This window comes from Actinobacillus porcinus (genome assembly GCF_901764995.1).
Taxonomy (GTDB): Bacteria; Pseudomonadota; Gammaproteobacteria; order Enterobacterales; family Pasteurellaceae; genus Exercitatus; species Exercitatus porcinus.
In genome coordinates this window covers 57,672-158,626 of sequence record NZ_CABFKI010000006.1, presented here as the reverse complement: position 1 = coordinate 158,626, position 100,955 = coordinate 57,672, and the positions used below count along the sequence as shown (strand labels likewise).

The following is a 100,955-nucleotide window of genomic DNA, read 5'->3' as shown; positions in this document are numbered from 1 at the left end:
GTTGGAAAACACCTTATGAAGTTTACTTCAAAAAATCGTTGCACTTGGTTTGACAATTCAAGGAGTAAAAAATGGCAATAGAACTAAAACAACTGAGTAAACATTATGGCGATAAAGTCGTTGTAGATCAGATTTCTCTTTGTATTGAACAAGGCAAAATTACCGCATTTATTGGCCCGAATGGGGCGGGTAAAAGTACATTATTAGGCATGATGAGCCGCTTATTGCCAAGCTCAAGCGGCGAAGTTTGGCTGGATGGCGAATTGCTTAATCAGAAAAAGAATTCAGACATTGCCAAACAATTAGCCATTTTAAAACAATCCAATCACATTAACTTGCGCTTAACCGTAGAAGAATTAGTGGCATTTGGACGTTTCCCTTACAGCAAAGGAAACTTAACCCAAACCGACCGCACTTTTATCGACAATGCCATCCATTATATGGACTTAAATGAATTTCGTCATCGCTACATCGACCAATTAAGCGGCGGACAACGCCAACGCGCCTATATTGCCATGACATTGGCACAGGATACAGATTACATTTTGTTAGACGAACCCTTGAACAATTTGGACATGAAACATTCGGTGCAAATTATGCAAGTGTTGCGTCAATTGGTGGATGAACTCGGAAAAACGGTGATTATTGTCATTCACGATATTAATTTTGCATCCTGTTATGCGGATCAAATTCTCGCTATGAAAAACGGAAAATTAGCGGCATTTGGCAAAACCGCTGACATCATGCAACGAGACATTTTGGAACAAATTTACGATATGTCTATCCCCATTTATGAGATTGATAACCATCGTATTGCTACGTATTTTCGATAACAATATCAATTTATCTTCAATAGGAGACTTTATGAAAAAACGATTAAAATTAACCGCACTTTGTGCCGCATTTTTCGCGCTCACTGCCCAAGCTGAAAATATCACCGTAGATACATTCACGGGGCAACAAAGCGTTCCCCACAACCCACAACGTGTTGTGGTATTAGAATTTTCACTCTTAGACAGCGTGCGAGAATTAGGGGTAAAAGATCGCGTGGTTGGTACCGCAAAAGGAAAAATCCCAAGCTATTTAAGCGAATTTGCCGATGACAAATATGCCAATATGGGAACCTTGCCCGAACCTAATTTTGAGAAAATCAACGAAATCGCCCCAGATTTGATTATCGCATCAGGTCGAATGGTCAAAAATCTCGATCGTTTAAAAGAAATTGCCCCGGTGTTGTATCTTGAAAATGATTACAACGACTATTATGGTCGCCTGAAAAAGAATATTTTTGCCTTGGCAAAAGTGTTTGATAAAGAAGCGGTAGCGGAAGAAAAACTCGCCGGCTTAGATAAACAAATTTCTTCATTAGCGCAGTTAACAAAAGGAAAAACGGCGTTAGTGACCATTGTTAACGAAAGCCGAATTAGTGCCTTTGGTGATCAATCACGCTATGCCATGGTGTATAAAAACTTTGGTTTCTCACCAATTGATACTAACCTAACTGCCAGCACCCACGGCAATAGCGTTAGTTTTGAATATATTGCTGAGAAAAATCCCGATTATTTATTAGTCGTTGACCGTACCGCAGCCATTACCGACAAAGCCAACAACGCGCAAACGGTATTAAATAATGCCATTATCAACAAAACCAAAGCGGCACAAAATCATCATATTATTTATCTCGATGCGCAAAATTGGTATTTAGCCTTTGGTGGGTTGAAAGCCACGGAAATTATGGTGGATGAAGTGAGTTCGGTGATGAAAGCAAAACCGTAACCGGTTGCTTTATATTGTAGGACAGGGACTAACCCTGTCTCTACGATAAAGAGGAAAATGGAATTTTTAATAGCTCAAACGGAAGAGGTTTGACACAATTCGACATTCCTTTTAAAAGACATCATGACAGCATAAAACACTACAACTAAGAAGAAATAAAATAAATAACCTGAATTGTGAATAAAAATCCCTTGGCTTAGACTATAACACATAAAAGAAATCACATGCACAACGCCTAAAGTCGCCACAATTTTAATCTCAGGAATAGCTGTGCTATTTTTCCAGAAAAAACGTAACGGCACCAAGAAAATACCGAGTAGCGCGATAAAGCCTAACACACCACGTTTGGTAAAATCATCTAAATATTGGTTATGTGCATGGCTAAATTGTGCAATGACAGGACTTACTAATCCCTGTTTTGCATGAGCTTTACGTTCTTGCGTTGCGCCCATTTTTCCCCAACCGAAAATCGGTTTTTCTTGGATCATAATAACCGCACTTTTCCACATCTCAAAACGTGCGCCAATAGAAGTCGAGCCAGCCCCTTTTTTGTCGCTCATATAACCTGTAATTTCTTGTTCTGCCTCGTTAACCCGCACCATAATTTTCGTTTTAGGAATGGATGCCGTAATGCCAATGACTGCAACGAAGCAAGCTAAAAGTGACACAAAAAATTTCTTAGGAAGTTGTTTACGATAAATCCAGAAAATCGCCCCTAAGACTAATGGCACGCCAATCCATCCACCACGAGCAGTGGATAAAATACTGCCCAACATCCCCATCAATGAACCGGCAATACAAAATAACATTGATTTTGACTGTTTTTTAGTAAAAAAATAGATCCCACAAACAAGCGAGAACATGCCTAAACTCATGGCTATATCGCCACCTTGAATATGCATAATTCTAAGCGCATAAGCTTGCTCTGCATGCCAATAAAAACGATCAAATAAAGCAACTATGCCAGCCACTATACCGCCTGCAGGGATAGAATAAAGTAACGTAGAAAGTTTAATTGGGAATCGACTAAAAAATGGTAATAAGGTTAATAAGAAAAAAATCTTCGTAGGCGGTTCTAATTCGTTTATTCGCCCCTGATTGACAACAAAAGAAATCAGGATTAATCCGCAGTAAAATGCGTAGCTATAAATAAGCTGTTTTTCATCAGCAGAAATTTGCCATGGCTGTTTTTTATAGAAGGAATAAATAACATAGCCAAGTCCGAACACTGACAGTGCAATTGGCGAAATGCTGTATCCACTGTGAACAGATAAACATAAAACAAAGAATAGCGCAATCAGCCCATTAACAACAATATCTGCATTGAGTTTGTTCATTTTCATTCCCACATAATAAAAAACCGCACTTCAACAACTGAAGTGCGGTTAATTTTAACAGAATTTTAGGAATTATAATACGTCAACGCAGTTTAAATCTTGGAAAGATTGTTCTAAGCGTTTAGACATAGACTCTTCCATTTTACGTAACCAAACGCGTGGATCGTAGTATTTTTTGTTTGGTGCATCAGGGCCTTCCGGGTTACCTAATTGACCTTGAAGATAGGCTTCATTTGCTTTGTAGAATTGAAGAATACCGTCCCAAGCTGCCCATTGTGTATCCGTGTCGATGTTCATTTTGATTGCACCGTAGCTGATTGCTTCGCGGATTTCTTCTTGTGAAGAACCTGAACCACCGTGGAATACAAAGTTGATTGGTTTCGCCGGAAGATTACGCTCTTTTGCTACGAATTCTTGTGAAGCACCTAAAATAGATGGTTTTAATTTTACGTTACCTGGTTTGTAAACACCGTGTACGTTACCGAAAGCTGCCGCAACAGTGAAACGTGGGCTTACCGGGCTTAATTGATCGTAAACGTATAATACATCTTCAGGTTGAGTATAAAGTTTAGATTCGTCAACACCTGAGTTATCCACGCCATCTTCTTCACCACCGGTAATACCGATTTCGATTTCAAGGGTCATGCCCATTTTGTCCATACGCGCAAGGTATTCGCGGCAGATTGCCATGTTTTCTTCCATTGGTTCTTCTGAAAGATCTAACATGTGAGATGAGAATAATGGTTTACCTGTTTCTGCGAAGTGTTTTTCGCTTGCATCCAATAAGCCATCGATCCAAGGTAATAATTTTTTCGCTGCGTGGTCAGTGTGAAGGATAACAGGTACGCCGTATTCTTCTGCTAAAGTGTGAACGTGTTTTGCACCTGCGATAGCACCTAATACATCTGCGCGTGCGCCTGATGCCGGTTTGATACCTTTACCTGCTACGAATGACGCACCGCCGTTTGAGAACTGAACGATAACAGGCGCTTTAACGCGAGCAGCTGTTTCTAATACGGTGTTGACAGAGTCTGAACCTACACAGTTAACCGCTGGAATTGCGAAACCATGTTCTTTTGCGTATGCAAATACTTTTGAAACGTCTTCACCAGTTAATACACCTGGTTTTACGATGTCTAATAATTTAGCCATTTTTGCTTTTCCTTTGTGTAGGGTGCGTTTGCTAACGCACCGTTAAAATAAAAAATTGTTTGTTTATAATGGTGCGTTGACACGCACCCTAGGATAATTAGCCGTTTGCGCGTTTTTCTAAGATTTCAACCGCCGGTAACACTTTGCCTTCGACGAATTCTAAGAATGCACCGCCACCTGTTGAGATGTAAGAAATTTTATCTGCGATACCGAATAAGTCGATTGCGGCTAATGTATCACCACCACCGGCAATTGAGAATGCGCCATTTGCCGTTGCTTCAGCGATAGCGTTTGAAATCACTTCAGTTCCTTTACGGAAGTTAGGGAATTCAAATACGCCAACCGGGCCGTTCCAAAGAATTGTTTTTGCAGATTTAATGATTTTCGCTAATTCTTCCGCTGATTTATCACCGATATCGAAGATTGATTCATCTGCTGCGACTTCAGTTACCGCTTTTTCCGTTGCCGGTGCAGTTTCAGAGAATTCTGTACCTACACGAACATCAACCGGCACCGGAATGCTGGTTGCTTTCGCTAAACGTTGTGCTTCAGGAATTAAATCTGCTTCGTATAATGATTTACCTACATTGTGACCTTCTGCCGCAATGAAGGTATTTGCGATACCACCGCCCACGATTAATTGGTCAGCGATTTTTGATAATGAATCTAATACGGTTAATTTTGTTGAAACTTTTGAACCACCAACGATTGCCAACATTGGGCGTTGTGGTTCTTTTAATGCTTTACCTAACGCATCTAATTCAGCTGCTAATAATGGGCCTGCACAAGCAACCGGTGCAAATTGTGCTACGCCGTGAGTTGAAGCTTGCGCGCGGTGCGCTGTACCGAATGCATCCATAACGAAGATGTCGCAAAGTGCGGCGTATTTTTTAGATAATTCTTCGTCATTTTTCTTCTCGCCTTTGTTTACGCGAACGTTTTCTAACACAACGATTTCGCCTTCAGCGACATCAACGCCGTTTAAGTAGTCTTGTACTAAACGCGCTTTAAAGCCTGCATTGTTCAAGTAATCAACAACAGGTTGTAATGAATCTTCCGGTTTGAACTCGCCTTCTGTTGGACGACCTAAGTGCGAAGTGACCATCACTTTCGCGCCTTTCTCTAACGCTAATTTTAACGTTGGGATCGTAGCACGAATACGTGCGTCAGATGTTACTTTGCCATCTTTTACCGGCACGTTTAAGTCCGCGCGAATGAAAAGACGTTTACCTGCAAGATCAAGGTCGGTCATTTTGATTACTGACATAATTTATCCTCTTTTGGTTAAAATAATAAAATCTGAAACTTCGACATTATACCGAGTTATTATTAGCTTGTAACTGTTCTAGATCAAATTTCTTGAGATTTTGCCTATCTACTCGGGCAATTCACCACTTTCCAACGTAAATCATAGCAAATAAAAAGCTCGCTACGACTTGCTTGCATATTGACATTACGCAGTTGGGGATTATGCATTTTCATCCAACGAAATAAGTTTTTGACCGGCAAGGCTTCTGTCGGCAAGCGTAAAGTGCGGTACAATTCGCGTTGTTTTTTGAAATAACCATCTGCTGTTTTAAAGGCACAAGCACCATGCTTTTCCCATTCACCTTGCAACAAATGAGGGCTTGGACTTTCTGCTAAATAGGGCTCAATCACCGCATAATCCAACTGTGGCAAGTCGCCTTGGCAAAAACGCGGATGATCAGAAACGCTACGCGCATGCATTTTTTGCGGCCACAAACCATGAATCACCCAGCCATATTTTCGCTGCATACCACATTGCATCTTAGATGAATCGGGCAGGCTATTGCCGTATTTTTGTATTTGGCTTTCACAAAACGCAGGCGACCACGAAAGCGCCAGCATGTAATAATCCACCTTTGCATAAGCGTTTTGCCCAATGGCATCATTACGCATAATGGTGTCATAATGGGGCAAAGGATGACTTTCTTTTACCGCACGATTAACCGGTTGAATTAGTGGCTCTTGGGTCGCTTTGGATTGAATCACTTCCTGCTGATTTTCTTTGACACTAGGCTGTTTATCTGTATTCCATTCGCTTATTGCCAAAACAATATAGATCACTACGCCGCCAACCAAGGCAGAAAAAAGTGCTGAAAAAAGCCGTTTCAAATACCGTTCCATCATTGTTATCCTTTAATTTTTCCATTAATTTCTTTATAATCGCCCACTTCCTGTCATTATCTTTAAGGATTGCTATGGCGTTATTAATTACGCAAAAATGCACCAACTGCGATATGTGTTTGCCTGAATGTCCCAACGAAGCGATTTCTGTGGGCGATGAAATTTATATTATTGATCCTACTCTTTGTACGGAATGTGTTGGTCATTATGATAGTCCAACATGTCAAAAAGTGTGTCCTATTAGCAAATGCATTATTGATGACCCACAACACCGCGAAACCCAAGAAGAGCTTTGGGAACGTTTTGTGTTAATTCATCATGCCGACAAACTTTAAGCATGATGAAATCAACTTAATGGTACCACCAACTTGCCACCGCAATCACAATAATAAAAATCACGAGCCAAATTAACTGAATTTTGGCATTTTGCTTATTCAATTCTTGATTATGCAACCGCCGTTGTTCTAATTTTTGCTTATAAATCGCCAAATCGGCCGCACGAAAAGAAAAGCCACAGTGCGGACAGGTTTCCGCACCTTCACTAATTTTATGCCGACATTCGGGGCAGCGTTGTAACGCCATTAACGCGCCACCCATTTTGATAATAAAATCCCTGCCGCAACGGCGACATTTAACCCGGATTTTAACGGATTAGCGAAACTTAAATTCACAATATCATCCCCCTTCTCCGCAAAATCAGCATGAGCAAGAACAAACACGACTTTATCTTGTAACTTAAGATGACTCGCGCTTTGCGCATTTTTCTCGTTACTCAAATGAACAATCTGATATCCTGCTTTGCGCAACTGAGATAATGCCATGTCTGTCGCTTCGGCTTGCAACGGATGAACATATTCCATTCCCCCTTCCGCGACACGAAAGGCATTTGGACTATTTAATAATTCAGGCTCACTTGAGATCACCTGTTTAATACCGTAAAACGCACAAGTGCGGATAATGCCTCCGATGTTTTGCGGATTATTTGCCACCCCATCCAGCAACAACAAGCAATCTGCTTGACGCGGAATATCTAAATAGCCGGTCAACGTGAAAGGACGTTGTTTTTTGACCAACAAACAAATCCCACCATGATGCTCTGAACCGCTCACTAATTCTAATTCCGCACGATCCACCACGTGATAAGCTTTTTTATTTGCCGCCAAATAACTAAACATTTCCCCGATACGATGAGACATTTCCACCGTAGCCCAAGCACGGACAATACTTTCGGGACGTTCTGCAAATAGCGTCAAACAGGCATTTTCCCCAAAAACTTTCATTTCTTCTGCGCGATTTTTCTTAATCTTTTCAGGCGCGCGAGGGGATAACGCCCCTGTTTTCTTCACTTTCGGCTTATCGCCGGCTCCCATGGATTTCACGACCACTTTCACACCGCCCAGCTGGGTTTCTGTTATTTGTGGCGTCATTGGTTGAGAATGCGCGAAAGCGGATTTATCCGAACCTCGCGTACTGCGTTTTCCCTTAAAGTGCGGTGAATTTTCATCCTGTTTTTTCGCTTTACGCTCATTAAACCGGCGTGTAGAACCTTCACCAAGAGTACGTTCTTTAAAGCGATTTTCTTGGGAAGAAATTTGAAACTTAGGTTGCTTAAATGAAGTCATAGGAATATCTCTAATCAAAAATTTTAGGCATTATAGCAAAAATATTGTAAACTACCGCATTAATTGGTCTCGCACCAACATTTAAAAATTGTGTAAGAAGAAAAAATAATATGTTTATCAATCGACACAAACGCGCGCAACAACATCTAGCTAAATTACCTTATTTACCGCTTAATTCAGCGGATGTGGAATTTTTAGCCGGCGCGCCACAATTCAAACAAACCATCATTGAGTTAATTCGCAGTGCCAAAACACGTATTTACGTCACCGCACTTTACTGGCAACTTGATGAAGCCGGTCAAGAAATTCTCAATGAAATCTATCAAGCCAAAGCGGCTAATCCTAACTTAGAGATCAAAATTCTCGTGGATTGGCACCGCGCGCAACGTAATTTATTAGGTGCGGCAAAAAGTCAAACCAATGCAGATTGGTACGAAGAACAACGTCAATTGCATGGCAATGACAAAATGTTTTTTGGCGTTCCTGTGAATACGCGCGAAGTATTTGGTGTCTTACACATCAAAGGCTTTGTCTTTGATGATATTGTGCTTTACAGTGGCGCAAGCATTAATAACGTCTATTTGCAGCAGAAGGAAAAATATCGTTATGACCGCTATCAAAAAATCCACCACGCAGATTTGGCAGATAGTTTTGTCAACTTTATAAACACCTATTTACTTGATTCAACGGCTGTTTTTCCATTAGACGAAGCCCGTCCAAAAACGAAAGAAATTAAGTCGGCAATCAAAGCCTTCCGCCGCAACCTAAAAAATGCCCAATATCAGCTAAAAAGTGCGGTGAATTTGGGCGAAGAATTAATGATTACGCCATTATTCGGTTTGGGTGCACGTGATAATTTATTGAATCGCACCATTCAGGATTTATTTGTACTCGTTGAAGATAAACTCACTATTTGCACCCCCTATTTTAACTTCCCGCGTACATTACAAGTTAAAATTCGTGATTTACTCAATGACGGCAAGCAAGTCGAAATTATTGTCGGCGATAAAACCGCCAATGACTTTTATATTCCGCCAACAGAGCCATTCCGTATGGCAGGCGCGCTGCCTTACTTATACGAAAAAAATCTGCGATTATTCTGTAAAAAATTTGAAGCGGATATTGCACAAGGCAACCTACAAATTCGCTTGTGGAAACATGGCGATAACTCTTATCATCTCAAAGGCGTTTGGGTAGATAATCGTTATATTTTGCTCACAGGCAATAACCTTAACCCACGTGCATGGCGTTTGGATGCTGAAAATGGGTTACTTATTCATGATCCAAATCAAGCGTTACAAGAAAAAGTGCGTACAGAATTAGAGCAAATTCGTAAACACACAAGCTTACTAGGGCATTATTCTGAATTAGAAGAAATGGACGACTACCCTGCGCCGGTACAGCGTTTATTAAAACGCTTCTCTCGGGTTAAAGCCGATCAAATTGTGAAAATGATTTTGTAAGCTGTAATATAAAAACAGGCATAATGACTCACCATTATGACTGTTTTTTTATATCTATTACACCAAATTTATTTTATTAATGCCTGTATATTGATAATGAAATTTATCACATTCGCTTGGATATTATCCCCCGTTACACCACCGAATAGTAAGATAGGGTACATTAAATTACAGTGACCATTACTTTTGGATGCAAATAAAGATGTGTAGTTCTGCCTGTTATTGACGGCGTCACATACACTTTCTTTAGTCTGAGTTGCCACGAGCAAATACGCATTATCACGCAACATCACAGCAACAGGCTGAGTCAGTTTAATATTATTTTCTTCCCAAAAAGATGAATTTCCCAACAAAACTAAAAGTGAAGGCTTATTGGGGTCTATATGATGTGTTTCTAGAAAATTGTCATGCTCTAGCGCTGCTTTTAATTCACTTAATGAGATGGTTTCATCAAATACTTGTGCAGTAAATGGCTCTGCATTAGCCACATTTATCCCACTAAACGCCAACACTAATGCACCAAACATTCGTACAAATTTGTTCATCATTATAAATCCTTATCTTATAGAAACTCATTCTTATCAACGAACAGATATTTTTTTAACAAGAGCAGCAAATATCGTTATCGTTGACTTGATATTATTTTTGCTTATACCACCAATTAAATTCATTGTTGTCACTAGATTACAATTCTTGCCATTTTTAATAATATAAGCCCCGAATAACTGCCCATTCCAATCAGTAATTGTTTTTTCATTACATTGTGTTTCAGGAAGATATGCTATAAACAATATTCTAGAGTTCAAAAGACTTACTCCTACAGAAGACACATGAACATTTAGATTTTTCCATATTTCATTATCTCCCGTTGCATAAATCTGTACACCTTCACGTTGAGCTTGAAACCTCATTAAATCTTCACTCTCTAAAATGCTTCTTAATTCATTCCAAGAAAGTTTTTCATCAACCATTTCCGTAGTTGCCGCTTTTGCACTAACTGTATTTACCACGCCTAAGGCTAACATTGCTACACTAAGCATTCGTATAAATTTTTTCATCGTTTATTTCCCCTTACTTATTAACGGCTAATGGTAATTTCTAAGCAATTAGGAGCAACTGTATATTGAATAGAGTAATTTTTATACTCCTTGATGATTTTATGCATTGCTTTATCAATAAGCTCCTTATCGTAATGAATACAAATAACCGCCTTTTGTTCTGCTACCTCAAGCTCCGCTTTAAGCATATCAATTTTCGCTTGAACTGTTGGTGCAATAAAATCATACACTTCTTTTAACATCGTCATCTTTAAATCCCATCCATTTGAATTGAGCAAATACTGAACACATATCAATTTTGTTTATTGGTTCTTCAGTACTTGTTATATGTAGCTCTCTACGTCAAGTAGAGAGCTACATTCAGTATGGTACTGAATGGCGTTTTAAAAGCGGTGTTTTACATGATAAAAAAAGCGACATTACACAATGTAATGTCGCAAATAAACGTAACTAATCAATATAACGATTGATACTTAATCGCGGAAATTCTCAAATTGGAACGGTTGACCTAAATCTGCACCTTTGACTAATTGAATAGCCGCTTGTAAATCGTCACGGGATTTTCCTGTAACACGAACTTGTTCCCCTTGAATTTGGGTTTGGACTTTCAATTTACTGTCTTTAATCAATTTGGTGATTTTCTTCGCCATATCGGTTTCGATGCCTTGCTTCAATTTAATCTCTTTTGAATACAATTTACCGTGATGTTCACTTTCCGATGGCACATCTAAAGAGGTACTTTCAATGCCCCGTTTAATGCAAGAGCCTAACAAAATTTCATAAAGTTGCTCTAATTGGAAATCTGATTCTGACGTAATTTTGATGCTTTCATTTTTTTCATTTAACTCAATCACCGCTTCCACGCCACGGAAATCATAGCGTGAACTTAATACACGGTTTGCATTTTCTACCGCGTTGCGCACTTCGTGCATGGTTAATTCTGAAACAATATCAAAAGATGGCATTTTATTTCTCCTTATTTTTCAATTTGTTGAACTCGATCATTGGCACTTAATAAACAAATTAAGCCTGTTAAGTCGGCAAAGTTTACCACAACTTGCGCCTGTTGTTGTACTTTTGGTTTTGCGTGAAATGCGGCGCCAAGATCTGCCACGGCCATCATCGCTAAATCATTCGCCCCATCGCCAATGGCAACAGTGTTTTCCAATGGAATAGCAAACGCGTGTGCCAAGCGTTGTAGCGTGTCGGCTTTATATTGGGCATGCACAATATCCCCTTTTACATTGCCTGTAAGTGTGCCATCCACAATTTCAAATTGATTGGAAACCGCAGCATCTAAGCCTAAGGTTTCTTTCAAATAATCCGCAAAATAAGTAAAGCCCCCTGAAGCAATAGCGGTTTTCCAACCATATTTTTTTAATTCGACCAAGGTTTCTTGCAATCCTTCCATTAACGGAAGGTTTTCGCGGACTTGGGCTAAAATGCTTTCAGGTGCACCTTTTAAGGTGCCTACGCGGCGGCGTAAACTTTGCTCAAAATCTAATTCACCACGCATTGCGGCGGCAGTAATCGCAGAGACTTCTTCCCCCGTTCCTGCCAATTTGGCAATTTCATCAATGCACTCAATTTTGATCGCGGTGCTATCCATATCCATCACAAGCAAACCCGCTTGGCTTAGGCTGGCGTTAAAATCAATCACGGCAGCGTCTAATTGCAAATGATGGGCGACCTCAATTTGTGCCTGAGAAAAGGTGCCCTTAAATAACACTACCACATTATGTATCGCTTGCCAGCAATCTAAAATTTCAAAATTTTGACCGCACTTTACTTGGAAATCCGTCAATTTTTCCGCATTTAACCCTATACCAAAAAGAATGGAATAGCCTTTTGTTGCTAAAACAGGTTGGTCAGGTAAAAGTGCGGTGGGAAATGTAGGATATTGTTGAAGAATGGTTTGCATAGATGATCCTTTAATAAAAATAATGCTACAATCATACATCATTCTCTTTAAGTTAGGAAAAGAACTTGCAAATTCTGCATGAAAAAATCAAGAAATCCGCGCTGTTTGCTACGATTATTGTATTGTGTCTGGCGGCACTTGGTGTCATTTTATTTGGGGTAAAACAATTTCATATTGGCTCACAGCTTGCGAGCGTTAACCAAGTTGCCAATTTGTCACATTTATTAGTTCGACAACAAACCAATTTATTGGCTATGTTATTGTTGAATAATGCCAAAACGGAAAAACTAACGGAAACCTTAGATAATCTTGCGCAAGAAAGTTTTGTGATTGATGCTTCCTTATATAATGGAAACGGTGAATTAATTGCCCAAAGCCACGGAAGTCAAAGCCTTAGAGCGCAATTAGGGTTGGAAGATAATACAACAGCACGGCACCAACAAATTGTTGAGCCGATTTACTCCAAAAATGGGGTAGAAGGTTTTCTGCGCATTACCTTTAATAGTCAATATGGGCAAACCACACAAAGTAAAACCGGCCAATTATTTAAACAGCTTTACGGTGAATTTATTGTGATATTCTTAGTGGGCATTGTGTTAGCCAGCTCCGTGCATTATTTTCTCAGCCACTACCGCCGTGCTCATCGAACACAAGATACACCAACTAAAATCACGCGAAAACGCCTGAGCAATAATGCATTAAGCTACCATCGCCGCCGCAGACGAACATAAGGCTCCTAATTCTTGCCATAAAAAAACCGCACTTTAAGGTGCGGTTTATACTAAATATTGAAACCTAAATTATGCTAATTTTTTGATTTGTGCAGATAATTTAGATTTGTGGTTTGCAGCTTTGTTTGCGTGGATTAAGCCTTTAGATGCCATACGATCCACGACTTTTTGCATTTCTACGAATGCGGCTTCAGCGGTTGCTTTTTCACCAGCTGCTACTGCTGCATAAACTTTTTTGATGTAAGTACGCATCATTGAGCGTTGACTTGCGTTGTGTTGACGGCGTTTTTCAGATTGAACCGCACGTTTTTTTGCTGACTTGATATTAGCCAAGGTCAAACTCCTAAAATTTTTTAGTTAACTAATTGATAAATATGTTGATTTTCGGTGAGACACAACCGAATGTTACCACCGTTTTAAGGTGTCGCATTAAGCCATTCGCGACGAGATCAACGATGTGGGCGAGATTTTAGCAGTTTTTTTCGTTAGAATATAGCGCAAATATGAAATTTCTATAAAATTAACGCAATTTTTTGCTAATGGATCTTAATTTTGAGTAAACGACTTCTAAAATCAGGCATTATTGTCAGCACAATGACCTTACTTTCTCGTGTCCTAGGTTTGGTACGGGATGTCGTCATTGCCAATATTATTGGAGCAGGTGCGGCGGCCGATATTTTCTTATTTGCCAATCGAATTCCAAACTTCTTGCGCCGTTTATTTGCGGAAGGCGCCTTTTCACAAGCATTTGTGCCTGTTCTGGCGGAATATCAAAAATCAGGTGATATGAACAAAACCCGAGAATTTATTGCAAAAGTTTCAGGCACCTTGGGCGGTTTAGTCACTATTGTGACGCTAGTGGCCATGATTGGCTCGCCGGTGGTGGCAGCTATTTTTGGTACGGGCTGGTTTATGGATTGGCTGCATAACGGTGAAAATGCGCATAAGTTTGAACAAGCTTCATTGTTGCTCAAAATTACTTTCCCTTATTTGTGGTTTATCACCTTTGTTGCATTATCAGGTGCAATATTAAATACGCTGGGGAAATTTGGCGTAATGTCATTTTCCCCTGTATTGCTCAATATTGCTATGATTGCCACCGCACTTTTGCTCGCGCCGCAACTGGATAGCCCTGACTTAGCCTTAGCCATAGGTATTTTTGTTGGTGGGTTATTGCAATTTTTGTTCCAAATTCCTTTTCTCAAAAAAGCCGGATTACTGGTTAAACCCAAATGGGCGTGGCATGATGAAGGGGTAAAAAAAATACGCACACTCATGATCCCGGCGTTATTTGGGGTTTCAGTCAGTCAAATCAACCTTTTGCTCGATACTTTTATTGCATCCTTTTTAATGACAGGTTCAATCAGCTGGCTTTATTATTCCGATCGCTTACTCGAATTCCCGCTCGGCTTGTTTGGCATTGCAATATCTACGGTAATTTTACCTACCTTAGCACGTCAACACGTCAACAAAGCGGACAATCCGCAAAGTGCGGAGGATTTTCGCCGCACAATGGATTGGGGGGTAAGAATGATTTTATTGCTAGGCGTGCCCGCCATGATAGGTATTGCCGTTCTTGCTGAACCCATGCTACTCACGTTATTTATGCGTGGGGAATTCCGTTTAACGGATGTGCAAGCCGCCGCCCTTTCCCTTTGGGCATTTAACGCAGGTTTGCTTAGCTTTATGCTCATTAAAATTTTAGCCAATGGCTATTACGCCCGCCAAGACACGAAAACCCCTGTAAAAATCGGGATTATTGCCATGGTAAGTAATATGGGCTTTAATATTTTAGCCTTTTGGTTTAGCTATGTTGGGCTCGCGATGGCGTCTGCGATGTCTGCAACATTGAATGCCTTCCTACTTTATCGTGGCTTAGCGAAAACAGACGTTTATCATTTTAGTCGCCAAAGTGCGGTCTTTTTTGTGAAAGTTTTGATTGCCGCCTGTTTGATGGGTGGTTTGGTTTGGTATTTTTGCCCAAGTTTAGAAACCTGGAACAGCATGACCTTCTTAAAACGGGTGCATTGGCTAGCGTGGTTAATTGCCATTGCCGCCATCAGTTATTTAGGTACCTTAGTGGTTTTAGGTATTCGCAAAGAACATTTGTTAGCAAGAAAATAAACCACAAAATCCCACGCCTTAACGTGGGATTTTTCCTATAATTTTTTGGTTATTTTCCAATACAAAATGAACTGAAAATATTACCTAGCAAATCATCCGATGTGAATTGCCCTGTAATTTCACTCAAACAGTTTTGCACCAAACGCAATTCTTCCGCTAATAATTCCCCTGCATAAAATTGCGTTAATTGGATGTGCCCGGCCTGTAAATGCTCAGCGGCTTTTTCAAGGGCTTCCAAATGACGGCGGCGTGCTAAAAAGCCGCCTTCAGTTCCGGTCTGATAGCCCATTGATTGTTTTAAATGCTCGCGTAAGAAATCCACACCTTGTTGAGTTTGTGCCGACAAACGGATAATGGTATAACCATTTTCTTCCTGAATACTTTCCCCTTCACCGCTTAAATCCGTCTTGTTGCGAATAATGGTTACAGGTAAATTGGCCGGCAATTTTGCCAAAAATTCTGACCGCACTTTTTCAAGATCATTGCTCGCAGGATCGCTACTATCGAGCATTAATAACACACGATCCGCTTGTTCAATTTCATTCCAAGCACGTGTAATCCCGATGCGCTCTACTTCATCCGTGGCATCACGCAATCCTGCGGTATCAATAATATGTAACGGCATGCCGTCAATATGAATATGTTCACGCAACACATCTCGGGTTGTCCCTGCAATGTCCGTCACAATCGCCGCTTCTCGTCCTGCAAGCGCGTTAAGCAAGCTGGATTTCCCTGCATTTGGACGACCTGCGATCACCACTTTCATCCCTTCACGTAAAATTGAGCCTTGTCTTGCTTCTCGGCGAACATTGTCTAATTGGGCAATAATCTCATTCAAATGCCCTTCGATTTTTCCGTCTGCTAAAAAATCAATTTCTTCATCAGGGAAATCAATGGCCGCTTCCACATAAGTCCGCAAATAAATGACTTGCTCCACTAACTGATTGACTTTATTGGAAAACTCGCCTTGCAAAGATTTTAAGGCAGAACGCGCCGCTTGCTCTGAGCTGGCATCAATAAGATCGGCAATGGCTTCCGCTTGCGCTAAATCCAGCTTGTCATTTAAAAAAGCCTGTTCGGAAAATTCCCCCGGTTTCGCCAAACGAACGCCCTTTACTTGCAAAATTCGTTTTAACAACAAGTCTAAAACAATTTGCCCGCCATGACCTTGCAACTCAAGCACATCTTCGCCCGTGAAAGAATTCGGTGCTTTAAAGAATAAGGCAATGCCTTGATCGAGAGTTGTTCCGTCAATATCCTTAAACGGCAAATAATTGGCTAAGCGCGGTTTTAAGGTTTTGCCTACCACTGCTTTTGCTACGTCTTCCGCAAGCGGGCCTGAAACACGCAAAATGCCCACACCACCACGACCAATGGGAGTTGCTTGTGCAACAATGGTATCTTTTTGAAAATCTGTCATAAAATGTTCCTGAAAATGACCGCACTTTTACGTTACAAGCGCGGTTAAAATTTTGTGCGAAATTATAACAAAAAAGGCATCATTTCGATGCCCTTTCTTTTATTTGCATTTGAGATTATTTTTTACGGCTGTGTAAGCCTTTTTTCTCTAATCCGCGATAGATTAATTGTTGTTGGATAATGGTAATTAAGTTTGACACTAACCAGTACAACACAAGGCCTGCCGGGAACCATAAGAAGAATACGGTAAAGATCACCGGCATAAAGTTCATTACTTTTTGTTGCATTGGGTCAGCCACAGGTGTTGGTGACATTTTTTGCAACAAGTACATTGAACCACCCATTAACAACGGAAGAATGTAGTAAGGATCTTGTGCAGATAAGTCTTGGATCCAACCGAAGAATGGGGCATGACGCAATTCTACCGCTTCCATAAATGTCCAATATAATGCGATGAAAATTGGCATTTGGATTAATAACGGTAAACAGCCACCTAATGGATTCACTTTCTCTTCTTTATAAAGCTTCATCATTTCTTGGCTCATACGTTGACGATCATCGCCAAAGCGTTCGCGCATTTCTTGCAATTTCGGTTGCAACATACGCATTTTCGCCATTGAAGTGTATTGTGCTTTGGTTAATGGGTAAAGAATGGCTTTCACTACTAAGGTGACGCCAATAATTGCTAAGCCCCAGTTGCTTACTAAGCTTTGAATAAGGGTTAACAATTTGAATAACGGTTTAGCGATAAACCATGCCCAACCATAGTCAACGGTTAAATCTAAATGATTTGCCACTTCGCCCATTTGCTCTTGTAATTTCGGACCTGTCCATAAAGAGCTGGTAATAGTTTTTGTTTCACCTGCTGCAACCGCTGTGACAGGACCGCGATAACCGATAAAGCCCATACCGTTATTGGTTGTTGTATAAAGTTGGTTATCTACATCTTGATTTGGAATCCAAGCTGAAACGAAATAATGTTGTAATACAGCAACCCAACCTGCTTTGGTATTGATAGAAAGGTTGTTGCTTTTCATTTCATCAAAGCTATATTTTTTATAGTTTGTTTCTGATGAAGAATAAGCACCACCCGTATAGGTTGGCATTGCCATACTGCCTGAACTTTCCACTAAAGTATGTTTTAATTGACCGTAAGGCTGCACTTCAATCGCTGCGGCACTGTTATTTTGAATTTCATAGTTAACCGCAACATCATAAGAACCACGTTTCAGTACAAAGACTTTGTTGAAAATGACACCGTCTTTTTCTAAGGTTAAAGGTACGCGTAATTCATCTTGACCATCGGCTAATTTAAATTCATCGCCTTCAACACGATATTGAGCACGACCTGCTGCCGTATCAATACCGTTTTTACCCACTAAGCCACTTTGTGCCACATAGGTTTTTCCGTCTTTATTTTCTAGTAAAGCAAAACGCTCTTCACCGTTTAACTCTTTTGCGTAAGCCAATAAATCGCTTTCTACAACATCACCACCAAGGGTGTCGATTTTTAATTGGAAAACGTCATTTGAGACAGTGATGATACGCCCTTGGGCTTGGCTATCAACTGCGTTTGACGCGCCTGTTGCGCTTGTTGGCGTATCAGTTGTTGATTGAGCAACACTTGTTTGTGCAACGACAGGTTTTGGTGCTTTATCCATTTCCCATTGTTGATAAACAAGGAACGAGATGAAAAGTAAAGCGAGTGCTAATAAGCCACGATTTGAATTCATTGGTTGTTCTCTTTATGGTTATTGTTTTTCGGCGGCACAGGATCGTATCCACCCTGATGTAAAGGGTGACATTTTAATACACGTTTAAGCGTAAGCCAACTACCTTTTAACGCGCCATGCGTTTTTATGGCTTCTAATCCATAACAAGAGCAAGTTGGAACAAAGCGACAGCGTGGTGCCATCATTGGACTGATGAAAATTTGGTAGCCGCGAATAATCTTAATTAAGATTTTTTCGCCAAGCGAATGTGACGTTGCCATAGTTTGCTAAGCGTTTGGCTGAAAGTTTGATTGTCTAACTTACCAATTCCTGCTTTTGCCACAATCACAAAATCATAATTTGGCAATTCGTGTTGCAATAAACGGAAACTTTCGCGGCATAAGCGTTTAATACGGTTACGTTCGTGAGCGCGTTTAAGATGTTTCTTTGCCACCGTTAAGCCTAAACGAGGACAATCGAGAGAATTTTGGCGAGCGAGAATGGTGACTTCAGGCGTACTGGCACGCGCTGGGTCTTGAAAGACATATCTGAAATGCTCAGGGGCTAACAAACGTAGCCCCCGATGAAAAGTTAACTCTTGCTTAATCACGTTACAGTGAAAAATTAAGCTGATAAACTTTTACGACCTTTAGCACGACGACGAGCTAAAACTTGACGGCCGTTTTTAGTTGCCATACGTGCACGGAAACCGTGAGTGCGGCTACGTTTTAATACAGATGGTTGAAATGTACGTTTCATGTTAAATCTACCTAAATCAAAAGTGTTTGTATTGATCGCTTTATTCGCACTGAGAATCAAAGCGAACAAAACATATTACTTGAAAACAAGGTTATTCAAAAATAGGAACGGAATTTTACTGTTAAAATCACCGTTCGTCAAATTAGAAATAGAAGAATTTTCTCTTTATCTCAATTAGCGCGGCGAATTATACGTTTTTCGGGGAAAATCTCAAGTCATTTTTTTGATCTTTCAGAGAAGATCTTTTTAGGATTTTATTGTAAAATTATCCCGATTTTTGACCGCACTTTTATGTGCCATTTTCTATAACTCACTCATAATAAAGCTAAAATGGAACACCAACTTTCATCCCTTTGGGCAAATTGTTTATCAATACTACAAGATCAAGTGTCTGCCAATGATCTCAACATGTGGCTACGTCCGCTACAAGCTGATGCCAATAATACAAACCAAATTACACTATATGCCTCAAATATATTTGTAAAAAATTGGGTAGAGAAACACTTCTTAGATAAAATTATCAAAACCGCACAAGAATTGAGTCAAAATCCTCATTTAGTTATTAAATTAGTGGAAGGCGTAAAACCTGCCGCCCCTAAAGTGCCGACAACACCTGTACAAGAGCAACCATCACCTACACAAAGTGCGGTCAATACAAGCCAAGATTTAGAACAAACGGAATTTCGTACGAACTTAAATCCGAACTACGTGTTTGACAATTTTGTGGGGGGAAAATCCAATCAATTAGCACGCTCAGCGGGGTTAAAAGTGGCTAAAAACCCTGGGGATACTATGGCAAACCCCTTGTTTTTATATGGCAGTTCAGGTTTAGGAAAAACCCACTTGTTACACGCTATCGGCAATGCGATTTTAGCGGACAATCCAAATACACGCATTGTTTACATTCATTCCGAACGCTATGTGCAACAAATGGTAAAAGCCCTACGTAGCGAACGTATTGAACAATTTAAAAAATTCTATCGTTCTCTGGATGTACTACTGATTGATGACATTCAATTTTTCGCGGGCAAAGACGGAACACAAGAAGAATTTTTCCATACTTTCAATTCCTTATTTGAAGGTGGACGTCAAATTATTTTGACTTCAGATAAATTGCCGAAAGCCATTGATAACTTTACAGAACGCTTAACTTCTCGTTTTGGCGTTGGCTTAACTTTACAAATTGAACCGCCTGAATTAGAGACACGTGTGGCAATATTGATGAAGAAAGCGGAAGAACGTCAAATTGATTTACCCGAAGAAGTGGCATTCTTTATTGGGCAAAAACTGCGTGCTAATGTTCGTGAGTTAGAAGGCGCACTTAACCGTGTTCACGCTAATGCCGAATTTACCGGCAGACCCATTACCTTAGATTTCGCTCGCGAAACTTTAAAAGATATGCTTGCGTTACAAGAAAAATTAGTCACGATCGAAAATATTCAAAAAGTGGTGGCTGAATATTATCGAATTAAAGTCTCTGATTTAAAATCAAAAAGCCGACTGCGTTCATTAGCTCGCCCACGCCAAGTGGCGATGGCATTAGCCAAAGAATTAACGAACCGAAGTTTTCCTGAAATCGGTAAAAATTTTGGTGATCGGGATCATACCACAGTGATGTATGCCTGTGATAAAATTGCAGAACTTCGTGAAGAAGATACCAATTTACAAGAAGATTGGTCTAACCTAGTCCGTACTTTATCAGCATAAGGAAATACTATGCAGCTTATCGTTTCAAAAGAAAATCTGTTAAAACCATTACAGCAAGTTTGTGGCGTGTTAAGCAACCGTCCAAATATTCCTGTGCTAAATAATGTGTTACTACAAATTCGTGGTAATCAACTCACTATTACAGGTACCGATTTAGAGGTTGAACTTTCAACTACTGCGCAACTCGATAATGATGCCAATGGTGATGTTACTATTCCGGCTAAAAAATTCTTAGATATTTGCCGCAGTTTACATGAAAATGCGATTATTAATGTAGATTTCGAAGAAGATCGCGCCATTATTCGTTCTGAACGCACCAAATTTAATTTGGCGACTTTTCCTGCCGAAGAATATCCAAACTTAACGGATTGGCAATCGGAAGTGGATTTCACTGTGTCACAAGCCAATTTACGCCGTTTAATTGACGCCACACAATTTTCCATGGCAAACAATGACGCGCGCTATTTCTTAAACGGGATGAAGTTTGAGACTGAGGGCAATCTATTGCGAACGGTAGCAACAGATGGCCACCGTCTTGCAGTTTGTACCATTGAATTAGAGCAAGATCTGCAAAATTATTCCGTTATTTTGCCAAGAAAAGGCGTGTTGGAATTAGCTCGATTACTTGATCCGAGCAGTGAGATCCCTGCTCGTGTACAAATTGGTACAAATAATCTACGTGTTCAATTAGGCTCTGTTATCTTCACCTCTAAATTAATTGATGGACGCTTCCCTGATTATAGACGCGTTCTACCACGCAATGCGGATCGGATTTTAGAAGCGGATTGGGAAAGCTTAAAACAAGCTTTTGTCCGCGCCTCTATTTTATCCAGTGAAAAAGTCCGCACCGTGCGTTTAGAGTTAGCCAATAATCAGCTCAAAATCACAGCGCGCAACCCTGAACAGGAAGAAGTGGAAGAAATGATTGATGTTGCCTACACGAGCGAACCAATGGAAATCGGCTTTAATGTGAGCTATGTCTTAGATGTGCTAAATGCAATTAAGTCACAACGTGTACGTGTTCGTTTAACGGATGCTTCATCAAGTTGTTTGGTGGAAGATATTGCAGACAACAGTGCAGAATATGTAATTATGCCGATGAAATTATAAATCTCAGACAATTTCACCGCACTTTATGGCAATTTCCCGTTTAATTATCGAACACTTCCGAAATCTCACCGCCGTGGATCTTGAATTTGACCACGGCTTTAACTTTTTGGTGGGAAATAATGGCAGTGGCAAAACCAGTTTGTTAGAAAGTATTTTCTACCTTGGGCATGGGCGTTCCTTCAAAAGTGCGGTCACCACTCGCATTATTTCTTACGACCAACCGCATTTCACCCTACATGGGCGAATTCAAGAACAACAACACGAATGGTCGGTTGGACTACAAAAGCAACGGAAAGAAGGCAATACTATCGTTAAGATTAACGGTGAAGATGGTAATAAAATTTCCGATCTTGCCCATTTATTGCCCATGCAAATCATTACGCCGGAAGGTTTAACTCTACTCAATGGCGGCCCAAGCTACCGCCGTGCTTTCCTAGATTGGGGATTATTCCACCACCAGCCCGCCTTTCATGCCGCTTGGTCGTCACTCAATCGTTTATTAAAACAGCGCAATGCCGCACTACACCAAACCTATGACTACAACGCGCTCAAAATTTGGGATGTAGAACTTGCTAAATTAGCCCATCAAGTCAGCCATTGGCGCGCTGAGTATGCGGAAGCGTTGCGGGCTGATATTGAGCGTACCTGCCGGCTTTTTCTACCGGAGTTAGAAATCAGTGTGAGTTTTCATCAAGGCTGGGATAAAAATACGGATTATGCAGATTTATTACGTGAAAATTTTGAGCGAGATAAGCATTTAGGTTACACCTTCGCCGGTCCGCAAAAAGCCGATTTTCGTTTTAAAGCCAATGGGTTACCTGTTGAAGATGTGCTATCGCGTGGACAATTAAAACTGTTGATGTGTGCATTGCGCTTAGCACAAGGTGAACATTTAATGCAAGAAAAAGAACGCTCTTGTATTTTCCTGATTGATGATTTTGCTTCAGAGTTAGACGAAACCAAACGCGCGCTACTGGCGGAACGATTACAACAAAGCCATTCACAAGTGTTTGTTACGGCTATTACTCAAGAACAGCTTAAACAAATGCGCCCTGAAAACCATCGTCTCTTTTCCGTCAATAACGGTATCATTGAGCCCATCCGTTAGGATAATATTTCAAACAAAAGTGCGGTCAATTTCCGAAAAATTTGACCGCACTTTGCTGTTTATCTCAAATGCACAGACTGCTAATTAACGTGTTCCGAATACCACAATGGTTTTTCCGTGTGCTGCAATAAGATTTTGATCTTCCAGCATTTTCAGAATTCTACCGACTGTTTCACGCGAACACCCCACCATTTGACCAATCTCTTGGCGTGTAATTTTAATTTGCATCCCATCAGGATGAGTCATCGCATCAGGCATTTTTGACAAATTAATTAAGGTTTGGGCAATCCGTCCCGCCACGTCTAAAAAGGCGAGGTTAGTTACTTGGCGTGAGGTATTTTGCAAGCGGTGCGACAATTGCGCTGTAAGATGCATCAATATCTCAGGATTCACTTGAATCAACTGACGGAATTTTTTGTATGATACTTCGGCAATTTCACAGGTCGTACGTGCTTTCACTGAAGCGGAACGCGTTTGATTTTCTTCAAATAACCCCACTTCGCCAAAAAATTCCCCTTCATTCAAGTAAGACAAAATCATTTCTTTGCCTTCCTCATCTTTAACCATGACAATCGCAGAGCCTTTCACCAAATAATAAAGTGTCTCTGCTTTCTCGCCCGCATGAATTAATGTCGTTTTAGTCGGATATTTATGAATATGACAGTGAGAAATAAACCAATCAATTGTTGGATCAATGAACGTGGAAATTGACTGCTCTTCCATTGATCTCATCATTTCTAAATCTTGCATTGATAACACTCCATTATAATATGCAATCGTTCTTAGTATTTCCCTAAGAAGTCATCTTTGTTTTTTATATCAATTGTTTCATGCAACTCAGACCAAACGATAACTGCAGTTCCATTGCGGATTAACGTTAGCAATCGTTGCACTTTTTGCTCCAAAGAAAGCTCTTCAAAGCCGTAATCAGTCCCTTCACGTAAGACAACACTTTCCGCAATGTTACGTAAGGTATCCTGATCTAATTCTTGCCAAGGAATAATCATTGAAATAACAGCTCAATCAGTTTCCATTGCTGTTCAAAGCTTTGGTTTGGCGTACGGCGGAAATTGGTGCGCACATAACGCATAAATTGTCCTTCACATAGAGTAACCAAATAAGTTGCCAAGGTTTTCTCATCCATAGCAAATGTTCGCCCTTCTCGCAATTTACTCATTTGTAGAATATTCACAAATTGCAATTCTAAACGATCAAAAAACTGAGCGACTCGCGCTTGCAATTTGGCATCTTCAAACATCAACGCATGTCCTGTTAATACTCGCGTTAAACCCGGGTTTTTGCGCGCAAAGTCTAAAATCATCTGCATAATATCACGCACGCGATTTACCGTATTGGTTTCCATTCTGATGGATTGAGAAATTCGCGTAAACAAATTCTGCTCAATATTATCAAGCAACGCTTCAAACATTTTCGTTTTGCTTGGGAAATAACGATAAAGCGCCGCTTCAGAAACACCAACGGCTTCTGCAAGGCGTGCTGTCGTCATACGTTCCATACCATTTTCAGAATGAAGCATGCTGGTCAACACCGCTAACACTTGTTGACGGCGTTCATTCACACTTCGTTTCTCGATTTTAGGTGCTTTCGTTTCTAAAGGCGCGGGTTCAATAACCGCAATTTCAAGTTGTTCTTCTACCATGAATTCTTATTTCTTACCCGAATGACCAAAACCACCTTCACCACGATCGGTTTGCTCAAAATCTTCCACAAGATTAAATTCTGCTTGTACAACAGGCACAAAAACTAATTGAGCAATACGATCACCAATTTCCACACGAAACGGCTCTTGACCACGATTCCACATAGAGACCATTAACGGCCCTTGATAATCGCTATCAATCAAGCCCACTAAGTTCCCCAATACAATCCCATTTTTATGACCTAAACCCGAACGGGGCAAAATAACTGCCGCTAAATTCGGATCAGCGATATAAATCGATAACCCTGTTGGGATCAATTTTGTTTCACCCGGTTGAATTTCAAATCCTTCTTCAACTAAAGCGCGTAAATCCAACCCTGCAGACCCTGTAGTGGCATAAGTGGGTAAAGGAAATTCATTGCCAATACGGCTATCTAAAATTTTAACGTCAATTTTTTTCATTTCTTCTTTGTTCTCTTATCGGGTTATAAATCGTTCAACAATTTCTTGTACTAAGCCTTGCGCCAATTTGGTTTTTGAGCAAGTTGGCAATAATTTCTCACCATCTTTCCAAAATAAATGTAAAGCATTTTGATCTTCACCAAAGACTGCACCGCCCGCTACATTATTGGCACAAATCATATCCAAATTTTTTCGCTGCAATTTGTCCTTAGCATATGCTTCCACATTTTGTGTTTCCGCAGCAAAACCTACCACAAATGGACGCTGTTCATCAAGTGCGGCGACACTCGCAATAATGTCTGGGTTTTTAACCAAACGTAAAGTCAGTTCATCATTATCGCCGGTTTTCTTGATTTTTTGTGTCGAAATTTCCGCCATTCGATAATCCGCCACCGCCGCACAACCAATAAATAGCTGATTTTTCACCGCACTTTCCATAGCAACCTGCCACATTTCTTGGGCGGAAATCACATTGATACGATTCACATGCGCTGGCGTTGGTAAATTAACCGGTCCACTAATTAGGGTTACTTCCGCACCGCGATCCGCAAAAGCTTGTGCAATCGCATAGCCCATTTTCCCTGAGCTATGATTGCTAATATAGCGAACCGGGTCAATGGCTTCTTGCGTTGGGCCCGCCGTAATGGCTACCGTTAATCCCAGCAAATCTTTTTTGATGCTGAAATGTTCACAAAGTGCGGTAAAAATTTCAGCCGGTTCGGACATACGCCCTGCGCCCACATCACCACAAGCTTGCGCCCCTGAATTCGGGCCAATAAATTTCACGCCACGTTGAATCAGCTTAGCAATATTTTCTTGTGTCACCGTTTGTGCATACATTTGTTGATTCATCGCAGGCGCAAGCAAAATTGGCGCAGCAGTAGCAAGGCAAAGGGTTGATAATAAATCATTTGCCATCCCCACAGTCATACGCGCAATAAAATCCGCCGTTGCGGGGGCAACCACAACAATATCCGCCCATTTTGCGAGCTCAATATGCCCCATGAATAATTCTGCAGATGGATCTAATAAAGATTGTGAAACGGGATTTCCTGAAATGGCTTGCAACGTTAAAGGTGTTACAAATTCCGCTGCAGCGGGGGTTAATACGACCCGCACTTCTGCGTCTGCCTTACGTAATAAACGAATTAACTCAATGGTTTTATAGGCAGCAATTCCGCCTGTAATACCGACAACCACTCGTTTCCCTTGTAAATCTGACATTGTTAGTCCTTTTTCACTTCTTACTGAACTGACCATTGTACTTTAATTTTTATCAAGAAAACATTTAATTTTGTGATCTTAATTCCAAATTTTCTGCCACGCTCTCGCCTTTCTTTTTCCGTTTATTTATCTTGCATAAAGAAACGAGTGGCGGTTTATCTTTCAATAAAAAAGCCGCCTCCAACATATTAATATATTAGGAATTTTTATGACAAATCCCTCTTTGATGCCTAGGGAAAAATTACTGCAATATGGCGCCAATTCCCTTGCTGATCACGAATTACTCGCCATATTTTTGCGCACAGGCATAAAAAATTGCCCCGTGATGCAACTCTCTCAAAATGTCCTTGAACATTTTGGATCATTACGAGGTTTAATTACCTCATCCCAAAAAGAATTTTGCACATTTAAAGGTATTGGGATTACACAATATATCCAACTACAAGCCTGCACAGAAATGACAAAGCGTTATTTACTTGACGAATTAAAATTTGCCCATGAATTTACCGATCCCAATACCGCAAGAATGTATTTGCAAACTGAATTGGAACATCGAGAAAGGGAAGTGTTTCTGGTATTGTTTTTAGATAATCAACATCGCTTAATCAAAACAGAAGAAATGTTTCTTGGTACCATTAATGCCGCCAGCGTTTATCCGCGTGAAATCATTAAAACCGCCCTTTATTGCAACGCTGCCGCATTAATTCTTGCGCATAATCATCCCTCTGGTTTAGCCGAACCCAGCCGTTCAGATCAACAGATTACCGAAAAGATCAAAAATGCGGCTGAACTAATGGAAATCCGCATCTTAGATCATTTTGTCATCGGTAAAGGCAGTTACTTTTCCTTTGCAGAACAGGGTTGGTTATAAGAATTGTTGGATCTTCATGCGTTTTCGTGTAAAATTTCGCGGTTTTTAATGGAAAAGCTATTTTCCCCTTGAGAAAACAGAATAAAGCAAGTATAATTTGCGACCTTTAATATAGTAAGCGGGTCGGCGACTAGCGACCTGACGAGGTGGCTCTCAAGGCTTTCCTTGAACTTGTATCCGAACCGTAAGCTCGAGCTTATATTTAATTATTGGAGATTATTATGTCTAGAGTCTGTCAAGTAACAGGCAAGCGTCCAGCAGTTGGTAACAACCGTTCGCACGCATTAAACGCGACTCGTCGTCGTTTTTTACCAAACTTACACACTCACCGTTTCTGGGTTGAGTCAGAAAACCGTTTCGTAACTTTACGCTTAACAGCGAAAGGTATGCGTATTATCGATAAAAAAGGCATTGATGCAGTATTAGCTGAAATCCGTGCTCGTGGCGAAAAAATCTAAGGAGCTAAGAAATGGCAGCTAAAGGCGCTCGTGAGAAAATCCGTTTAGTTTCTTCAGCAGGAACTGGTCACTTCTACACAACAGATAAAAACAAACGTAATATGCCGGAAAAAATGGAAATCAAAAAATTTGATCCCGTTGTTCGTCAACACGTTATTTATCGTGAAGCTAAAATCAAATAATTTAGTCTCACATCAATTAAAAAGCCCGAATGCAAATTCGGGTTTTTTATTACCCATTTACCGTTCTTAAGAGAATAATAGGAGAATAAAATGCCTGAGTTACCTGAAGTTGAAACAGCAAAAAATGGCATTGCCCCTTATCTCAACGCCTTTTTCATCGAAAAAATTATCGTCAGACAACCTAAATTACGCTGGGAAGTGAGCCCAGAATTGACGCAAATTTCTCATCAAAAAGTGACCGCACTTTCACGCCGCGCCAAGTATCTTATTATTCATACCGAAAAAGGGTTTATTATTGGTCATCTCGGAATGTCAGGATCTGTTCGTATTGTGACTGACAAAGATCCCATCGAAAAACACGATCATCTCGATATTGTGATGAGCAATGGCAAAATTATGCGATATAACGACCCAAGACGTTTTGGTGCATGGTTATGGACGACCAATTTAGATAGCTTTCATCTCTTTACCAAACTTGGCCCTGAGCCACTTTCGGATGAATTTAATAGCGAATATCTCTTTAAAAAATCACGCAAAAAATCTACCGCACTTAAATCCTTTTTAATGGATAACGCCGTAGTTGTCGGTGTCGGCAATATTTACGCTAATGAAGTCTTATTTTACTGTGGACTTCATCCTGAAAAGCCGGCAGGAAAGATAACCAAGCAAGATGCAGAAGCATTAGCACGAACCATCAAAACTGAACTCACTCGGGCCATTCAGCAAGGCGGCACAACATTAAAAGATTTTCTACAACCAGATGGGAAACCCGGGTATTTTGCGCAGGAATTACAAATTTATGGCAAGAAAGGGGAACCTTGTCCAAAGTGCGGTCATAAAATTGAAAGTTTAGTTGTTGGGCAACGGAATAGTTATATTTGCCCGAAATGCCAAAAGAAATAAGTTAATTTATATTAGGGCTTATTGATGTTTTGAGATTGCAAAATCATCAATCAGTATTTATTTAAGATCCCAGCATGGCTGAGCCATACTGGGTTACGCATAAATCAGCCCCTTTGGGGCTGAGAATTAGAGTAGCAAAGCCACTCAACTATAAACCTAGTACACATTTTGCGTACAAAGTATAAAATAGTATATTTTATAAGCACAAGACATCGACAAACCCTAAATATTGTTAATAAAAAAAAATCCCCTGAAATCAAATTTCAGGGGATTTTATTAGCTTTTATGATTACTCATCGTCAGCCATATTAAGCATTTCTGCTAGGCTTGCTGTTGGATCATCTTCAGCAATGATGTTGAACTCTGCTTCAATTTCAGCTTCATCTGCCGCTGAGAATTTCACTTCAGGTTCTTCATGTGCTTCAAATCCTGCTGCACGGTTTTTAATACGGTTTTGGTGATACGCAAAACCTGTACCTGCCGGGATTAAACGACCTACAATCACGTTCTCTTTTAAGCCACGTAATTCATCGCGTTTACCTGCAACAGCTGCTTCGGTAAGAACACGTGTGGTTTCTTGGAACGATGCCGCTGAGATAAATGACTCAGTTGCCAATGATGCTTTGGTAATACCAAGCAATTCACGTTCGAATTCAACCAACGGTTTGCCTTCCGCAGCACGTTTACGGTTAACGATTTTAATACGTGCCACTTCCACTTGCTCACCTTCTAAGAATTCAGAATCGTAAGCATTGGTAATGACCGCTTTACGTAACATTTGACGAACGATTACTTCGATGTGCTTATCGTTAATTTTTACCCCTTGTAGGCGGTAAACTTCTTGCACTTCGTTAACGATGTATTCCGTTACAGCATGAACACCACGTAGGCGTAAGATATCGTGCGGCGCTTCTGCACCATCAGAGATCAAGTCGCCACGTTGTACCATTTCGCCTTCGAATACGTTGAGCTGACGCCATTTTGGAATCATTTCTTCGTAAGTTTCGCCACCATCTGTTGGGGTAATTAATAGACGGCGTTTACCTTTGGTTTCTTTACCGAATGACACGATACCTGAAATTTCCGCTAAGATTGCCGGCTCTTTCGGTTTACGTGCTTCGAATAAGTCTGCTACGCGTGGAAGACCACCGGTAATATCTTTTGTTCCCACAGATTCTTGTGGAATACGTGCAAGTGGATCACCCACTTTGATTTCCGCACCATCATCTAAAGTAACAATGGCTTTACCCGGTAAGAAGTATTGAGCAACTACGTCTGTGCCTGCGATTAAAATATCGTTGCCTTTAGCGTCAACTAATTTGATCGCCGGACGTAAGTCTTTACCTGCTGTCGCACGTTCACCCACATCTTGGACTAAGATTGATGATAAACCTGTTAATTCATCTGTTTGACGGCTTACTGTTAAACCATCAACAATATCAACAAATTTTACGAAACCTGCAACTTCAGAAACCACCGGCATTGTATGCGGATCCCAGTTTGCAACAGTTTCACCCGCATTGACTTCTGCACCATCAACTTTGTTTAACGTTGCACCATAAGGTAATTTATAGTGTTCTTTTGTACGACCGAATGCATCGATAACGGTTAATTCTGTATTACGAGACGTTAAAACTAATTTACCTTCGTGGTTGGTCACCGATTTAATATTCGCTAAACGAATTGTACCGTTGTTTTTCACCTGTACGCTTGATTCTTTCGCTGCCGCAGATGCCGCACCACCGATATGGAACGTACGCATGGTTAACTGTGTACCCGGTTCACCGATAGATTGTGCCGCAATAACACCCACTGCTTCACCTTGGTTAATCAAGTGACCGCGCGCCAAGTCACGACCGTAACATTTCGCACACACACCAAAGTCTGTGTCACAAGTTACCACTGAACGCACCTTGATGCTATCTACTGAGTTTTCATCAATGATGTTACACCAGTTTTCGTCAATCAATGTGTTACGTGGAATTAAGACTTCTTCCGTACCCGGTTTGAAGACATCTTCAGCAACCACGCGACCTAATACTAATTCACGTAATGGTACTTTTTCATCGCCACCTTCAATTAATGGCATCATTTGAATACCTTCGTGTGTACCACAGTCGTCTTCTGTAATCACTAAGTCTTGTGCTACATCAACTAAACGGCGTGTTAAGTAACCTGAGTTCGCTGTTTTTAACGCGGTATCCGCCAAACCTTTACGCGCACCGTGGGTTGAAATAAAGTACTGTAATACGTTCAAACCTTCACGGAAGTTCGCAGTAATTGGGGTTTCGATAATCGAACCGTCCGGACGTGCCATCAAACCACGCATACCGGCTAACTGACGAATCTGTGCCGCAGAACCACGCGCACCCGAGTCTGCCATCATAAAGATGCTGTTGAATGACGCTTGTTTTTCAGGGTTACCTTCACGGTTGAGCACTTCTTCCGTTGAAAGGTTTTCCATCATCACTTTCGCTACGCGTTCATTTGCCGCAGCCCAAATATCGATGACTTTGTTATAACGCTCACCTGCGGTTACAAGACCTGATTGGAACTGTTCTTGAATCTCTGCCACTTCAGCTTCTGCTGCAGAAATAATTTCATATTTCTTCTCAGGAATCACCATATCATCGATACCAACAGATGAACCTGAACGTGCCGCGTAAGCAAAACCGGTGTACATAATATGGTCTGCGAACATCACGCTTTCTTTCATTCCTAAGCGGCGATAACATTCATTGATTAATTTTGAAATCGCTTTTTTGCCTAAGGTTTGGTTAAACAAGCTAAATGGCATCCCTTTTGGTGCGATCATCCATAAAATAGCTCGACCAACAGTCGTATCCGTTAAGGTTGTTTTTGCAACCCATTCACCGGCTTCGTTTTTCTCGTGTTCGGTAATGCGAACTTTAACGCGAGAATGTAATTCTGCTTGACCTGTACGATAGGCTTTTTCTGCTTCACGTGGGTCTTGTAACAACATACCTTCGCCTTTACCGTTCACTTTATCGCGTGTCATATAGTAAAGACCTAATACCACGTCTTGTGAAGGCACGATAATCGGCTCACCACTTGCCGGTGATAAAATGTTGTTGGTTGACATCATTAATGCACGCGCTTCTAATTGCGCTTCTAATGTCAACGGAACGTGAACCGCCATTTGGTCACCATCGAAGTCCGCGTTAAACGCCGCACAAACAAGCGGGTGTAACTGGATCGCTTTACCTTCAATTAAGATTGGTTCAAAGGCTTGGATACCTAAACGGTGCAAGGTTGGCGCACGGTTTAATAAAATTGGATGTTCACGAATTACATCCGCAAGAATATCCCATACGATAGCGTCTTCACGCTCAACCATTTTCTTCGCGGCTTTAATGGTTGTTGCATAACCACGACTTTCTAATTTCGCATAGATAAACGGACGGAATAATTCCAACGCCATTTTTTTCGGTAAACCACATTGATGTAGGTGCAAGTATGGACCTACGGTGATTACAGAACGACCTGAATAGTCAACACGTTTACCTAATAAGTTTTGACGGAAACGACCTTGTTTACCTTTGATCATATCCGCAAGTGATTTTAATGGACGGCGATTTGAACCGGTAATCGCACGACCGCGGCGACCGTTATCTAACAACGCATCCACAGATTCTTGTAGCATACGTTTTTCGTTACGTACGATAATATCCGGCGCGATTAAGTCTAGAAGACGTTTTAAACGGTTGTTACGGTTAATTACACGGCGATATAAATCATTCAAATCTGAAGTGGCAAAACGACCACCGTCCAATGGGACTAACGGACGTAAATCCGGTGGAAGAACCGGTAATACGGTCATTACCATCCATTCCGGTTTGTTACCGGATTGAATGAAAGCTTCTAATAATTTCAAACGCTTGGTGATTTTCTTACGTTTCGTTTCTGAGTTGGTTTCTTGTAACTCTTCACGTAAGGTTTCACATTCATGCTCTAAATCCATATTGCGTAAAATGGCTTGGATAGCTTCCGCCCCCATTTTCGCATCGAATTCATCTGCCCAACGTTCTTCAGCGTCTAAATATTGCTCTTCGGTTAATAACTGACCTTTTTCTAAATCAGTCATACCCGGCTCGATCACAATGTATGATTCAAAATAAAGCACACGCTCAATATCACGTAATGGCATATCTAATAATAAGCCGATACGGGACGGAAGTGATTTTAAGAACCAAATGTGTGCAACCGGAGAGGCTAATTCAATATGCCCCATACGCTCACGGCGTACTTTAGTTTGTGTAACTTCAACACCACATTTTTCACAGATCACACCACGGTGTTTTAAACGTTTATATTTACCACATAAACATTCGTAATCTTTTACCGGCCCGAAAATACGTGCACAAAAAAGACCGTCACGTTCTGGTTTAAATGTACGGTAGTTAATGGTTTCCGGTTTTTTCACTTCACCAAATGACCATGAACGGATCATATCTGGTGAGGCTAAACCGATTTTAATCACATCAAAATCTTCAGCTGTTTTTGATTGCGCTTTTAAAAAATTAACTAAATCTTTCACAGATTTTGCTCCACTCGGAGTTAAAGATATTCAAAGTGCGGTTGAAAAAATACAAGATTTTTGACCGCACTTTGCGCGGATTTGTCGCTATTGACGAAAATTACTCTTCGTCTAAGTCAATGTTAAGACCAAGCGAGCGAATTTCTTTCATAATTACATTGAAAGACTCTGGCGTACCTGGTTCCATATAGTGGGTACCGCCCACGATGTTTTTATACATCTTCGTACGGCCGTTCACGTCATCGGATTTCACGGTTAACATTTCTTGTAATGTGTATGCAGCACCGTATGCTTCTAATGCCCATACCTCCATCTCACCGAAACGTTGACCACCGAATTGTGCTTTACCACCCAATGGTTGTTGTGTAACAAGACTATAAGAACCTGTTGAACGAGCATGCATTTTGTCGTCAACTAAGTGGTTCAATTTGAGCATATACATATAACCTACGGTTACCGGACGCTCGAATTTTTCACCCGTACGACCATCGTACAAGGTAATTTGACCCGAAGTCGGTAGTCCACCTAGTTTTAATAGCTCTTTAATTTCGCTTTCGTGCGCACCATCAAATACTGGTGTTGCAAGCGGTAAACCTTTACGCAAGTTTTCAGCTAAGCGCATCACCTCTTCGTCTGTAAATGTGCTTAGATCTACTTTTTGTGAACCGCCACCTAAGTCGTAAGCTTTTTGGATATATTCACGCAATTTCGCCACAGATTGTTGCTGTTTGATCATTGCGTTAATTTGGTCACCGATACCTTTCGCCGCTAAACCTAAGTGCGTTTCAAGGATCTGACCGATGTTCATACGTGAAGGTACGCCCAGTGGGTTCAACACGATTTCAACAGGTTGACCGTTTTCATCGTATGGCATATCTTCAACCGGGTTAATTTTTGAGATAACACCTTTGTTACCATGGCGACCCGCCATTTTATCCCCAGGTTGAATTTGACGTTTCACCGCCAAGTACACTTTCACCACTTTTTGAACGCCTGGTGCTAAATCATCCCCTTGGATAATTTTGCCACGTTTCACTTCAAGTTTATGCTCGAAGTCTTTGCGTAACTCTTCGTATTGTTCTGCAAGTTGTTCTAATTGGTTTTGTTTCGCTTCATCACTTAAGGTTTGTTCTAACCATTTAGTGCGGTCTAATTTATCCAATTCTTTCTCATTAATACCGCCTTCCACTAATAAGTGGCGAACGCGTGAGAATAAACCTGCTTCTAAAATTTCTAATTCTTCAACAAGGTCTTTTTTCGCTTGTTTTAATTGCATTTCTTCAATTTCAAGCGCACGTTTGTCTTTCTCTACGCCATCGCGCGTAAAGACTTGAACGTCAATAACTGTACCTGAAGTACCGTTAGGCACACGTAATGAAGAATCTTTAACATCGGAGGCTTTTTCACCAAAGATCGCACGTAAAAGTTTCTCTTCCGGCGTTAATTGGGTTTCGCCTTTCGGTGTTACTTTACCTACTAAGATGTCGCCACCTTTAACTTCAGCCCCCACATAAACAATACCTGATTCATCCAGTTTGCTTAACGCGGATTCACCCACATTCGGAATATCTGCAGTAATTTCTTCTGCGCCTAATTTAGTATCACGCGCCACGCAAGATAATTCTTGAATATGAATGGTTGTGAAACGATCTTGTTGAACAACACGTTCAGACACTAACATTGAGTCTTCAAAGTTATAACCGTTCCAAGGCATGAATGCCACACGGATATTTTGACCTAATGCTAATTCACCTAAATCTGTTGACGGACCATCTGCCAAGATCTCACCACGACCAACAGGTTCACCCAAGTTCACACAAGGAATTTGGTTGATACAAGTGTTTTGGTTTGAACGGGTGTATTTAATCAGGTTATAAATATCGATACCTGCTTCGCCCGGGATGGTTTCATCTTCGTTTACTTTTACCACGATACGTGAAGCATCAACGTATTGAATGACACCACCACGTTTTGCAATCACCGCAACACCGGAGTCAAGGGCGATTGGTTTTTCCATCCCTGTACCCACTAACGGTTTATCCGCACGTAATGTTGGTACTGCTTGACGTTGCATGTTTGCACCCATTAACGCACGGTTCGCATCGTCATGCTCAAGGAATGGGATTAAGGCTGCCGCCACAGAAACCACTTGTTGTGTGGAAACGTCCATATAGTGAATTTCTTCAGGGCGATATAAACCTGATTCACCATGTTCGCCACGCGCGGTAACATAAGCATCGGTAAAACGGAAGTTTTCATCTAAGTTTGAGTTAGCCTGCGCAATCACATATTTACCTTCTTCAATCGCAGATAAATATTCGATTTCTTCAGTTACTTGCCCATCAACCACTTTACGATATGGTGTTTCTAAGAAACCATAATCATTGGTACGTGCATAAACAGACAATGAGTTAATCAAACCGATGTTTGGACCTTCAGGGGTTTCGATTGGACACACACGACCGTAGTGCGTAGTATGTACGTCACGTACTTCAAAGCCAGCGCGTTCACGCGTTAAACCGCCCGGACCCAATGCAGAAATACGGCGTTTATGCGTAACTTCTGATAATGGGTTATTTTGGTCCATAAATTGTGATAATTGTGATGAACCGAAAAATTCGCGTACAGCCGCTGAAATTGGTTTTGCGTTGATTAAATCTTGTGGTGTCACTGCATCTAAGTCACCTAAAGAAAGACGCTCTTTCACCGCACGTTCAACACGTACTAAACCAATACGGAATTGGTTTTCAGCCATTTCACCCACTGAACGGATACGGCGGTTACCTAAGTGGTCAATATCATCCACTTCACCACGACCGTTACGAATGTCGATTAATTTTTTCATCACGCTAACGATGTCTTCTTTGCTTAATACACCGCTGCCTGTTTCTTCTTCAACACCAATTGAACGGTTGAATTTCATACGACCTACTGCGGATAAGTCATAACGTTCTTGAGAGAAGAATAGGTTGTCAAATAAACCTTCTGCCGCTTCTTTTGTTGGTGGCTCGCCCGGACGCATCATACGATAAATCTCAACCAATGCCGTTAAACGGTCGTGAGATGGATCTACGCGCAAGGTTTCTGAAATATATGGACCGAAATCTAAATCGTTAGTAAATAAGGTTTCGATAGTTGTGTAACCGGCTTGTGCTAATTTGGCTAATAACTCTAAGCTAATTTCCATATTAGCCGGGCAAATGATTTCGCCTGTTTCAAGATCAACATAATCTTTCGCCGCCACTTTGCCAATGATGTAATCTGTTGGCACTTCAACTTGCGTGATATTGTCTTTTTCTAAGGCACGAATGTGACGAGCCGTAATACGGCGACCACGTTCAACATAAACTTTGCCATTGGCTTCAATATCAAAAGTCGCTGTTTCGCCACGTAAACGTTCCGGTACAAGTGCCATTAAAAGTTTGTTGTCTTGGATCTCAAATACAACTTTATCGAAGAATAAATCTAAGATTTCTTCTGTGCTATAGTTTAATGCACGTAAAATAATAGTCGCCGGTAATTTACGGCGGCGGTCAATACGAGCAAATAAGTTGTCTTTCGGGTCAAACTCAAAATCTAACCAAGAACCACGGTAAGGAATAATACGTGCGTTATAAAGCACTTTACCTGATGAATGAGTTTTACCTTTATCTGAATCAAAGAACACACCCGGACTACGGTGTAATTGCGAAACGATAACACGTTCAGTACCGTTAATCACAAAAGTACCGTTTTCGGTCATCAATGGGATTTCGCCCATATAAACATCTTGTTCTTTGATGTCTTTAATCGTGCCTGGAGCAGCGTCTTTATCATAGCTCACAAGGCGTAATTTCACGCGGAGCGGTGCGGCAAAAGTTGTGCCACGGATTTGACATTCACGCACGTCAAATACAGGCTCGCCTAATTTATAGCTCACATATTGCAATTCTGTTGAACCATTGTTGCTCACAATTGGGAACACAGAACGGAATGCGGCTTCTAAACCTTGCTGACCTTCCGGATCGCGTTGAATAAATTTGTCGAATGAATCTAATTGAATCGTTAATAAATAAGGTACGTTTAAAACTTGCGGACGTTTACCGAAGTCTTTACGAATACGTTTTTTCTCAGTATAAGAGTAACCCATTGGTTTTCCCTGTAATTTTTAGTGAGACCGAGTTGAAATGAAAAATACACCGACATACAAGTGCGGTTAAATTCTCATGTATTTTTCAAATCAATGTTTGAACCCGTTTCCAGATCCCGCACTCTGAACCTTACTTCTGATGAGCGGATTGCATTAAGCTAACAGACTGATTTAACTTAATTTTTATGCAATAAAACGGTGAGTATTTTTGTATTGCTAAACAACACAAAAAGCTGACAGATTTTCACTGCCAGCTGCATTTTTTAAAAATGGTTTTGCATTATAGTATTTTGTGAGGACTTTGGCAATCATTCCTTAGGCATTATATAAACAAAAACCCCGATGTTACCATCGGGGTCTCTTGAACTTCGAAAAGTGGGTTCAAAATCAAAATTATTTGATTTCTACTTTCGCGCCAGCTTCTTCTAATTCTTTTTTCAATGCTTCAGCTTCAGCTTTAGAGATGCCTTCTTTTAAGTTAGCCGGAGCAGATTCAACTAAGTCTTTAGCTTCTTTTAAGCCTAAACCTGTTGCACCACGTACTGCTTTGATTACAGCTACTTTGTTCGCACCAGCGTCTGCTAATACTACATCGAATTCAGTTTTTTCTTCTGCTGCCGCTGCGCCTGCTGCCGGAGCTGCTGCTACTGCTGCCGCTGCTGAAACGCCGAATTTTTCTTCCATCGCTGCGATTAATTCAACGATTTCTGATACTGATTTAGAAGCAATCGCTTCAATGATTTGTTCGTTAGTTAATGACATAACAATCAATTCCTAATGTAAATAAAGTTAAACGAGTTAAGAAGTTCTTGCTTGAAATTAAGCAGCTTCTTGTAATTTGTCGCGTAATGCTGCAAAAGTGCGAACAAGTTTGCCTGCCGCAGCTTCTTTCATTGTACCCATTAAACGTGCAATCGCTTCTTCGTAAGTTGGTAACGTTGCCAAGAATGCAACATCTTGGATTTTACCTTCAAAGGCTGCACCTTTAATTTCAAACTCTTTGTTTGCTTTTGCGAACTCAGTGAACAAACGTGCTGCTGCACCCGGGTGTTCATTTGAGAATGCAATAAGAGTTGGACCGGTAAACGTATCTTTTAAGCATTCGAATTCTGTACCTTCAACTGCACGGCGTAATAAAGTATTACGAACTACGCGCATTGAAACGCCAGCTTCACGAGCTGCTTTACGTAAATCAGTCATTTTATCAACTGTTACACCGCGAGAATCCGCGATTACAGCTGAAAGGGCACCTTTGGCTGCTTCATTTACTTCAGCAACAATTGCTTGTTTGTCTTGAAGATTTAATGCCATTGGCTTTTAGCTCCTGAATACACTCCGATTTCTCGGAATTAAATTACCTAATACAAACAGCGTACTAGGACGACTTCGGTGTACAGAAGCAGAAAATTCTTTTTCTGTTCACCATCTACGTAGGCGATTAAGAAAATCAAGGATTTTCTCCTACGGTCTTGGACGGGGCTTGATTGGCAAGCACCATCAAATTTGTGGTTGCCCACAAAATAGGGCGGTATGATACTGACTTTAAACGCCATTGTAAAGTGAAAATATCATTTTTTATCCGATTTAATCTTACAAGATTGTATATCGCTTTCATAATTTTCAGCATTTTTATGGTACAATCTCTCAACTTTATTTAAACCATACTTTATTAAATCCTATGTCTAGACAAAAAAAATCACGCCGTCTTACCGATATCATGCCCACTCGTAAGGCTGATAAAAAACCTGAAAACAAACCACTTTCAGGGAAAAAACTCTCTCGCTATGAGCTCGATGCCAAGGCGCGAGAAGAAAAGCGCAAGCGTAAACACAAAGGTCTCACCTCAGGTTCTCGCCATAGCGCAAGCGATGCACAAAAAAACACCCAACTGACGGAGAAAAAAGATCCACGGATTGGAAGCCGTAAAAAAGTGCCTTTAATCGTTGAATTTGTCAATAAACCTGAAAAAGGGCAGTTTATTCAACCGGTTAAATTAGACACCAAACCCACCGCACTTTCGCCTGAGTTAGAGCTTGAGCAGTTAGAAAACAATGAATGTTTGAATGACTTACTTGATCAACTTGATGCCGGTAAAACTATTAGTGCTGCAGATCAAAAATTTGTGGATGAGTGCCTAGATCGCATTGCCCAATTAATGGATGAACTTGGCATCGAAGATGAAGAAAGCGAGGACGATCTGCTTAACACCTTTGAAAAAATTGATATTAACCAATTTAGATAACTGTTTATGTGGACGACAATTTTACTCATTTTTGGTATTGCGATTATCATGGCAATGGGGGCATATTCTCTTTACCTATTCGCACAACTGCGCAAACAAAAACAGTTGTTTGAGCAAGCCAAACAAGCGCGGATAACACGCATTAAAGAAAGTATTGAAATTATTGCCCGCGCTATGCAAAGCAATGAATGTAATCATTCGGAAGGTGTGATTCGTTTAAGAATGTTGCTTGAACCACTAGGGCAAAAACGCCTACAAGACTATCCCGCCATGTGGGCGTTATATGAAGTAGTGCAAGATATGCCCACTCATGATGAACGCAAAGCCTTAAAGAAAAATGAACGAATGAAACTCGATTTAGCCCGCGAAAGCAAGGAAGTCGAATTAGAAGAAAAAATTAAAGAAGAAGTTTTACAGCTATTAAAAGAAATTGCCTAAAACTTATCATTCGGGGATAAGCAAACACTTATCCCTAGACAAAATATGAAAAATCTTGACCGCACTTCATTACCTAGAAAACCATGAACAATATCACTTTTGACCTAAATTTAATCCAAAAATATAACCAATCAGGACCAAGATATACCTCTTACCCTACCGCCTTGGAATTCCACGAAAACTATACTGACGAAAATTTTAAAGCGGCCGCTGCGCGCTACCCTGAGCGTCCATTATCGCTCTATGTCCATATTCCTTTTTGCCATAAACTTTGTTATTTCTGCGGCTGTAATAAAGTCATCACACGTCACCAACACAAAGCAGATATTTATCTCGACTTCTTAGAAAAAGAAATCACCACACGTGCAAACTTATTTAAAAACCGTTTAGTCACCCAAATTCACTGGGGCGGTGGTACACCGACTTATTTAACAGAAGAACAGTCAGCACGTTTAATGAAAATGCTGACAGATCACTTCAACATCGCCAAAAATGCAGAAGTTTCCATTGAAATGGATCCACGAGAAATCGAGCTGTCCATGCTAGAACATCTAAAAAATATTGGTTTTAATCGCATTAGTATGGGCGTTCAAGATTTCAATAAAGAGGTACAAAAAGCGGTAAATCGTGAGCAAGATGAAGACTTTATTCGCCAGCTCTTAATTCGAGCTCGTGAACTCGGTTTCCAATCCACTAACTTAGATTTAATCTATGGATTACCGTTACAAAATGTAGAGAGTTTTATGTTTACCTTGCAAAAAGTCATTGAGCTTAATCCTGATCGATTAAGTGTCTTTAACTATGCCCATTTACCAAGCCGTTTTGCCGGTCAGGCAAAAATCAAAGAAGAACAGCTTCCGGCACCACAAACTAAACTCACCATTTTAGAGAAAACCATCGAAACCTTAGGCAAAGCAGGCTATAAATTTATCGGCATGGATCATTTTGCAAAACCTGACGATGAGCTCGCCATTGCACAAGATAAAGGTATTTTGCACCGAAATTTCCAGGGCTATACGACACAAGAAGAATGTGATTTACTGGGCTTAGGGGTGTCCGCCATTAGTTTATTAGGCGACACTTATGCCCAAAATCAAAAAGAATTGAAACACTATTATGCAGATGTGGACAGCCACGGCATCGCGTTACACAAAGGACTTGAACTCTCTCAAGAAGATTGCCTGCGCCGCGATGTGATTAAAGCGTTAATTTGCAACTTTAAATTGGATTTCAGCGCAATTGAAAAACAATACAACATTCACTTCAAATCCCATTTTGCGGAAGATCTAGACTTGCTCAAGCCCTTAGCGGAAGATGGACTATTAGAAATAAATGATAAAGGGATTATTGTCTCGCCGTCAGGACGATTATTAATTCGTAATATCTGTTTGTGCTTTGACACCTATTCTCGACAAGCCGCAAGAAGACAACAGTTCTCGAGAATTATTTAATTAAAATCTTCACAAAAAACAACCGCACTTTAATTGAATCAAAGTGCGGTTGTTTTTTTAGCTATTTATTAAAGCGTAATATCTAACTTATCATAAGCACGTAACGCTTTTTCTAAGGCTTTTTCCACCGAAATGTCACGGCTTAAAATCACTGCCATGCGGCGGTGTCCGTCCACTTCGCCTTTGCCGAAAATGCGCAGATCTGTGTTAGGCTCCGCCAATACTTCAGCCAAATTGCCGAATTGTACTTGATTCGACTTACCTTCCACCACCACGGCTTTACTTGCGGCAGGGCCAATTAAGTTGATGGTAGGGATTGGCAAGCCTAAAATGGCGCGAGCGTGTAAAGCAAATTCAGAAAGCTCTTGCGAAATGAGCGTCACCATTCCCGTATCATGCGGACGTGGCGATACTTCGTTGAAAATCACGTCATCGCCACGCACAAACATTTCTACCCCGAAAATGCCGCGGCCACCTAATGCGCCGGTAATTTTTTCTGCGATCTCTTGGGCTTTTTTCAATGCTACTTCAGACATTGCTTGCGGTTGCCATGATTCGCGATAATCGCCATTTTCTTGACGATGACCAATTGGCGCAAGGAATGAGGTTCCGCCAATATGACGCACGGTCAGCAAGGTGATTTCATAATCAAATTTGACAAAACCTTCCACAATCACGCGACCTGCGCCTGCGCGACCTCCTTCTTGTGCATAATCCCATGCTTTTTGAATCTCATCAAAAGACTTAATCACCGACTGTCCATGACCTGATGAGGACATAATGGGTTTCACCACACAAGGAACGCCAATTTTTTTCACCGCACTTTCAAAGCCGGCAAAATCCGCTACAAATTCATAGTTAGAAGTGGGTAACCCCAACTCTTCCGCGGCTAAACGGCGAATTCCTTCACGGTTCATGGTTAATTTCGTGGCTTTTGCCGTTGGTACCACCGTAAAGCCTTCTTGCTCTAATTCAACTAAAGTCTCTGTCGCAATGGCTTCCACTTCGGGCACAATATAATCCGGCTTTTCTTTTTCCACTAATGCGCGTAACGCATCGCCGTCCAACATGGAAATGGTATAAGCACGATGCGCAACTTGTTGTGCCGGCGCGTTTTCATAACGATCCACGGCAATCACTTCAACGCCTAAGCGCATTAATTCGATTGCGACTTCTTTACCTAATTCACCAGAACCCAACAACATTACTTTGGTTGCTTTTGATGTTAGTGCGGTGCCAATTTTTGTCATCTTGTTATTCCTTATTTAAGTAGAGAGTCATCTAAAGCTAAATCTTCATTTTTATTAATGCCAACGCCACGCGCCAACACATTTTGTGCGGTGGCATGCGCATCTTCAAGGGAATGTTCCGTATAAGTGCCACATTGGTAAAGATTGAGTTCCGGGATACTGCTTTGATCTTTTACGGCAAGTACATCGTGCATAGAAGCCGTCCAAGCATCGGCAACTTGCTGCTCACTCGGTGAACCAATTAGAGACATATAAAACCCGGTTCGACAGCCCATTGGTGAAATATCAATGATTTCTACCGTATCGCTATTTAAGTGGTCTCGCATAAATCCTGCAAACAAATGCTCAAGGGTATGAATTCCCTTTGGCGATAAAATTTCTTTATTTGGCACGCAAAAACGCAAGTCGAAAATGGTTAATAAATCCCCTTTTGGGGTTGTCATGGTTTTTGCGATTCGAACAGCGGGTGCTGTCATTTTGGTGTGGTCAACTTTGAAGCTATCAAGTAATGGCATAAAAATTCCTTAAAAAAATGAAATTATTTTTGAACTTTCTGAAAATAAACAAGTCTTAGAATACAAGCAACTTGCTGTTGCAATTAATAATAAAAAAATTGGTTCCTTAGGTTATATTTATCGCCCTGTTTCGTTAGAAATAGGGCGTTTTTTTACCGTCTAATCGTAGGAAAACGATTGCGTGTATTGTATCCTTTCATTACAAAAAAGTGTAGCCAATTACCATATAGAGTAAAAATAAATATCGGAAAAATTTCCCAATCAGGATAAAAAATAACGATTGTAAGCTATTTAGGCGTAACCAACCGGCTGCGGCACAACATAAATCCCCCACGACAGGCAGCCAACTCAATAATAAAACCCAAAGCCCATAGCGATGAAATTGCTTGAAAACCCACCGCACTTTCGCATTTGGATTGTTCATTTCAGGGGACGGGCACCAGCGTCCTAACCAGTAAGTAGTGATGCTGCCCAAAGTATTTCCTAATGTGGCCACCGCTAACAACCAAAGGATTGGCGTGGAAAAATAAGTGCTTGCCGATAGCTGAATCTTTGCACTCAATCCAAGAAAAACGATTTCTGAATTCCCCGGTAATACGGTGGCACTGAGAAATGCACTCAGAAACATCGTCCATAATTGATGTTCGCCCCAAAGTGCGATTAAAAAATCAAACATTTTGAAGGTAAGTACGACAATAAAATTCGCGATCCGCATCCGTGATCTCACGCAATACACGACAGGGATTGCCAACGGCTAAGCTGTTGGCCGGAATATCTCTTGTCACCACCGCGCCGGCGCCGATAACCACGTTGTCCCCAATGGTTACGCCACCAATAATGGTAACGCTACCGCTTACCCACACATTATTGCCAATGGTAATTTTTCGTCCGTGTTCCCATTCGGCATTTCGTAGTTCAGGATGAAGCGGATGCTCAACCGAATACAAACTCACATTCGGGCCAAACATCACGTTATCGCCAATTTGAATGCCACCGCTGTCTAGCATGGTACAGCCATAATTGGCAAAGAAATTCTCCCCCACTTCTATTTGAAATCCATAATCGCAGAAAAACGGCGAATTAATTTTGAGATGATTTTTTGTTTTACCAATAATCTGTTTAATTAACGCTGTACGTTCTGCTTTTTGTGACGGACGTAAAACATGATTATAATCAAACAACATTTCTTTTATTTTCAAACGGGCTGCCGACATTTCGGGATGATAAGGTTGGTGCGCGAGCCCTGCTTTCATTCGTTCTAAATCATTCATTATTTATTCGCTCTTGTTAATACGTGAGTTCTTACATCAAACACATCCATTCCACCGTTCAATGCTGCTTGTACGCCTAAATCCGCATCTTCAAATACCAAACATTGGCTCGGTAAGATCCCTAATTTTTCAGCACAGGTTAAAAATGTTTCAGGATGCGGTTTGTGGGTGGTCACCATATCGGCATCCACAATGGCGTTAAAATATTGGCGCAAATCAAATTTATCCAACAACATATTCACCATATTACCATGCGAACCTGTCCCCAGCGCCATGGCCCGTTTACCAAGATTACGTTTAACAATCTCAAAAGCGGGCAGCAAGGTAGCATTTTCTCTTACCATTTCAAAGCCATATTGTCGCTTTAAACGAATGACTTCTTCGAGTAACACCAAGGGAATACCATAACGATGACAAGTTTCTGTTGCGATAGTGCGCACTGTCGCACCACCTAATTCATACATCACATCCCCTTTGACAGGATAGCCTAAATGCGCTCCCACTTTTTCCCAAGCTTTTGCGTGGCTGGGCATGGTATCGATCAGTGTACCGTCCATATCAAAAATAAGGGCATCGTATTGATTAATAATGGATTGATCTAACATCTTAATTAATGATTTTATTGATGAGTAAAAAAGTGCGGTCATTTTGCAATGAATTTATTAAAAATGCAAAATGTTAAGAGACAAATATAAGAAATAGATTTAGAAGAAAAAAATGGAAAATAAATCGGAAATAAAAGAGAGATGGCGCACCCGAAAGGATTCGAACCTTTGACCGCTCGGTTCGTAGCCGAGTACTCTATCCAGCTGAGCTACGGGTGCCCTGTGTGTTCAATTTTCTCATTTTTAATTCTCAACATCTAAACCCTAGAGTAAAAGATTTAAATGGCGCACCCGAGAGGATTCGAACCTCTGACCGCTCGGTTCGTAGCCGAGTACTCTATCCAGCTGAGCTACGGGTGCAGAATTAAATTTCAAAAATTAAATTGTGATACATCTAAATGGCGGTGGAAGAGGGATTCGAACCCTCGATAGAGCTTTTGAACCCTATACTCCCTTAGCAGGGGAGCGCCTTCAGCCTGCTCGGCCATCCCACCGCAATCGATGTGGGCGGTATAATACGATTTTCTGAAAATAAGTCAAACATTTTTTGCAAAAAAATTGTTTACTTGACGGAATAATCTACAATTTGTTTTTAGATTGAGCCAAAATTGCACGTAAATTAGCAATGTTCGCTGCCGCTTTTTGCTGTTTTTGTTCTTCTGTCATTGGTGCTTTGTCACGTTCCCACTGCACATCATCTTGTGGTAACTCCAACAAAAAACGACTCGGTTCAGGTTTAATCAGCTCACCATATTGGCGGCGTTCTTTACACAAGGTAAATCGTAAAGTTTGCTGCGCACGAGTAATCCCTACATAGGCTAAACGGCGTTCTTCTTCCACATTATTTTCATCAATGCTCGTTTGATGCGGCAACAATCCTTCTTCCATTCCAATTAAAAACACATGGGGAAATTCCAGCCCTTTAGACGCATGCAAGGTCATCAGTTGCACTTGATCCGCTTCATCATCGTCTTCACCACGTTCTAACATATCTCGCAGAGTTAACCTTGTCACCACCTGATTAAGCGTTAAAGGTTCATTAAATTCATCCCCTTTCAGCATATCCGCTACCCACTCAAACAAGGTTGCTACATTTTTACTTTGCATTTCTGCTGCTTTCGGCGTCGCCGCATATTCATACAGATATTCTTCATAATGCAACTGGCTCAGCATTGAACGCACCGCACGCTCCGGTTCAGAACGTTGAACTTCATCATTCAATTCTACAATCCAACGCGCAAATTGTTGCAACGCGTCATAAGCCTTCGGTGTAACACGATGTATTAACTCAAAATCAAAAATCGCTTCAAACAAACTCAGGTGCTTTTCATTGGCTAAATGCCCCAATTTTTCCAAGGTTGCTGCACCGATTTCACGCTTTGGCGTATTCACAATACGCAAAAATGCCGCGTCATCATCTTGATTGACCAACACGCGCAAATACGCCATCATATCCTTAATTTCTGCGCGACTAAAAAAGCTCGTCCCGCCTGAAATTTTGTAAGGAATACGGTTTTGCATTAACATTTTTTCCATTAGGCGTGACTGGTGATTACCGCGGTATAAAATCGCATAATCCTTGTATTTGGTTTTATGGCTAAAACGATGAGCAATTAACTCCGCCACCACACGTTCCGCTTCATGATCTTCATTTTTCGCTTCCAACACTTGCAATTTTTCCCCTTCGCCAAGATTGGAAAACAGCTTCTTGTCAAAAACGTGTTCATTGTTATCGATTAAAATATTGGCACAATGCAAAATTCGATGAGTAGAACGATAATTTTGTTCTAATTTAATCACATTTAAACGTGGAAAATCATCACGCAAGCGTACCATATTTTGCGGACGTGCGCCGCGCCAAGAATAAATAGACTGATCATCATCGCCCACCACCGTAAAACGCGCACGCTGCCCCACTAACAGCTTAATCAGCTCATATTGGCTCGTATTGGTATCTTGATATTCGTCCACCAACAAATAACGAATTTTCTCTTGCCATTTTAACCGCACTTCTTCATTCTGCTTAAACAGCAACGTTGGCAACATAATCAAATCATCAAAATCCAAGGCATTGTAGGCGCGAATTTGATTGGCGTAGCGTTCATAACAAAGGGCAAAGGTGCGATATTTATCATCGCGCGCCAGTTCTAACGCACGTTTAGGCATAATCAAGTCGTTCTTCCAATTCGAAATCACGGACACCAATTCACGCAACAAATCCTTATCTTCCGCTAACACATCCGCCGTCAACTCTTTCAACAACGCTAACTGATCGTGTTCATCAAACAAGGTCATATTGGCTTTGAAGCCTAAATGTTTGTATTCACGCTTAATAATATCAAAGCCCAAGGTATGGAAAGTTGACACAATTAACCCTTTGGTTTGTGCCTTGCCAATAGACTGTGCCACGCGTTCTTTCATTTCGCGTGCTGCTTTATTGGTAAAGGTCACCGCCGCAATTTGGCGTGGTAAATAACCGCACTTTCCGATTAAATGAGCGATTTTGTTGATAATCACCCGCGTTTTTCCCGACCCTGCCCCAGCCAGCACAAGGCAAGGACCATCTACATATTCTACGGCTTGTTGTTGTTGAGGATTAAGTTTCATTGCGTTCCTAAACTCATTGTCGATAGCATGTCATCATTACACAAAATATCGCGCCATAAAAAAATCCACGCCAAAACGTGGATTTTTTCCGTTTTCGGAATATTAGAATAATTTTTTAGACACTTCTAATAAATCCGCTTTAAATGGACGGCGCATGTTATCGATAGCTTCGATAATATCGTGGTGAACCAATTTTTCTTGTTGAATCCCCACACAACGACCTTTTTCGCCTTTTAACAATAACTCAACTGCAAAAGCACCCATGCGAGAAGCTAAAATACGGTCGAAAGCACAAGGCGAACCACCACGTTGAACGTGACCTAATACGGTTGCACGGGTTTCATTCCCCACGCGAGCTTCAATGTCTTTCGCTAATTGGTGTACGTCAGTCACTAACTCAGTGATTGCAATAATTGCGTGACGTTTTCCATCTTTAAAGCTACGCTCAATTTGTTGAATCAGTTCTTCTTTATCAAAACCAACTTCAGGTGCAATAGCGTATTCACAGCCACCGGCAATTGCCGCAGAAATTGTTAAGTCACTACAATGACGACCCATAATTTCTACGATAGAAATACGATGGTGTGAACTTGAAGTATCACGTAAACGGTCAATAGCATCAACGGCGGTTTCTAATGCGGTTTGGTAACCAATAGTATAATCTGTACCAGGGATATCATTATCGATCGTACCCGGTAAACCGATACATGGGAAGCCATGTTCTTCTGTCAATAATTTCGCCCCGGTATATGAACCGTCACCACCAATAACAACAAGGGCGTCAATACCGTGAGAACGTAAAATCTCTGCACATTTTGCACGCACTTCAGGTTGTTTAAATTCAGGGAAACGGGCAGAACCTAAGAATGTACCACCTTGAGTGATAATATCCGATACGCTATAACGGTTAAGTTGTTCAATTTTATTTTCAAATAAACCATGGTAACCATCATAAATACCATAGACTTCTAAGCCTTCGGCTAAAGCAGAACGAACCACCGCACGAATTGCCGCGTTCATACCCGGTGCGTCACCACCACTTGTTAAGACTGCGATTTTTTTGATCATTGATTTCACCTTTAAATTTAAATATAAAATCCGAAAAAATTATGGCGCTAAGATTACACCAATACCGCGCGAGTCTCTACTAAAATTTTGGTAATTTTGCTAAAACTTGATCTAACCTAGGATTTTTTCGTTGAATTTTTGACCGTATTTTTTATCGGTAAGAATTTTTCTTTTTGTAATCCCTCTTTCTGTTTTAGTTGTTCCAATGTTTCACCGTTTTTTAAAATGCGCGGTGTCACAAAAATAACTAATTCTCGTTTTTGATGGCGTTCGCTTTCATTGCTAAATAATTTGCCGACAACCGGAATATCCCCAAGGACAGGAACTTTATTGGCGCCTTTGGTGATGGTATCGTGGAACACACCGCCAAGAACAATGGTTTCGCCATCTTTAGCAAAAACCTGCGTTTGAATTTCCTGTTTATCAATCGAAACCACTTCACTATATTCTCCATAGGAAACACGGTTCCCGGGTGAGTTTTGGCTGACAATAAGATCGAGTAAAATGGCGTTATCTTGTGAAATATGTGGCGTCACTTCCAAGCCCAGTACAGCTTCGCGGAACTCAACGGATTGGGTGTCATTTTTAACATTGGTGACAACATAAGGAATTTCAGAGCCTTGTTTAATACTCGCACTTTTCTTATTGGTGGTTAACAAGCGCGGGCTTGCAATAATTTCCACATTATTTTCTTGTTCCAATGCCGTTAATTCTAAGTCTAACAACCGTCCATTAATTTTAGCTACCTGTAACGCGGCGGATCCCGCCGGGGTAGTTGTGGTAGCAAAATTGACATTTAAATGATCAGCCAAATTTGAAAAGCCGTTTCCGGCAAGGCTTCCGTTAACTTTATGGGCAGAACTTGTGGGATCAAACATTCCCCAGCGTACGCCCAATTCTTTTAAGCTTTCATCATTAATCGTGACAATTCGCGCTTCAATGGCAATTTGCTCAATGGGTTTATCCAATTCCGCCACTAATTTTCGAATATTTTGAATCGATTTTTTGCTATCTTGAACGATCAACACATTACTACGATCATCAAAGGTTAAACGCCCCGTATCAGACACCAAAGCACCATTTCCACTACTTAAGGATTTCATTACTTCAGAGGCTTTAGCATAATGTAATTTGATGGTTGCCGTTTCCGTTTCTAATTCAGCCGGCATCTCAAGGGAATTAGAATCGACAATTTCGTTTCCATCGTCCATAGACATCGCAAATTTGGCACTTGTATCCAGTTGATTAAGATAATAAATACCGTTTTCTTGCCATAAATTTAATTGCTTAATTTTCGCCACGGAACGTAGCACCTGATCTAAATCGGTGTTTTCCAGCTGTAAACTAATAGTTCCTTCCAGCGAATCTTCAATAATAAGATTCGTATTTTGCTCTGCGGCAAGATGTTGTAGTGTTGACACTAATGGCGCTTGTTTTAAGCGTAATGTAAACACCGGATTATCCGCAAAGCTCGCCGCGATAAAACAGCCCAAAAACAGACCGCACTTTAGGCAAAATTTGACTATTCTCATTGAAATATCCTATAACTTTAAAGTAATTATCTCAGGCTTTTCACAATTTGTTTTCCATTGTGATAACAACACTTTTTGTTTGGAAACCGCTTTAAGTTGCAGCCGTTCAAGTGCTAAAAATTCCCCGATTTTCACCGTAAAAACCTGTTGGGTTTGATCGGCAAATAAGGCTTCCGATCGATCTTTTTCACTCAAAATACCAATCAAATACAGTTGTTCAAATGGAATTCTATCGGCAATCGCTTCTTCATCCGCATGGCATAAGGCTATGAGATGTTGTTCTGTTCTCTTTGTTACAGTCGCCCCGCTCCCCTTATTAAAAGGATCGCGCCCATAGGTTTGCGTTGAAATAAACAACATAAGTAAAAAATAACTGAAAAAACGCATGGCTAATCCTTGTTGAGTTGTAAAATGAGCTGGCTATAAATGGATTGTTCTTCATCCTGTTCTTCATCATCTAATCTTGTGATATGCCATTGAATCACTTGCAATTGTCCTTTTTGAAGTAGTGCGGTAACAAAATCGCACAATGGGAAAAAATGACCGCGAATTTGTAACTTAATCGTTGGTTGCTGAGAAAACGACCATTGTGACTGTTCGAGCTGCAACTGTTCCGCAAGGGCTTGAATATCTTGATTAATTTCAGATATGCGCCGAGCCAGTTCAGGTGTCGGCGTCTGTTGTAGTTGCGCTTTTAATGCCGCCACTAAACGCTGTTGTTGTATCACTTGTTCATTTTGCTGTTGCGTTTCTTGCTCAAGTTGGTTGAGTTGGTTCATATTCTGAAACATTTCCATTAAAGGCATCAGCCATAAAAGCCCAACCAAACAAAGTGCGGTCAATATTTTTTGCCAAATTGAACTATTCACCCAAACACCCCAAATATTCTTTGGGTTATTCATCCATGCCCGATTCCCTTTCATTCCATTTCCCCTTGCTCAAATTTAAATTGCAGCTGATTATCATGTAACGGCTCAAATTGAGAGAGTTTAATGTCCGGAAAATATTGCGTGAGAAAAGGTTGAAGCGGCTCAAATTCAGATTGATTTGATGCCGTCCCTTTCAATGAAATATATCCTTGTTGAAGCACTGTCTGTTGCAGTTCACCTTGTGTTAACGGCAGCTCGGTCAGCATATTGATCATATTCATGACCTGTTCATGGGGAACCGGAACTTGTTTGACATTGGGCGTAATTTGCCGGCGTAGTTGAGCCACTTGGCGTGTTAATTCACTTCGCTGACTTTGCTGTTGCTGTAAACGTTCTTGTTGCTGCGCAATCGCTTGAGCAAAATGCTGATTGGCGACCATTAACATCAAACTAATGACGCCGATTAACAGTGCCATCACGCTGGTTTTCACAAAAATAACACGGCTTTTTTGCTTAAATTGCTCAATACGCCAAGGCAATAGGTTCATACTTATCCCTTTATGAAAAATTTAAATGCCATAAGCCCAAACCCAGTGCGATCATTGGCAACTTCGTTTGATATTGCAGCCACTGGCGTTTTTCACATTCGCTGATGTGTTCTTGTGTAGGATTTCGTAAGTAAACACACACGGTTTCGGGTTCAACCTGATAGCGTTGACGGAATTGCTCATAAAGTGCGGTCAAATTTGCTTCCGAAATTTGTAACACATTAAAATCAAAGCCTTTATCTTGAAACGCAATGGCATATTGATCATCCACATAAAGATAGAGTGCTTCTTTAGGTTGCTGAGAATCTAAGTAATCAAAAGCACGCTTAAGGGCGTGGCTGACACTGTCTAAAACCCGTACCTGCAATGGCGCAAATTGCTTCATTTGCTCTTGCGCTTTTTCAATCAACACCGCATTCATTTCCAGCAAGGTACCTTGCTTGAGTGATGTGGCATGGTAATCAAACCAAACTTGGCTCAAAGGAATAGGCAATTCTGACGCCAATAAGTGCTCACATTGCTGATAACATTCTTGTTCCGATAGTTGTTGTGGTACCACAATACTACGCTCCCACACATTATTCGGTAACACACCTGAAATAAATAAAAGTTCGGTTTTGTGGGGCTTTAAGCTGACTGTCATTTCACGAATAATGCGATTGGCTAAGGTGACTTGCGGCATCAGCGGTACAGTCGCGAAATGGGGCTCCGGCGGTGGATTTAAGTGCGGTTTATTGTGCGCCCATTTCGGTTTCTCAAGCCAAACGGCTTCCACTTGATTACCACGTACCCAAAGCCCAATCGGCATAACAGATTTAATTTTTTTCATAATATTTCCTTGATTATTGAGATTTCTTTCGCCTAATAGACGTAAACCTTATATACTTACGGGCGGAAGTATTTCTAATTTTATTAATTACCGCATTAAAAAAGAGCGAATTTTGGAATGAAGATCACAAAATTAATATTAAGTACCTTCTTAACGTTGGTTATTTTGGTGTGTGTGGCAGGGGGAATGTTTTATGCGCACATTAAATCGTCCTTACCCAACGTAGAAAGTTTAAAAACCGTTGAGTTACAACAACCCATGCAAATTTATACCGCTGACGGTAAATTAATTGGCGAAGTCGGCGAACAACGCCGCATCCCTGTTAAGTTGGAAAATGTACCGCAACAGCTCATTAATGCCATCTTAGATACGGAAGATAGTCGTTTTTATGAACATCATGGCGTAGATCCTATTGGTATTATTCGTGCTGTGACCGTTGCTGTGTCAAAGGGTGGAGCATCGCAAGGTGCAAGTACCATCACGCAACAACTTGCACGTAACTTCTTCTTAACACCGGAGAAAACCATTATCCGTAAAGCCAAAGAAGCCGTATTAGCCATTGATATTGAAAATACCTTGAGCAAAAACGAAATTCTTGAGCTTTATCTCAATAAAATTTATTTGGGCTATCGTTCCTATGGCGTGGCGGCAGCGGCAAAAACCTATTTTGGTAAAAATCTTAACGAATTAACCCTATCCGAAATTGCCGTGATTGCAGGCTTGCCTAAAGCACCGTCCACGATGAACCCGTTGTATTCATTAAAACGTGCGCAAGATCGCCGTAATGTGGTGCTCGGTCGTATGCTTGAGATGAACCACATTACCAAAGCAGAATATGACGCCGCGATCAAAGAACCTATTGTGGCAAGTTATCATGGTGCGCAACTGGAATTTCGCGCGGATTATGTGACGGAAATGGTGCGTCAAGAAATGGTAAAACGCTTTGGTGAAGAAGTGGCTTACAACAGCGGTTATCAGGTTTATACCACTGTCCTTTCTAAAGACCAAGCGGCGGCTCAAAAAGCGGTGGTGGATAATTTAATCAATTACGATATGCGTCATGGTTATCGTGGGGCGGCAACCCTATGGAAAAAAGGGGAAGAGCCTTGGAATGAAGATAAAATTGTGGACGCATTGAGCAAATTACCTTATTCCGATCCGTTTGTGCCGGCAGCGGTGGTTGGTATGTCGAAAGGCAGTGCTGAAATCATTTTAGCTTCTGGAGATAAAACTACCTTAAATCCGACCGCACTTCGTTTTGCGGGGAAAAAAGGCGTTCGTATAGGTGAGCAAATTTGGGTTCGTAAACGTGATAATGGTTGGGTGCTTGGGCAAATTCCGAGTGTGAACTCTGCGTTGGTTTCACTGAATTCAGATAATGGTGCCATTGAAGCTGTTGTGGGGGGCTTTAGTTTTGAACAAAGTAAATTTAACCGCGCAACGCAGTCGCTGGTTCAAGTGGGTTCGTCCATTAAACCCTTTATTTATGCGGCCGCATTAGAAAAAGGACTCACTCTTTCCAGCGTTTTACAAGATTCCCCGATTTCCATTAAGAAACCGGGACAAAAAGAATGGAATCCGAAAAACTCCCCTGATCGTTATGACGGCCCTTTACGTTTGCGTGTGGGCTTGGGGCAATCTAAAAATATGATTGCTATTCGTGCAATGCAATTAGCCGGTATTCCTTTTACCGCAGATTTCTTACAACGCTTTGGCTTTAAACGTGAACAATATTTTGCCAGCGAAGCGTTAGCCTTAGGGGCGGCATCATTTACACCGTTGGAAATGGCGCGTGCTTATGCGGTATTTGATAATGGTGGGTTCTTAATTGAACCATATATTATTGATAAAATTATGGATAACAACGGCAAAGAATTATTTGTCGCCAATCCTAAAATCGCTTGCCCAACTTGTGATGATATTCCCACTATTTATGGTGCAACAAATGAGAAACTAGATGGTTTCCAGGCACAAGAAGCAGCAACAGGGATAGCAAATCTAGCGAAAACCGATGATAAGACGAACGGTGAAGAAGTTTCTGATGCGGATGGAACTGTGCCGGATATTCCTGAATTCCAAGTGAGTAATATGGCATTGAAGGAGAGTGATGTTAATTTAATGGCGGATGAAAAAACAGCGGCTTCCAAAACTGAATACGCGCCGCGTGTCATCAGTGGAGAATTGGCATTTTTAATTCGTAGTGCATTAAATACAGCGATTTATGGCGAAGAAGGCTTGCCTTGGAAAGGAACAAGTTGGCGCATGGCGCAACAAATTAAACGTACGGATGTGGGCGGTAAAACAGGGACAACGAACAATTCTAAAGTGGCTTGGTATGCCGGCTTTGGTGCCAATTTAACCACCGCCGTTTATGTTGGGTTTGATGACAACAAATATGTGCTAGGTAAAGGCGAAGCAGGGGCGACCACAGCAATGCCGGCGTGGATTGCTTATATGAAAGAAGCGTTAAGCGATCTTCCAGAGCGAAATTTACCCTTACCCGCCAATATCATGGAGAAACGGGTTGATTATGGCTCAGGGTTACTTTCTGAAGCCGGCGGTAAAATAGAGTATTTTATTAAAGGCACAGAGCCGAAACGTACGTTTGTTCAGGAAAAAGCTGTAACAGGCCCCGGCTATTATATTCCACCGGGTTTGAAAGAGCGTTTAGGTCAAGCCCCTGACGGCTCGCAACAGGAACTATTTTAGGCTAAACAATCACTAAGTTGACCGCACTTTCCAGACAAGTGCGGTTAGTTTTTAGCTCATTTTATAAGGAGAAACAATGCTAAGTTATCGGCACAGTTTTCATGCAGGCAATCATGCGGATGTGTTAAAGCATATTGTTCAAATGTTGATTATTGAGAATCTACAACAAAAAGAGAAAGGCTTTTATTATTTGGATACACATTCCGGTGTGGGACGTTATCGTTTATTTAGTGAAGAAGCCGAAAAAACGGCAGAATATCAAGAAGGAATCGCGCGCTTATGGAATCGCGATGATCTGCCCGAAGAAGTGGCTCGCTATATTGCGCAAATTAAGAAGCTTAATTATGGTGGCAAGGAATTACGTTATTATGCGGGTTCGCCCTTGATTGCGGCGCAAATGCTACGCCCGCAAGATCGTGCCTTATTAGCGGAGCTTCATCCGACTGATTTTCCGTTGTTACGCAATAATTTCAAAGAATTTGCCAATGTCACCACAAAACGTGAAGATGGTTTTTTACAGCTAAAAGCCACATTACCGCCAAAAGAACGCCGTGGTTTTGTGTTAATCGATCCGCCTTACGAATTGAAAGAAGATTATGATTTGGTGGTAAAAGCTATCGAAGAGGGGTATAAACGCTTTGCTACAGGCGTGTATGCCATTTGGTATCCTGTGGTATTACGCCAACAAAGTAAGCGTATTGTAAAGGGCTTAGAAGCAACCGGTATTCGCAAGATTTTACAGATTGAATTAGCGGTTCGCCCTGATAGCGATCAACGTGGTATGACGGCAAGCGGTATGATTGTGATTAATCCGCCTTGGCAACTTGAAAGTCAAATGAAAAAGATTTTACCTTATTTAGTGAATGTGCTTGTCCCTGAAGGAACGGGCAGTTATAGCGTGAAATGGATTACGCCTGAATAGGTGATTTTATGACAAGGGGATTTTGTGCTAAAATCCCCCACTTTTAATGGAAAGAGAATTTAACCATGAATTTAACCGAATTTTTAATTGAAAAATTAGATGATTTAAAGGCAACGGATATTCAGTTGATTGATGTACGTGGCAAATCATCCATTACCGATAACATGATTATTTGCACGGGAACATCAAGCCGCCATGTTTCTTCACTTGCGCAAAAATTGATTGATGAAAGCAAACAAGCAGGCATTGAGAGTTTTGGCGAAGAAGGCAAAGCAACCGCGGACTGGGTTGTGGTGGATTTTGGTCAAGCCATTGTTCACATTATGCAACAAGAAAGCCGTGAGATGTATCAACTGGAAAAACTTTGGGCTTAATGCTCGATTAAATAAAACAATCAAAAAAAACAAACCGCACTTTATGAAAATCCAACTGATTGCCGTTGGCACAAAAATGCCTGATTGGGTAAAAACGGGGTTTGAAGAATATCAACGCCGTTTTCCTAAAGATATGCCCTTTGAATTAATTGAAATTCCTGCCGGAAAACGTGGCAAAAATGCTGATATTGCGCGTATTTTAGAGCAAGAAGGTAAAGCGATGTTAGCCGCTTGCGGCAAAGGCAAAATAGTCACTTTGGATATTCCCGGCAAACCTTGGACGACACATCAACTGGCGCAGCAACTTGAAGCTTGGAAAAACGATGGGCGGGATGTTTGTCTTTTGATTGGTGGGCCTGAGGGCTTATCACCGGAATGTAAGGCGGCGGCTGAGCAAAGTTGGTCATTATCGCCCTTAACCTTGCCACATCCCCTTGTACGCGTGGTGGTTGCTGAAAGCCTTTATCGAGCATGGTCATTAACCGCAAACCATCCTTATCATCGAGAATAATCATCCGTGGGTTTATTCAAAAAACTATTTTCAGCACCAAAACATGAACCGCTTAGAGATAATAAATCTGAGCGGAATCTTTTTGCACGCCGAGCGTTGGTGGCTTTTATCGGAACATTGGTGCTGACCGTCATTTTAATGATGAATCTCTATCATCTCCAAGTTCAGGAATTCGATAAATATCAAACCCGCTCAAATGGTAATCGTATTAAATTATTACCCGTGCCGCCAACCCGTGGGTTAATTTATGACCGCAATGGGACGTTGCTTGCTCAAAATCTCACTTTTTTTGGTTTGTATATCGTGCCGGAAAAAGTCGAAAATCTTGACCGCACTTTGGATGAATTGCGTGGCATTGTGGGATTAACGGATGAAGATATTGAGCAATTTAAAAAAGAACGCAGACGTTCAACGCGATATACCCCTATTCTGTTAAAACCTGATTTAACCGAAGAGCAAATCGCTAAATTTGCAGTGACCCAATATAATTATCCAAGCCTTGATGTCCGTCCCTATTTTAAACGCCAGTATATTTTTGGTGAGCCAATGACGCATATTTTAGGTTATGTGGCAAAAATTAATGATAAAGATGCTGAACGTTTGAAGAATGAAGATAAGGCAGCTGCTTATGCAGGAACGACCGATATCGGTAAGCTAGGTATTGAACGTTTTTATGAAGAACAGTTACATGGTGTCGCCGGTTTTGAGCAGGTGGAAATCAATAACCGCGGTAAAGTGATTCGTAAATTGAGTGAACAACCACCTGTTGCAGGAAAAAGCATTTATCTCACCATTGATTTACCTTTGCAGCAATATATTGTGGAATTATTAGGAAATCAGAAAGGGTCTGTGGTGGTAATGGATCCTAAGGACAGCAGTATTTTAGCCATGGTTTCTAGTCCGAGTTATGATAATAACTTATTCGTGGGTGGGATTTCAGGGAGCGATTATAGTCGTTTACTGAATGATGAAAGTCGTCCACTTTATAATCGCGCAACACAAGGCGCCTATCCGCCGGCGTCTACGGTGAAACCCTTTGTTGCAGTTGCCGCATTAACCGAAGGAACGATCACGCCTAACTGGACCATTCCCGATCCCGGTTATTTCCAATTGCCGAATACGAGCAAAAAATTCCGCGACTGGAAAAAATCAGGACATGGTCCAACGAATTTACAAAAAGCGATTACGGAATCTTCCGATACGTATTTCTATACCGTTGCTTATCGTATGGGGATCGACCGTTTTTCAGAGTGGATGAAACGTTTTGGTTTCGGGATGCCAACGGGAATTGATTTAAAAGAAGAAACACCTGCGATTATGCCAACACGCGAATGGAAACAAAAACGCTATAAAAAGCCTTGGGTGCTAGGCGATACCATTCCGGTGGGGATTGGGCAAGGTTATTGGACGGCTACGCCATTGCAGTTAGCCAAAGCCACGGCGATTTTGGTGAATAATGGCAAAGTGAATACCCCACATTTAATGAAAGAAACCCATGGGGCAACCGTAGAACCCTATAAAGATCCTTTACTCTATGAGGATATTAAGGAACCTGATACAGCAGCCTGGAGTGCAGCGAAACGGGGCATGTATGGCGTAATCCATTCCCCGGCAGGTACAGGGCGCAAAGCTTTTGCGGGCACATCTTATGTTGCCGCAGGTAAGTCAGGCACAGCACAAGTATTTAGCCTTAAAGAAGGACAAAAATATAATGCGACAAACTTAAAAAAATATTTGCATGACCATGCTTGGTTTACCGCCTTTGCGCCTTATGAAAATCCACAAGTGGTAGTGTCAATTATTTTGGAAAATGCGGGTGGTGGTTCCAGTAGTGCTGCACCCGTGGTACGTAAAATTATGGATTTTTATTTAAAGAATCGTTTGCCTAAATTAATGGCGGCTGAGAAATCAATGACTCAGGAACATAGCGGCGTTGTGCTAAATGAAGTTCCTGTTGAAGAGCAATCGCCGGTAGAGAATAAATCAGAATCTGAGAATAATAGTGCGGTTGAAAATTCACAAGATTTAAATGAACAGACCTTAGAAAATCAACCCGAGGAATCACGCTGATGAATGAGAAAAAATCATTAATTTCCTCTCTTTGGGAAAAAATGCATGTGGATTTTTGGTTATTGCTCGGATTGATTGTCATTTCGGGCTATGGACTGCTTGTGCTTTATAGTGCTTCGGGTGGCAGTGAAGTGATGTTCCGTAACCGTGTGATTCAAGTGATCCTAGGATTTAGCGTGATGTTTGTTATGGCACAATTTCCACCGCGCTTTTATCAGCAAGTTGCGCCTTATTTATTTATTGCCGGCATTATCATGCTGATTCTTGTGGATGCGGTAGGTGCCACAAGTAAAGGCGCACAACGATGGCTCGATTTAGGTTTTATTCGTTTCCAACCGTCAGAAATTGTCAAATTGGCGGTTCCGTTAATGGTGGCGGTTTATCTCGGCAATCGCACTTTGCCGGCGAACTTTAAAGATACCATGGTCGCCTTGCTGTTGATTATTGTGCCGACTTTGTTAGTTGCCATTCAGCCCGATTTAGGCACATCTATTTTGGTGAGTGCCTCTGGGGTGTTTGTGGTCTTTTTGGCGGGAATGAGCTGGTGGTTAATTGCAACGGCAATAGTAGGATTAGCGGGGTTTATTCCTATCATGTGGTTTTATTTAATGCATGATTACCAACGTACACGCGTGTTAACGTTGCTTGATCCCGAAAAAGACCCTTTAGGTGCGGGTTATCATATTTTACAATCAAAAATTGCCATTGGTTCAGGTGGCATATTTGGCAAAGGTTGGATGTTGGGCACGCAATCTCAACTGGAATTTCTGCCTGAGCCGCATACTGACTTTATTTTTGCGGTATTAAGTGAAGAACATGGCATGATAGGCGTAATTATTTTGCTTGCCATTTATTTCTTTATTATAATTCGTGGATTAATGATTGGCGTGCAAGCGCAAACGGCGTTTGGACGACTGTTAACCGGCGCACTAACATTGATTTTCTTTGTTTATATTTTTGTCAATATTGGTATGGTGAGTGGTATTTTACCTGTAGTCGGTGTACCATTACCGTTAATAAGTTATGGTGGTACGTCGTTTGTATCGCTTATGGCTGGGTTTGGGTTAATTATGTCTATCCATACTCACAAACGCACCCTTTATTCCCAAGGGAACTAATTTCGGTTTTGTGTTACTTAGAAATGGGTGACTCAAAATTGAAAGACAAAACTTGAGATAAACTTATGATTAAAACTAATTTAAAACTTTTTTTAACCGCGCTTTTAGCACTAACGCTATCAGCCTGTAGCTCGGCAGAAGCTAAGCGACTGACAAATAAACCCGTGGTTAAACATACTCAAACTTATGATGTTAATGGGCAAGCTTATACCACAACGCCTTCAAAAAATACTGCACATTATGAAAAGCAAGGTAAAGCAAGCTATTACCACAATAAATTTAATGGACGCCGTACTGCAAGTGGCGAAATTTATCGTTCCAATTTATATACGGCGGCACATAATAGTTTGCCATTGGGTTCTTACGCATTAGTAACTAATACGCGCAATAATCGCCAAGTGATTGTGAAAATTAATGATCGTGGGCCATTTCATGGCGAGCGAATTATCGATTTATCACGAGTGGCGGCGGCGGATTTAGGCATGCTTAACGGCGGTGTAGGTAGCGTGAAAGTGGAAAAATTACACGTTGCTAAAAATCAATCATATTTATCAATTAATAATTTGGAAGAATAAGCAGGATTTATGTTCTTTACAGCCCTTAAAAAATCAAAAATGGCTTTATTAGCGGGTATTATTTCTGTTGCAGCAAATACAGCCAATGCGCAAGATGCTGAATTCGGTCAGGTACAATACCCGAATATGCAGCCGCCACAATTAAATGCGCAAACCTATATTTTGATGGATTACAATTCAGGTGCCATTTTAGCCGCACTTAATCCAGATCAACGTCAATACCCAGCCTCTTTAACGAAAATGATGACCAGTTACGTGATTGGCACCGCGTTAAAACAAGGCAAAATTCACAATAATGACATGGTGACTATCGGTGAGAGCGCATGGGGTAAAAACTTCCCGGATTCATCGAAAATGTTTTTAAATTTAAATCAACAGGTTTCTGTTTCTGATTTAAACCGCGGTATTATTGTGGTTTCAGGTAATGATGCTTGTGTGGCAATGGCGGAACATGTTTCAGGCTCTACTGAGCAATTTGTAGCTTTAATGAATAAATATGTGCAACAGTTTGGTTTAAAAAATACCAACTTCACCACACCCCATGGTTTAGATGATCCTAACCAATATTCTTCTGCGCGTGATATGGCCATTATTGGTTCGCATATTATTCGTGATTTACCCGAAGAATATGCCATTTATGCGGAGAAAGATTTTACATTCAACAAAATCAAACAACCTAACCGTAATGGTTTGTTGTGGGATAAAACCATGAATGTTGATGGGATGAAAACAGGGCATACGAGCCAAGCCGGCTACAACTTAGTCGCTTCCGCAACGAATTCAGGCAATATGCGTTTGATTTCTGTGGTAATGGGCGTACCGACTTATAAAGGACGCGAAGTTGAAAGCAAAAAATTATTACAATGGGGCTTTAATAGTTTTGATACCTTTAGAACCTTAGAAGCCAATAAAGCGGTGGGTGAACAATCCGTTTATTATGGTGATGAAGGTAAAATTGCTGTTGGCGTGTTGCAAGATGGTTTTATTACGATTCCCAAAGGTCGCCAAGCTGACTTAAAAGCGCGTATGGAATTTGACCCAAAATACCTAGAAGCACCATTAGCAAAAGGGCAAATTCTCGGTAAAGTGATTTATAGCCTTGATGGTCGCGATGTTGCTATGGTGAAATTGCAAGCGATGCAAGATGTTGGCGAAGCCGGCTTTATCGGCAAAGGCTGGGACTGGTTAGTTTTAACGGTAAAAAGTTTATTTGATTAGAGCTTATTAAAAAACGTTAACAACCTTTTAACCCTATACGAGCCGTATAGGGTTACTTAATCCGAGCCCCTCTGCGGCTCTTTTATTCAGCCCCAGCAGGGCTGGGCTTAAGGAACCTAGCAAGGCTCGTGCTAGGTTGTTTCTCAAATATGAACTTTGTTATGAACTTTGTCAGTAATCTGACCGCACGCTAAAGTGCGGTGATTTTTTTCTTTATATTAGGAACAATACATTATGACAGTAACAACTCGTGAATTTAATTTAACGGATGTACCACAACAACAATTAAAAGATTTATTGGAATTTCCTTGCGCATTTACCTTTAAAGTAGTCGGGAAAAATCGTGATGGTTTGATGGATGATGTGGTCGTGGTTACCCAAAAATATGCCAAAGGCGATTATAACCCGCGTGAACACTTAAGCTCAAAAGGAACCTATAAATCTGTTTCTATTGATATTAAAGCGGAAAATATTGAGCAAGTAGAAACCCTTTATGCTGAACTGGCTAAAATTGAAGGCGTAAGAATGGTATTGTAATGACGATTGCATTGAATGTGCGCCAACTTGGTGTACAAGATTATGAAAGCGTATGGCAGAAAATGCAGGCTTTTACGGATAGCCGCGATGCAACTACGCCCGATGAAATCTGGTTAGTTCAACATCCGGCGGTGTTTACCCAAGGACAAGCCGGTAAACCTGAACATTTATTAAATCCTACGCATATCCCTGTTGTTCAATCTGATCGTGGTGGGCAAATCACTTACCACGGTTTAGGGCAACAAATTATGTACGTGCTGATTGATATTAAGCGTCAAAAGGCCGAAGGACATGATTTAAATGTGCGCCAATTAGTGACCGCACTTGAGCAATCCGTGGTGCAAACCTTAGCGGATTATGGGGTGAGTGCTTATCCCAAATTGGATGCCCCGGGTGTCTATGTGAATGTTAATGGGCAAGAAAAGAAAATCTGTTCTCTTGGCTTACGAATTCGTAAAGGCTGTTCATTCCATGGCTTGGCACTCAATATCAATATGGATTTAACGCCATTCCGAAATATCAATCCTTGTGGATATGCGGGCTTAGAAATGTGCCAATTAGCCGATTTTGTTCAACCTGAACAAGCCAATTGTGATTTAGTTGCACCAAAATTAATTGCTCACTTTGTTAAAATTTTAGGCTATAATACGCAACAAATTTTTAACATTTAAACTTTTTTTGAAAATGGGTTCATTATTAACCCAATATTTAGGAATACCGTGATGAGCAATACCCCTTTTAAAATGGAGCGTGGTGTGAAATATCGTGACGCGGCCAAAACGTCAATTATTCAAGTCCGTAATATCGATCCTGACCAAGAATTACTGCCTAAACCGGCGTGGATGAAAATCAAGCTACCCGCCAGTTCAGCAAAAATTGATTCCATCAAACATGGTATGCGCCGCCATGGACTACATTCTGTTTGCGAAGAAGCTTCTTGCCCAAATCTGCACGAATGTTTTAACCATGGAACCGCGACCTTTATGATTATGGGCGCAATTTGTACACGCCGTTGTCCATTCTGTGACGTGGCACATGGTAAACCATTGCCTTTAGATCCTGAAGAACCGCGTAAAGTCGCTGAAACTGTACAGGATATGAAATTAAAATACGTGGTGATTACGTCTGTGGATCGTGATGATCTACCTGATCGTGGCGCGGCACATTTTGCCGCAACGGTACGTGAAATTAAGGCGTTAAACCCTGAATGTAAGGTGGAAATTCTGGTGCCCGATTTTCGTGGACGTGTAGAGCAAGCGGTCGCGATTTTAAAACAAAATCCACCTGATGTCTTTAACCATAATTTAGAAAATGTACCGCGTTTGTATCGTGAAGTGCGCCCTGGGGCAGACTATAAGTGGTCACTTGAACTACTGAAAATATTCAAACAAGAGTTTCCCGATATTCCAACGAAATCCGGATTAATGGTGGGATTAGGTGAAACGAACGAAGAAATTTTGGATGTGATGCGTGATTTACGTCAGCATGGTGTAACCATGCTGACCATTGGGCAATATTTACAACCGAGCCGTCACCATTTGAAAGTTGAACGTTATGTGCCACCTGAAGAATTTGACATGTTCCGTGCTGAAGCTGAAAAAATGGGATTTGAACATGCTGCTTGTGGACCATTTGTTCGCTCATCTTATCATGCTGATCTACAAGCCAGCGGTGGGTTGGTAAAATAACGCAATATCATATAACAATTGCACAATGCTGAAATGACGGTTGGTGAGCTTGTCGAACCATAAGGCATTTCAGCTACTGTTGTACTCGTCTGATATTTAGACAAATAATGCTATATGGTAACGAAATAATTTATATATTGAAAAATAAGGTGATATTAAATTCACCTTATTTTTTATTTATTTTATAAACAATGTTCAAAAAAGTTATTAATACCTATTTATAGGTATTAATAAACATCCATATATTTAACCGCACTTTTATCTTATTTTAATTCCCTCTAAAAATTAAAAAATGTTCTTTTTGCCCTTAGAAAAAATACCCAATTAATACCTATTGTTAGGTATATAAATAACGCTACAAACCGCAGAAATTAAAGGGATAACAAAATATTTTGATCCAACTCAAAGAATATGCATTTAATAGTGGAAACGTTTGCGGAATTTGTTATTTTATGATGGAAAATTTTTCTTTTTATTGGATATATCATTAACTAAAGAGATAAATTCTCAACAAGTATAGTGATGCCAATAAGAATATAGTGTGTATATACAACAAATAACCTTGGTTATTAATTTTATGGAGTGATTACCGTGAACATTCTTAAAAAAACGCTATCATCTTTAGCGATTGCAAGTTTCGGGTTGGTTATGGCGAGTTCTGTATGGGCAGAAACTGCCACACCATCGGCGAAACAACCAAACGTAGTAGAGAAAAAAGCCCCAACAAAAGAAGAATTAGCCCCAGCTAATAAAGATCTGAAAATTGAATCATCTAATGAAAAATTTGCAGAGAAATATCCAAACCAATACAACAGTTGGAAAGACACTTCAAAATCAACAGAAGCTGCACCTGCAGTTGAGCAAGATCCACGTTTGATTGTTTTGTGGGGTGGATATGCTTTTGCTAAAGAATATAACAAACCTCGTGGACACTTTTATTCCGTCACTGATGTACGTAACATTTTACGTACAGGCGCACCGAAAGATGAAAATAGCGGTCCACAACCTATGGCATGTTGGACATGTAAAGGCCCTGATGTCCCTCGTTTAATTGCTGAATTAGGGGAAGAAGGTTACTTCTCCGGTAAATGGGCCAAAGGCGGAGCGGAAGTGGTTAACTCTATCGGTTGTGCTGACTGTCATGACACCACATCAAAAGAGTTTGAAGAAGGCAAGCCTGCGTTACGCATTGCTCGTCCGCATGTTTTACGTGCCTTAGATGCCATTCAAAAAGATTTTGCGAGCTTAGATCGTGATGATAAACGTGCTGCAATTTGTGCTAACTGTCACGTTGAATATTATTTCGATAAAAGTACCGGCGCCAATAACGTTGTTTTCCCTTGGATGAAAGGGGTTGATGTGGATAGTATTGAAAAATACTACGATGAAATTGGTTTCAAAGATTGGGAACACTCTATTTCAAAAGCCCCAATGCTTAAAGCCCAACACCCTGATTATGAAACTTGGTTACAAGGAACTCATGGTAAAAATGGCGTAACCTGTATCGACTGTCACATGGCAAAAGTACAGGGTCCGGACGGAAAAGTCTTTACCGATCACCGCATTTCTAATCCATTACAAGATAACTTTGAAAACACTTGTGCTAAATGCCATGATCAAAGTAAAGAAACCTTAACCAAAACCATTGCGGCTCACAAAAAAGACATTAAAGAGGTGATGCTCAAATTGGAAGACCAATTAGTGAAAGCACACTTTGAGGCGAAAGCGGCATGGGATGCGGGCGCAACCAAAGAAGAAATGCAGGATGCATTACAAGCTATTCGCCACGCACAATGGCGTTGGGACTATTCCGCTGCAGGTCACGGTGGCCATATGCACGCACCGGATATTATCTTGAAAGTGATTGCTTCAGGTTTAGATCGTGTTGCAGATGCGCGTGCAAAATTAGCTGTAGTGCTTGCAAAACATGGCGTTCAACAACCGATTCAATATCCTGATGTTTCTACTGCAGAAAAAGCATGGAAAGTGATGGGCATTGATATTGAAAAAGAACGCAAAGACAAAGAAGAGTTCATTAAAACTGTCATTCCTGAGTGGAACAAAGAAGCGATTGAAAAAGGCTTAATCTTAACGCCTCCACCTGCAAAATAATAAAAATTTGACCGCACTTTGTCGTATTTGCGCAATCTTTCCTAGGTAAAGTGCGGTTAATTTTAAGCAAGAATTAAGGTATGAATATGAACTTACTAACGAAATTGACAAAATTCTCTGCGTTACTTGCTGCGATGTTATGCATGGTCTCTTCTGCTCAAGCAGAAACGAGCTCAAACACTACGCCAGCAGTCGCTCAGCAGGTTTATGAACCTGAATTAGAGAATGATCGCAATCCTAATGAGTACTGTGCCAAATGTCATAGCTTGGATGCGTCAAGTGAGGCTCAAGCCAAAGGCGAATTTCACGCAGGCAAATTCCACGGTATTCACTTAGAGAAACTGAATCCAACCACAGGAAAACCCATTACTTGTGTAAGCTGTCACGGCAATATTACGGAAAATCACCGTAAAGGCGTTAAAGATGTGATGCGCTTCCACGGTTTATGGGATCAAGATCAAACCATAAAATACAGTGCTGCAGAACAAAATCAGGTTTGTTTCTCTTGTCACCAACCTGAAAAATTACAAGAAAAATTCTGGGCGCACGATGTCCATTCGATTAAATTACCTTGCGCAAGTTGCCATAAAGTTCACCCTGAAAAAGAACCGATGAAAGGTATTGAATCGAAAGAACGTGTGAAACTTTGTGTCGATTGTCATGGCGAGCAGCAAAAACAAAAAGAAGCTCGTGAACAACAATCAACAACAGAAAAAAAGGATAAAAAATGACAGCTTGCTCACGCCGAAACTTTGTTTCCGGAATGGGAGCGTTAATCCTTACAACGGGAACAACAGTTAGTTTAACGGCACAAGGTGAAAGCGAACAGCCTGCTAAAGCAAAACGCTATGCAATGGTGCATGATGAAACCGCCTGCATCGGTTGTACAGCCTGCATGGAAGCTTGTCGCGAAACGAACCACGTGCCGGAAGGTGTTTCTCGTTTGGAAATTATCCGTAGTGAACCTATCGGAGAATTTCCGAATCAAGAATACGAATTTTTCCGCCAATCTTGTCAGCATTGCACTAATGCACCTTGTGTGAAGGTTTGTCCGACCGGCGCATCATTTATCGATCCTGAAACAGGGATTGTGGATGTACATAAGGATCTTTGTGTGGGCTGCCAATATTGTATTGCCGTCTGCCCATATCGCGTGCGCTTTATTCATCCTGTGCATAAAACAGCGGATAAATGTAATTTCTGTCGTGATACCAATTTGGCAAATGGCAAACAACCTGCTTGCGTTGAAGCTTGTCCAACAAAAGCATTAACCTTTGGGGATATGAATGACCGAAACAGCCAAGTGGCACGTAAAGTGCGCGAGAACCCTGTTTATCGTACGAAAGTAAATTTGGGAACAGAACCGAATTTATACCATATTCCAACCGGCAAGGGGGAGCATAGATAATGACTGAATATTTTCATACACCCAACCTTGTCTGGGATAGCACCATTGCCATTTATCTCTTTTTATTAGGGATTTCATCAGGTGCGGTTCAATTAGCGGTAGCTTACCGCCGTAGTCATCGCCTTGAAAAGCCTAGCGAAAACTGGATTATCCGCAGTGCATTATTTTTAGGTACCGTACCGACTTTGGTCGGGTTAACCCTATTAATCTTCCACTTGGCACGTCCTTGGACATTCTGGAAATTGATGTTTAATTATCAATTTAATTCCGTGATGTCTATGGGGGTAATGCTATTCCAAGTGTATATGCTGTTTATGGTCATTTGGGCGGCGGTTATCTTTAAAAATGAATTAGATGCACTGATTAAACGCTTCGCACCTAAATTACAATTTGTGACTCATATCATTACCAAAATTGAAGGGCTATTTAATTTTGCTGAAGTCATCTTGTTTGTGCTCGCTGCGGTGTTAGGCGCATACACAGGCTTCTTACTTTCGGCATTAATCAGCTACCCAATGCTGAATAACCCTGTTTTACCTGCGTTATTCTTAGCATCAGGGACATCATCAGGTATTGCCGCTACTTTCCTTTGTATCTTAATTGCAGGGAAATTAAAAGGAGATAGCCACGAAGTTCATTTCATTCATAAATTTGAAGTACCGATTATGGTCACTGAATTAGGTTTGATTGTCTGTTTCTTTGTGGGATTATACTTTGGTGATGCCTCAAAAGTACAAGCCTTATATAACGCTTTATCCGGTTTCTGGGGAGCGGTATTCTGGATTGGGGTCATGTTCATCGGTATCTTAATCCCATTAGTGGCAAACTTATTTGCCGGTGAGAAATTAAAATACAACGCAAAATTCATCATTTTAGTCTCAATTTTCGACTTAATTGGTGTATTATGCTTACGTTATTTTATTTTGTACGCGGGGCAATTAACCATTGCAGGATAAGTGAGTTATCGAATAAAATCAGGGGCGTTTTTAACGCCCTTTTAATTTAAATATCCCCTTGAAATTAAGAATAAACGAATAAAATGCTGCCTGAACTTGGATTTATTGCACTGCTAATCGCCACACTTTCTTGTGTTTTTCTTGCCGTTATTCCCCATATCGGCATAGCCAAAAATACCGAGAATTTAATCCGCACTTCGTGGCATTTAAGCTATTGTTTTACGCTTTTTACCAGTCTTTCTATCGGTATGCTTGCTTATAGCTTTGCGGTAGATGATTTTTCTTTAGACTATGTTGCAGCCCATTCTAATTCCCAACTTCCAATGTTCTTCAAGATTGCTGCAACTTGGGGCGGACACGAAGGCTCTATGTTGTTTTGGCTTTTTTCCTTAAGTGTTTGGGTGAGCCTATTTGCTTATTTTAGCCGTAAAATCAATCCCATTATTGCAGCGAGAACCCTGGCGATTCTTGGCTTAATTTGCCTTGGTTTTTGTCTTTTTATTCTTTATTTTTCTAATCCCTTTATCCGCCAATTTCCTGTACCACCGGAAGGTCGCGATCTCAATCCCATGTTACAAGATATTGGGTTGATTTTTCATCCGCCATTACTCTATTTAGGCTATGTCGGGTTTGCGGTGAACTTTGCCTTAACAATTTCCGCCTTGCTTACTGGACAATTTAACGCACTGATTGCACGTTGGATGCGCCCTTGGGTGTTGGTCTCTTGGTTATTTCTCACCCTTGGCATTGTACTTGGTGCATGGTGGGCTTATTACGAATTAGGCTGGGGCGGCTGGTGGTTTTGGGATCCTGTAGAAAATGCGTCTTTAATGCCTTGGCTGTTAGGTTTGGGCTTATTGCATAGCTTAATAGCAACGGAACAACGCGGTATTTTTAGTTATTGGAGCATTTTGCTCTCGCTGTTGGCCTTTGCCTTCAGTTTGCTCGGCACCTTTATTGTGCGCTCGGGTGTACTCACTTCCGTGCATGCTTTCGCAGTAGATGGTGAACGCGGTACGGCATTATTAGCCTTATTCTTTTTGTTAACCGTAGGCTCGCTCACATTATTTGCCTTCAAAACCAATTTACAAGCCAACTTGCCAAAAAGCGCGGTGAAATTTTCATTATTTTCTAAAGACGTGTTGATATTAACGGCGAATATTTTATGGGCAGTGGCAACAGTGAGTGTTTTCCTTGGTACTTTCTATCCCATGTTTTTTACCGCGATGGGCTGGGGCTCAATTTCTGTTGGTGCCCCTTATTTCAATAGTATTTTCGTACCGCTTATTGTGCTGATGTTGGTGGCAATGGTGTGGGTATTAGCGACAAAATGGCAAAATACCAACCGCACTTTATGGCAAAAATATCTTGCCTTATTGTTGCCCGCTATCCTGATTGCCTATGGATTAATCGATGACACCATGGGGCAAGAACCAACGTTAAAATTTCATTGGATCGCATTTTTACTGTTAAGTTTGGCTATTTGGCTATTAATCGCCACCCTTTGGCAAAATTGGATGGCGATAAATCGCCGAAAATTAGGGATGATTTTTGCTCATTGTGGCGTGGCAATTACAGTGATCGGCGCGGTAATGTCGAGTTATTTCGGCTCAGAAATAGGTGTTCGTTTAGCCCCAAATCAACATCAAAGCTTAAATGGCTACGACGTCCATTACTTAGGCTTTAGTAATGAAATTGGTGCCAATTATACCAGTGAAAAAGCCCATTTTGAGATAACAAAAAATGGCCAAAAATATACCGCACTTTTTCCTGAACGCCGTTATTACGATGTTCGTACCATGAATATGTCAGAAGTCGGGATTAACTGGGGGCTCTTCGGGGACATTTACATTGTTATGGGCGATAAATTAACCAAAGAAAGCGGTATTCCAGGGGAATTTACTTTTCGATTACATTACAAACCTTTTGTAGGGTGGTTGTGGTTTGGAGGCATCTTAATGGCAATAGGCGCAATGCTTGCTGTTTTGGGACGAAAAAATAAAAATGAAAAAGAGAGAAATTAAGTAAATGAAAGATAAGAGGAATTTGAGAAAGAAGTGGTGCCGACTATCGGAATCGAACTGATGACCTACTGATTACAAGTCAGTTGCTCTACCTACTGAGCTAAGTCGGCACTGAAGAAAGTGCCGCTATTATATGAATTTTTTTATGTCTTGCAACTTTTTTTTGAAGAAATTTTAAATGATGAAGAAAAAACTCTTATTATTTTTACCACTAATGCTTATTTTGGGAATTTGTAGCCTGTTATTTATGGGATTGCAGCAAGATCCGAAAAAAATTGCTTCTGCGTTAATTGATAAACCTGTGCCAGAATTTTTCCAAGCCGATTTGCAAGATAACAACATTATTCGGAGTAATAAAGATTTTCCTAAAAAAGCCTTTTTAATCAATGTATGGGGAAGTTGGTGTTATTATTGCAAACAAGAACATCTCTTATTAAAAGAGCTTGCTGCGCAGGGTGTTACAATTATTGGGCTGAACTATCGCGATAAAAAAACAAATGCGTTAGCCTATTTACAACATTCAGGAAACCCATTTTTGTTTAATATTGATGATAGCCACGGAAAACTTGCCATGCAGCTCGGTGTTGATGGCGCGCCTGAAACTTACATTGTCGATCAATATGGCGTGATCCGTTACCGTTATTCAGGAGCATTTGATCGAAATGCGATGTTAAATATTCTTTTGCCTGAATTGGAAAAATTAAAATGAAAAAATGGTTAGGTTTCTTGTGTTTGATTTTCAGTCTTTCCGCTTATGGAGAGATGGTAGATACATTCCCATTTAAACGTACAGAAGATCGTATTCGTGCCGTTGAATTAGCAAAATCCTTACGTTGCCCACAATGTCAAAATCAAAATTTAGTCGAATCCAATTCGCCTATTGCTTATGACTTACGTATGGAAGTGTACAAAATGATTGACGAAGGCAAAACCGATGAGCAGATTATTGATGTGATGACCGCTCGTTTTGGTCATTTTGTTCTTTACAAACCACCTTTTCAATGGCGCACCGCATTGCTCTGGGGTTTGCCTTTTTTGCTATTGATTGTGGCGTTAATAATTGTATGGCGTTATGGGGCAAAACCTAAAGGGCGATCAGTTGCCACTGCGACAGAAACTGCCCTATGGGATTTAGAAAACACGGCTACATTTTTACCCAATGAAGTTAAACCAGATCAAGTTAATCAACAAAGTGCGGTTAAACATGTACGTGTTTTTGTGTGGGGAATGTGGATTCTATTAATGCTGCTACCGTTACTGTATTATTTTTCCCTTAATCGTTTTGACGTGGTAAAAGAAGGTGAACAAGCCTTTGCTGAAAAACAACAGCAAATACAAACGGCGACAGCGCACGCGCGTAATGATGACTATATTATTGATATTCAAAATAAATTACGCAAGGAGCCCAATAATGCGCAAGCTTGGATTGAATTAGGACAGGCTTATGTACTCAGCAATGAATTTGAAAATGCTTTAACCGCTTATGGCAATGCAGAAAAAATTATGGGGAGTCAACCTGCTATTTTAGGCTTGGCAGCTACCGCACTTTATTATCAAGCAGGCCAACGCATTACGCCAAGGGTTCAACAATTAATCCAAATTGCTTTGACGCAAGATGAGAATGAAACAGCCAGTTTATCTTTATTGGCTTCAGATGCCTTTTTACATACAGACTATGCCAATGCATTGAAATATTGGCAAAAATTACTGGATAGTGAGCGTTCAGAAGTCGATCGCCGTCAAATTATTGAGAGCATGAGAATGGCGGAAAATTTATTGAGAGCAAAGAAAACACATGAAGAATTACAGTGAAACTATCATTATCGGTGCCGGGGCAGCGGGGTTATTTTGTGCGGCGCAACTTGGGCAATCCGGCAAACAGGTCACTGTTTTTGATAGCGGTAAAAAAATTGGACGTAAGATTTTAATGTCCGGTGGTGGATTTTGTAATTTTACCAATATGGATGTAAAGCCGAGCTGTTATTTGTCGCAAAACCCACATTTCGTAAAATCTGCCTTGGCTCGTTATACCCATTGGGATTTTATTGGATTGGTGTGTTCCTATGGCATTGCTTATCATGAAAAGGGCAATTCGGGGCAGTTATTTTGCGATAACTCAGCGCAAGATATTGTGGATTTGCTTGAACAGGAATGTCAAAAAGGCGGTGTCGATATCCAATTACGCCAAACTGTAGAGCATGTTGAACGAGTGGAAAATGATGCTAAAGTGCGGTTTAAAATTCGAACGAATGGCACAGATTGGTATTGTTATCACCTAATCATTGCCACAGGGGGCTTGTCTATGCCTGCGCTGGGTGCTTCAGCTTTTGGTTATAAAGTCGCAGAACAATTTGGGATTAATGTCATCCCGCCCCGAGCGGCATTGGTGCCTTTTACCTATCGTGAAACAGATAAATTTTTAACCGCACTTTCGGGCGTGTCTTTGCCAGTTGAAGTCCATATCAAACAGACCACATTCCGCGAAAATATGCTGTTTACGCACCGTGGTTTGTCTGGGCCGGCAATATTGCAGATTTCAAGTTATTGGCAACCCAATGATGAAGTAAAAATTAATTTATTGCCATCAGAAAACATTTCGGTGCTTTTAACAGAACTTCGTCAATCTTCGCCTAATATGCAGTTAAAAAACGCATTAATGCAATTTTTGCCTAAGCGATTAGTAGAACTTTGGATTGAACAAAATTGGTTAAGTATCCCCAATAAAGCCCTAGCACAATTAAGCAAAACCGATTTACAATCCCTTGAGCAGTTGGTGCATTGTTGGGCATTTTTGCCCAATGGCACAGAAGGTTATCGTACCGCTGAAGTGACGTTAGGCGGTGTAGATACCCATGAAATTTCATCAAAAACCATGGAATGTCAAAAAGTCAAAGGGCTGTATTTTATTGGCGAAGTGTTAGATGTGACCGGCTGGCTAGGCGGATTTAATTTCCAATGGGCTTGGAGTTCCGCCTATGCTTGCGCAGAAAATATTATTCCGGCTTAAAGGGCAAATTGTGGCGCAATTTCATTGGTAAGATCCACTAAGTCACGCACTGAGATGAGCCAATCTGTATTAATATTTTCCGTTAAGCCGCGGGCTTGGGCATCAGTCTCTAGGACATAGATTGGTGCCTTGCTTTGTGCTAATAATGCGCTTTCTTTAATCGCGAGAAAAACACCGTTTTGCCACAATACAACCGCATCATTTTCAGTCATGTACCGGAAATAGCGCTGTAGTTCATTTTTATCATAACAGGCTTGAGAAAAGGTATAGAGCATAATGATTTCCTAAAATGTGAAAATTTTATCCGCACTTTGTAGTTTTTCTATAATGTCGGCACGTTTCAAGAGATGGCAAGGCAGAATAATTTCTTTGTCCGCTAAATCTCTTTCCACAACACTTTCTTCGCAAAGATAACGTTGCTCGATCTCATTTAATTCGAGCAATTTAAATGTACGAATAAAATCTTTCTGGTGGATTTTTTCAGGCTGTTGGTGAGCAAGTAAATTGAATACGCCGTCTTCAATAAAGAACACGGAAATATCCTCTTCGTTACAAAATGCCGTAGCGGCCAACAGTGTATCCAACCCTTCACGGCTCGATGAACTGCCATAAGGCGGTGTACGAAATACAAAGGCGAGTTTAGTCATAGCGTTACCACCCGATCTGCTTGTAAAGTTGCTGTAATAAATTCACCTAAACCTGCTATCACAAAGCCATCAGCAAGATTGCTATCGTTAGGCGAAAGTGCGGTGGATTTATCCACGATACCACGGCGTTGGCCGGCGGCAACACAAAGATTCAAAGGCACATTATATTGCTGACTCAAAGTTTGCCATGCTTTCACTAAATTGAATTCATCATTGGCAGGATAAACAAATTTGTTTCCATTGCTCACGCCGTCTTGGAAAAAGAAAATTTGGCAAATTTCATGACCTTGAGCAATCACTTCTGTAGCAAATTGATATGCAGCAAACGCCCCTTGTGAGCCATAAACAGGTTGCTTGATAGCAATAACATAGCGCATTATTCTTGTTCCTGTTTAATTTGGCGGATATAAAGGTAGACGGTGTGGCGCGAAATATCTAGGCGTTCAGCCACTAAATTAATCGCATCCTTAATATCAAAAATACCTTTTTCAAATAACGACATAACAATTTGACGATTCTTATTATTGTTGGCGACATGACGATCTGCAGTGATTTCTTCAATCGTCTGCTCCATCGTTTGGATCACCAAATCTTCCACTGAGCTGGCAAAGTTAACAATAGAGGTTTCATTGTTGTCATTGGTTGGCATCAATGCTTGAATAAATTGAGAAACAGGCACTTCAAGATTAATATTAATACAAAGCAAGCCAATAATTCGTTGATTACTATTACGAATCGCAATGGTCACAGATTTCATTAATCCGTTACTTTTAGCCCGTGTGAAATAAGGCTTTGAAACGCTATCTGTTTTCATATTGTGTAAAGATTGTAACGCACGATCAGTAATCGGCGACCCTTCTTGGCGATTAGTATTGTGTCCATTGGCGATATAAATGGCTGAATGTTCTAGATTTTCTAAGGAATGTAAAACAATTTCGCAATGGCTACCAATCAATGCACTAACGCCATCTACTACCGCGCGATAAGAATTAATGATCGTACGATCTTCATCCGTAAAAGGACGCTGGTCATTAAACATGAAAAAACTCTCAATGGTTGGTTCTGCTAAGGTTGTAGAATGATAAACCCTATATGAGCTGATCCGAGCCACTTTGCGGCTCTTTCTTTCCGCCCCAGCGGGACTGGGCTTAATGAACCTGGCACGGCTCGTGCCAGGTCATTTCTCAAAGATGCACTTTGTCAGCACGCTAACTACACTTAAGTGCGGTCAAATTTCATTTTATTTTGCAGGTGTTACATCTAATACTTCAACATCAAAATGAAGCGTAGAATTAGCTGGGATAACGCCTAGATCTTGCTCACCATAGGCAAGATTGGCAGGAATCACTAACTCAATTTTGCCGCCTTTTTTCACTAATTGTAACCCTTCTGTCCAACCCGGAATCACTTGGTTTAATGCAAATTCAGCCGGTTGACCACGTTCAACAGAGCTGTCAAAGACGGTGCCATTTGGTAATTTACCGGTGTAATGCACTTTTACCGTATCTTCAGGCTTGATCGCAGCACCTTCACCTTCTTTTTCAATACGGTAAAGTAAGCCTGATTTGGTTTCTTTTACGCCTTCTTTTGCTTTAAATTCAGCCGCAAATTTTTCACCATCTGCTTTAGCTTGTTTAGCTGCTTCAACCGCTTTTTCCGCTTCTTCTTTTGCTTTCGCTTCCGCCGCTTTGCTTAATTTATCATTAAGTGCGGTCAATGTTTCTTGTAATTCTTTATTTTGAGATAAATCCACTTTGCCGGCGAGTGCATCTTTTACGCCTGTGATCAATTTATCTTGATCATAGCTGATCGCTTCTTTTTGTGATTCCACTAAGCCTTTTAGGTCAGAACCCAATAATACGCCTACAGCATAAGATGGATCTTTAGTTAAAGCTGCATCTGCTTGTACTGCGGTTTTCGCGTCAGAGCTTGCTGCTGTTTTTTCTTTTTCATTACATGCCGCTGTTGCAAAAACTGCGCCAACTAATAATGCAATTGCTGAAATTTTTTGAATTTTTAACATCGTTTTTCCTTATATATGGTTTAGAATGGTTATTTATAAAATATAAACCGCATTAGGTTAAATCCTATTTAACAAATGCACAACATTTATTTGATAAATTATGCAAAATTTTGAAGATCGTATTGCTGAATTAGAAATGAAATTAACTTTTCAGGACAATTTATTGGAAGAATTAAATCAAGCGTTGGTTGAACAGCAATTTGTCATAGATAAAATGCAAATTCAATTACGCTATTTGGCAAATAAGTTGAAAGACATGCAGCCATCAAATGTGGCAAGCCGAGCGGAAGAAACACCGCCACCGCATTATTAATCCCTTGGACTGTGGCTAGGGTTCTATCAAATACACGACATTTCACCCGACTCGTTATTCCAATAAAATAACCGCACTTTAGCCAAACCTAAAGTGCGGTTATTTTTAACGATATTTTGCTAAATTATTTCGCGCAGCCACAGCCCGCTTCTGCCACTTTTTTCTCAAAGCGTTCGCTTGCGAAATCCCAGTTGACGATATTCCAGAATTCTTTAATGTATTCCGGACGGCGGTTTTGGTGTTTCAAATAATAAGCGTGTTCCCAAACGTCAATGACGATTAATGGGAAACCTTCGCAACCTGCAAACTCTTTGCCCATAATTGGGGTGTATTGGTTTGAGGTTGAAACGATAGCCAGTTTACCGCCTTCTTGAACCACTAACCAAGTCCAGCCTGAACCGAAGCAACCCGCTGCTGCTTTCTCAAATGCTTCTTGGAATGCTTCTACTGAACCGAAATCACGTACGATTGCCTCTTTTAATGCACCTTGTAAGGTTGTACCTTTTTTCAAGTTTTTCCAGAAGAATGAATGGTTTGCGTGTCCGCCCACATTATTAATCACCGCCTGACGATTTTCAGGTGCAACTTTATCTAAATTTTTAAGTAATTTACCGGGGCAAACATCAATGTATTCCGCTAATGCCGGAACGGTTTTAACGGCTGCTTCTACGGCTAAGTTCGCGTTATTGACATAAGTTTGGTGGTGTTTGCTGTGGTGGATTTCTAATGTTTTTGCATCATAGAATGGTTCTAATGCATCATAGGCATAGCCTAATTCAGGTAATGTGTAAGCCATAAAATTTCCTTCTTTTGTTGGGTAAATCACGATGGATTTTAACAGTAAATTTGATTTAGATCATCTTTTATATGCAAAAACCAACCGTAAAAATGGTTGGTTTTGCCTATTTATTTAATTTGAGTTTCTATCACTCCGCCACCAAGGCAAATTTCACCTTGATAAAACACCGCACTTTGTCCCGGTGTCACCGCGATTTGTGGTTCATCAAACACAACGCGAATATTTTCATCATCAATAGGAATAATTTCGCAGGGAATATCCGTTTGACGATAACGTGTTTTTACCGTGCAACGCACAGGCTCACGTATTGGGTTACGATCCACCCAATGCAACTGGCTGGCGGTCAACCCGGTGGACAACAATGCAGAATTATCATGCCCTTGTGCCACAATTAACACGTTGTTAATTAAGTCTTTTTCCACCACATAAAACGGTTCTTCGCTCAGACCTTGCACACCACCAATGCCCAAGCCTTTACGCTGTCCAAGAGTGTGGTACATTAAGCCATCATGACGACCGACAACGCGCCCATCAACGGTGCGAATTTCACCGGGTTGTGCCGGCAAATAGCGCGCTAAAAAGTCTTTGAATTTACGCTCACCAATAAAACAAATGCCGGTAGAATCCTTTTTCTTCGCGGTAATTAAACCTAATTCTTCCGCAATTTTACGCACGATCGGTTTTTCAATATCGCCTACCGGAAACAAACTCTGCCCAACTTGCTTTTTGCTTAAGGTGTACAAAAAATAGCTTTGATCTTTATTATTATCTAAACCGCGTAAAAGTTGCGCATTATCATCAGTTCCCGAACGGCGAACATAATGGCCTGTGGCAATATAATTTGCCCCCAAGTCTTCTGCCGCATATTCTAAAAAGGCTTTAAATTTAATTTCTTTGTTACAAAGAATGTCTGGGTTTGGCGTGCGCCCTGCTTTGTATTCCGCTAAGAAATGCTCAAATACATTGTCCCAATATTCCGCGGCAAAGTTGATTTTATGCAACTTCATTCCCAGTTTATCTGCCACCGCTTGCGCATCCGCTAAATCTGCCGCGGCGGTACAATAATCGGTGTCATCATCTTCTTCCCAGTTTTTCATAAACAAGCCTTCCACTTGGTAGCCTTGTTGTTGCAAGATAAACGCTGAAACAGAAGAATCAACCCCGCCGGACATCCCCACAATCACTTTTTTTGTGGCGTTATCGGCTAATTGTTCAGGGCTGAGTTTAGCAAAATATTGGTTATAAGTTGTTGAAATTAACATATTTTTCTCCGTTAGCTCAGTTCAAGGCTGAGTACATTGATGTGATGGCGTGCTTGCTGATGTAAGATTAAACTTAACAGTGTGTTAGCAAACACTTCCTAATTATTTTACTTCATAAAACTGCGGTTCTTTTTTGGCAAATTTTTCTTCGTATTCTGCCATCGCCTGTTCATCACCTTCATCCAATTTCTTTTGCAAGTTATCGCAAGGTTCTTCACAGTCGCACATTTTCTTCATCCCAAGTGCGGTAATGCCGCCACAGCTGCCCTTGATCGTTTTCTTTTTGATGATATAACCAATTGCCATACCAAAGATCACAAGAAGAAAAATACCGAATGTAACAATAAATAATTTCATAATTTTTCCTTATTTTAACCGCACTTATTGATTCAAAAGTGCGGAGAATGTTGATGACATTTTTGTTTCAAAACCGTTTTCAGTTTTAATAATTAAATACACAGGAATTTGTTCTTTTTCCGCCACTGCTAAGGCTTTTTCTTCGCCCAATACAAATAAACCGGTGGATAAACCATCTGCTGTCATGGAATTAGGGTGCAACACCGTAATTGATGCCAAATGGTGTTGAATCGGATAACCTGTTTTCGGATCGATTTCATGGGCAAAGCGTTGACCGTTTTCTTCAAAATAAATGCGGTAATTTCCCGATGTCGCCATCGCCAAATCTTTTAAACCGATAACTTGTTCAACAGAGCGCGAACCATCAAAACTCGGTTTTTCAATGGCAATTTGCCAATCTTTACCTTCAATATTTTTTCCTTTTGCACGAATTTCGCCACCAATTTCCACCATATAATGCTTCGCGCCAATATGTTCAAGGGTTTCAGCCACTAAATCTACACCAAAACCTTTGGCAATAGATGAAAGATCCACATAAAGTTGTGGCACGGATTTTTCAAGGTAAAATATCCCATCACGTTGCGTTAATTTTAATTTTTCAATCCCCACCCATGCTTGACGCTTGGCAAGTTGTTCAGCAGTGGGTTTTCTTTCAGGGTGTTTTTCAGGCCCAAATCCCCAAAGATTAACCACCGGCCCAACAGTGACATCTAATGCCCCTTCAGTCACTTTATTTAAGCGGATCGCTTCGCCAATCACTTTTGCTAAGTCGCTAGAGATCGCAACAGGTTGATTAATTTCAGTAAATTGATTAAAACGACTCAATTCAGAATTCTTGTCATAGGTAGACATCTTTGCATTGACATCTTTTAACACCATTTCGATTTTGGCGTGGGTTTTGTCTTTATCTAAATTTAGACTACCATCATCAATATATTTAATGTGATAAGTCGTTCCCATGGTTTTGCCCATCAAAGACACCACTTCAGGATCTTTTTGGCAGCCTGTCAAACTAAAAGCAACCGCTAAAAGTGCGGTGAAAATAAGCGAGATTTTTTTCATAGTATTAAGGGATTAAAATTTCATATTTTTGCAAAATGATTTGCTTAAAGGTTTCGCTACAACTTGCCCAATCCACAAGATCCACTTTAAACGGTAAGTCAGAGTCGCTGAAGGCAAGTTCTAATTCTGTTAGCTCTCGAATGGTTAAAGGGGTTGTGGTGATCAACGCTAAATCTATATCGGAAAAAGGTTTGTTTGTTCCTTTGACTCGAGAGCCAAATACCCAAGCCGGTGTATTGGGGCATTTCTCCGATAAAATGGATTTAATTATGTTTAATTCTTGTGCGTTTAAATTAATCATTGGAATTACGCTTTTGTAGCTCTTTTAACAGAAAACGACTGCTTTCCAAAAAGCCTGCAATGCCGTTGTAAACTTGCTGCGCTTTGGTTTCATCATAAGTATGAGAAGTAATATTGCGCATTTTTCGATAATCTAACCAATCTTCAAAACGCTCAATTAAGCCGACTTGAGCCCCTAAACGCAGAACATCACGAAACTCAGCCGAATCTACATCCAAATCATTTGAGGCAATTTTCTTTAATTGCCGTTTTAACATTTTGATATCCAGTTCATACACAAACTCGAATTTCTGTATGGCACCCGCAATAAGCGTGTCTTGAATAATAGGCGTCTGTGCTTGGAACCAAGTTTGATTTTCTAAGGATTGAATGGTTTCTTCCAATGACTTGAACGCATTTTCGAGAGCAATAATATTTAGCTGTTCACTCATACTGTTCATTATCCTTTAGGTTATCAATATTCCTTGATTGCCTGTACATCAATGATATAGCAAGGTTTATTTTTAATCGTGTTATTTTGAAAACGGTCGAAGTTCTAAAATCTTAGAAATTCGACCGCACTTTTTCAGTTAAATGTGATTAAAATCAACCACCGAAATCATCTAATAAGATGTTTTCATCTTCAACGCCTAAGTCTTTCAACATTTTGATTACTGCGGCGTTCATCACTGGTGGACCACACATATAGTATTCACAATCTTCCGGTGCTTCGTGGTTTTTGAGATAGTTCTCATAAAGCACATTGTGAATAAAGCCTGTGTAACCTGTCCAGTTATCTTCCGGCAATGCATCTGAAAGTGCAACATGCCATACGAAGTTGTCGTTTTCTGCGGCTAATTGGTCAAAGTCTTCTTGATAGAAGATTTCACGTTTAGAACGCGCACCATACCAGAATGACATTTTACGTTTTGATTTCAAACGTTTTAATTGGTCAAAGATATGTGAACGCATTGGTGCCATACCTGCACCACCACCGATAAATACCATTTCGTTGTCGGTTTCTTTCGCGAAGAATTCACCGAATGGACCTGAAATCGTCACTTTATCACCTGGTTTTAATGACCAAATGTAAGATGACATTTGACCTGGTGGTACATCCGGGTTACGTGGTGGAGGTGTTGCAATACGTACGTTTAGCATAATAATGCCTTTCTCTTCCGGATAAGATGCCATTGAGTAAGCTCGGATAATATGCTCGTCCACTTTAGACACATAACGCCATAAGTTAAATTTATCCCAGTCTTCATGATATTCTTCAGGAATATCGAAATCTGCGTATTTAACCGTATGTGGTTCAGCTTCAATTTGGATATAACCACCCGCACGGAATGGTACTTCTTCCCCTTCAGGAATTTGAAGTTTAAGTTCTTTGATGAAGGTGGCTTTGTTATCGTTAGAAATAACGGTACATTCCCATTTTTTCACACCAAAGATTTCTTCCGGAAGTTCAACATCCATTGAAGATTTTACGTTCACTTGGCACGCTAAACGCCAGCCTTCTTTCGCTTCTTTTTTCGAGATATGTGAAAGTTCTGTTGGAAGAATTTCACCACCACCGGATTTTACTTGTACACGACATTGACCACATGAGCCACCGCCACCACAAGCAGATGAAACGAAGATACCTTTGCTTGCTAATGCCCCTAATAATTTACCACCAGCCGGTAAGGTAATGCCTTTTGCCGGATCGTTGTTGATAGAAATGGTGATGTCACCGCTATCAACTAATTTAGATTTGGCAATCAAAATAATCACAGCTAACACTAATACGATTGCTGTAAATGCGCCAATACCGAAAATAAAATTACTATCCACGATGCGCTCCTTATAATTGAATGCCTGAGAATGACATAAAACCTAATGCCATTAAGCCTACGGTGATAAAGGTAATCCCTAAACCACGTAAACCTGCCGGAACATCAGCATATTTCATTTTTTCTGTTAAACCGGCAAGTGCCACAATGGCTAACATCCAGCCTGTACCTGCACCGATACCGTAAACCACAGATTCACCGAAATTGTATTCACGTTGAACCATGAATGATACGCCACCGAAAATTGCACAGTTTACGGTGATTAATGGTAAGAAAATACCTAATGCACTATAAAGCGATGGTACAAATTTATCTAAGAACATTTCTAAGATTTGTACTAATGCAGCAATAACACCGATGAATGTAATGAAGTTTAAGAATGTTAAATCAACACCTTCAATTAATGCACCGTCTTTTAAAACATGAGTGTACACTAATTGGTTTACCGGCACAGAAATACCTAATACTACGATAACCGCAACACCTAAACCGAAGGCGGTTGAAACTTTCTTAGACACCGCAAGGAATGTACACATACCAAGGAAGAAAGAAAGTGCCATGTTCTCAATGAACACTGACTTTACAAATAAACTAATGTAATGTTCCATTGATTATTTCTCCTGTTGTGCCGGTTTCCACGTTCTTAAGCCCCAAATTAAGAAGCCGATAATAAAGAACGCACTTGGTGCTAAAAGGAATAAACCGTTTGCTTGATACCAACCACCATTTTGAACAGTTTCAAAAATAGTGATACCGAAGAATTTACCTGAACCAATAAGTTCACGTAAAAATGCTACGATAACCAAGATAGCACCATAACCTAAACCGTTACCGATACCATCCACGAAACTTTCAAGCGGTTCTGATTTCATTGCGAATGCTTCTGCGCGACCCATTACGATACAGTTAGTAATAATCAAACCAACGAATACCGATAATTGTTTTGATAAGTCATAGGCATAAGCACGCAAAATTTGGTCAACCAAGATTACCAATGAAGCAATAATTGCCATTTGTACAATGATACGAATACTATTTGGGATATAGTTACGGATCATTGAAATGAACATGCTTGAAAACGCGGTTACTAAACTCACCGCAATCGCCATTACAACCGCAGTTTGTAACTGTGTTGTTACCGCCAATGCAGAACAAATACCTAAAATTTGTAATGCAATCGGGTTGTTATCAGCAATTGGCGATAACAATAAACTTTTAAGATTGTTGCCTGCCATTAGTTCGCTCCTGCCGTTGCTTTGAATTTAGCTAAGAATGGACCAAAGCCATTTTTACCAAACCAATATTTAAATGAGCCATCAACACCATTTGATGTTAATGTCGCGCCAGATAAAGCATCAATACCATGTTCTTTATCTGCTGATGCGTTTTTACCTACTGTTAAAGCCACTTCGTTTTGGTCATTAAATAATTTTTTGCCTACGAAGAATTTTTGCCAGTTAGGGTTTGCAATTTCGCCACCAAGACCTGCTGTTTCACCTTGCTCATAGTAAGTAATACCATTGATTGTGTTTGCATCAGGTTGTACAGCCACAAAACCATACATAATTGACCACAAACCATTACCATACATTGGTAATACCGCTTGAGTGACATTGCCTGCTTCATCTTTTACCAGATAAATTTCCGCATATTTCGCACGCACTTTAATGCCCGCTTTATCGTCTTCAGGCGCAATCGCTACGCTTGTTGCCGGATCTTTTGCTGCTGCTTTGGCATCAAAGTTTTTCACGTTTTCAACGTAGTCACCTGTTGCCAAGTCAACAACTTTTGGCTCAATATATTTGGCATAAGTGTCTTGAATATTCGTGCCTTCTTGCATCAAACCTGCTGCAATAAGGATGTTCTTTTGTTTATCAAGCTGTTTTTGGATCTCTTGTGTTGGTTTTAATAACACAGCAGCGCCTGCTACGATAAGAGAACAGATCAAGCTCACCAACACCACGACGGTTAAAGTACCGCCAACGCTATCTTTATTAAATTTAGCCATTATGCAGTTCTCGCTTTTCTACGTTTGATGTTGCCTTGAACGACTAAGTAGTCGAAGATTGGCGCGAATAAGTTAGCGAATAAAATTGCTAACATCATACCTTCCGGATACGCTGGGTTTGCCACACGGATGACTACCGCCATGAAACCAATCAACGCACCGTACCACCATTTACCTTTATTAGTGAATGACGCAGATACAGGGTCTGTTGCCATAAAGAACATACCTAATGCGAAACCACCAAGCACTAAATGCCAATGCCATGGCATAGAGAATAATGGGTTAGTGTCTGAACCCACAAGGTTAAATAGGGTTGATGTAATCACCATGCCTAAGAACACGCCCGCAATAATGCGCCATGAAGCAATACGTGCAAACACAATAATTGCGGCACCGATAGCTAACATTAAGGTTGAAACTTCACCCATTGAACCCGGGATATTACCTAAAAACGCATCCATCCAAGTGATTGGTTGACCTGTTGCTACGTGTTTAAGTGCGGCTTCACCACCTTGCGCCCATTGTGAAAGTGCGGTCGCACCGGAGAAACCATCTGCAGCCGTCCAAACTAAGTCACCCGAAATTTGTGCAGGGTAAGCAAAGAATAAAAACGCACGACCCGCTAAGGCTGGGTTCATAAAGTTTTTACCTACGCCACCAAAGACTTCTTTCGCGACAACTAAGCCGAAAGAAATACCTAAAGCCGCTTGCCATAATGGTAATGTTGGCGGAACGATTAATGCGAATAAAATCGTTGTCACAAAGAAACCTTCGTTTACTTCGTGGCCACGAACGATAGCAAATAATAATTCCCAGAACATACCTACTGCGAATGCTACGATATAAATAGGTAAGAAGAATGTTGCACCTAACAACATTTTGCTACCCCAACCGCCATTCACAAGATCAGCACCTAAGCCTTGAGCTAAGGAATAGTGCCAGTCATTTGCCACTAAATCTGCAAGATTACCTAAGCTCGCCGCTGCCGCCATAGATTGTGCGCCCACGTTATACAAGCCATAGAATAATGCCGGAAACAATGCTAACCACACAATGATCATCATACGTTTTGAGTCGATGGCATCACGTACGTGAGTTGTTGATTGCGTTGCAGTACCCGGTGTGTACATCAAAGTGTAAACCGATTCAAATAACGGATACAATTTGGCATATTTACCACCAGGTAAAAACGCGGGTTCCATTTTTTCAAAAAGATGTTTTAAACCCATTTTTAACCTTCCTTCTCAATCTTGTCTAACGCTTGACGTAAGAATGAACCGTAATCAGTTTTACCCGGATCCACAAAGGTACAAAGCGCTAAATCTTCTTCATCTAATTCCAACGCACCCAAATTTTGTGCTGAATCAGTATCGCCCACTTCTAAATCACGAAGTAATAAAGACGGAAGAATATCTAATGGCATGACACGCTCATAGCTACCGATTGGCACCATTGCACGGTGACCACCGTTTTCAGCCGTAGTGAAATTGAATAATTTCTTGCTGAAATGACCTAACACGGTACGCGTAATTGAGAATTTATTTGCTTGCGGAGAAATCCAACCCATAAATTCTTTCGTGGTATTTTCTTCAATCACAGAAACTTGCAATGCATAACGACCTAAGTAGTCATGTGCACCTTCTGCTTTTGCACCATGAAGAACAGAACCTGAAATCACACGGTTTTCACCTGCATTTAATTCATTTGCCGTTAATTGTGAAAGTTTGGCACCAAGTTGAGTACGTACTAAACGTGGATTTTTCACTTGTGGACCGGCTAAAGACACAATACGGTCGGTAAATAATTCACCTGTTGTAAATAATTTACCAATAGCAATCACATCTTGATAGTTTAAATGCCACACTTGTTTATTCAGACCAACCGGGTCAATAAAGTGAATGTGAGTACCCACTAGACCGGCCGGATGAGGACCATTAAATGATTGAATACTGATACCTTCAATAGCAGGGCTTAAAGGAATGTTACTGTCCGCATCTTTACACAGATAAACCGGTTTTTGACCTTCCACTAAGCGTACTAAAACCGTTAAACCTGCTTTAAAATCTGCTTCAAATTCTTTTAAGATCACTTCAGGATCCGCCGCTAATGGATTGGTATCCATCGCATTGACGAAAATTGAAGACGGGATGGCATCCACAGCAGGAACTTTGCTGAAAGGACGCGTACGAAGTGCGGTCCACAAACCTGATGTTTGCAAGTTTTTACGCACTTGTTCGCTCGTTAATTGGCTCAATGCAGCAACATCGTATTTATCGAAAGTCACTTGTTCGTTACCTTCAACACGAATCACCACAGATTGTAATACACGCTTAGCACCGCGATTAATCGCTGTTACAGTACCGCTTGCAGGTGCGGTGAAAACTACGCCCGGATTCTTTTTGTCTTCAAAAAGAACTTGACCTTTTTTCACTACATCGCCTTCACGAACTTTCATTGAAGGACGCATGCCCACATACTCTTCGCCAAGCATAGCAACTTCAGTCACGGCATTGCCGTCACGGATTACTTGTTCTGGTTTTCCGTTAATCGGAAGATCCAAGCCTTTTTTAATCGTAATCATTGTTTGCACTACTTTTCGTTAGGTTTAAAATTAAGCCATTTTTCTATAAAACGAATAAAAAAATGACCGCACATTGAGTAATGATCGCTAAAGATCATAAAAATAAAAACTCAAATTCGGAGATTTTGCCATTCTTTTGAAGAAGTTACACACAACTATTGCGCGCTCACAAACTTCAAAGACAAAATTAAACGCCCTATTTTACCCAAAATACGCCCCCCCTGCCACTTTAAATGCAGACTTTTCACAAAATTTTTACACTTAAATTAGCCGGGATTTGTATTTCCTTAAATTTACTAATGCCCGATTCCCATACAATTGGTTGAAAGCGGAATCTCTTGTCCCAAGCGTTCCCATTCTTCTTTTGTAAAAGTATGTAAGGCTAAAGCATGGATACCTGCTTGAATATCATCTTGTAAGCATTGATAAATTTTTTGATGACGAGCCACAGGGCGAACGTTAATAAATGCATCGCTCACAATGGTCACTTTAAAATGACTCTCACCACCACGATCCGAGCTATGCAGATGGCTTTCATTTTCCACCGATAAAAAGTGCGGTTGAAAAGCTAAGGATAATTTTTCCGTTAAATGGGTTTGTTTATTCATAAAATACCTTAAATGAAATGATAAATTGAACTCAAAGGCTATACATTATTGTCGAAGTTTGCAAGAATAAGACGACATTAATCATAAATAAAGGATCACCTATGAAAATGAAAAAATTCTCTCTTGCTGCACTGGTTGTTAGCTCAATGTTACTTACCGCATGCGCCACACAAAGCAATACCCTTGTGTTTAATCCGCAAGCACCCACTGTGACAACATCCTTTAATACCAACAACCAACGAGCCATTGTGTCTGTCGTCACCAAAGACGGTCGTATGCAACCTGAAGTATCGAGCTTTGTAAAAGATGGACAGATTCAAAAATTACAAGCACAACCGTCTGTGGAACAACTCTTTCAACAAGTCATGTTGCAAAATTTGAATGCTAAAGGTTTCCGTCTAGCAACAAACGGTGCCAATACCCAAGTTTTAGTGACGGTAAAAGATTTCTTTGCCAAGGTATCACAAGGCAACTTACGTTATGAAATTAACTCAAAAATTCAGTTAGAAGTTCACGTTCAAGGGGCGCAGGGCAATTTTACCAAAAATTTAGGGGCAACCCGCTCGCAACAAGGCGCATTTAACGCGAACAATGATGAAATCAAGAAAGTGTTAGATCAAAACTTGAGCGATGTGATTAATGCAATTTATCAAGATCAAGAAATTGCCAATGCAATCAATCAGTATGCGAACTAAGTATCGACAATAGATCCCTAAAATGCCTAATACCACATTAGGCATTTCAGACCAATGACATACCCTATACGAGCCGTATAGGGTTACTTAATCTGAGCCGCTCTGCGGCTCTTTCTGTCAGCCCCAGCGGGGCTGGGCTTAATGAACCTAGCACGGCTCGTGCTAGGTGGTTTCCCAAAGATGAGCTTTCAGCAATCTGTAATACCACATTAGGCATTTTCTTTTTCAAGCTTTTCTAACTTCTTCTGCTCTCGGCGCATTTTGAAAAAATCACTTAATTTCTGACCGCACTTTTCGGCTAAAACGCCCCCAGTGATGTTTAAAAAATGGTTCATTTTATAGTCATCAAAGAAATGAAAACGTGAACCTACAGCACCTGTTTTGTAATCATAAGCCCCAAACACCAGTCGTTTAATACGGCTATGTAAAATAGCACCGGCACACATTGTACAAGGTTCCAAGGTTACATAAAGCGTACAATTTAATAGCCGATAATTACCGATTCGTTGTGCACCATGGCGCAATGCCACAATCTCGGCGTGTGCGGTAGGATCGTTATTGACAATGGATAAATTCCACCCTTCACCAATAATTTGATGATGCTCATCCACTAACACCGCGCCAACAGGAATTTCGCCGAGAGATTGAGCTTTATCCGCCAGCGTTAAGGCATAATGAATAAAATGTTCATCTAATTGTTGTTGGGTAAGGATGGTTTCTTCGTTCATAAGTGATCGCGATGAAAAATGTCAGGTTAAGAAAGTAGTTTTATCGGAGTGGCATTTCTGCTTTGGTTACAAAGGAAGACATTTCAGTGTTTACTGCACAAGACTTACGTTTCGACAAGCTCAACGACCGCCTTGTGCAACTGCGACATAATACTGTCACTATTAGTGCACTAAACTGAAAATGGATATTTAATCCCTTCGTGACATTCATACCCTACCACCTTAAAGTCATCCAAGGTGACCCAAGTTTCGAGATCTTCTAGGGTTTTAATATCAGGATTAATTTCTAATTTTGGTGATGGGAAAGGTTCACGTTTCAGTTGTACATCGCGCATTAATGCCAATTGATCTTCGTAAATATGCGCGTTAACAATTTTATGGTATGCCTTACCGGCTTTTTTGCCTGTAATTTGAGCCATTAACGCTAAGAAAGTGAATACTTGAATTTGGTTAAAATTCAATCCCAATGGAACATCACAAGAACGTTGGTAACTGGTTAAATAAAGGGTGTCGCCTAGCAAAGAAAAAGTGTGGCTATACATACAAGGACGTAAGCAACCTAAATCAAATTCGCCCGGGTTTAAGAAAGTAAGAATTTCACCACGATCATCAATCCCCTTGCTCAGGTCATTGACGATTTTACGTAGCTGATCCACGGTTTCGCCATTCGGTTTACGCCAAGCTCGACCTTGCACACCATAAACGCGCCCCATATCATCCGTGCCTTTACGCGCAGGGTTGTTTAACCAAGCTAAATTTTCATTGGCATTGGCATCCCAGGTTTTTGTTCCCAATTTACGGAAATCTGCCGCATTATCGTAACCACGAATATAGCCTAAAAATTCGGCAATCGCTGCTTTCCAGTAACTTTTGCGCGTGGTAATAATCGGGAATTGGTTATTGGCAACGTCATATTCCAAATCCGCATTGATCACCGTTAAACAACGTTTTCCTGTTCGTTCATTTTCAATCCAAACGCCTTCATCCACAATGCGTTGGCATAAATCTAAATATTGACGCATGAGAAACTCCTTATTTTTTATCCGCACTTTTCGTTGATTGAGTACGAGAATACGCCCAAAGCATAATGACAATACCACCGATAATCATGGGCAAAGACAACATTTGACCGCGTGTAATCAAGTCTTCTGCGGTATTAACACCGTGATCGATTTCGCGTACATATTCCACCAAGAAACGGAAAACACCATAGCCGATTAAAAATAGCCCTGATACCACACCTAATGGGCGAGGTTTACGGATAAACACATTCAAAATAACGAATAATAACGCCCCTTCGAGCAACATTTCATAAAGTTGGGATGGGTGCAATGGAATGGAACCATGGTAACCATAAGGGAACATCGCCCAAGGCACGGCATCTAAATTCTCTACAGGTCGTCCCCAAAGTTCGTTATTGATAAAGTTACCTAAACGCCCTAAACCCAATCCCACCGGCACAAGCGGCGCCACTAAATCTGCGGTTTGCCAAAAGCTCCGTTTCTGACGAATGGATGTCCAAATCATCGCCACGATCACACCAAGCAATCCGCCGTGGAAAGACATTCCGCCTTCCCAAATACGGAATAAATAAAGTGGATCTGTAATAAAGCGATCGAAATTATAGAAAAACACATCGCCAATACGTCCGCCTAAAATAACACCGGCAAAACAATTATAAAGCAAGCTATCAAATTGCTCTTCCGTCCAAAGTCCGTTGGATTTTTTGATCCGTTTTGAGCCTAACCAATAGGCAAAGGCAAATCCTAACAGGTACATAACGCCATACCAACGAAGGCTAATCGGACCTAACGAAAAAATTACAGGATCAATATAAGGTAAATGAATAAAATCTGTCATAACATTCCTAACTCAAAATCATTTTACAAGCAATCATTAATAGAAATATGGCAAAGGCTTTCTTCAATTTTGCCACCGGCAATTGCGAAGCTAACATAACGCCGAATTTAGTCGTAAAAGCGGAAGTTAACGTGATACCTAAAACAGCGGGTAAATATACCGATCCTAACGACCAATCAGGCATTTCAGTATTATCCCAACCGCTGACCATATAACTTAAACTCCCGGAAAAGGCGAGTAACATACCGCAAAAAGAAGAAGAACCAATGGCTTTTTTCATCTCATAACCGCGTGCATTCAGGAATGGCACAATAAAACTGCCCCCACCAATGCCCGCAAAACTGGATGCAATGCCAATTAACGAACCGCCAACTAAGGCAGATTTATCGGTAAAAGGTTTATTTCCTGCAATCATTTTGACTGACAACATCATTTTAATAGCAAGATAGACCACCATTACCGCAAAAATACGGCTTGCAATCTCTTTCGGTAAATAGCTTACAAAAAAACTGGCGATATAGGTTGCCATCATCGATGCTGGTGCAAATAAGCGAAGGGCTGACCAATCCACATTCCCGACTTTATAATGGTTATAGGCTGAAGCGCCGCCTGTAATAATGATAGTGGCAAAAGACGAGCCAAGTGCCACCGACATTAATAAATGGTCCGGCACACCAACCATCGGTAATAAATACACTAAAACAGGCACGATGACCAAACCGCCACCAATACCAAACAATCCTGCCAATACGCCGACCACACAGCCCACAAGCAAACAAATTAAAAATACCGTCATCATCGATGTTTTTTTCCTTTTTTATGCTTATTCTTTTGCAATGGATGCTTATGATAATAAGGTGCTTTTTTCGTTGAATTCTGTTCTTCTTTTGCAGGTTGTGGTGCTAATGCCACTTCACTGCGCGCAGGATCAAATAAAAATTGGGCAAATTCTTTCATCGCGCGGCGATACACATCGCGCTTAAAAGACACCACTTGACGCACAGGATACCAAAAACTCACCCAACGCCACCCATCAAATTCCGGTGACTTCGTTCTGTTCATATCAATATCTTTTGCATCACAAGTGAGTTGTAATAAAAACCAACGCTGTTTTTGCCCAATACAGATCGGCTTACTGTCATAACGCAACAAACGTTTTGGTAATTTATAACGGAGCCATTGTTTTGATGCATAAAGGATTTTCACATCCTTTTTAGTCAATCCCACTTCTTCAAAGAGTTCGCGGTACATCGCTTGTTCAGGCGTTTCACCCTCATTAATACCGCCTTGTGGAAATTGCCACGAATTTTGTCCGTACCTTTTTGCCCACAGCACTTGTCGTTTTTCATTGCAAATGACAATGCCAACATTAGGACGGTAGCCATCGAAATCGATCACTATCGTTCACCTTAAAATATTTTGTTTAGATCTAGCGCGGAATTATGGCACATCATGGAATTTTCGCCAATACTGTACAGCTTGTGAAGCACAAAAGTGCGGTGAGATTTTTAGCTATTTAGAGAATATGTGGATAACTCTGTGCATAGACTGAAAATAAATAAAGAATATTTTTTCATACCGGCAGACGAGCACTCACACCATTCAATGTGGATAAAAAATAAAATGAAAGCGGGTGATAAAATCCCTACAAAAATAAACCGCACTTTTTTCCTATATTATTGTGAAAAAGAAACACATTTAGATTCACTTATCCACAAACAAACCCCAAAAATAGCGAATTCGTCCATCTCACTGTGAGTTATTCTACTTTTTTGTGGATAAAATTGTGGTTGAATAAACAAAAATCTTTGATAACACTTTTATCCCTTCACAACGAAAAATTATTTTTATATTAATAATCAATAGGTTAAAAGCAATCAGTCATAATTTTTACACAATCCTGCTGATAACATTAAAAATACCGGACATTTTTTAATCAAATCAATTTGATTTTAGGCTTCACATAAAAACGAAAAATCCCAAAGAAAAAAGTATCGCAAACGATTACGTAACTCTGTATAATAGCGCCAATTTTTGAACTCAAAAGGAAACGCAACTGTGAGCAATGCATCATTAAGTTACAAAGACGCTGGCGTAGATATTAATGCTGGTAATGAATTAGTTGAACGCATTAAACCCCATGTAAAACGTACCACCCGCCCTGAAGTAATTGGTGGCCTAGGCGGTTTCGGTGCGCTATGTGCTTTACCGACAAAATATAAAGAGCCGGTGCTGGTTTCCGGTACAGATGGCGTAGGCACTAAATTACGTTTAGCCATTGATTTAAAAAAACATGACACAATCGGTATTGATCTTGTGGCAATGTGCGTCAATGACTTAGTGGTACAGGGCGCAGAGCCGTTATTCTTTTTAGATTACTATGCAACGGGTAAGTTAGACGTTGATGTGGCATCTGATGTGGTTAAAGGCATTGCAGAAGGTTGTGTTCAATCAGGTTGTGCCTTAGTGGGCGGAGAAACTGCTGAAATGCCCGGAATGTATCATGTGGGTGACTACGACTTGGCCGGCTTCTGCGTGGGTGTGGTTGAGAAATCAAAAATCTTAGACGGCTCAAAAGTTGTAGCGGGCGATGCCTTAATCGCATTAGGTTCAAGCGGTCCACATTCCAATGGCTACTCTTTAATTCGCAAAGTCATTGATGTGGCCGGCGTAAATCCGGCAACGGAACAGCTTGCAGGCAAGCCCCTTGCGGATCAAGTGTTAGCACCAACCAAAATCTACGTAAAATCTGTATTAGAACTTATTGAAAATGTAGATGTTCACGCTATTGCTCATTTAACAGGCGGCGGCTTCTGGGAAAATATTCCGCGTGTGTTACCGGAAAATGTAAAAGCCGTTATCGATGAAAAAAGCTGGGAATGGCAACCGGTCTTCAAATGGTTACAAGAAAAAGGCAATATTGAAACCTACGAAATGTATCGCACCTTTAACTGCGGTGTCGGCATGGTGATTGCGTTACCACAAGCGGATGTGGAAAAAGCTTTAAACGTGTTACGCGCTGCGGGCGAAAATGCGTGGCTAATTGGTCAAATTGAACCATTAGCTGACGGCGAAAAACAAGTGATCATTCGTTAATTTCTTTCTTCCTAAATGAAGCCCAATCGTTGTATTGGGCTTTTGAGTTTATAACATGAAAAAAATCGTTGTTCTTATTTCAGGCTCAGGCACCAATTTACAAGCCATTATGGATGCCTGTCAATCCGGTAAAATCAATGGGAAAATTGTGTCTGTGATTAGCAATAAAGCAGATGCTTATGGCTTAACACGTGCCAAAAATGCGAAAATTCCCACCGCACTTTTTGAACGCAAAAATTTTGCCAATAATCTCGAAATGGATCGGGCTATTGCACAGCATATCGAGCAACTAGAAGCGGATCTTGTTGTGCTCGCCGGTTATATGAAAATTTTAAGCGATGAATTCACATTACAATTTGTCGGTAAGATTTTGAATATTCATCCGTCACTGCTGCCTAAATACAAAGGCTTACATACCTATCAACAGGCATTGGATGCAGGCGATACCGAACATGGTACAACCGTACATTTTGTGACACCTGAATTAGATAGCGGTGCCATTATCTTACAAGCGAAAGTACCGATTTTTCCTGAAGATGACATCGCTGATATTGAAGAACGTGTCAAAGCACAAGAAATTCAGATTTATCCACTCGTTGTAAAATGGTTTGCCAGCGACCGCCTAAAAGAAAAAGAGGGCAAAGCCTATTTAGACGGCAAATTATTGCCTGAAAATGGTTACGCCAACGAATAATTTTTACAAAGTGCGGTTAAATTCCGTGAAAATTTTGTTATAGTAACGCAAAATTTATTTCAGCTTATTGGGGATGGATTTTTTATGGAAAAAATCATCATTGATGAAGACCAATTTATACGTACCATTTCGCGGATTTCCCACGAGATCATTGAGAAACATGAAAATCTAAATGATCTGATTATCGTTGGAATTAAACGCCGCGGTGCAGAAATAGCCGAACTCATTAAACGAAAAATCAATGAGTTAACCGGATTAGATTTGCCATCGATTGATTTAGATATTACCTTTTATCGAGATGACTTAGAGTATGTTGAACCCAGCGATCAATCGCCTGTTTACAAGGGTTCTAGCGAATACATCAGTGTACAAGGTAAAACGGTCATCTTAGTGGATGATGTATTGTTTACCGGTAGAACCATTCGTGCCGCCTTGGATGCACTGGTGGACTTTGGGCGTGCGTCAAAAGTTGAATTGGTGATTTTTGTGGATCGTGGTCATCGAGAATTGCCAATCCGCGCGGATTATGTGGGCAAAAACGTTCCGACCAGCCGCGCTGAAAAAGTCCAAGTACGCACAATGAAATTTGACAGTTGCTATGAAGTCGCGCTAATTTCTCGATAATGCGAGTGCAAAGGGAACTTTTCTTGACTAACTCGTTCTAATCAGTACAAATTTTTAGTAAAAATGGATAAAAAATGAAATTAAAACAGTTAAAAAATATGCTATTTGTCGCCATGGGATTCATAGCGTTTATCGGCAATGCTCAAGCAATAGAAAAAGTGGTCGCCACGGTGGATGGCAACCCGATTTTAGAAAGCCAAGTACAACGCGCGTTAGGAAAACGTGCCAATACCGAAGCCAATCGTCTTGCCGCTTTAGATAGCATTATTGATGATATGTTGGTACAAAAAGCCATTCAAGAATCAGGCGTCAAAATCAATCCGGCGCAAGTGGATCAAATTGTGCAAAATATTGCTGCCCAAAATGGTTTAACTTATGGTCAGTTATTGGATGCATTAGATTATCAAGGCATCAGTATTACGCAGTTTAGAGCGAATATTGCCAATCAGATTTTGATGTCTGAAGTGCGTAATCGCAGCATTGGTAAAAATATTGATGTGAGTCGCGAACAAGTAGAAGCACTTAGTAAACAAATGCTAGAACAAGCTAAAAACAGTGGTAATGAGAAAGCGATTACGGCGACAGAATATAAAGTGCGCCATATTTTAATTAAACTCAACCCATTATTAAATGATGCGCAAGCCAAATCACAATTAACACAAATTCGTGCTGATATTCTGGCGGGTAAAACCACCTTTGCGGATGCAGCAAAAAATTATTCGAAAGATTATCTTTCAGGTGCTAATGGTGGGGATTTAGGTTTTGCTCTCCCTGAAATTTACGCCCCTGAATTTGCACATGCCATTAAAACCACAAAACAAGGCGTCATTTCCGCGCCGTTTAAAACGGAATTTGGTTGGCATATTTTAGAAGTCACCGATACACGTCAAGGGGATGTTACCGCTGACGCTTATCGTCAAAAAGCCTATGAACAGCTGGTTAATCAGCAGTTGCAGGAAGAATCCAAAGACTGGATTAAAGCCTTACGCAAAGGTGCCAATATTCAAATTCTCTCAAACTAATTCATTCAGTGGGCGACATCGCCCACTCTTTCTTTTAGGAACCATTCAATGAGTAACTCAAAACGCCATTTAGGCCATACCGCCCGTAAACGCTTCGGGCAAAACTTCTTACATGATGACAATGTGATTCAAGGCATTGTTGCGGCAATCTATCCGCAAAAAGACCAATTTTTAGTGGAAATCGGCCCGGGTTTAGGGGCGTTAACCGAGCCTGTGGGCGATCAAGTGGATCGCTTAACGGTCGTTGAGCTTGACCGCGATCTGGCAGAGCGTTTACGTCATCATCCGTTCTTACATCAAAAACTCAATGTGATTGAAACTGACGCCATGCAGTTCGATTTTGGCAAACTTTATGATGATGAAAAACTGGCGGAGCAAGGGCAAAAATTACGGGTATTCGGCAATTTGCCTTACAACATTTCTACGCCGCTGATTTTCCATTTGTTGAAATTCCACGACAAAATCCAAGATATGCATTTTATGTTGCAAAAAGAAGTGGTAAAACGCCTTTGCGCCGCGCCAAACAGCAAGGCTTACGGTCGTTTAACCATTATGACGCAATATTTTTGCCAAGTAATGCCTGTGTTGGAAGTGCCACCAACGGCGTTTAAACCTGCGCCGAAAGTGGATTCCGCGGTAGTGCGTTTAATTCCACATAAAGAATTACCTTATCCGGTTAAAGATCTGTATTGGCTTAATCGCGTGACAAGTCAAGCCTTTAACCAACGTCGTAAAACCTTGCGCAATGCGCTATCCACACTATTTTCTGCGGAAAATCTCACCGCACTTGGGATTGATTTAAACGCACGAGCGGAAAACTTGACCATTGCAGATTATGTGCATTTGGCAAACTGGCTGTGTGATAATCCACCCGCTGATGTGAATAAAGACGACATTTTTGAAGACGTAGAATAATTATGGCGACCTATTTTGTGGGCGATCTGCACGGTTGCTTTGATGAATTGCAATTATTGCTCGAAAAAGTGCGGTTTAATTCTGATGATTTTTTGTATTTAACCGGCGATCTCATTGCGCGTGGCGAGAAATCGTTAGAATGTTTACGCTTTGTAAAATCCCTAGGCAATCAGGCGCAAACGGTACTCGGCAATCACGATTTGCATTTACTGTCTTGTGCCTATGGGATTAAGAAAGTCAAACCACGCGATAATTTGACCGCACTTTTTGCTGCTGAGGATTTTGCTGAACTCATTGATTGGCTACGCTTTCAGCCTTTATTTGTGTATCACGAACAATTAGGTTTTAGTTTGTCTCACGCGGGCATTTCCCCTGATTGGGATATTGCCACTGCACAATCTTGCGCTAAAGAAGTGGAAGCGGTGTTGCAATATGGCGATATCAAATATCTACTCAGCCAAATGTACGACAGCCGGCCTGATCGTTGGTCACCGGATTTACAGGGCATTGACCGCTTACGTTACAGTATTAACGTATTCACCCGAATGCGCTTTTGTTACGCCGATCACCGTCTGGATTTTGAATGCAAAGCCCCCATCGACCAAGCACCACCCGAATTAAAACCTTGGTTTGAATGTAACAATCCTCTTTTTCAACAGGAAAATATTCTGTTTGGACATTGGGCAAGCCTTGTAGATTGCCCAACGCCAAGCAATATTTACGCGCTCGATACGGGCTGTGCTTGGGGTAATCGCCTGACCTTGCTACGTTGGGAAGATAAACAAATTTTTAGCCAAAGTGCGGTCCAAAATGTTGGAGATTTTTTATGATTTCAGCGCAAACTTGCGAGCTTTTTAATCTTCCATTCTTTCAGTTTGCACAGATGAAAAAATTCTGCCCTGAACAAATCCCCCAAATTAAAGCCGACTACAAACGCGAATGGGATGAATGGAAAACTTGTATTTTACAAGTTTCACAACAACTAGGCTCGCCCTTTGCAAAACCCCATATCGAAAGTTGGACCAATGGTTGGCAGGTAAGGGCGCATTTCTTTGCGTATTTTAAATACGAATTTAACCAAAACTCGGCGGCTATTTTATCTGTGTTATTAAACCGTCGTCGCCTGCAAGTTTGTTTAGATTGGCATTGTTATCGTGCCGATCGCTCGCAAATTAATGTACAACAATATAATCAATGGCTAGATAATTTGGATAAAAACCAATTTGCTGATTGGGAGATTTGGCGCGGAGATGAAAGTGAGTATGATGATTTTCGTCAAGTGAAACAATTAACTGAGCAAGATCTACTTTTACGTTCAGATGATGATTTTTGGTGTATTGGACGCAATGTAGAGAAAGCAGAATTAGATAAAATCAATCCTACCGAATTTATCACAAAATCTATTCAGCATTTATTACCCCTGTATGAGAAATGCCATCAATAATTAGAAGTTGTTTATCTTTTAATTTTAACGGTTTTCCGCTATCCTATACGGCATTTTCTAACTCTCTATTTGACCCAAGTGCGGTCAATTTTTTGACAATTTCAAAGGTAAAACTATGCAAGAACAATATCGTCCCGATTTGATTGAAAGCGAAGTGCAAAAATATTGGGCAGACAACAAAACCTTTAAAGCGGTAAAAGATCCGAGCAAACAAAAATATTACTGCCTTTCTATGTTCCCTTATCCATCAGGTCGCCTACATATGGGTCACGTGCGTAACTACACTATTGGCGATGTGGTTTCTCGCTATCAACGTATGAACGGTAAAAATGTATTACAGCCTATCGGTTGGGATGCTTTCGGTTTACCTGCGGAAGGGGCGGCGGTAAAAAATAAAACTGCGCCGGCAAAATGGACCTATGAAAATATTGAGTATATGAAAGGTCAGCTCAAAATGTTGGGCTTAGGCTATGACTGGGATCGTGAAATTGCCACTTGCCGTCCTGAATATTACAAATGGGAACAATGGTTCTTTACCGAATTGTACAAAAAAGGCTTGGTTTACAAAAAAACCTCTACGGTAAACTGGTGCCCGAATGATGAAACTGTCCTTGCCAATGAACAAGTCCACGAGGGTTGCTGCTGGCGTTGTGATACCCCGGTGGAACAAAAAGAAATTCCACAATGGTTTATTAAAATCACCGATTATGCGGAGCAACTTTTAGGCGGATTAGACCAACTTCCTGAATGGCCGGATATGGTAAAAACCATGCAGCGCAACTGGATTGGTCGTTCTGAAGGGGTGGATATTACTTTCCGTGTTGAAAATTCTGATGAAACGCTCACGGTTTACACCACGCGCCCTGATACTTTCTATGGCGTGAGCTTTATTTCTGTCGCAGCAGGTCATCCATTAGCGGAAAGTGCGGCAAAAAATAACCCTGAACTTGCTGCATTCATTCAAGAATGTAAAAACACCAAAGTGGCGGAAGCGGAACTGGCTACAATGGAGAAAAAAGGCATGGCGACAGGCATTAATGCTATTCACCCAATCACAGGCAAACTCGTGCCAATTTGGGTGGCGAACTTTGTGTTAATGCACTACGGCACAGGTGCTGTGATGGCGGTGCCTGCTCACGATGCCCGTGACTTTGAATTTGCTACTAAATACGGTTTACCGTTGAAACAAGTGATTGAGCCTGCAAATGGTGAAGAAATTGATTTAACTAAAGCCGCATTTACTGAACATGGTAAATTAATCCACTCTGAGGAATTTAACGGCTTAGATTTTGATGCGGCATTTAATGGTATTGCCGACAAATTAGAAGCCATGGGTTGTGGGAAACGTAAAGTGAATTTCCGTTTACGCGATTGGGGCGTGTCACGTCAACGCTATTGGGGTGCACCAATTCCAATGATCACCCTTGAAAATGGTGAAGTGGTTCCAACGCCATTAGCCGATTTGCCTGTAATTTTGCCTGAAGATGTGGTGATGGACGGCGTACAAAGTCCAATTAAAGCAGATCCAAACTGGGCGAAAACCACTTACAACGGACAACCTGCATTAAAAGAAACGGATACCTTTGATACCTTTATGGAATCCTCTTGGTATTACGCGCGCTACACTTGCCCGCAATTCCACGAAGGCATGTTAGACCCAGAAGAAGCCAACTATTGGTTACCTGTGGATCAATATATCGGCGGTATCGAACACGCGACCATGCACTTACTTTACTTCCGTTTCTTCCATAAATTATTGCGTGACGCCGGTTTGGTGAAATCCGACGAACCGGCTAACAAATTGTTATGCCAAGGTATGGTGTTGGCAGACGCTTTCTATTACACCAGCCCAACTAATGAGCGCATTTGGGTTAGCCCAACAAAAGTGACCTTAGAGCGTGATGAAAAAGGTCGTATCATCAAAGCCACCGATGACGAAGGTCATGAGTTAGTACATAGCGGTATGACCAAAATGTCGAAATCGAAAAACAACGGTATCGACCCACAAGAAATGGTGGAAAAATACGGTGCCGATACGGTTCGCTTATTTATGAT

General features: G+C 40.8%; 106 protein-coding genes and 4 tRNA genes (1 of these 110 only partly in view). 45 read left to right on the top strand and 65 right to left on the bottom strand.

Features of this window, described 5'->3' with window-relative positions:
* The first annotated feature begins 71 nt into the window (after window positions 1-71).
* Together E7T07_RS06220 and E7T07_RS06215 are read left to right on the top strand one after the other, a co-directional pair.
* The gene (locus E7T07_RS06220; protein ID WP_135710022.1) at window positions 72-833 is read left to right on the top strand and encodes an iron ABC transporter ATP-binding protein; all 762 of its coding nucleotides are present in this window, start codon (window positions 72-74) and stop codon (window positions 831-833) included.
* Window positions 834-864: 31 nt separating this feature from the next.
* On the top strand, window positions 865-1,776 hold the full coding sequence (locus E7T07_RS06215) for a siderophore ABC transporter substrate-binding protein (RefSeq protein ID WP_135710021.1): 912 nt from the start codon (window positions 865-867) through the stop codon (window positions 1,774-1,776).
* A 74-nt stretch (window positions 1,777-1,850) separates the two neighbouring features.
* On the opposite strand, the gene E7T07_RS06210 is transcribed toward E7T07_RS06215, so the two are convergent.
* From E7T07_RS06210 to E7T07_RS06195, 4 genes are all read right to left on the bottom strand, one after another.
* On the bottom strand, window positions 1,851-3,113 hold the full coding sequence (locus E7T07_RS06210; protein WP_135710020.1) for an O-antigen ligase family protein: 1,263 nt from the start codon (window positions 3,111-3,113) through the stop codon (window positions 1,851-1,853).
* Window positions 3,114-3,185: 72 nt separating this feature from the next.
* Window positions 3,186-4,265 carry a class II fructose-bisphosphate aldolase gene (fbaA, locus tag E7T07_RS06205; RefSeq protein WP_135710019.1) on the bottom strand — a complete coding sequence of 360 codons (1,080 nt, stop codon included), beginning with the start codon at window positions 4,263-4,265 and terminating at the stop codon, window positions 3,186-3,188.
* Between the two features lie 97 nt (window positions 4,266-4,362).
* Entirely contained in the window at window positions 4,363-5,532 is a 1,170-nt protein-coding gene (gene pgk, locus E7T07_RS06200) for a phosphoglycerate kinase (RefSeq protein WP_135710018.1), read from the bottom strand.
* Window positions 5,533-5,636: 104 nt separating this feature from the next.
* Window positions 5,637-6,401, bottom strand: coding sequence for a ribonuclease T2 family protein (locus tag E7T07_RS06195; RefSeq protein ID WP_407706964.1), 765 nt, complete (start codon window positions 6,399-6,401; stop codon window positions 5,637-5,639).
* 86 nt (window positions 6,402-6,487) lie between these two features.
* Between E7T07_RS06195 and E7T07_RS06190 the strand changes: the two genes are divergently transcribed.
* Entirely contained in the window at window positions 6,488-6,748 is a 261-nt protein-coding gene (locus tag E7T07_RS06190; RefSeq protein ID WP_135710016.1) for a YfhL family 4Fe-4S dicluster ferredoxin, read from the top strand.
* A gap of 16 nt (window positions 6,749-6,764) precedes the next feature.
* On the opposite strand, the gene E7T07_RS06185 is transcribed toward E7T07_RS06190, so the two are convergent.
* Both E7T07_RS06185 and E7T07_RS06180 read right to left on the bottom strand, forming a co-directional pair.
* A complete protein-coding gene (locus tag E7T07_RS06185; protein WP_135710031.1) occupies window positions 6,765-6,995 on the bottom strand; it encodes a zinc ribbon domain-containing protein in 231 nt (76 codons plus the stop codon).
* Complete coding sequence (locus tag E7T07_RS06180) at window positions 6,995-8,035, bottom strand: TrmH family RNA methyltransferase (RefSeq protein WP_135710015.1); 1,041 nt, start codon at window positions 8,033-8,035, stop codon at window positions 6,995-6,997. Before E7T07_RS06180 ends, E7T07_RS06185 begins: the two co-directional genes overlap by 1 nt.
* A gap of 110 nt (window positions 8,036-8,145) precedes the next feature.
* Between E7T07_RS06180 and pssA the strand changes: the two genes are divergently transcribed.
* Window positions 8,146-9,498, top strand: coding sequence for a CDP-diacylglycerol--serine O-phosphatidyltransferase (gene pssA / locus E7T07_RS06175; protein WP_135710014.1), 1,353 nt, complete (start codon window positions 8,146-8,148; stop codon window positions 9,496-9,498).
* Between the two features lie 68 nt (window positions 9,499-9,566).
* Here the strand turns inward: pssA and E7T07_RS06170 are convergent, their stop codons facing one another.
* From E7T07_RS06170 to serB, 5 genes are all read right to left on the bottom strand, one after another.
* The gene (locus E7T07_RS06170) at window positions 9,567-10,046 is read right to left on the bottom strand and encodes a hypothetical protein (protein WP_135710013.1); all 480 of its coding nucleotides are present in this window, start codon (window positions 10,044-10,046) and stop codon (window positions 9,567-9,569) included.
* Between the two features lie 33 nt (window positions 10,047-10,079).
* Window positions 10,080-10,556, bottom strand: a complete 477-nt coding sequence (locus tag E7T07_RS06165; protein ID WP_135710012.1) for a hypothetical protein — start codon at window positions 10,554-10,556, stop codon at window positions 10,080-10,082.
* Window positions 10,557-10,576: 20 nt separating this feature from the next.
* Window positions 10,577-10,804 (bottom strand): hypothetical protein, encoded by a 228-nt coding sequence (locus E7T07_RS06160; protein ID WP_135710011.1) that lies wholly within the window; start codon window positions 10,802-10,804, stop codon window positions 10,577-10,579.
* 225 nt (window positions 10,805-11,029) lie between these two features.
* Window positions 11,030-11,521 (bottom strand): YajQ family cyclic di-GMP-binding protein, encoded by a 492-nt coding sequence (locus tag E7T07_RS06155; RefSeq protein WP_135710010.1) that lies wholly within the window; start codon window positions 11,519-11,521, stop codon window positions 11,030-11,032.
* Window positions 11,522-11,532: 11 nt separating this feature from the next.
* On the bottom strand, window positions 11,533-12,492 hold the full coding sequence (serB, locus tag E7T07_RS06150) for a phosphoserine phosphatase (RefSeq protein ID WP_425455033.1): 960 nt from the start codon (window positions 12,490-12,492) through the stop codon (window positions 11,533-11,535).
* A 50-nt stretch (window positions 12,493-12,542) separates the two neighbouring features.
* On the opposite strand from serB, the gene E7T07_RS06145 reads away from it, so the two are divergent.
* Window positions 12,543-13,208, top strand: a complete 666-nt coding sequence (locus tag E7T07_RS06145) for a YtjB family periplasmic protein (RefSeq protein ID WP_135710008.1) — start codon at window positions 12,543-12,545, stop codon at window positions 13,206-13,208.
* 69 nt (window positions 13,209-13,277) lie between these two features.
* Here E7T07_RS06145 and rpsT read toward each other — a convergent pair whose 3' ends face one another.
* Window positions 13,278-13,541 (bottom strand): 30S ribosomal protein S20, encoded by a 264-nt coding sequence (gene rpsT, locus E7T07_RS06140; RefSeq protein WP_040976974.1) that lies wholly within the window; start codon window positions 13,539-13,541, stop codon window positions 13,278-13,280.
* A 219-nt stretch (window positions 13,542-13,760) separates the two neighbouring features.
* On the opposite strand from rpsT, the gene murJ reads away from it, so the two are divergent.
* Window positions 13,761-15,332, top strand: coding sequence for a murein biosynthesis integral membrane protein MurJ (gene murJ / locus E7T07_RS06135; protein ID WP_135710007.1), 1,572 nt, complete (start codon window positions 13,761-13,763; stop codon window positions 15,330-15,332).
* A gap of 49 nt (window positions 15,333-15,381) precedes the next feature.
* On the opposite strand, the gene mnmE is transcribed toward murJ, so the two are convergent.
* The 5 genes from mnmE to rpmH all read right to left on the bottom strand — a co-directional run bounded on the left by mnmE (window position 15,382) and on the right by rpmH (window position 19,222).
* Window positions 15,382-16,752 carry a tRNA uridine-5-carboxymethylaminomethyl(34) synthesis GTPase MnmE gene (mnmE, locus tag E7T07_RS06130; RefSeq protein WP_135710006.1) on the bottom strand — a complete coding sequence of 457 codons (1,371 nt, stop codon included), beginning with the start codon at window positions 16,750-16,752 and terminating at the stop codon, window positions 15,382-15,384.
* 115 nt (window positions 16,753-16,867) lie between these two features.
* Window positions 16,868-18,484, bottom strand: a complete 1,617-nt coding sequence (gene yidC, locus E7T07_RS06125) for a membrane protein insertase YidC (RefSeq protein WP_135710005.1) — start codon at window positions 18,482-18,484, stop codon at window positions 16,868-16,870.
* Window positions 18,481-18,744, bottom strand: a complete 264-nt coding sequence (yidD, locus tag E7T07_RS06120) for a membrane protein insertion efficiency factor YidD (RefSeq protein ID WP_135710004.1) — start codon at window positions 18,742-18,744, stop codon at window positions 18,481-18,483. The genes yidC and yidD overlap by 4 nt, the downstream gene beginning before the upstream one ends.
* Complete coding sequence (rnpA, locus tag E7T07_RS06115) at window positions 18,708-19,073, bottom strand: ribonuclease P protein component (RefSeq protein WP_135710003.1); 366 nt, start codon at window positions 19,071-19,073, stop codon at window positions 18,708-18,710. The genes yidD and rnpA overlap by 37 nt, the downstream gene beginning before the upstream one ends.
* Window positions 19,074-19,087: 14 nt before the next feature.
* Window positions 19,088-19,222 carry a 50S ribosomal protein L34 gene (rpmH, locus tag E7T07_RS06110; protein WP_005539760.1) on the bottom strand — a complete coding sequence of 45 codons (135 nt, stop codon included), beginning with the start codon at window positions 19,220-19,222 and terminating at the stop codon, window positions 19,088-19,090.
* A 330-nt stretch (window positions 19,223-19,552) separates the two neighbouring features.
* Between rpmH and dnaA the strand changes: the two genes are divergently transcribed.
* From dnaA to recF, 3 genes are read left to right on the top strand one after another with little or no spacing between them, the layout of a single operon-like run.
* On the top strand, window positions 19,553-20,929 hold the full coding sequence (gene dnaA / locus E7T07_RS06105; RefSeq protein WP_135710002.1) for a chromosomal replication initiator protein DnaA: 1,377 nt from the start codon (window positions 19,553-19,555) through the stop codon (window positions 20,927-20,929).
* Between the two features lie 9 nt (window positions 20,930-20,938).
* A complete protein-coding gene (dnaN, locus tag E7T07_RS06100) occupies window positions 20,939-22,039 on the top strand; it encodes a DNA polymerase III subunit beta (protein ID WP_135710001.1) in 1,101 nt (366 codons plus the stop codon).
* 25 nt (window positions 22,040-22,064) lie between these two features.
* Entirely contained in the window at window positions 22,065-23,147 is a 1,083-nt protein-coding gene (gene recF, locus E7T07_RS06095; protein WP_135710000.1) for a DNA replication/repair protein RecF, read from the top strand.
* 84 nt (window positions 23,148-23,231) lie between these two features.
* Here the strand turns inward: recF and crp are convergent, their stop codons facing one another.
* The 5 genes from crp to coaBC are packed head-to-tail and all read right to left on the bottom strand — an operon-like array spanning window position 23,232 to window position 26,493.
* Complete coding sequence (gene crp / locus E7T07_RS06090; protein ID WP_135710030.1) at window positions 23,232-23,870, bottom strand: cAMP-activated global transcriptional regulator CRP; 639 nt, start codon at window positions 23,868-23,870, stop codon at window positions 23,232-23,234.
* Between the two features lie 59 nt (window positions 23,871-23,929).
* Entirely contained in the window at window positions 23,930-24,154 is a 225-nt protein-coding gene (locus E7T07_RS06085) for a YheU family protein (RefSeq protein WP_135709999.1), read from the bottom strand.
* Window positions 24,151-24,807: a nucleoid occlusion factor SlmA gene (gene slmA, locus E7T07_RS06080; RefSeq protein WP_135709998.1), complete on the bottom strand. Its 657-nt coding sequence runs from the start codon at window positions 24,805-24,807 to the stop codon at window positions 24,151-24,153. The genes E7T07_RS06085 and slmA overlap by 4 nt, the downstream gene beginning before the upstream one ends.
* A 6-nt stretch (window positions 24,808-24,813) precedes the next feature.
* The gene (gene dut / locus E7T07_RS06075) at window positions 24,814-25,269 is read right to left on the bottom strand and encodes a dUTP diphosphatase (protein ID WP_135709997.1); all 456 of its coding nucleotides are present in this window, start codon (window positions 25,267-25,269) and stop codon (window positions 24,814-24,816) included.
* Window positions 25,270-25,284: 15 nt separating this feature from the next.
* Window positions 25,285-26,493 carry a bifunctional phosphopantothenoylcysteine decarboxylase/phosphopantothenate--cysteine ligase CoaBC gene (gene coaBC, locus E7T07_RS06070; protein WP_135709996.1) on the bottom strand — a complete coding sequence of 403 codons (1,209 nt, stop codon included), beginning with the start codon at window positions 26,491-26,493 and terminating at the stop codon, window positions 25,285-25,287.
* Window positions 26,494-26,701: 208 nt separating this feature from the next.
* Between coaBC and radC the strand changes: the two genes are divergently transcribed.
* The 4 genes from radC to mutM all read left to right on the top strand — a co-directional run bounded on the left by radC (window position 26,702) and on the right by mutM (window position 28,907).
* Window positions 26,702-27,364 (top strand): RadC family protein, encoded by a 663-nt coding sequence (gene radC / locus E7T07_RS06065; protein WP_135709995.1) that lies wholly within the window; start codon window positions 26,702-26,704, stop codon window positions 27,362-27,364.
* Between the two features lie 221 nt (window positions 27,365-27,585).
* Window positions 27,586-27,822 (top strand): 50S ribosomal protein L28, encoded by a 237-nt coding sequence (gene rpmB / locus E7T07_RS06060; RefSeq protein ID WP_005599762.1) that lies wholly within the window; start codon window positions 27,586-27,588, stop codon window positions 27,820-27,822.
* A gap of 11 nt (window positions 27,823-27,833) precedes the next feature.
* Window positions 27,834-28,004, top strand: coding sequence for a 50S ribosomal protein L33 (gene rpmG, locus E7T07_RS06055; protein ID WP_135709994.1), 171 nt, complete (start codon window positions 27,834-27,836; stop codon window positions 28,002-28,004).
* A gap of 90 nt (window positions 28,005-28,094) precedes the next feature.
* Entirely contained in the window at window positions 28,095-28,907 is an 813-nt protein-coding gene (gene mutM / locus E7T07_RS06050; RefSeq protein ID WP_135709993.1) for a bifunctional DNA-formamidopyrimidine glycosylase/DNA-(apurinic or apyrimidinic site) lyase, read from the top strand.
* 289 nt (window positions 28,908-29,196) lie between these two features.
* Here the strand turns inward: mutM and rpoC are convergent, their stop codons facing one another.
* The 4 genes from rpoC to rplJ form a co-directional block, all read right to left on the bottom strand.
* Entirely contained in the window at window positions 29,197-33,465 is a 4,269-nt protein-coding gene (gene rpoC / locus E7T07_RS06045) for a DNA-directed RNA polymerase subunit beta' (RefSeq protein ID WP_135709992.1), read from the bottom strand.
* Window positions 33,466-33,565: 100 nt separating this feature from the next.
* On the bottom strand, window positions 33,566-37,594 hold the full coding sequence (gene rpoB, locus E7T07_RS06040) for a DNA-directed RNA polymerase subunit beta (protein ID WP_135709991.1): 4,029 nt from the start codon (window positions 37,592-37,594) through the stop codon (window positions 33,566-33,568).
* A gap of 393 nt (window positions 37,595-37,987) precedes the next feature.
* Window positions 37,988-38,356 carry a 50S ribosomal protein L7/L12 gene (gene rplL, locus E7T07_RS06035; RefSeq protein WP_078237105.1) on the bottom strand — a complete coding sequence of 123 codons (369 nt, stop codon included), beginning with the start codon at window positions 38,354-38,356 and terminating at the stop codon, window positions 37,988-37,990.
* 57 nt (window positions 38,357-38,413) lie between these two features.
* Window positions 38,414-38,905, bottom strand: coding sequence for a 50S ribosomal protein L10 (rplJ, locus tag E7T07_RS06030; protein ID WP_135709990.1), 492 nt, complete (start codon window positions 38,903-38,905; stop codon window positions 38,414-38,416).
* Between the two features lie 367 nt (window positions 38,906-39,272).
* On the opposite strand from rplJ, the gene yihI reads away from it, so the two are divergent.
* The 3 genes from yihI to hemN all read left to right on the top strand — a co-directional run bounded on the left by yihI (window position 39,273) and on the right by hemN (window position 41,725).
* Entirely contained in the window at window positions 39,273-39,836 is a 564-nt protein-coding gene (gene yihI, locus E7T07_RS06025; RefSeq protein WP_135709989.1) for a Der GTPase-activating protein YihI, read from the top strand.
* A gap of 6 nt (window positions 39,837-39,842) precedes the next feature.
* Complete coding sequence (locus tag E7T07_RS06020; protein WP_135709988.1) at window positions 39,843-40,274, top strand: DUF2489 domain-containing protein; 432 nt, start codon at window positions 39,843-39,845, stop codon at window positions 40,272-40,274.
* 83 nt (window positions 40,275-40,357) lie between these two features.
* On the top strand, window positions 40,358-41,725 hold the full coding sequence (hemN, locus tag E7T07_RS06015) for an oxygen-independent coproporphyrinogen III oxidase (protein WP_135709987.1): 1,368 nt from the start codon (window positions 40,358-40,360) through the stop codon (window positions 41,723-41,725).
* Window positions 41,726-41,793: 68 nt separating this feature from the next.
* Here hemN and purT read toward each other — a convergent pair whose 3' ends face one another.
* From purT to pilM, 15 genes are all read right to left on the bottom strand, one after another.
* A complete protein-coding gene (purT, locus tag E7T07_RS06010; RefSeq protein WP_135709986.1) occupies window positions 41,794-42,975 on the bottom strand; it encodes a formate-dependent phosphoribosylglycinamide formyltransferase in 1,182 nt (393 codons plus the stop codon).
* 11 nt (window positions 42,976-42,986) lie between these two features.
* Window positions 42,987-43,490 carry an S-ribosylhomocysteine lyase gene (luxS, locus tag E7T07_RS06005; RefSeq protein ID WP_135709985.1) on the bottom strand — a complete coding sequence of 168 codons (504 nt, stop codon included), beginning with the start codon at window positions 43,488-43,490 and terminating at the stop codon, window positions 42,987-42,989.
* Window positions 43,491-43,689: 199 nt separating this feature from the next.
* Window positions 43,690-44,166: a YqaA family protein gene (locus E7T07_RS06000; RefSeq protein ID WP_135709984.1), complete on the bottom strand. Its 477-nt coding sequence runs from the start codon at window positions 44,164-44,166 to the stop codon at window positions 43,690-43,692.
* On the bottom strand, window positions 44,159-44,764 hold the full coding sequence (locus tag E7T07_RS05995) for a sugar O-acetyltransferase (protein WP_135709983.1): 606 nt from the start codon (window positions 44,762-44,764) through the stop codon (window positions 44,159-44,161). Before E7T07_RS05995 ends, E7T07_RS06000 begins: the two co-directional genes overlap by 8 nt.
* Complete coding sequence (locus tag E7T07_RS05990; protein ID WP_135710029.1) at window positions 44,761-45,366, bottom strand: beta-phosphoglucomutase family hydrolase; 606 nt, start codon at window positions 45,364-45,366, stop codon at window positions 44,761-44,763. The genes E7T07_RS05995 and E7T07_RS05990 overlap by 4 nt, the downstream gene beginning before the upstream one ends.
* A 142-nt stretch (window positions 45,367-45,508) precedes the next feature.
* Window positions 45,509-45,585: transfer RNA gene (locus tag E7T07_RS05985), tRNA-Arg, on the bottom strand.
* 64 nt (window positions 45,586-45,649) lie between these two features.
* Window positions 45,650-45,726: transfer RNA gene (locus E7T07_RS05980), tRNA-Arg, on the bottom strand.
* Window positions 45,727-45,765: 39 nt separating this feature from the next.
* Window positions 45,766-45,860, bottom strand: a tRNA-Ser gene (locus E7T07_RS05975).
* Between the two features lie 85 nt (window positions 45,861-45,945).
* Window positions 45,946-47,973 (bottom strand): DNA helicase Rep, encoded by a 2,028-nt coding sequence (rep, locus tag E7T07_RS05970; RefSeq protein WP_135709982.1) that lies wholly within the window; start codon window positions 47,971-47,973, stop codon window positions 45,946-45,948.
* Window positions 47,974-48,075: 102 nt separating this feature from the next.
* The gene (pfkA, locus tag E7T07_RS05965) at window positions 48,076-49,041 is read right to left on the bottom strand and encodes a 6-phosphofructokinase (RefSeq protein ID WP_135709981.1); all 966 of its coding nucleotides are present in this window, start codon (window positions 49,039-49,041) and stop codon (window positions 48,076-48,078) included.
* Between the two features lie 116 nt (window positions 49,042-49,157).
* Complete coding sequence (locus E7T07_RS05960; RefSeq protein WP_135709980.1) at window positions 49,158-50,573, bottom strand: type IV pilus secretin PilQ; 1,416 nt, start codon at window positions 50,571-50,573, stop codon at window positions 49,158-49,160.
* Window positions 50,574-50,582: 9 nt separating this feature from the next.
* A complete protein-coding gene (locus E7T07_RS05955) occupies window positions 50,583-50,933 on the bottom strand; it encodes a pilus assembly protein PilP (RefSeq protein WP_167874939.1) in 351 nt (116 codons plus the stop codon).
* A 29-nt stretch (window positions 50,934-50,962) separates the two neighbouring features.
* On the bottom strand, window positions 50,963-51,496 hold the full coding sequence (locus E7T07_RS05950) for a hypothetical protein (RefSeq protein ID WP_135709978.1): 534 nt from the start codon (window positions 51,494-51,496) through the stop codon (window positions 50,963-50,965).
* The gene (locus E7T07_RS05945; protein ID WP_135709977.1) at window positions 51,493-51,990 is read right to left on the bottom strand and encodes a hypothetical protein; all 498 of its coding nucleotides are present in this window, start codon (window positions 51,988-51,990) and stop codon (window positions 51,493-51,495) included. The genes E7T07_RS05950 and E7T07_RS05945 overlap by 4 nt, the downstream gene beginning before the upstream one ends.
* Window positions 51,991-52,000: 10 nt before the next feature.
* Window positions 52,001-52,819: a pilus assembly protein PilM gene (pilM, locus tag E7T07_RS05940; protein WP_135709976.1), complete on the bottom strand. Its 819-nt coding sequence runs from the start codon at window positions 52,817-52,819 to the stop codon at window positions 52,001-52,003.
* A 117-nt stretch (window positions 52,820-52,936) separates the two neighbouring features.
* Between pilM and E7T07_RS05935 the strand changes: the two genes are divergently transcribed.
* From E7T07_RS05935 to nrfE, 16 genes are all read left to right on the top strand, one after another.
* On the top strand, window positions 52,937-55,528 hold the full coding sequence (locus tag E7T07_RS05935; protein WP_135709975.1) for a penicillin-binding protein 1A: 2,592 nt from the start codon (window positions 52,937-52,939) through the stop codon (window positions 55,526-55,528).
* Window positions 55,529-55,604: 76 nt separating this feature from the next.
* The gene (locus E7T07_RS05930; RefSeq protein WP_135709974.1) at window positions 55,605-56,450 is read left to right on the top strand and encodes a 23S rRNA (adenine(2030)-N(6))-methyltransferase RlmJ; all 846 of its coding nucleotides are present in this window, start codon (window positions 55,605-55,607) and stop codon (window positions 56,448-56,450) included.
* 65 nt (window positions 56,451-56,515) lie between these two features.
* The gene (gene rsfS / locus E7T07_RS05925) at window positions 56,516-56,824 is read left to right on the top strand and encodes a ribosome silencing factor (RefSeq protein WP_135709973.1); all 309 of its coding nucleotides are present in this window, start codon (window positions 56,516-56,518) and stop codon (window positions 56,822-56,824) included.
* Between the two features lie 43 nt (window positions 56,825-56,867).
* Window positions 56,868-57,335 (top strand): 23S rRNA (pseudouridine(1915)-N(3))-methyltransferase RlmH, encoded by a 468-nt coding sequence (gene rlmH, locus E7T07_RS05920; RefSeq protein ID WP_135709972.1) that lies wholly within the window; start codon window positions 56,868-56,870, stop codon window positions 57,333-57,335.
* A gap of 6 nt (window positions 57,336-57,341) precedes the next feature.
* Window positions 57,342-59,405 carry a penicillin-binding protein 2 gene (gene mrdA, locus E7T07_RS05915; RefSeq protein WP_135709971.1) on the top strand — a complete coding sequence of 688 codons (2,064 nt, stop codon included), beginning with the start codon at window positions 57,342-57,344 and terminating at the stop codon, window positions 59,403-59,405.
* On the top strand, window positions 59,405-60,523 hold the full coding sequence (rodA, locus tag E7T07_RS05910; protein ID WP_135709970.1) for a rod shape-determining protein RodA: 1,119 nt from the start codon (window positions 59,405-59,407) through the stop codon (window positions 60,521-60,523). The genes mrdA and rodA overlap by 1 nt, the downstream gene beginning before the upstream one ends.
* A gap of 65 nt (window positions 60,524-60,588) precedes the next feature.
* Entirely contained in the window at window positions 60,589-61,098 is a 510-nt protein-coding gene (locus E7T07_RS05905) for a septal ring lytic transglycosylase RlpA family protein (protein WP_135709969.1), read from the top strand.
* A 9-nt stretch (window positions 61,099-61,107) separates the two neighbouring features.
* Window positions 61,108-62,316 (top strand): serine hydrolase, encoded by a 1,209-nt coding sequence (locus tag E7T07_RS05900; protein WP_135709968.1) that lies wholly within the window; start codon window positions 61,108-61,110, stop codon window positions 62,314-62,316.
* A 234-nt stretch (window positions 62,317-62,550) separates the two neighbouring features.
* Window positions 62,551-62,853 (top strand): DUF493 family protein YbeD, encoded by a 303-nt coding sequence (gene ybeD, locus E7T07_RS05895; protein WP_135709967.1) that lies wholly within the window; start codon window positions 62,551-62,553, stop codon window positions 62,851-62,853.
* Entirely contained in the window at window positions 62,853-63,524 is a 672-nt protein-coding gene (gene lipB / locus E7T07_RS05890; protein ID WP_135709966.1) for a lipoyl(octanoyl) transferase LipB, read from the top strand. The genes ybeD and lipB overlap by 1 nt, the downstream gene beginning before the upstream one ends.
* Window positions 63,525-63,575: 51 nt before the next feature.
* The gene (gene lipA, locus E7T07_RS05885; protein ID WP_180338718.1) at window positions 63,576-64,541 is read left to right on the top strand and encodes a lipoyl synthase; all 966 of its coding nucleotides are present in this window, start codon (window positions 63,576-63,578) and stop codon (window positions 64,539-64,541) included.
* A 591-nt stretch (window positions 64,542-65,132) separates the two neighbouring features.
* Complete coding sequence (gene nrfA / locus E7T07_RS05880; protein WP_420535056.1) at window positions 65,133-66,653, top strand: ammonia-forming nitrite reductase cytochrome c552 subunit; 1,521 nt, start codon at window positions 65,133-65,135, stop codon at window positions 66,651-66,653.
* A gap of 80 nt (window positions 66,654-66,733) precedes the next feature.
* Window positions 66,734-67,384, top strand: coding sequence for a cytochrome c nitrite reductase pentaheme subunit (gene nrfB, locus E7T07_RS05875; RefSeq protein WP_135709965.1), 651 nt, complete (start codon window positions 66,734-66,736; stop codon window positions 67,382-67,384).
* Window positions 67,381-68,061, top strand: coding sequence for a cytochrome c nitrite reductase Fe-S protein (gene nrfC, locus E7T07_RS05870; RefSeq protein WP_135709964.1), 681 nt, complete (start codon window positions 67,381-67,383; stop codon window positions 68,059-68,061). The genes nrfB and nrfC overlap by 4 nt, the downstream gene beginning before the upstream one ends.
* A complete protein-coding gene (nrfD, locus tag E7T07_RS05865; RefSeq protein ID WP_135709963.1) occupies window positions 68,061-69,017 on the top strand; it encodes a cytochrome c nitrite reductase subunit NrfD in 957 nt (318 codons plus the stop codon). The genes nrfC and nrfD overlap by 1 nt, the downstream gene beginning before the upstream one ends.
* 83 nt (window positions 69,018-69,100) lie before the next feature.
* Window positions 69,101-71,041: a heme lyase NrfEFG subunit NrfE gene (nrfE, locus tag E7T07_RS05860; RefSeq protein ID WP_135709962.1), complete on the top strand. Its 1,941-nt coding sequence runs from the start codon at window positions 69,101-69,103 to the stop codon at window positions 71,039-71,041.
* A gap of 34 nt (window positions 71,042-71,075) precedes the next feature.
* Here the strand turns inward: nrfE and E7T07_RS05855 are convergent.
* A tRNA-Thr gene (locus tag E7T07_RS05855) sits at window positions 71,076-71,151 on the bottom strand.
* A 71-nt stretch (window positions 71,152-71,222) separates the two neighbouring features.
* Here E7T07_RS05855 and E7T07_RS05850 point away from each other — a divergent pair.
* Genes E7T07_RS05850 through E7T07_RS05840 form a run of 3 tightly spaced genes read left to right on the top strand, consistent with a single transcriptional unit; the run spans window position 71,223 to window position 74,048 of the window.
* Window positions 71,223-71,750 (top strand): DsbE family thiol:disulfide interchange protein, encoded by a 528-nt coding sequence (locus tag E7T07_RS05850; RefSeq protein ID WP_135710026.1) that lies wholly within the window; start codon window positions 71,223-71,225, stop codon window positions 71,748-71,750.
* Window positions 71,747-72,853: a heme lyase NrfEFG subunit NrfF gene (gene nrfF, locus E7T07_RS05845; protein WP_135709961.1), complete on the top strand. Its 1,107-nt coding sequence runs from the start codon at window positions 71,747-71,749 to the stop codon at window positions 72,851-72,853. The genes E7T07_RS05850 and nrfF overlap by 4 nt, the downstream gene beginning before the upstream one ends.
* On the top strand, window positions 72,837-74,048 hold the full coding sequence (locus E7T07_RS05840) for a BaiN/RdsA family NAD(P)/FAD-dependent oxidoreductase (protein ID WP_135709960.1): 1,212 nt from the start codon (window positions 72,837-72,839) through the stop codon (window positions 74,046-74,048). Before nrfF ends, E7T07_RS05840 begins: the two co-directional genes overlap by 17 nt.
* Here E7T07_RS05840 and tusB read toward each other — a convergent pair.
* From tusB to fkpA, 5 genes are all read right to left on the bottom strand, one after another.
* Window positions 74,045-74,323 carry a sulfurtransferase complex subunit TusB gene (gene tusB, locus E7T07_RS05835; RefSeq protein WP_135709959.1) on the bottom strand — a complete coding sequence of 93 codons (279 nt, stop codon included), beginning with the start codon at window positions 74,321-74,323 and terminating at the stop codon, window positions 74,045-74,047. The genes E7T07_RS05840 and tusB overlap by 4 nt on opposite strands.
* A gap of 9 nt (window positions 74,324-74,332) precedes the next feature.
* On the bottom strand, window positions 74,333-74,695 hold the full coding sequence (gene tusC / locus E7T07_RS05830; protein ID WP_135709958.1) for a sulfurtransferase complex subunit TusC: 363 nt from the start codon (window positions 74,693-74,695) through the stop codon (window positions 74,333-74,335).
* Entirely contained in the window at window positions 74,692-75,072 is a 381-nt protein-coding gene (gene tusD / locus E7T07_RS05825) for a sulfurtransferase complex subunit TusD (RefSeq protein WP_135709957.1), read from the bottom strand. The genes tusC and tusD overlap by 4 nt, the downstream gene beginning before the upstream one ends.
* Window positions 75,072-75,734, bottom strand: a complete 663-nt coding sequence (locus E7T07_RS05820) for a helix-turn-helix transcriptional regulator (RefSeq protein WP_135709956.1) — start codon at window positions 75,732-75,734, stop codon at window positions 75,072-75,074. Before E7T07_RS05820 ends, tusD begins: the two co-directional genes overlap by 1 nt.
* A gap of 201 nt (window positions 75,735-75,935) precedes the next feature.
* Window positions 75,936-76,718, bottom strand: coding sequence for an FKBP-type peptidyl-prolyl cis-trans isomerase (gene fkpA / locus E7T07_RS05815; RefSeq protein ID WP_135709955.1), 783 nt, complete (start codon window positions 76,716-76,718; stop codon window positions 75,936-75,938).
* Window positions 76,719-76,818: 100 nt separating this feature from the next.
* Here fkpA and E7T07_RS05810 point away from each other — a divergent pair, with 100 nt between their 5' ends.
* Entirely contained in the window at window positions 76,819-77,031 is a 213-nt protein-coding gene (locus tag E7T07_RS05810) for a SlyX family protein (protein WP_135709954.1), read from the top strand.
* A 124-nt stretch (window positions 77,032-77,155) separates the two neighbouring features.
* Here the strand turns inward: E7T07_RS05810 and E7T07_RS05805 are convergent, their stop codons facing one another.
* From E7T07_RS05805 to E7T07_RS05745, 13 genes are all read right to left on the bottom strand, one after another.
* Window positions 77,156-77,827 carry a Fe-Mn family superoxide dismutase gene (locus E7T07_RS05805; protein WP_135709953.1) on the bottom strand — a complete coding sequence of 224 codons (672 nt, stop codon included), beginning with the start codon at window positions 77,825-77,827 and terminating at the stop codon, window positions 77,156-77,158.
* A gap of 110 nt (window positions 77,828-77,937) precedes the next feature.
* Window positions 77,938-79,092 carry a tRNA 2-thiouridine(34) synthase MnmA gene (mnmA, locus tag E7T07_RS05800; RefSeq protein ID WP_135709952.1) on the bottom strand — a complete coding sequence of 385 codons (1,155 nt, stop codon included), beginning with the start codon at window positions 79,090-79,092 and terminating at the stop codon, window positions 77,938-77,940.
* Window positions 79,093-79,194: 102 nt separating this feature from the next.
* On the bottom strand, window positions 79,195-79,449 hold the full coding sequence (gene nqrM / locus E7T07_RS05795; RefSeq protein WP_135709951.1) for a (Na+)-NQR maturation NqrM: 255 nt from the start codon (window positions 79,447-79,449) through the stop codon (window positions 79,195-79,197).
* A 24-nt stretch (window positions 79,450-79,473) separates the two neighbouring features.
* Complete coding sequence (locus E7T07_RS05790) at window positions 79,474-80,511, bottom strand: FAD:protein FMN transferase (protein WP_135709950.1); 1,038 nt, start codon at window positions 80,509-80,511, stop codon at window positions 79,474-79,476.
* A gap of 4 nt (window positions 80,512-80,515) precedes the next feature.
* The gene (locus E7T07_RS05785) at window positions 80,516-80,812 is read right to left on the bottom strand and encodes a nucleotidyltransferase family protein (protein ID WP_135709949.1); all 297 of its coding nucleotides are present in this window, start codon (window positions 80,810-80,812) and stop codon (window positions 80,516-80,518) included.
* Window positions 80,805-81,242: a nucleotidyltransferase substrate binding protein gene (locus E7T07_RS05780; RefSeq protein WP_135710025.1), complete on the bottom strand. Its 438-nt coding sequence runs from the start codon at window positions 81,240-81,242 to the stop codon at window positions 80,805-80,807. Before E7T07_RS05780 ends, E7T07_RS05785 begins: the two co-directional genes overlap by 8 nt.
* A gap of 154 nt (window positions 81,243-81,396) precedes the next feature.
* Window positions 81,397-82,626: an NADH:ubiquinone reductase (Na(+)-transporting) subunit F gene (gene nqrF / locus E7T07_RS05775; RefSeq protein ID WP_135709948.1), complete on the bottom strand. Its 1,230-nt coding sequence runs from the start codon at window positions 82,624-82,626 to the stop codon at window positions 81,397-81,399.
* 10 nt (window positions 82,627-82,636) lie between these two features.
* Window positions 82,637-83,233, bottom strand: a complete 597-nt coding sequence (gene nqrE, locus E7T07_RS05770) for an NADH:ubiquinone reductase (Na(+)-transporting) subunit E (RefSeq protein ID WP_135709947.1) — start codon at window positions 83,231-83,233, stop codon at window positions 82,637-82,639.
* Between the two features lie 3 nt (window positions 83,234-83,236).
* Window positions 83,237-83,860: an NADH:ubiquinone reductase (Na(+)-transporting) subunit D gene (locus E7T07_RS05765; RefSeq protein WP_115636471.1), complete on the bottom strand. Its 624-nt coding sequence runs from the start codon at window positions 83,858-83,860 to the stop codon at window positions 83,237-83,239.
* On the bottom strand, window positions 83,860-84,633 hold the full coding sequence (locus E7T07_RS05760; protein WP_135709946.1) for a Na(+)-translocating NADH-quinone reductase subunit C: 774 nt from the start codon (window positions 84,631-84,633) through the stop codon (window positions 83,860-83,862). Before E7T07_RS05760 ends, E7T07_RS05765 begins: the two co-directional genes overlap by 1 nt.
* On the bottom strand, window positions 84,633-85,862 hold the full coding sequence (locus E7T07_RS05755; protein ID WP_135709945.1) for an NADH:ubiquinone reductase (Na(+)-transporting) subunit B: 1,230 nt from the start codon (window positions 85,860-85,862) through the stop codon (window positions 84,633-84,635). Before E7T07_RS05755 ends, E7T07_RS05760 begins: the two co-directional genes overlap by 1 nt.
* A gap of 2 nt (window positions 85,863-85,864) precedes the next feature.
* Window positions 85,865-87,214 carry a Na(+)-translocating NADH-quinone reductase subunit A gene (locus E7T07_RS05750; RefSeq protein ID WP_135709944.1) on the bottom strand — a complete coding sequence of 450 codons (1,350 nt, stop codon included), beginning with the start codon at window positions 87,212-87,214 and terminating at the stop codon, window positions 85,865-85,867.
* 296 nt (window positions 87,215-87,510) lie between these two features.
* Complete coding sequence (locus tag E7T07_RS05745) at window positions 87,511-87,822, bottom strand: BolA family protein (RefSeq protein WP_135709943.1); 312 nt, start codon at window positions 87,820-87,822, stop codon at window positions 87,511-87,513.
* A 101-nt stretch (window positions 87,823-87,923) separates the two neighbouring features.
* Between E7T07_RS05745 and E7T07_RS05740 the strand changes: the two genes are divergently transcribed.
* A complete protein-coding gene (locus tag E7T07_RS05740; protein ID WP_135709942.1) occupies window positions 87,924-88,517 on the top strand; it encodes a YajG family lipoprotein in 594 nt (197 codons plus the stop codon).
* 209 nt (window positions 88,518-88,726) lie between these two features.
* On the opposite strand, the gene tadA is transcribed toward E7T07_RS05740, so the two are convergent.
* The 5 genes from tadA to rppH form a co-directional block, all read right to left on the bottom strand.
* Window positions 88,727-89,245 (bottom strand): tRNA adenosine(34) deaminase TadA, encoded by a 519-nt coding sequence (tadA, locus tag E7T07_RS05735; protein ID WP_135709941.1) that lies wholly within the window; start codon window positions 89,243-89,245, stop codon window positions 88,727-88,729.
* A gap of 170 nt (window positions 89,246-89,415) precedes the next feature.
* Window positions 89,416-90,267 (bottom strand): thymidylate synthase, encoded by an 852-nt coding sequence (locus E7T07_RS05730; RefSeq protein WP_135709940.1) that lies wholly within the window; start codon window positions 90,265-90,267, stop codon window positions 89,416-89,418.
* Between the two features lie 10 nt (window positions 90,268-90,277).
* Window positions 90,278-91,105, bottom strand: coding sequence for a prolipoprotein diacylglyceryl transferase (gene lgt, locus E7T07_RS05725; RefSeq protein WP_135709939.1), 828 nt, complete (start codon window positions 91,103-91,105; stop codon window positions 90,278-90,280).
* 7 nt (window positions 91,106-91,112) lie between these two features.
* On the bottom strand, window positions 91,113-91,904 hold the full coding sequence (locus tag E7T07_RS05720) for a sulfite exporter TauE/SafE family protein (protein WP_135709938.1): 792 nt from the start codon (window positions 91,902-91,904) through the stop codon (window positions 91,113-91,115).
* Complete coding sequence (gene rppH / locus E7T07_RS05715) at window positions 91,901-92,503, bottom strand: RNA pyrophosphohydrolase (RefSeq protein ID WP_135709937.1); 603 nt, start codon at window positions 92,501-92,503, stop codon at window positions 91,901-91,903. Before rppH ends, E7T07_RS05720 begins: the two co-directional genes overlap by 4 nt.
* 660 nt (window positions 92,504-93,163) lie before the next feature.
* On the opposite strand from rppH, the gene purM reads away from it, so the two are divergent.
* The 8 genes from purM to leuS form a co-directional block, all read left to right on the top strand.
* Entirely contained in the window at window positions 93,164-94,201 is a 1,038-nt protein-coding gene (gene purM, locus E7T07_RS05710; RefSeq protein ID WP_135709936.1) for a phosphoribosylformylglycinamidine cyclo-ligase, read from the top strand.
* Window positions 94,202-94,256: 55 nt separating this feature from the next.
* On the top strand, window positions 94,257-94,895 hold the full coding sequence (purN, locus tag E7T07_RS05705) for a phosphoribosylglycinamide formyltransferase (protein WP_135709935.1): 639 nt from the start codon (window positions 94,257-94,259) through the stop codon (window positions 94,893-94,895).
* An 84-nt stretch (window positions 94,896-94,979) separates the two neighbouring features.
* Window positions 94,980-95,519 carry a bifunctional pyr operon transcriptional regulator/uracil phosphoribosyltransferase PyrR gene (gene pyrR, locus E7T07_RS05700; RefSeq protein ID WP_135709934.1) on the top strand — a complete coding sequence of 180 codons (540 nt, stop codon included), beginning with the start codon at window positions 94,980-94,982 and terminating at the stop codon, window positions 95,517-95,519.
* Window positions 95,520-95,593: 74 nt separating this feature from the next.
* On the top strand, window positions 95,594-96,541 hold the full coding sequence (locus E7T07_RS05695; protein WP_135709933.1) for a peptidylprolyl isomerase: 948 nt from the start codon (window positions 95,594-95,596) through the stop codon (window positions 96,539-96,541).
* Between the two features lie 48 nt (window positions 96,542-96,589).
* A complete protein-coding gene (rsmA, locus tag E7T07_RS05690) occupies window positions 96,590-97,456 on the top strand; it encodes a 16S rRNA (adenine(1518)-N(6)/adenine(1519)-N(6))-dimethyltransferase RsmA (RefSeq protein ID WP_135709932.1) in 867 nt (288 codons plus the stop codon).
* 2 nt (window positions 97,457-97,458) lie between these two features.
* Window positions 97,459-98,286: a bis(5'-nucleosyl)-tetraphosphatase (symmetrical) ApaH gene (gene apaH, locus E7T07_RS05685; protein WP_135709931.1), complete on the top strand. Its 828-nt coding sequence runs from the start codon at window positions 97,459-97,461 to the stop codon at window positions 98,284-98,286.
* Window positions 98,283-98,900, top strand: coding sequence for a glucose-6-phosphate 1-dehydrogenase family protein (locus E7T07_RS05680; protein WP_135709930.1), 618 nt, complete (start codon window positions 98,283-98,285; stop codon window positions 98,898-98,900). Before apaH ends, E7T07_RS05680 begins: the two co-directional genes overlap by 4 nt.
* A gap of 115 nt (window positions 98,901-99,015) precedes the next feature.
* A protein-coding gene (gene leuS / locus E7T07_RS05675) for a leucine--tRNA ligase (RefSeq protein ID WP_135709929.1) crosses the window boundary here: on the top strand, window positions 99,016-100,955 show its 5' portion. Its footprint extends 643 nt past the window's final position; 1,940 of the gene's 2,583 nt are visible here — the first part of the coding sequence; its start codon is at window positions 99,016-99,018; its stop codon lies off the right edge, out of view.

Excerpts from the sequence above, each read along its gene's own strand:
- E7T07_RS06220 (WP_135710022.1), top strand. The coding sequence starts at position 72 with ATGGCAATAGAACTAAAACAACTGAGTAAACATTATGGCGATAAAGTC.
- E7T07_RS06215 (WP_135710021.1), top strand. The coding sequence starts at position 865 with ATGAAAAAACGATTAAAATTAACCGCACTTTGTGCCGCATTTTTCGCG.
- E7T07_RS06210 (WP_135710020.1), bottom strand. The coding sequence starts at position 3,113 with ATGAACAAACTCAATGCAGATATTGTTGTTAATGGGCTGATTGCGCTA.
- fbaA (WP_135710019.1), bottom strand. The coding sequence starts at position 4,265 with ATGGCTAAATTATTAGACATCGTAAAACCAGGTGTATTAACTGGTGAA.
- pgk (WP_135710018.1), bottom strand. The coding sequence starts at position 5,532 with ATGTCAGTAATCAAAATGACCGACCTTGATCTTGCAGGTAAACGTCTT.
- E7T07_RS06190 (WP_135710016.1), top strand. The coding sequence starts at position 6,488 with ATGGCGTTATTAATTACGCAAAAATGCACCAACTGCGATATGTGTTTG.
- E7T07_RS06185 (WP_135710031.1), bottom strand. The coding sequence starts at position 6,995 with ATGGCGTTACAACGCTGCCCCGAATGTCGGCATAAAATTAGTGAAGGT.
- E7T07_RS06180 (WP_135710015.1), bottom strand. The coding sequence starts at position 8,035 with ATGACTTCATTTAAGCAACCTAAGTTTCAAATTTCTTCCCAAGAAAAT.
- pssA (WP_135710014.1), top strand. The coding sequence starts at position 8,146 with ATGTTTATCAATCGACACAAACGCGCGCAACAACATCTAGCTAAATTA.
- E7T07_RS06170 (WP_135710013.1), bottom strand. The coding sequence starts at position 10,046 with ATGATGAACAAATTTGTACGAATGTTTGGTGCATTAGTGTTGGCGTTT.
- E7T07_RS06165 (WP_135710012.1), bottom strand. The coding sequence starts at position 10,556 with ATGAAAAAATTTATACGAATGCTTAGTGTAGCAATGTTAGCCTTAGGC.
- E7T07_RS06160 (WP_135710011.1), bottom strand. The coding sequence starts at position 10,804 with ATGACGATGTTAAAAGAAGTGTATGATTTTATTGCACCAACAGTTCAA.
- E7T07_RS06155 (WP_135710010.1), bottom strand. The coding sequence starts at position 11,521 with ATGCCATCTTTTGATATTGTTTCAGAATTAACCATGCACGAAGTGCGC.
- mnmE (WP_135710006.1), bottom strand. The coding sequence starts at position 16,752 with ATGACAGATTTTCAAAAAGATACCATTGTTGCACAAGCAACTCCCATT.
- yidC (WP_135710005.1), bottom strand. The coding sequence starts at position 18,484 with ATGAATTCAAATCGTGGCTTATTAGCACTCGCTTTACTTTTCATCTCG.
- yidD (WP_135710004.1), bottom strand. The coding sequence starts at position 18,744 with ATGGCAACGTCACATTCGCTTGGCGAAAAAATCTTAATTAAGATTATT.
- rpmH (WP_005539760.1), bottom strand. The coding sequence starts at position 19,222 with ATGAAACGTACATTTCAACCATCTGTATTAAAACGTAGCCGCACTCAC.
- dnaA (WP_135710002.1), top strand. The coding sequence starts at position 19,553 with ATGGAACACCAACTTTCATCCCTTTGGGCAAATTGTTTATCAATACTA.
- dnaN (WP_135710001.1), top strand. The coding sequence starts at position 20,939 with ATGCAGCTTATCGTTTCAAAAGAAAATCTGTTAAAACCATTACAGCAA.
- recF (WP_135710000.1), top strand. The coding sequence starts at position 22,065 with ATGGCAATTTCCCGTTTAATTATCGAACACTTCCGAAATCTCACCGCC.
- crp (WP_135710030.1), bottom strand. The coding sequence starts at position 23,870 with ATGGAAGAGCAGTCAATTTCCACGTTCATTGATCCAACAATTGATTGG.
- E7T07_RS06085 (WP_135709999.1), bottom strand. The coding sequence starts at position 24,154 with ATGATTATTCCTTGGCAAGAATTAGATCAGGATACCTTACGTAACATT.
- slmA (WP_135709998.1), bottom strand. The coding sequence starts at position 24,807 with ATGGTAGAAGAACAACTTGAAATTGCGGTTATTGAACCCGCGCCTTTA.
- dut (WP_135709997.1), bottom strand. The coding sequence starts at position 25,269 with ATGAAAAAAATTGACGTTAAAATTTTAGATAGCCGTATTGGCAATGAA.
- coaBC (WP_135709996.1), bottom strand. The coding sequence starts at position 26,493 with ATGTCAGATTTACAAGGGAAACGAGTGGTTGTCGGTATTACAGGCGGA.
- radC (WP_135709995.1), top strand. The coding sequence starts at position 26,702 with ATGACAAATCCCTCTTTGATGCCTAGGGAAAAATTACTGCAATATGGC.
- rpmB (WP_005599762.1), top strand. The coding sequence starts at position 27,586 with ATGTCTAGAGTCTGTCAAGTAACAGGCAAGCGTCCAGCAGTTGGTAAC.
- rpmG (WP_135709994.1), top strand. The coding sequence starts at position 27,834 with ATGGCAGCTAAAGGCGCTCGTGAGAAAATCCGTTTAGTTTCTTCAGCA.
- mutM (WP_135709993.1), top strand. The coding sequence starts at position 28,095 with ATGCCTGAGTTACCTGAAGTTGAAACAGCAAAAAATGGCATTGCCCCT.
- rpoB (WP_135709991.1), bottom strand. The coding sequence starts at position 37,594 with ATGGGTTACTCTTATACTGAGAAAAAACGTATTCGTAAAGACTTCGGT.
- rplL (WP_078237105.1), bottom strand. The coding sequence starts at position 38,356 with ATGTCATTAACTAACGAACAAATCATTGAAGCGATTGCTTCTAAATCA.
- rplJ (WP_135709990.1), bottom strand. The coding sequence starts at position 38,905 with ATGGCATTAAATCTTCAAGACAAACAAGCAATTGTTGCTGAAGTAAAT.
- yihI (WP_135709989.1), top strand. The coding sequence starts at position 39,273 with ATGTCTAGACAAAAAAAATCACGCCGTCTTACCGATATCATGCCCACT.
- E7T07_RS06020 (WP_135709988.1), top strand. The coding sequence starts at position 39,843 with ATGTGGACGACAATTTTACTCATTTTTGGTATTGCGATTATCATGGCA.
- hemN (WP_135709987.1), top strand. The coding sequence starts at position 40,358 with ATGAACAATATCACTTTTGACCTAAATTTAATCCAAAAATATAACCAA.
- purT (WP_135709986.1), bottom strand. The coding sequence starts at position 42,975 with ATGACAAAAATTGGCACCGCACTAACATCAAAAGCAACCAAAGTAATG.
- luxS (WP_135709985.1), bottom strand. The coding sequence starts at position 43,490 with ATGCCATTACTTGATAGCTTCAAAGTTGACCACACCAAAATGACAGCA.
- E7T07_RS06000 (WP_135709984.1), bottom strand. The coding sequence starts at position 44,166 with ATGTTTGATTTTTTAATCGCACTTTGGGGCGAACATCAATTATGGACG.
- E7T07_RS05990 (WP_135710029.1), bottom strand. The coding sequence starts at position 45,366 with ATGTTAGATCAATCCATTATTAATCAATACGATGCCCTTATTTTTGAT.
- rep (WP_135709982.1), bottom strand. The coding sequence starts at position 47,973 with ATGAAACTTAATCCTCAACAACAACAAGCCGTAGAATATGTAGATGGT.
- pfkA (WP_135709981.1), bottom strand. The coding sequence starts at position 49,041 with ATGATCAAAAAAATCGCAGTCTTAACAAGTGGTGGTGACGCACCGGGT.
- E7T07_RS05960 (WP_135709980.1), bottom strand. The coding sequence starts at position 50,573 with ATGAGAATAGTCAAATTTTGCCTAAAGTGCGGTCTGTTTTTGGGCTGT.
- E7T07_RS05955 (WP_167874939.1), bottom strand. The coding sequence starts at position 50,933 with ATGTTGTTTATTTCAACGCAAACCTATGGGCGCGATCCTTTTAATAAG.
- E7T07_RS05950 (WP_135709978.1), bottom strand. The coding sequence starts at position 51,496 with ATGAAAGGGAATCGGGCATGGATGAATAACCCAAAGAATATTTGGGGT.
- E7T07_RS05945 (WP_135709977.1), bottom strand. The coding sequence starts at position 51,990 with ATGAACCTATTGCCTTGGCGTATTGAGCAATTTAAGCAAAAAAGCCGT.
- pilM (WP_135709976.1), bottom strand. The coding sequence starts at position 52,819 with ATGAAAAAAATTAAATCTGTTATGCCGATTGGGCTTTGGGTACGTGGT.
- E7T07_RS05935 (WP_135709975.1), top strand. The coding sequence starts at position 52,937 with ATGAAGATCACAAAATTAATATTAAGTACCTTCTTAACGTTGGTTATT.
- E7T07_RS05930 (WP_135709974.1), top strand. The coding sequence starts at position 55,605 with ATGCTAAGTTATCGGCACAGTTTTCATGCAGGCAATCATGCGGATGTG.
- rsfS (WP_135709973.1), top strand. The coding sequence starts at position 56,516 with ATGAATTTAACCGAATTTTTAATTGAAAAATTAGATGATTTAAAGGCA.
- rlmH (WP_135709972.1), top strand. The coding sequence starts at position 56,868 with ATGAAAATCCAACTGATTGCCGTTGGCACAAAAATGCCTGATTGGGTA.
- rodA (WP_135709970.1), top strand. The coding sequence starts at position 59,405 with ATGAATGAGAAAAAATCATTAATTTCCTCTCTTTGGGAAAAAATGCAT.
- E7T07_RS05905 (WP_135709969.1), top strand. The coding sequence starts at position 60,589 with ATGATTAAAACTAATTTAAAACTTTTTTTAACCGCGCTTTTAGCACTA.
- E7T07_RS05900 (WP_135709968.1), top strand. The coding sequence starts at position 61,108 with ATGTTCTTTACAGCCCTTAAAAAATCAAAAATGGCTTTATTAGCGGGT.
- ybeD (WP_135709967.1), top strand. The coding sequence starts at position 62,551 with ATGACAGTAACAACTCGTGAATTTAATTTAACGGATGTACCACAACAA.
- lipB (WP_135709966.1), top strand. The coding sequence starts at position 62,853 with ATGACGATTGCATTGAATGTGCGCCAACTTGGTGTACAAGATTATGAA.
- lipA (WP_180338718.1), top strand. The coding sequence starts at position 63,576 with ATGAGCAATACCCCTTTTAAAATGGAGCGTGGTGTGAAATATCGTGAC.
- nrfB (WP_135709965.1), top strand. The coding sequence starts at position 66,734 with ATGAATATGAACTTACTAACGAAATTGACAAAATTCTCTGCGTTACTT.
- nrfC (WP_135709964.1), top strand. The coding sequence starts at position 67,381 with ATGACAGCTTGCTCACGCCGAAACTTTGTTTCCGGAATGGGAGCGTTA.
- nrfD (WP_135709963.1), top strand. The coding sequence starts at position 68,061 with ATGACTGAATATTTTCATACACCCAACCTTGTCTGGGATAGCACCATT.
- nrfE (WP_135709962.1), top strand. The coding sequence starts at position 69,101 with ATGCTGCCTGAACTTGGATTTATTGCACTGCTAATCGCCACACTTTCT.
- E7T07_RS05850 (WP_135710026.1), top strand. The coding sequence starts at position 71,223 with ATGAAGAAAAAACTCTTATTATTTTTACCACTAATGCTTATTTTGGGA.
- nrfF (WP_135709961.1), top strand. The coding sequence starts at position 71,747 with ATGAAAAAATGGTTAGGTTTCTTGTGTTTGATTTTCAGTCTTTCCGCT.
- E7T07_RS05840 (WP_135709960.1), top strand. The coding sequence starts at position 72,837 with ATGAAGAATTACAGTGAAACTATCATTATCGGTGCCGGGGCAGCGGGG.
- tusB (WP_135709959.1), bottom strand. The coding sequence starts at position 74,323 with ATGCTCTATACCTTTTCTCAAGCCTGTTATGATAAAAATGAACTACAG.
- tusC (WP_135709958.1), bottom strand. The coding sequence starts at position 74,695 with ATGACTAAACTCGCCTTTGTATTTCGTACACCGCCTTATGGCAGTTCA.
- tusD (WP_135709957.1), bottom strand. The coding sequence starts at position 75,072 with ATGCGCTATGTTATTGCTATCAAGCAACCTGTTTATGGCTCACAAGGG.
- E7T07_RS05820 (WP_135709956.1), bottom strand. The coding sequence starts at position 75,734 with ATGTTTAATGACCAGCGTCCTTTTACGGATGAAGATCGTACGATCATT.
- fkpA (WP_135709955.1), bottom strand. The coding sequence starts at position 76,718 with ATGTTAAAAATTCAAAAAATTTCAGCAATTGCATTATTAGTTGGCGCA.
- E7T07_RS05810 (WP_135709954.1), top strand. The coding sequence starts at position 76,819 with ATGCAAAATTTTGAAGATCGTATTGCTGAATTAGAAATGAAATTAACT.
- E7T07_RS05805 (WP_135709953.1), bottom strand. The coding sequence starts at position 77,827 with ATGGCTTACACATTACCTGAATTAGGCTATGCCTATGATGCATTAGAA.
- mnmA (WP_135709952.1), bottom strand. The coding sequence starts at position 79,092 with ATGTTAATTTCAACAACTTATAACCAATATTTTGCTAAACTCAGCCCT.
- nqrM (WP_135709951.1), bottom strand. The coding sequence starts at position 79,449 with ATGAAATTATTTATTGTTACATTCGGTATTTTTCTTCTTGTGATCTTT.
- E7T07_RS05790 (WP_135709950.1), bottom strand. The coding sequence starts at position 80,511 with ATGAAAAAAATCTCGCTTATTTTCACCGCACTTTTAGCGGTTGCTTTT.
- E7T07_RS05785 (WP_135709949.1), bottom strand. The coding sequence starts at position 80,812 with ATGATTAATTTAAACGCACAAGAATTAAACATAATTAAATCCATTTTA.
- E7T07_RS05780 (WP_135710025.1), bottom strand. The coding sequence starts at position 81,242 with ATGAGTGAACAGCTAAATATTATTGCTCTCGAAAATGCGTTCAAGTCA.
- nqrE (WP_135709947.1), bottom strand. The coding sequence starts at position 83,233 with ATGGAACATTACATTAGTTTATTTGTAAAGTCAGTGTTCATTGAGAAC.
- E7T07_RS05765 (WP_115636471.1), bottom strand. The coding sequence starts at position 83,860 with ATGGCAGGCAACAATCTTAAAAGTTTATTGTTATCGCCAATTGCTGAT.
- E7T07_RS05760 (WP_135709946.1), bottom strand. The coding sequence starts at position 84,633 with ATGGCTAAATTTAATAAAGATAGCGTTGGCGGTACTTTAACCGTCGTG.
- E7T07_RS05755 (WP_135709945.1), bottom strand. The coding sequence starts at position 85,862 with ATGGGTTTAAAACATCTTTTTGAAAAAATGGAACCCGCGTTTTTACCT.
- E7T07_RS05750 (WP_135709944.1), bottom strand. The coding sequence starts at position 87,214 with ATGATTACGATTAAAAAAGGCTTGGATCTTCCGATTAACGGAAAACCA.
- E7T07_RS05745 (WP_135709943.1), bottom strand. The coding sequence starts at position 87,822 with ATGAATAAACAAACCCATTTAACGGAAAAATTATCCTTAGCTTTTCAA.
- E7T07_RS05740 (WP_135709942.1), top strand. The coding sequence starts at position 87,924 with ATGAAAATGAAAAAATTCTCTCTTGCTGCACTGGTTGTTAGCTCAATG.
- tadA (WP_135709941.1), bottom strand. The coding sequence starts at position 89,245 with ATGAACGAAGAAACCATCCTTACCCAACAACAATTAGATGAACATTTT.
- E7T07_RS05730 (WP_135709940.1), bottom strand. The coding sequence starts at position 90,267 with ATGCGTCAATATTTAGATTTATGCCAACGCATTGTGGATGAAGGCGTT.
- lgt (WP_135709939.1), bottom strand. The coding sequence starts at position 91,105 with ATGACAGATTTTATTCATTTACCTTATATTGATCCTGTAATTTTTTCG.
- E7T07_RS05720 (WP_135709938.1), bottom strand. The coding sequence starts at position 91,904 with ATGATGACGGTATTTTTAATTTGTTTGCTTGTGGGCTGTGTGGTCGGC.
- purN (WP_135709935.1), top strand. The coding sequence starts at position 94,257 with ATGAAAAAAATCGTTGTTCTTATTTCAGGCTCAGGCACCAATTTACAA.
- pyrR (WP_135709934.1), top strand. The coding sequence starts at position 94,980 with ATGGAAAAAATCATCATTGATGAAGACCAATTTATACGTACCATTTCG.
- E7T07_RS05695 (WP_135709933.1), top strand. The coding sequence starts at position 95,594 with ATGAAATTAAAACAGTTAAAAAATATGCTATTTGTCGCCATGGGATTC.
- rsmA (WP_135709932.1), top strand. The coding sequence starts at position 96,590 with ATGAGTAACTCAAAACGCCATTTAGGCCATACCGCCCGTAAACGCTTC.
- apaH (WP_135709931.1), top strand. The coding sequence starts at position 97,459 with ATGGCGACCTATTTTGTGGGCGATCTGCACGGTTGCTTTGATGAATTG.
- E7T07_RS05680 (WP_135709930.1), top strand. The coding sequence starts at position 98,283 with ATGATTTCAGCGCAAACTTGCGAGCTTTTTAATCTTCCATTCTTTCAG.